The following is a 110,479-nucleotide window of genomic DNA, read 5'->3' as shown; positions in this document are numbered from 1 at the left end:
GTATGCCGTGCCCGCGCGCGAGGCCACCTGTGGCGCCACCGAATCCATCATCGGCCGCTGGTTCGCCAGCCGCCCGGGCACGCGCGGCAAGGTGGTGCTGGCCACCAAGGTGGCGGGCCCGTCGCGCGGCATGCCGTGGATCCGCAAGGGCCAGGGCATGACGGCGGCGGACATCGTCGCCTCGTGTGAGGGCAGCCTGCGCCGGCTGCAGACCGACGTGATCGACCTGTACCAGATCCACTGGCCCGAGCGGCACGTGCCCGCGTTCGGCACGCTGTACTACGACCCGTCCAAGGAAGTCAGCACCACGCCCATCCACGACCAGTTGGAGGCACTGGCCGGCCTGGTGCGTGCGGGCAAGGTGCGCTATGTCGGCCTGTCCAATGAGACGCCCTACGGCGTGCACGAGTTCGTGCGCCTGGCGGAGCAGCACGGGCTGCCGCGCGTGGCGTCGGTCCAGAACCCGTACTGCCTGCTCAACCGCAGCTGGGAAAACGCCATGGACGAGACGTGCCACCGCCTGGGCGTGTCGCTGCTTGCGTATTCGCCGCTGGCGTTCGGCCTGCTCACCGGCAAGTTCGACCAGTACGCGCCCGCCGACGCGGGTGCGCCGCAACAGGCGCGCATCGCGCGCTATGAGTCGGTGCGCAAGCAGCGCTGGGGCCGTCCCGAGGCGCTGGCTGCGGCGCGCCGCTACAACCAACTGGCGCGTGACCACGGCCTGTCGCCCACGCAGATGGCGCTGGCCTTCTGCTACCACCAATGGCGCGTGAGCAGCACCATCATCGGCGTGACATCCCTTGCGCAACTGGACGAAGACCTGGATGCGTGGGACACCCGCCTGTCGCCCGAACTGCTGGCTGCCATCGATGCGGTGCGCTGGGAGATACGCGATCCGGCGCAGTGAGTTTTGGATCGAATCGGCCTGTAACGCTTGATTGGTAAGCGCGGGCAGCTATTGTTTTTGAGTTTATGGCCAAGAAGGACAAGACCGCCCACGTGAGCGAAACCCCTGCCACGCAACTGCTGCGCGCGCACAAGGTCGCCTTCACGGAGCACCCGTACGACTACCTGGAGCATGGCGGCACCGAGGAGTCGGCGCGCCAGCTGGGATTGGACGAACACGTGGTGGTCAAGACGCTGGTGATGCAGGACCAGGACGCCAAGCCGTTGATCGTGCTCATGCACGGCGACTGCAAGGTGTCCACCAAGAACCTTGCGCGCCAGATCGGCGCCAAGAGCGTGGAGCCCTGCAAGCCCGAGGTGGCCAACCGCCACAGCGGCTACCTGGTGGGCGGCACTTCGCCGTTCGGCACGCGCAAGCAGATGCCGGTGTTCATCGAGGAGAGCATCCTGCAGCTGCCGCGCATCGCCATCAACGGCGGGCGCCGCGGCTTTCTGGTGCAGCTGGACCCGCAGGTCTGCGTGCAGCTGCTGGGTGCGCGGCCGGTGCAGTGCGCGCTGGCAGAATAGGGCGGTTTTGCTTTTGTCATTCACCTTCCCTGAGCGTCCCTTGTCGTGAGCACTGTCCTTCTGCCCCTTGCCGCTGCCGTGGCCGCCTACCTGCTGGGCTCCCTGTCGTTTGCCGTCATCGTCAGCCGCGTGATGGGGCTGTCCGACCCGCGCACCTACGGCAGCAAGAACCCCGGCGCCACCAACGTGCTGCGCTCGGGCTCCAAGGCGGCGGCGGCCGTCACGCTGCTATTCGATGCGCTCAAGGGCTGGCTGCCCGTGGTGCTGGTGCGCTGGTTCGGCGCGCCCTACGGTCTGGAGGAGGGCACCATGGCGCTGGTCGGCCTGGCGGCGTTCCTCGGCCACCTGTGGCCGGTGTTCTTCCGCTTTGAAGGCGGCAAGGGCGTGGCTACGGCGCTGGGAGTGCTCATGGGCATCAGCGGCTGGCTGGGGCTGGCGACGCTGCTCACCTGGGTGATCATTGCGTTCTTCTTCCGCTACTCGTCGCTGGCCTCTCTGGTGGCCGCGGTGTTCGCGCCGTTCTTCTACGTGCTGGGCGGTGGCGTGGCGTGGTACACCGATGCGCGCGTGGGCGTGGCCATCGCCGTGATGTCGGGCCTGCTGGCCTGGCGCCACAAGGAAAACATCCAGCGCCTGCTGCAGGGCAAGGAATCGCGCCTGGGCTCCAAGAAGAAAGTCTAAAAGCCGGATACGCGCCTGGCCGCACCCGGCAGGCGGCACGCAGTGCCGTGTGTTTCCTGATGCTGCAGGCCCGGCTTTTCAGCGGGACAGGGTCTGTGTGCGCTGTGCCGCATAAAGCCCCAGGCGCACCATGGTGCGGTTGTGCAGTTCCACCGTCACCGCCGACCGCGCCAGCGCAGACTGGATGCGCGGTTGTCCGCGCACCGTGTGGTAGAGCGCGGGCGAGGCCAGCGGCTCGCCCTTGGCATCCAGCACGCTGGCCACCAGCGGGAAGTTCGCCCTTTCGCTGCGGCGCAGCACGACGGCCGTCTCGCCATTGTCCAGGCGCACGAACGTGCCCGGCGGGCACAGGCCCACGGTGCGCACCAGCATGAGGCTGGCTTCGTCGCGCGCGTCGCTGTCCTGGCCCACGATGGCGCGCACCGAATCGGTGGCGCTGCGGCCGGCGCGGGACTTACGCGGGCTGATCAGGGCCGCGTAGCGGTCAATGGTGCTCAGTATGCGCGTGAGCCGCTCCCGTACGGGCAGGCTCGCCAGGGGGACGGCCGCGTCGGACGAGGGCGCATGGTGCGTCGCCACGATCTCCAGCCACAGGTCGTTGGTGACCTGCAGATCTTCCAGCATGTCCAGTCCAAGCCGAGGGTGGCTGGCCACGACCTGCTGCTGCTCGGCCGTGAGCGGTTCGCGCTGCACGGCCAGCGCATCCTGCAGCGCCGTCATGCCGATGTTCATGGTGAACGCCGCGCGCACCAGGCTGTCGCGCTCCTGCGGCGGCAACTGCAACTCCTGCGCCAGGATGTGGCACAGCGTGCCGCACACCAGGGCATGCGATGCGCTGTAGCCCACGGTGGAGGTGGCGGCGAGCTGGAACATGAGGTACAGCGCGGCGTCGATGTCGTGCGCCACCAGGTCCTGAAGCCAGCGGTCGCACTGGCGCACCTTGGCCACGAAGTCGCGCGCCTGCCGTGGTCGCGCGAGCAGCGCCGACAGGGCGGACTCCAGGTCGGACCACTGGCCCAGCAGGTCTTCGTAGTCGCTGCCCGACGGATCGGTGCCACTGGGTTGGGGCTGTGCGGACATGGGGGCCTGAGGGCGACGCGCGTCAGCGGCGGCGTTGCAGCACCATCTCGTCGCCGCTGCGGTTCATGTGGAATTCGCGCAGGAAGCTGTTGCCCAGCAGCACATAGGGCATGGCCTCCGCGGTGACGATGGCGTCCACGCTGCGCAGTTCCACATCGCCCACCCGCACGGACTCCAGCCGCATGCGCCAGCCCTGCGCCGTGCCGTTGGCGGTGTTCATCATCACGGGCTGGCCCTGTTCGAACTTCAGGCCCATGCGCTGCGCGTCGGGCCGGCCGATGGCCACGGTGGTGGCGCCCGTGTCCACCATGTACTGCATCACGCGACCGTTGATGAAGCCGCTGTTGATGAAATGCCCGCGCGCGTCGGCCTTGAGCACGATACGCTGGCCGGCCGCGCTGCCGCCAATGCTCACGGGCGACTCGCCCAGCTGAATCGCGCGCTGCGCGCCCGCGACCTCCAGCACCACGCCGTCGCGGCCCACCGACACCACGTGCACGCCCATGTGGGAGCCGCCCGGTGCCACGCTGCGCGGCGCGCTGCCGTCCACCACCAGCAGGGCCTTGCCGCCCAGGATGCCGGCCAGCGCCACGCTTTGCGCGTAGGCGGCGGGCAGGCCGGTGACCGCCAGCAGGGCGACGGCCAGGCGCAGGGTCAGGCGGTGCATGGGCGGCGGGCGGTCATCAGTCGCGGAAGTTGTCGAACGTGAGCGGCAGGTCGGCGATGTCCTTGCGGATCAGCGCCATGGCGGCCTGCAGGTCGTCGCGCTTGGCGCCGGTGACGCGCACCTTGTCTTCCTGGATGGCCGCCTGCAGCTTGAGCTTGCTGTCCTTGATCAGGCGCTGGATCTTCTTGGCCTGCTCGCTGTCAATGCCGTTCTTGACCTTCACCACCTGCTTGAGCTTGTCGCCGCCGATCTTCTGGGGCTTTTGCACGTCCAGGAAGCGCACGTCCACGTTGCGCTTGGTGAGCTTGTTGCGCAGGATGTCCTCGACTTGCTGCAGCTGGAAGTCGGCGTCGCCGAACAGCGTGATTTCCTTGTCTTTCAGCTCGACGGCGGCAGAGGTGCCCTTGAAGTCAAAGCGCGTGCCGATCTCCTTGGCGGTGTTCTCCACGGCGTTTTTCACTTCGACGAAGTTGGCTTCACAGACGGTATCAAAAGAAGGCATGGCATCACTCGCGGCTAACTCGGTACAAACCCGCGCCCGCCTGGGGGCGGGTGCGACAATCCGGTCGATGTTAGTCGAGAAAAATGTTCCCCTGCAGACTTACAACACCTTCGGCATCGCCGCACGTGCGCACACCCTGGTGCGCGTGCGCTCGGCCAAGGACGTGCACGACCTGCTGGGCGACCACCGCTTGGAGCGCCAGCCGGTGTTCGTGCTGGGGGGCGGCAGCAACATCGTGCTGACCGGCGACGTCAAGCCCCTCGTGCTGAAGATGGAGATCAAGGGCCTGCGCCTGCTGGAAGAGACGGACAAGGCCTGGATCGTGGAGGCCGGCGCGGGCGAGGTCTGGCACGAGGCCGTGGCCTGGACGCTGGCCCAGGGCTACCCCGGCCTGGAGAACCTGGCGCTGATTCCCGGCACCGTGGGCGCAGCGCCCGTGCAGAACATCGGCGCCTACGGCGTGGAACTGCAGGACCGCTTTCATTCCCTGGTGGCCATCGACCTGGCCACGGGCCGCCCCTTCACGCTGGACGCAGCCCAGTGCGCCTTCGGCTACCGCGACTCGGTGTTCAAGCATGCCGCGCCCCAGGCGCCCCACGAGGGCGGGGGGCTGCACCGTGGCATGGGGCTGGCCGGGCGCGCGGTCATCACGCATGTGCGCTTTCTGCTGCGCAAGGACTGGGCGCCTGAGCTGGGCTACCTGGACCTGGAGCGCAAGCGCCAGGAGGCGGGCGTGGAGCGGCCCACGGCGCAGCAGATCTTTGACTGGGTGTGCGAGATCCGCCGTGCCAAGCTGCCCGACCCGGCCGTGATCGGCAACGCCGGCAGCTTCTTCAAGAACCCCACGGTCACGCCCGAGCAGTGCCAGGACATCATCGCGCGCGACCCGAAGATCGTGCACTACCCCATGCCCGACGGCACCATCAAGCTGGCGGCGGGCTGGCTCATCGACGCCTGCGGCTGGAAGGGCAAGACGGTGGGCAAGGCCGGCGTGTACGACAAGCAGGCGCTGGTGCTGGTCAACCGCGGCACGCCCGACGACAGCGTGACCGGCGGCGAGGTGATGACGCTGGCGCGCGCCATCCAGACCAGCGTGTACGAGCGCTTCGGCATCCGGCTGGAGCCGGAGCCGGTGGTGGTCTAGCAGGTGGTAGCTGCTAACCTTTTGATAGCTGCTACCGCTTATCAGTAAAGGGCTACAGGCCAAAAATGCCTGTAATCGCATGGGCCACAGGCCGGCGATGGGGCCTCAGCGCGCCGGCAGGGTCATGTAGCCCATCCAGGGCCAGTAGGTCAGCGCAAACACCACCAGCAGCGCGATGGCCACGGCGGTGAGCACCAGGCCTGTGCGCACATAGTCCTTGATGTCGAAGGTGTCGGTGCCGTAGGCCAGCATGCCCTGGGGCGAGTTCACCGGCAGGATGAAGCCGATGCTGACCACGAACTGCAGCAGCATGGTCATGCCGATGGGGTTGATGCCCGGCGTCTGCACCGCCTGCAGCACGCTGATGATGATCGGGATCATGGTGGAGGCCAGGCCTGTGGCGCTGGCAAAACCCAGGTGGATCACGATCAGGAACAGCGCCAGCAGCATGAAGATGGCGAATGCCGTGGCGTTGGCCAGGCCGAGGCTGTCCACGATCAGGCGTGCCAGCCAGGGCGCGGCCTCGGTCTTGAGCAGGGCTGCACCCATGGCGATGCCCACGGCGAACAGCAGCACCGTGCCCCAGGGAAAGCCCCTTTGCGACTCCTTCCAGCCCATCACGCCCAGGCGCGGCAGCAGCATCAGTGCGATGGCCACGATGGTGGAGGTGGTGGTGTCCACGTCGTGCAGCACACCCTCGGTAGCCCAGAAGCCCAGCAGCACCAGCGTGATGCCCAGCAGCTTCCACTGGTTGGCGGTCATGGGGCCCAGCTCGGCCAGTTGGCGACGGATGGCCTCGCGCCCGCCGGCGATGTGGTCCATCTCGGGCCTGAGCATGCGCGTCATGACGAAGTACAGCGCGATGGTCAGCACGAGGGAGTACGGCGCCCCGGCCACGAACCACTCGCCCCAGGTGATGGTCTGGCCGAACTGCTTCTCGATGAAGCCGATGGCCACCATGTTCTGCGCGGCGGCGGTCTTGATGCCGATGTTCCACACGCTGGCGGTCTGCGCGGCGGTGATCACCACCAGCGCCGCGAACTTGCTGCGCCGCTCCGCCCCGAAGGCCGACAGGAAGCCCAGCATGATCGGCATCAGGCAGGCCACGCGCGCCGTGGCGCTGGGCACGATGAACGACAGCAGAAAGCCCACCAGGATCGCGCCCATCGCCACGTGGTTGGCGCGCGCGGGCACGTACGAGAGCACCTGCAGCGCGATGCGCTTGTCCAACTGCGTGGCCGTCATGGCCGCGGCGATGAAGCACGCCGCCGCCACCAGCACCACGGCGCTGTTGCTGAAGCCCCCCAGGGCATAGGGCAGCGCGGCGCGCGTGCCCATCATGGCGCCTGCCGCCTCCTTGCCTGGCACGGGGCTGATGGCCAGCAGGACGATCATCAGCGCGCCGATGACGACGGCGCTCACCGCATAGTCCAGCGCCTCGGTCATCCACAGGATCACCGCGAACGCGAGGACGGCCAGCATCATCTGCCCGGCCTGCGGCAGGCCCGGCAGGGCGGGCATGAAGGCGATGAGCAGCAGCACGGCGATGGCCACCCACAGGCCGGCACGTTGGGTGAATGTGGAGCCGCCCGCGGGTGCGGGCGACGAGGGCAGCGCGGAGGCCGGGGATGACGTCATGGCAGCTTCATTTCCTTGCAGCGCCCCAGCCTGGCCAGGGCTTGCGGTCATTGTGCGCCGCCGCCGCCATGCCTGGCGGGCAGGGCGGCCGCCTCCGTCGCGCGTGCATGACCTGGGTCAAGATTGCCGTCTGCGGCGCCAGTTCACGCCGGCGTGTAGCGCCCGGGCGGGGTGCGGAACGCTACATTGAGCCGGTTCCAGCCATTGATCGTGACGATGGCCATCGACAGCTCCACGATCTCCGCTTCGCTGAACTGCGCGCGCACCTCGTCGTACACGGCGTCGGACGCCTGCGACTGCTCCAGGCGCGTGAGGGCCTCGGTCCAGGCCAGTGCGGCACATTCGCGCGCATCGAACACGCCGCTCTCGCGCCAGGCGCTGAGCAGGTGCAGCCGCCGGTCGCTTTCGCCATGCTCGCGCGCCTCGCGGGCGTGCATGTCGATGCAGAACGCGCAGCCATTGATTTGCGAGGCGCGCATCTTCACCAGCTCGTGCAACTGGACGGGCAGTTGCCCCGCATCGACGTGTTTTTGCAGGCCGTACATGGCGGCATAGCTTGCGGCGTGGCGAGGGAGGTTGATGCGGGGGGCTGAGGACATGGAAGGCTCCTTGCAGGGGGGTGAGAAAAAAGGGGTGAACGCGGCGCCGCCGCGCAGACGGTGCCGGGCGAAGCGCGCAGGCCTACAGGCCGCGCAGCTTGTCGGGGTTGAGGACGGAATACACCGCGTGGATGTGTACGCCGTCGGTCTCGAAGGCCATGACGGCGCGCACGCCGCCCGCGTCGCGCAGCAGCAGCCCGGGGCCGCCGTTGACGTCCACCACCTCCATGGTCTGGTGGCTCAGATAGAGGCGCCACACCGACGCGGCCAGGCGTGCGATCGCACGCGGTCCGTGCAGCAGCTTGGCGGCCGCGCGCACCTTGCCGCCGCCGTCGGCGGTCCACTGCGCATCCTTGGCGAACAGCGCCAGCAGCGCCGCATGGTCCTGCGTGCGCATGGCCTGCACGAAGCGTTCCACCAGCGCACGCGACGCCTCGGGTGTGGCCGTGAAGCGCGCCCTGCGCTGGCGCACCTGGGTGCGCGCGCGGTGCACCAGCTGGCGGCAGGCGGCCTCGCTCTTGCCGAGTACGCTCGCCACCTCGGGGTAGTCGCTGTCGAACACGTCGTGCAGCAGGAAGGCGGCGCGCTCGTCGGGCGTGAGGCGCTCCAGCACCACGAGCAGCGCCACGGACAGGTCGCTGGCCAGTTCGGCGCGTGCATCGGCGGCCGGGGCGCTGTCGCCGGCGATCCACGGTTCCGGCAGCCAGGGCCCGTCATAGGCCGTGCGTTCGATGCGCGCGGCGCGCAGCCGGTCCACGCACAGCCGGGTGACGGTGGTGATCAGCCAGGCCTCGGCCGTCTGCACGCGCTCCAGGGCCGTCGCCTGCCAACGCAGCCAGGCATCCTGCAGCACGTCCTCGGCATCGGTGCGGCTGCCCAGCATGCGATAGGCCACGCCCGCCAGGCGTGGGCGGTGCTGCTGAAAGGCGGCGAGGTGCTGGTCCATGGCGAGTGAGGTTGTCGCGTTCATGCCCCTAAGACGTGCGGCGCATGCATTGTGTGACGGGTGCCTTGAAAAAAATACGCGGCGCAACCCTGTGCGCGGGTGGGATGCGCAAATGTGCCTACAATCGCGCCCCGGCTCTGTTGCCACCATGGGTTCCCTCGCCCCCATCCAGGAACCTCCGCAACACCTGTAGCGCCGCACGCATCTGTGGGCTCGGTGGTCTGCGTCGATGCAAATCCTCGGGGTGGCCCTGCCACCGCTGTGGTTTGCGCTTCGCGTCCCATCCCGATTCGCAGCGTGCTGATCCCTACAGGTATTGCAGAGGTTCCATCCAAAAAGGACTGCCATGACCTCGCTGAAGGCACCATCGCGCGTGCCGTTGTACCTCTCCCTCCTGGTGGCGTTCCATATCGCCATCGTCATCGCCAGCAACTACCTGGTGCAACTGCCCATCAATTTGCTGGGCTTTCATAGCACCTGGGGGGCGTTCAGCTTCCCGTTCATCTTTCTGGCCACCGACCTGACGGTGCGGCTCATCGGCAAGGCCGAGGCGCGCCGCGTCATCACCCGCGCCATGCTGCCGGCGCTGGTGGCGTCGTATGTGGTGGGCGTGCTGTTCCACGAAGGCCGCTTCAACGGCTGGGCGGCGCTGGGTGACTTCAACACCTTCGTGTTCCGCATCGCCTTTGCCAGCTTTGCCGCCTACGTGTTGGGGCAACTGCTGGACATCCAGGTGTTCGACCGTATCCGCCAGAGCAGCCGCTCGTGGTGGCTGGCGCCCGCGGCGGCGTCGGTGTTCGGCCAGGCGCTGGATACGGCGGCGTTCTTCTCCATCGCCTTCTGGCGCAGCCCCGACGCATTTATGGCCGCCCACTGGGGCGAAATCGCCGTGGTGGACTATGTCATCAAGCTGGCCGTGAGCCTGCTGTTCTTCGTGCCGGCCTACGGCGTGGCGCTGGCCGCCATCGTGCGCAGCATGCGCGAGGGCGCGGCCCCGCTCGCGACCGCGCCATGAGCCGCCTGCCGCAGCGGCGCGCGCTGGTGCTGCTGTCGGGCGGGCAGGACTCCGCGACCTGCCTGGCCTGGGCGCTGGCGCGCTATGGGCATGTGGAAACCCTGGGCTTTGACTACGGGCAGCGCCACCGCGTCGAGCTGGACTGCCGGCAGCGGCTGATCGACGGTGTGCGCGCCCTGCCGTGGCCGGGACAGTTGGGGCCGGACCACATGCTGACGGTGGACGTGCTCGCGCAGCTGGGCGGCAGCGCCATGACCGATGACGTGGCCATCGCCATGCAGGCGGACGGTTTGCCCAACACCTTCGTGCCGGGGCGCAACCTGCTGTTCTTCACCCTGGCGGCGGCGCTGGCCTATCGGCGCGGGCTGGATGTGCTGGTGGGCGGCATGTCCGAGACCGACTATTCCGGCTACCCCGACTGCCGCGACAGCACGCTGAAGGCGCTGCAGGTGGCGCTGAGTCTGGGCGTGGACCGCCCGCTGACGCTGGAAACTCCGCTGATGTGGCGCAGCAAGGCCGACACCTGGGCCCTGGCGCAGCGGCTGGGCGGCGACGCCCTGGTCGAACTGATCCGGTGTGAGTCACACACCTGCTACCTGGGCCAGCGCGGCGACCTGCACGCCTGGGGCCACGGCTGCGGCGGCTGCCCCGCCTGCGAACTGCGCGCACAGGGGTGGGAGCAGTGGACCGCGCAGCGCTCTTTGAACGGCGCATAAAAAAACACCCGGCATGCCTGCCGGGTGGTTGCTTCTATTTTTATAGCTGCTAGCGCCCGTCCATCAAGCGCTAGAGGCCTGTTTGATACTTATTTTTTCTTCGCGCCGCCGTCTTCCAGCTGCGCCAGCGCGGCATTGCCGCCCAGCGACAGCAGGCCGGCGCGCGCATACACGCCCAGCTTGCCGCGCGTGTCGGAGATGTCCAGGTTGCGCATGGTCAACTGGCCGATGCGGTCCAGCGGGCTGAACGGCGCGTCTTCCACCTTTTCCATCGACAGGCGCTCGGGCGCGTAGGTCAGGTTGGGCGACTCGGTGTTCAGGATGGAGTAGTCGTTGCCGCGACGCAGCTCGAGCGTCACGGTGCCGGTCACGGCGCGCGCCACCCAGCGCTGGGCGGTCTCGCGCAGCATGATGGCCTGCGGGTCGAACCAGCGGCCCTGGTACAGCAGGCGGCCGAGCTTCAGGCCGTTCAGGCGGTACTGCTCGATGGTGTCTTCGTTGTGGATGCCGGTGACCAGGCGCTCGTAGGCGATGTGCAGCAGCGCCATGCCGGGGGCTTCGTAGATGCCGCGGCTCTTGGCTTCGATGATGCGGTTCTCGATCTGGTCGCTCATCCCTAAGCCGTGGCGGCCGCCGATGCGGTTCAATTCCAGGAACAGCTCCACAGGGTCGGCGATCTCCTTGCCGTTCACGGCCACGGGTTGCCCCTCGTCGAAGGTGACCGACACTTCTTCGGCCGGCACGTCGACTTCGGGCTTCCAGAACGCCACGCCCATGATGGGGTTGACGATGCGAATGCCGCTGCTGAGGAACTCCAGGTCCTTCGCCTCGTGCGTGGCGCCCAGCATGTTGCTGTCGGTGCTGTACGCCTTTTCGGCGCTCATCTTGTAGCCGAAGCCTTCCTTGGTCATGAAGGCCGACATCTCGGCGCGCCCGCCCAGCTCGTCGATGAACTTCTGGTCCAGCCAGGGCTTGTAGATCTTCAGCGCGGGGTTGGTGAGCAGGCCGTAGCGGTAGAAGCGCTCGATGTCGTTGCCCTTGAAGGTGGAGCCGTCGCCCCAGATGTGGACGTCGTCCTCCTTCATCGCGGCCACCAGCATGGTGCCCGTCACGGCGCGGCCCAGCGGCGTGGTGTTGAAGTAGGTGATGCCACCGGTGCTGATGTGGAACGCTCCGGCCTGGATGGCGGCAATGCCCTCGTGCGCCAGCTGCGTGCGGCAGTCGATCAGGCGGGCCTTCTCGGCGCCGTATTCCATGGCCTTGCGGGGGATCTCGTCGTAGTCGGCTTCGTCAGGCTGGCCCAGGTTGGCGGTGTAGGCGTAGGGCAGGGCGCCCTTGTTCTTCATCCAGCGCAGCGCGGCGCTGGTGTCGAGGCCGCCCGAGAAGGCGATGCCGACCTTCTGGCCGACGGGGAGGTGTTGCAGGATGGTTGCCATGGGATTCTCTTGAAAATTGATAGCTGCCCGCGCTTGCCTAGTAAGCGCTAGAGGCCTAAAACATGCTCAGCCGTAGTGGCAGATGTAGTGGAAGGCCTCGGTCACGCGGATGTTGAATTTGGAATTGCCCGGCACGCTGAACTTCTCGCCCGCGCCCACCTTGACCCAGGCGTCGGTGCCGTCCAGCTGGTATTCGCAGGATCCGCCCACGCATTCCATGATCTCGGGTGCGCCCGTGCCGAAGGTCAACGTGGCCGGCAGCACCACACCCACCGACTTCTTCGTGCCATCGGGGTACGTGAGGTTGTGGCTCACGCACTTGCCGTCAAAGTACACATTGGCCTGGGTGGTGACGGAAACACCGTCGATTTTTTCGGTGGTCATGGATGGGGGACGCAGAGGATGGGACAAACCATCGATTCTAGAGCCTGCGCGTGCCGGCGCGCCCCGTGCGGGCGCGGGGCGGCGTTGGCCGCGCAGCAACGAAAAAGGGCTCCGAAGAGCCCTCTGGCATGTGCCGTCTGCGTGCTGGCCGCCGGGCCGTGGCGCTCTGCTCAGCGCCAGTAACGGTCGTGGTAGCGGGGCGGGCGGTAGGGATGGCCATAGTTGTCGCGGTATTCGATCACGGTGACGGGCGGCTCCACGATGTAGGCCGGCGGGCCCGGCTGGGTGGACACCACCACGCCCGGCTGCGCATAGCCGCCGGAATAGGTAGGAGAGTAGGTGGGGCCGTAGGTGGGCGGGTATCCGGCGGGAGCGCGCGACACTCCCGGCACCGCCGGCTGCACGGTGAGTGGAATCCACGCGCCTGGGTCCGTCTGCGTGCGCGTGTTGTAGTGCCGGCCGGCGTATTCGTAGACCACGTCGTAGCCGACGATCTGGTTGTCGTAGTAGGTTTCGGTCGTGCAGCGCTGCACATTCTGGTAGCCGGGGCGGCCACCCTCGATCTGGTTGCCCAGCACCGCGCCACCAATCACACCCAGGGCCGTGGCCGCGGCACGGCCGCTGCCGCCGCCGATGGCGTTGCCCGCGGCGCCGCCGGCAATCGCGCCCAGCACCGCGCCCGCGCCGGAGGTGGGGCGGGCGCCGCTGTAGATGGTTTCGTTGCCGCAGACCTGCTGCGGAATCGCGATCTGCTCGGTGATGGGCGTGGCCGACAGCACGCGGCCCTGTTCCTGTGCCTGGGCGGCCAGCGCGGCCGTGGCCAGGGTCGCGAGGACAAAAATCTTGTTCATGGGCAAAAAGCTCCTTTCGGTCGGCCTACAACGCGCCGAACCTGCGGGAAGTTTCAGCCCGGCGCGTCAACACACCCGCGCCGACCCGTAAATCTGCGTAAAGATGTGTTGCCTCATGCCTTGGAGTGGCTGGCCGCGCGTGCGTTCCATGCCTCGGGGCTGAAGCCCACCGTCACGTCACCCGCGGGGCTGCCCTGCCACTCGACCACGGGCCGCTTGATGACCGAGGGCTGCTCGCACATCAGCGTGGCCGCGCTGGGGGCGTCCGTCACGCCGGCCTGCACGGTCGCGTCCAGCTTGCGCCAGGTCGTGCCCTGGCGGTTGAGCAGCTTCTCCCAGCCCACGGCAGCCATCCACGCGGGCAGGCGCTCTGCGGGCACGCCTTGCTTCTTGAAGTCGTGGAACTGGTAGGCCAAGCCTTGCTCCTGCAGCCAGGCGCGGGCCTTCTTGACGGTGTCGCAGTTGGGAATGCCGTAGACGATGATCGTGGGGGTACTCATGGCCCGGGATCATCGCGCAAGCCCGGCTCGGCGACAATTCATGGGCTATGCACATTCCTCCGCAGACACTGGAAGGCTGGCTTCGCCACTGCGAGCAGCTGCACCCCAAGAACATCGACATGGGCCTGGAGCGCGTGGGCGAGGTGGCGCGCCGCCTGGGGCTGCGCTTCAACTGCCCCGTGATCACCGTGGCGGGCACCAACGGCAAGGGCTCGACCTGCGCCATGCTGGAGGCCGTGGCCCTGCAGGCTGGCTACCGTACGGGGGTCTATACATCGCCCCATCTGGTGCATTTTGAGGAGCGTTGCCGCATCCGTGGCGAGATCGTCGATGCCGCGTCGTTGGTGGCCAGCTTCGAGGCGGTGGAGCGGGCGCGCACGCAGAACGGCAACGAGGTCACGCTGACCTACTTCGAATTCACCACGCTCGCCATTCTGCGGCACATGAGCCTGTCGCTGCTGGACGTGGCCATCCTGGAGGTGGGGCTGGGCGGGCGGCTGGATGCCACCAACATCATCGACGCCGACTGCGCGGTGATCACCAGCGTGGACATCGACCATGTGGAGTTCCTCGGGCCTGACCGCGAGACCATCGGCCGCGAGAAGGCCGGCATCATGCGCACCGGCCGCCCCGTGGTGGTGAGCGACCCCATGCCGCCGCAGAGCGTGATCGACCATGCGCGCGAGATCGGCGCCGACCTGTGGCGCTTCGGGCAGGACTTCAACTTCTCGGGCGACAAGCAGCAGTGGGCGTGGGCCGGGCGCGGGCGCCGCTACGCGGGCCTGGCGTATCCGGCGCTGCGGGGCGCCAACCAGCTGGTCAATGCCTCGGGCGCACTCGCTGCGCTGGAGGCAGTGCGCGAACGCCTGCCCATCACCGCGCAGGCGGTGCGCGCCGGCCTGGCGCTGGTGGAACTGCCCGGGCGCTTCCAGATCGTGCCGGGCCAGCCCACGCTGGTGCTGGACGTGGCGCACAACCCGCACTCGGTGGCGGCGCTCACGGCCAATCTGGACGCCATGGGCTACTTCCCGACCACGCACGCGGTGTTTGGCGCCATGGCCGACAAGGATCTGGCGCCCATGCTGGCCAAGGTGGGGCCGGTGATCGACCGCTGGTATTTCACCGACCTGCCCACGCCGCGCGCCGAGACGGCCGCCAGCCTGCAGCAGAAATGGAATGCGCTGCAGATGGTGGCCGGAGGGCGCCCTGAGGTCGCCACCAGCCTGCACGCCAACCCCGAGGAGGCGTTGCGCGCGGCCGTGGAGGCCGCGGACCCCGCTGATAGAATTGTGGTCTTTGGCTCGTTCTACACGGTGGGTGGCGTGCTCCAGCATGGGGTGCCGCGCCTGCAGGCCAAGCATCTGGGCGCATAACGAGTCCGCACTCCATGGCATTTTTCAAGTTTCGTTGGCCTGGCCGGCAGGAGCCGTCGGGCGACACCAACAAACCCGCCAAGCGCTCACGCACTCCGCAGGCCGAGAGCATCGAGGAAATGCGCCGACGCGCGCGCCACCGCCTGCTGGGCGCTGCAGTACTGGTGCTGGTGGGCGTGGTGGGCTTCCCCCTGCTGTTCGACACCCAGCCGCGGCCGGTCCCGGTGAATGTGGCGATGGACATTCCCGATCGCCACAAGGTGGCTCCGCTGGTGGTGCCGCAGCAAGAGGCCAATACACCCCGCGCCGCGGAGCCGGCGACTTCCGGCCTGGATGCGGGCGAGGAAGTGGTGGCGTCCCGCCCACGCAGTGCGCCAGCGGCCTCGCAGCCCGCTGCGCGCGTGGAACCCAAAGTGCCGGCTAAGGCGGAAACCCCGGCGGAATCCAAGCCCGAGCCCAAACCGGAACCCAAGCCCGCGCCCAAGGCAGAGGCCAAACCGGAATCCAAACCAGAACCCCGGCCCGATCCCAAGCCTGCGCGCCAGGACGATGCTGCGCGCGCCCGCGCACTGCTCGAAGGCCGCAACCCGCAACCCAGCGCCGCGCCCGCCGCTGCGCGCGAGGAGCAGGGCCGCTTCATCGTGCAGGTAGGCGCCTTCGCGGACGCCGACAAGGCGCGCGAGGTGCGCGATCGGTTGGAGCGCTCCGGCCTCAAGACCTATACCCAGGTGGTGGACACCAAGGATGGCAAGCGCACGCGCGTGCGAGTGGGTCCGTTCACCAGCCGGGCAGAGGCCGACAAGGCGGCCGGCCGCGTCAAGGGCGCGGGGCTGTCCGCGTCGGTGTTGGCGCTGTAGGCCGGCTGGCGGGCTGGGGCGGCGGTTTCAAAGGTTGCGCATGGCGGCGCTGGACTGGATCTTCCTGGTGGTGCTGTGCGCGTCGCTGCTGATCGGTGCATGGCGCGGGCTGGTGTTCGAGTTGCTGTCGCTGGCCGGCTGGGTGGTGGCGTTTTTTGCCGCGCAATGGTTCGCGGACGATATGGGCGCGCTGCTGCCCATGGGGCAGGCGGATGCCACCTGGCGCCATGTGGCGGGCTTCGCGGTGGTGTTCGTCGGTGCGGTGTTTGCGTGTGGGCTGGTGGCGTGGCTGCTCAAGAAACTGGTGGAGGCGGTGGGCCTGCGGCCCGCGGACCGGGCGCTAGGGGCACTGTTTGGCGTGCTGCGCGGCCTGGTGCTGCTGCTGGCCGTAGTGCTGGTGGCCGGCTGGACGCCGATGCAAGATGCGCCGTGGTGGAAAGAATCGCAGGCCGCCCCCCTGTTGCAGGGGGCGCTCAAGGGGTTGAGGCCCGCGCTACCGGATGAACTGGGCCGCCATCTGCCTTCCTAGCGGGCCTGGCGGCGCGGCCGCGGTGAGTGATGTGTGTGATCGGCGGGAAACCCCGCCGCCAAAACTGGAACGAAACTATGTGTGGAATTGTCGGCGTGGTCAGCACGGCCCCCGTGAATCAGCTGATCTATGACGCCTTGCTGCTGCTGCAGCACCGGGGACAGGACGCCGCGGGCATCGTCACGCAGGAAGGACGCAAGTTCTTCATGCACAAGGCCAAGGGCATGGTGCGCGACGTGTTTCGCACGCGCAACATGCGCGCACTGCCCGGCACCATTGGCCTGGGGCAGGTGCGCTATCCCACGGCGGGCAATGCCTCCAGCGAGGAGGAGGCCCAGCCGTTCTACGTGAACGCGCCGTTCGGCATCGTGATGGTGCACAACGGCAACCTCACCAACGCCAAGCAGCTGCGCGGCGAACTGGCCGACACCGACCACCGCCACACCAACACCGAGAGCGACTCCGAAGTGCTGCTCAACGTGCTGGCGCATGAGCTGGCGCGCGCCACCAGCGGCGCGCCGTTGCAGTCCGAGGACGTATTCAAGGCCGTGCGCGCGGTGCACAAGCGCGTCAAGGGCTCCTATGCCGTGATCGCGCTGATCGCGGGCTATGGCCTGCTGGCATTCCGCGACCCGTTCGGCATCCGCCCGCTGTGCATGGGCCGCGGCGCGGACGGCACCGTGATGCTGGCGAGCGAATCCGTGGCGCTGGAGGGCACGACCCAGGTGCTGGACCGTGACGTCGCGCCCGGCGAGGCCGTGTTCGTGCACACCGACGGCCGCGTGGAAACCCAGCAGTGCGCCGAGAACCCGCACCTCAACCCCTGCGTGTTCGAGTACGTGTATTTGGCGCGTCCCGACTCGGTGATGGACGGCATCTCGGTCTACCAGGCGCGGCTGAACATGGGCGAGACGCTGGCCAAGCGCGTGATCTCCACCGTGCCTCCCAGCGAGATCGACGCCATCATCCCCATCCCCGAATCCAGCCGCCCCAGCGCCATGCAGCTCGCGCAGCTGCTGGGCATTCCGTACCGCGAGGGCTTCGTCAAGAACCGCTACGTGGGCCGCACCTTCATCATGCCGGGGCAGGGCGTGCGCAAGAAGTCGGTGCGCCAGAAGCTCAACGCTATCGGCAGCGAGTTCAAGGGCCGCAAGGTGCTGCTGGTAGACGACTCCATCGTGCGCGGCACCACCTCCAAGGAGATCGTGCAGATGGCGCGCGACGCCGGCGCGGTGAAGGTCTACCTGGCTTCTGCCGCGCCGCCGGTGCGCCACCCCAATGTCTATGGCATCGACATGCCCACGCGCTCCGAGCTGGTCGCGCACGGCCGCACGGTGGAGGAGATCCGCCAGCTGATCGGCGCCGATGCGCTGATCTACCAAGACGTGGAGGCCATGAAGCAGGCCGTGGGCAAGATCAACCGCAAGGTGGAGGGGTTCGAGGCCTCGTGCTTCGACGGCGTGTACATCACCGGCGACATCTCCGACGAGGAAGTGACGGCGCTCAACGAGGGCCGCAACCGGGGTGGTGAAGAGGAGCAGGAAGACACCTCCCGGCTGTCCCTGCCCAACGCCCAGGAGGCGTGAGTACACTCGCGCTCATCAAAAAGATGAGCGCCTTGCGCTTGTTTGTACTGGGTTTCAGTGTAAAAAATGCCTGAAGTCCAGGTGCAGCAAGCGCTATCAGCTCCTATTTTTTAGAACAAGGACCGCCACCGTGACCGATCAACCCCTGCCCGAGGGGCTGCGCCCTGAGACCCTCGCCGTTCGCGAGGCCGTCGCGCGCAGCCAGTGGGGCGAGCACAGCGAGGCGCTGTACATGACCAGCAGCTTCGTGCAGAGCGACTGCGAAAGCGCCGCACGCCGCTTCGCCAACGAAGAGCCGGGCTACACCTACACCCGCACCGCCAACCCCACGGTCAGCAGTTTCGAGCGCCGCCTGGCGGCCATGGAGGGCACGGAATGCGCGGTGGCTACCAGCACCGGCATGTCGGCCATCCTGCTGATGGCGCTCACCGTGCTCAAGAGCGGCGACCACGTGGTGGCCTCGCAGTCCATGTTCGGCTCCACGCTCAAGCTGCTCGGGTCGGAGATGGCGCGCTTCGGCGTGGAGACGACCTTTGTCTCGCAGACCGACCTGCAGTCGTGGGAGGCGGCCATCCGCCCGAACACCCGCTTGCTGTTTGCCGAGACACCGACCAACCCGCTGGGCGATCTGTGCGACATCGCCGCACTGGCGCAGATCGCGCATGCGCGCGGCCTGCTGTTGGCGGTGGACAACAGCTTCTGCTCGCCCGCGCTGCAGCGCCCGGCGCAATTGGGCGCTGACCTGGTGGTCTACTCGGGCACCAAACTGCTGGACGGCCAGGGCCGCGTGATGGCGGGCGCCGTGTGCGGCACCACCGCGCTGGTGGACAAGGTCATGGGCACCTTCATGCGCAGCGCGGGGCTGAACCTGTCGCCGTTCAACGCATGGGTGGTGCTCAAGGGGCTGGAGACGCTGTCGCTGCGCGTGCGCGCGCAAAGCGCTGCGGCTTTGGAACTGGCGACCTGGCTGGCCACACATCCCAAGGTGGCGCGCGTGCACTATTCGGGCCTGGCCAGCCATCCGCAGCATGCATTGGCCATGCGCCAGCAGGGCGGCATGGGCGGCCCGGTGCTGGCGTTCGACGTGGTGGGGCAAGGCGCGGCGCAGCTGCGCGCGAATGCCTTCCACGTCATCGACAGCACGCGCGTGTGCTCCATCACCGCCAACCTGGGCGACGTGAAGACCACCATCACCCATCCGGCCAGCACCTCGCACGGGCGCCTCACGGAAGAGCAGCGCCAGGCGGCCGGCATCGGCCAGGGGCTGATCCGCGTGTCCGTGGGCCTGGAACATCTCGACGACCTGAAGACCGACCTCTGCCGAGGCCTGGACACCCTGCCATGACACAACAACAAGTACGCACCCGTTTCGCCCCGTCGCCCACGGGCTTCATCCACCTGGGCAATATCCGCTCCGCGCTCTATCCCTGGGCCTTCGCGCGTGCCAACGACGGCGTGTTCATCCTGCGCATTGAGGACACTGATCTGGAGCGCTCCACCCAGGCCTCGGTCGACGTCATCCTGGAGGGCATGTCCTGGCTGCAGCTCGACCATGACGAGGGCCCGTACTACCAGATGCAGCGCATGGAGCGCTACAAGGAAGTCCTGGCCCAACTGCAGGCTGCAGGCCATGTCTATCCCTGCTACATGAGCGTGGAAGAGCTCGATGCCTTGCGTGAACGCCAGATGGCCGCGAAGGAAAAGCCCCGCTATGACGGCACTTGGCGCCCCGAACCCGGCAAGGTGCTGCCGCCCGTGCCGGAAGGCGTGAAGCCTGTGCTGCGCTTCAAGACGCCCCAGGACGGCGTAGTCGGCTGGGACGACAAGTGCAAGGGTCGCATCGAGTTTCAGAACAGCGAGCTGGACGACCTGGTCATCGCGCGCCCGGACGGCACGCCCACCTACAACTTCTGCGTTTGTGTGGACGACATGGACATGCGCATCACCCACGTGATTCGCGGCGACGACCATGTGAACAACACACCACGCCAGATCCACATCTTCGAGGCCCTGGGTGCCACGGTGCCCGTGTTCGCTCATCTGCCCACCGTGCTCAACGAGCAGGGTGAGAAGATGAGCAAGCGCAACGGTGCCAAGGCCGTGACACAGTACCGCGACGAGGGCTATCTGCCCGACGCCATGGTCAACTACCTGGCCCGATTGGGCTGGAGCCATGGCGATGACGAGATCTTCAGCCGCGCGCAATTCCTGGAATGGTTCAACTTGGATCACCTGGGCCGCAGCGCCGGCCAGTTCGACGAGGCCAAGTTGCGCTGGGTGAACGCACAGCATCTCAAGGCCATGGAAGATGCGCAGTTGGCAGCACTCGTGCGGCCCTTCGTCGTGCAGGCGGGTGTTCCAGAGGCGCAGTTGGATGCTGATGACCGCTTGCCGCGCATCTGCGCGCTGTTCAAAGACCGCTGCGAAACGCTGGTGGACCTGGCACGCTGGGCGCGCGTGTTCTATGTGGACGCCATCGAGCCCGATGCAGACGACTTCGCGAAGCACGTGACTGAAACCGCCACACCGGCGCTCGACGCGTTTGCCGCCGCCATGGAGACCGTGGCGTGGAACAAGGACGCAATCAACGCTGCGATCAAGGATGTCCTCAAGCAGCTGGGTTTGAAGATGCCGCAACTCGCAATGCCCGTGCGGGTGCTGACCATGGGTACCGCGCATACGCCGTCGGTGGATGCCGTGCTCGAACTGCTGGGTCGCGAAAAAATCCTCGCGCGATTGAAAAGTCGTTAAAAACCTGTCTATAATTCAAGGCTCAGGTGATGACGACAGATAAGAAATTAAATGTCGAAGTCAAAGGGGGTATAGCTCAGCTGGGAGAGCGCTTGCATGGCATGCAAGAGGTCAGCGGTTCGATCCCGCTTACCTCCACCACCTGATGATTTGAACGGAAGTTCTTAGGTTTTGACCCTATCGTCTAGAGGCCTAGGACATCACCCTTTCACGGTGAGTACCGGGGTTCGAATCCCCGTAGGGTCGCCAAGTTTGGCTGCACTTGATTCGCAAGAATGCAAGCAGCTACCGACGCGGAGTGGTAGTTCAGTCGGTTAGAATACCGGCCTGTCACGCCGGGGGTCGCGGGTTCGAGTCCCGTCCACTCCGCCATCTTGGGGGTATAGCTCAGCTGGGAGAGCGCTTGCATGGCATGCAAGAGGTCAGCGGTTCGATCCCGCTTACCTCCACCAAGATTTGTTGGTTTGCAAGTTTCTAGGTTTTGACCCTATCGTCTAGAGGCCTAGGACATCACCCTTTCACGGTGAGTACCGGGGTTCGAATCCCCGTAGGGTCGCCAAGTTTTGTGGCACTTGGCTCGGTTGCATTAGCAGCAGGGCAAAAGTCACACCGACGCGGAGTGGTAGTTCAGTCGGTTAGAATACCGGCCTGTCACGCCGGGGGTCGCGGGTTCGAGTCCCGTCCACTCCGCCATAAACGACCTTCTAAGTCATTGATTCAGAAGGAAAAAGAGCCGCCTTCGGGTGGCTCTTTTGTTTTCGACATCCGCTACCACCCCAGTGTGTAGATGCGACTTCTTGAGACGCAGTGAATTGTTTGCAGTAGGTATAGCAAGGACTTTTCCGCCCAATCGGGCTTGAGAGAACTTCACGATGGACGGTTCTGGCTGGACAAGTCGCAGCCTGCATCAAGGAGAGTACGGCGAGTTGTACCAGTGCGAGCTGACAGCGATGACCCACCGTCTGCCGCAAGCGTCTCGAGCGCCACACGCGCGTTCACGAGTGCGGCGTTGTAGTCGGGCGGCCTCGCGCAAAAAGCCTGCGTCTAATCGGCGATCTTTTCCATGATCTCGGTGGCCCAGAGGCGCGCCGGACCTCTGAAATGACCAACGGGAGTGTCCGAATTTCCGTGTGTGAGGCTCATTGAACCTTCACCGATTTCGTGAAGCTGGTTGACTATCTTACGTGCTCGATTTTGTGAACCGGTCTTCGTAGAGGATCGCGAATTGGTTCATCGCTGATTTCCAGTGGCCCTGCGCCAGGCGCTGACGACAGTCGGGAATTTTTGCCCCCATGGCCTGGCCTCAAACGCGTGCAGTTCGGCCTCGGTCGCTTCGGCGCTGCAGTCGTTTGCGCGCAGCCGCTCGCTGCCTGCAGCCTTGAGCGCACGGGCACGCATCGTCCTGAGCAGCGCCGATGGTGAGCCCAACAGCACGATTTCCGAGCGCTTGGCTCTGACCAAGGCCACCGTGGGCAAGTGGCGCGCGCGTTTCATCGAACGACGCATCGCGGGTCTGTACGACGATGTTCGACCGGGCAAGCCGCGCACGATTGACGACGAACGCGTGGCGCATTTGATCAAGACGACGTTGCACACCAAGCCAGCCAACGGCTCGACGCATTGGAGCGTGCGCACCGTGGCCGCCGAGACCGGCATCTCCAAGAGCAGCGTGGCGCGCTACTTCCAGCTCTTTGGCCTGCAACCGCACCGCAGCGAGAGCTTCAAGCTCTCCACCGACCCGTTCTTCATCGAGAAGCTGCGCGATGTGGTCGGGCTGTACCTGAGTCCGCCGGACAACGCCTTGGTGATCTGCGTGGACGAGAAGAGTCAGTGCCAGGCGTTGGAGCGTACCCAGCCAATGCTGCCCATGGGATTTGGCTATGTCGAGGGCGTGACCCACGACTACAAGCGCCATGGCACGACCACACTGTTTGCAGCCCTGAACGTGCTCAACGGCGCGGTGCTGGCCGCGTGCAAGCCGCGCCATCGGCATCAGGAATTCTTGTCTTTCCTGCGCGAGATCGACAAGGCCGTCCCCGCCGAGCTGGACATTCACTGCATCTGCGACAACTACGCCACCCACAACCATCCGAAGATCAAGGACTGGCTGACAGCGCGGCCCCGTTGGCACATGCACTTCATCCCGACCTACAGCTCCTGGCTCAATCAGGTCGAGCGCTTCTTTGCGCTGATTACCGACAAAGCCATTCGGCGCGGTTCGTTCACCAGCGTCAAACAGCTCGTGCAGCGCATCGACCACTTCGTCGCGGCCTACAACACGAACTGCCAGCCGTTCAAGTGGACCGCCACCGCCGATTCCATCCTCGAAAAGCTGCATCGACTTTGCTCACGTATCAGCGGGACAGGACACTAGGCTGGAGTGAGATAACCCCTTGATCCCCCGGCCCCGTCCTGTCGCTTATCGCTGCGACAGCGCGCGGCGATGGGGTGTCATGCGAGACCATGGGCGCCCGGCGATATCGTCGGACTGATTGTTCTATCAGCCGCCGGAGTACAGCAGACGCCGTGCTTCGCGTTGTGCGGCGGTCTCATTGCGCATCTCATCGATCACCTGTTGGCGGGTCTTGTTCGACGTCACCGGTGCGGCTTCTGCACCTCGCGGGAAGTTGCTTTGGCCGTAAGACAAACGGCCTTGTCGCATCGCGGCTTCGGTTTCCGCCCTGACTTGCTCGCGGGTCTTTTCGCTTTTGAAGTGTTCCGGGTGAACGACCACGCCAGCTTGGTTGTTGGCGGGATGCATGTATTCCGCCGATGCCATTCCCGGCAGGCCGAAGGCCACCACGGCGGCCACGCTGGCGATCACGGCGGAGAGGGACAGGCGACGTTGAGTCATGATCAATATCCTTTTTGGAGTCTCTGAGGTTTGCATCTCCAGCGCTTTGGTACAGAGCTGAGGAGATGTGTTCATGGTAGAATGAATCGCCCCGGATTCCCTAGACACTTTTGAGCCGTTGGGAATGGCGTCTCTCGAACTCTACCGGCGAAGTATCTCCGGCAGTGCCATGGCGGCGCTTAGGGTTGTAGAACATCTCGATGTAGTTGAAGACATCGGCTCTCGCGTCATCGCGGGTCGGATAGATCTGGCGGCGGATGCGTTCGCGCTTGAGCAACTGGAAGAAGCTCTCGGCCACGGCGTTGTCGTGGCAGTTGCCGCGACGGCTCATGCTGCAGATCAGCTTGTGGTCGCGTAGGAAGTCCTGCCAGTCATGCCCAGTGAATTGACTGCCTTGATCCGAATGCACTGTGACTGGCTGCTCGGGTCGACGACGCCACAAGGCCATCACCAGCGCATCGAGCGCCAGCCCGGTATCGATGCGGCTACCCATTGACCAGCCGACCACCTGACGCGAGAACAGATCGACCACCACGGCCAGGTACAGCCAGCCCTCATGGGTGCGGATGTAGGTGATGTCGGTCACCCAGGATTGATTGGGCTGCGCCACGGAGAACTGGCGCTGCAGGTGGTTGGGCGCGACGACCGCGGGCTTGCCACCACGCATGCCAGGGCGACGGCGGTAGCCGGTCTGCGAGCGCAGTCCTTCGAGTTTGAGCAATCGGGCCACGCGGTGCTTGCCGCAGGACTCGCCTAGATCGCGCATGTCCAGGGTGAGCTTGCGGTAGCCGTACACGCCGCCGCTCTCCAACCACGCGTGCTTGAGCAGGCCCAGCACCCGTTGATCGTCCTGGGCGCGTGGGCTCACCGGATCGGCCTTCCAGGCGTAGTAGCCGCTGGGGTGCACCGTCATGATCTTGCACATGCGGCGCACGCTGTGCTCGTGTTCATGCCGCTCGATAAATGCGTACTTCACCCGGACTGCTTGGCAAAGTACGCTGCGGCCTTTTTTAAGATGTCGCGCTCCTCGGTCACACGCTTGAGCTCGGCCTTCAGGCGGCGCATCTCGTCGGCTTGCGAGCACTGCGCTTGGCGCTGGTCAGGCGACATCTGCTTGACTTTGATCCATTGATACAGACTGTGCTGGCTGACGCCAAGCCTGGCCGACACGTCGGCCACCTTGTGGCCTCGTTCGGTGATCTGCTTGACCGCTTCGATCTTGAATTCTTCGGGGTATCTCTGCTTGCTCATGGCACCTCCTATTGGGCCTCAGGTTTGAGGCTCAGAGGTGTCTAGAAAACCCGGGGCGATTCAGACTGACCCGGCGACAATCGCTCATCTCGGTGTTACGCCGATACGCTACTGCCGACAGTGGTTGAATCTGGCACCGTGAAAGTCCTTGAGCGAAAGGCGATTCAGAAAGCAAATCGCCGCGACGGCGCGCGGCGATGGGGTGTCATGCGCGACCATGGGGGCGCCCGACGATATCGTCGGGCGGGTTGTCCGATCAACCGGCCGTGTACAGCAGCCGCCGTGCTTCACGTTGCGCGGCATTCTCATTGCGCAGCTCGTCGACCACCTGTTGGCGGGTTTTGCTCGACGTCGCCGGTGCGGCTTCTGCTCCTACAGGGTAGTTGCTTTCGCCATAAGACAGACGGCCTTGTCGCATCGCGGCTTCGGCTTCCGCCCTGACCTGCTCGCGGGTTTTTTCGCTCTTGAAGTGTTCCGGGTGAACGACCACGCCAGTTTCGTTGTTGGCCGAGTGCATATATTCCGCCGATGCCATTCCCGGCAGGCCGAAGGCTGTGACGGCGGCCACGCTTGCGATCACGGCGGAGAGGGAGAGGCGACGTTGAGTCATGATCAATTTCCTTTTGGAGTCTCTGAGGTTTGCATCTCCAGCGCTTTGGTACAGCGCTGAGGAGATGTGTTCATGGTAGAAACCCCTACCCAACAAAAGCTAGACAGCCGGATGACATCTTCGACAGCTTTCGTTGCGACATACGTCATGCCTGGATCGCGCGATGCGGAAACACCAGGGCAAATCATGTACGCCTATGTGATGGTCAGTCGCCGACGGGTAGCGCGTCGCCTTGCAATTAGTGGCCGTGGCATATAGCCATAATGCACACAATATGGTCATCCATGAACATCAGTGTCCTCCACGCCCTGCTGGCTGCCGCCCTGTTTGGCGCCAGCACCCCGCTGGCCAAGCTGCTGGTGGGTCTGGTTTCTCCGGTGCTACTGGGCGGGCTGCTTTATCTGGGCAGCGGCATCGGCCTGGCAGTCATCCGGCTCCTGCGGGATCGGCGTTGGGCGGCTTCGGGCCTTGAGCGCGGCCAGTGGCCCTGGCTGCTGGGGGCGATCTTCTTCGGCGGCGTCCTGGGTCCGATCGCGCTGATGTTCGGTCTGGTGCACACCAAAGCGTCCGACGCCTCGCTGCTGCTCAACCTTGAATCCGTCCTGACCGCCGTACTGGCCTGGTTGGTGTTTAAGGAGAACGCCGATCGTCGCATCGTCGTCGGCATGGCCGTCATCGTGGTCGGCGGGGTGCTCCTGTCCTGGCCGGATCAACGCGTGGCAGCTAGCGGGAATTGGCTTGGCCCTGGGGCCATCGCGTTGGCATGCCTGTGCTGGGCCATCGACAACAACCTGACACGCAAGGTTTCGACCACGGACGCCTTGTTCGTTGCCGGAGCCAAGGGTCTGATTGCCGGGCTCGTGAATTGCGCAGTGGCACTGTCGATGGGGACGGCGCTTCCTGCCTGGGGCACCGTGGCTTCGGCTATGGTGGTCGGCTGGTTCGGCTACGGCATCAGCCTGGTGCTGTTCGTGCTGGCACTGCGCGGTCTGGGTGCGGCGCGCACAGGGGCCTATTTTTCCACAGCTCCGTTCGTCGGGGCGGCGGCGGCGCTGGTCTTTCTGGGTGAAACACCAACGCTACTGTTCTGGCCAGCGTGCGCACTGATGGCGTTTGGCGTCTGGTTGCACCTGACAGAGCGTCACGAGCACCAGCACACCCACGAGCCGCTGGAGCACAGCCATCGCCACGTACACGACGAGCACCACCTGCACGAGCATGGCCCTGATTGGGATGGGCGCGAACCGCACGAGCACTGGCACCGCCATCTGCCGGTCACCCACAGCCATCCGCATTTTCCAGATATCCACCATCGACATCCGCATGGGTGACGAGATGGTTACGTCGACTGGCGCCTGGGTTCCGTCAGCAGATTGCCCCTAGATTCGCAGTTCTCGGGCCAAGTTCGATGAAATGATGGTCAGGCACTGAAAGCATTTTGCAGGCCGCCCAGCTATTCGACTGATAGGGAGTTGGTCAAACGTGGAATTCGTCGGCTACAGATGGATCATCACACCCACTTATTTACGTTACTGTTTCCTGACTGATTGGACCGTCTCGCCTGCCATTGCTCAACATGCTGAAACCAATCGTCGTCACACCGTCTTTCGAGTCGGCCAGTGGTTCACCGCCATGCATGCGCGCAATAGCCGCGACGATGGCCAGGCCGAGCCCATGGTTGCGGACGGCGTAGCTGCGAGATGGGTCGGCTCGGTAGAAGCGATCAAAAAGGCGTGGAAGGTGTTCTGGAGCAATGGTGCCACCGAGATTGATGACCTGCAGGCGCACCCGACCGTCCAGTTCCTGGATTTCTACACGAACCGTAGTTTGTGGCTGCGCATACCGTGTCGCATTTGACAGCAGGTTGGAGATCGCACGCTGCAACAGCGCATCGTCAAACTCCCCTTGCGCATCGCCAACAATTTCCAGGCGCAGATCCGCATCAGCCAGTTCCCCCTCGTGGTAGTCGGTGATTTTTTGGGTCAGTGCGGCCATGCTGAACACTGGTACACGGCGTGCAAGTGCACCCCGATCGGCCTGGGACAAAAACAACATGCCCTGCACTATGTCGGTAATGCGGTGCAATTCCTCCAAGTTGGAACCCAGAACGTCCTGCAGCTCTTCGGCACTTCGGACCTTGCGCAGAGCCAGCTCTGTGCCACTGACCATGGTGGCCAGCGGCGTACAAAGCTCGTGCGCGACATCCGCATTGAATCCTTCCATCTGGTCGTAGGCGCGTTCAAGGCGCGCCAGCAGCGCATTGAACTGCTCCACCAGGGGCTCCAGCTCCTCGGGTTGCGCCAATCCATCCAGCCTCTTGTGCAAGGTATCTGCAGCCAGCTGCCGTGTCTGCGCGACCAGGTCGCGCACTGGCCGTAGTCCTCGTTTTACGAGGGCATACCCACTGGCCGATATCACCGCCACTCCAATCAGGGCCACTGCCAGCAGCGTCAAACCAATACGAGACAGAAGGAGTCGATCGTCACGCGTATCCAGCCTGAGTTCGGCATGCAGGGGCGCACTATCGACGGTGGGCGCGGCCACGGCAAACTTCAGCACGCGCAGATTCGCATCGGCATGATTCGGCACAGTTGCGATGGCGCCATAAAACCGTGTGCCGTCGGCGCGCCTCAGCGTCAGCTTCATGTCCTGGTGGCCAATCAAAAAGTCGTCGAGCCTATGGCTCAATGCCTCTGCGTCCGACATCTCCACAGTGTCGGACAACAGGTGGCGTATCTGCATCTCCTTGTCTGCAAGCGCGTTGCGCTGACGTGCCTCGAAGGCCAGAAGGGTGGTGACGTATACAACCACGCAAACCATCGCCAAGGCGACCATGCTCTGCAGTGCGAGCCAAAGCGAAAGCCGGCGCCCCAATGAGCGAATGGGATGCCGGGTCATTTTGCTCGCGCCTCCAGCACGTAGCCCATGCCACGCACCGTATGAAGCAACGGCCGATCGAACGGCGTGTCCATTTTGGCGCGCAGGCGTCGTATTGCGACGTCGATCACGTTGGTGCCATGGTCAAAATTGACGTCCCAAACCTGCTCCGCGATTTCAGCACGTGAAAGCACTTCACCTTGCCTACGCAATAGCAGAGACAGTAGTTGAAACTCCTTGGCTGTCAGGTTAAGACGCTTGCCCGCCCGTTCCACACGCCGCCGCACCAGGTCCATGTGCAGATCGTCTATTGCCAGCGTAAGTGCTTCGTGACTTGCAGGGAGCGGATGGGAGCGTTTAAGCAGAACCTCGATCCGCGCCACCAGCTCGGTAAATGCAAAGGGTTTGACCAAATAGTCATCCGCCCCGGCCTTCAGGCCGCGCACCCGGTCTTCGACACGCATGCGCGCCGTCAGCATTAAAACGGGTGTTTGCCTGGATTGCCGCAGTGCGGCCAGCACCCCCATTCCGTCTATGCCCGGCAACATGCCATCCAGGACGATCAGGTCGTATGCGCCTTCCATCGCCAAGTGCAAACCATCCACACCGTTGTGCGCCACCTCCACCACATAGCCCTCCTCGGACAGGCCCTTGCGCAGGTATTCGGCCAGCTTGATCTCGTCTTCAACAATCAACAACTTCATGCGTCGGGTTCCATATTGAAGAGGCGATCCGAAATTCTGTCCCCAATGTGGGGTGGAGCGCGCCGTGAATCACAGCCCATGCGCACTCGCCTGGCGGACAAGGTCTGTCAAGGTGCGGCTGTCATGTGGCTCCCCGACCCTGCGGCATGTTCGCCGTGGTGTCGCGGTAGGCCAGCAGCCGCAGCGCGTTGAAGACGACCAGCAGCGTCGAGCCCTCATGCACCGCCACTGCGGCCCCGATGCCCAGGCCCATGATCGTCGCGGGCACCAATACCGCCACGATGCCCAGGCTGACAAACACGTTCTGGCGGATTACCGTGCGGGTATGCCGACTCAGGCCCACCGCGAATGGCAGATGCCGCAGATCGTCGGCCATCAAGGCCACGTCCGCCGTTTCCAGCGCCACGTCCGATCCGGCGGCGCCCATGGCAATGCCGACCGTCGCGTTGGCCATCGCGGGGGCATCGTTGACGCCATCACCTACCATCGCCACCTTGGTTTCTTGGCGCAGCTTGCGGATCGCCTCGACCTTGTCCTCGGGCATCAGGTCGCCCCAGGCTTCGTCGAGACCGACCTCAGCGGCCACCGCGTCTGCCACCTTTTGGTGGTCGCCCGAAATCATGATCATGCGTTTGATGCCCAGCTCGCGCAGTGCCTGCAGCGCCTCGCGCGCGCCGGCGCGCGGCGTGTCCAGCAGACCGATCGCACCCAGGTCGCGCGCACCCTGGCGTACCACCATGGTGGTGCGGCCGCGCTCGCGCAGGCCCGCGACAGCGGCCTGGGCGGTGGCGCCCAGGGCTGGCACATCCTCGACGCCGAACATCTCGGCCTTGCCTATCCACACCGTCTCACCCGCCAGCCTGGCGGTGACGCCGCGGCCTATCAGGTTCTGCAAGCCATCAGCGACCGGTTCCGTCCGGCCCGCCAGGCGCTCGCGCCCGTCGCGCGCAATCGCGGCTGCCAATGGGTGATCGCTGAGCGACTCAACGGCCACCGCCACGGTCAGCAGTTCCTCCTCGCTTGCGCCGTCCACCGCCACCACATCGGTGATGCGCGGACGCCCCTCGGTCAGCGTTCCGGTCTTGTCGAAGGCCATGGCGTCGAGTGAGCCCAGCTCCTCCAGCGGCGCACCGCCCTTGATCAACACGCCGCCGCGCGCTGCCCGGGCAATGCCCGACAGCACCGCGCTGGGCGTGGCGATGGCCAGAGCGCAAGGGCTGGCCGCCACCAGCACGGCCATCGCGCGGTAGAAGCTGTCGCGAAACGGTTCGTCAATCGCCACCCAGGCGAACAGCAACAGAAATGTCAGACCCAGCACCGCTGGCACAAAGATGCGTTCGAACTTGTCGGTGAAACGCTGGGTTGGCGACTGCCGCGTCTCGGCCTCGCTGACCATCTTGACCACCCGCGCCAGCGCGGAGTCGGTAGAGCGGCGCGTCACCTCGATTTCAAGGGCGCCCGCACCGTTGATGGTGCCGGCGAACACGCGCGCGGCGGATTTCACGCCATCCGGCCGAGCGCGCGCCAACGCAGCATCCTCCACCGGGCGCTTGTCAAACGGAATGCTCTCGCCGGTCACCGGCGCCTGGTTGATCGTCGAGCTTCCCTTCACAATGAAGCCGTCGGCCGACAGGCGCTCGTTTGGCCGCACGAGAACAATATCGCCCACGCGCAGTTCCTCCACGGCAATCTCGCGTGTCTGGCCGTCGCGCCGCACCGTCGCGGTGTCAGGTGCTAGTTCCGCGAGGGCCTCAATGGCGCGCTTGGCACGGCCCATCGCGTAGTGTTCCAGCGCATGGCCGAGGCTGAACAGGAACAGCAGCAGCGCACCCTCGGCCCATGAGCCCAGGGCCGCGGCACCGGCCGCCGCCACCAGCATCAGGGTGTCGATCTCAAAACGCTTGAGCCTGAGGTTGTCCAATGCCTCGCGCAGCGTGAAAAAGCCACCGAAACCATAGGCCAGGGCGAAGCAGGCCCATGGCAGCCAGCCGGTGGCCCCTGCCACCAGCTTCTCTATTAGCACTCCCAGGCCCAATAGCGCGCCGCAGCTCAGCGCGAAGATCATCTCAGTATTGGGGCCGAGCAGACCGCCATGTGCGTGCCCATGGCCGTCCGGTTCGCCCGGTGCATGCCTATGCCCCAGCTCGCCATGGCCTGGCGCTGCTGCTTCAGGCGCTGCCTCCGCCTGCGGCCACACACCCCAATCGGCCAGGGAGGCGAGGATGGATTGCTCCGAAGTCAGCTGGCGGTCGAAGTCCACATGCACCTGTCCCGCCGCACTGGCCTCGGCCTCCAGCACGCCGGGCAGGCCGCGCAGCTGCTCGGCCACCGTGCGGGCCCGGCGCGCATGTCCGATGCCGTCAACCTGCCACAGCGCGTGCCCAAAGCGCTCGGTAATGCGCGCGCCGGCCGCCTCAACGATTTCGCGGATGCGTGCCAGTGGCAGGGCCTGTGGGTCGTAGTGAACGCACAGTTGGGCCGAAGCTCCGGCCTCGGCGGCGCGCACATGCACCGCATCGATGCCCTCGCGACCCTGCAGGTCCTCGACCAGGCGCTTGACACAGGCGTCCTCGGCGGCGTCTATCTGTGGCAACACCAGGGGAATGTCCAGGCGGAATTTAGTGGTCATGGGGGTGATGGCTGCTGTTGAGAGGATGGCTCCCTGGAGCCGCAATGGCGACATTAGCCCGCACCGGCCCCAGGCCGATCGCGACAGATCCATTCGCTGGAGCAGCGTGGCCTAGAGTTCTGGAAGATGTGATGGTCATGATTGGGATCCAAGGGAGGACGCAAGTGCATCCTGAGTAGCGCGATCCTTTTGGCCTGCTTGGCCCAACCGACGGCACGCTCCCGAGATGTCCAGCTCCGCCGCGTAGTCTTTGGTCTCGATTCGCAGCAGGCCCAGCACGGAATGGAACAAGTTGTCATGGCTCCAGGCCTTGGCGGTCTGCGCCGCCAGGCAACTCCGGTCGAGTCCCAGGCTATCCAGGAACCCGCGCGAAAACCACCAGACCATCGGCACTTTGGTCTGCTCATCCGGTGCTATCGCGTAGGGCACGCCGTGCAGATAGAGCCCCTTTTCGCCGAGCGATTCACCGTGGTCAGATACATAGAGCAGGGCCGTGTCGTAGCGCGACTGCTGCGCCCGCAGGAAGTCCACCGTCTTGGCCAGCACCTCGTCGGTGTAGGACAGGGCGTTGTCGTAGGCGTTGATGATCTCCTCTCGGTTGCACTTGCGTAGCTCACCGGTGTCGCAAGTCGGTATGAAACGCCGGAACCCGTCGGGATATCGCTTGTGATAGGCCGGTCCGTGGTTGCCCAACATGTGCAGCGCGACGACCAGGTTGCCTTTGGCGTCGCGCGTCACCGTGTCAAGACCGCGCAGCAGGGTCTCGTCTAGGCAACGCCCATCGGAACACAAATCCGGCGTCAGCGCCGCGTCACTCAATTGCTGCGGCAGGCCATCGCAGACACCCTTGCAGCCAGACTGGTTGTCGCGCCAAAGCACCTGAAAGCCAGCGCGATTCAGCACGTGCAGCAGCGACTCGCTGGTGCGTATGCGCGTCTCGTTGTAGTCACGCCGTCCAATCGCCGAGAACATGCAGGGCAACGAGGTTTCCGTGTTTGTCCCGCAGGCTGTGACGTCAGGGAAATTGAGCACATCCAGTTCCGCCAATCGGGGCGTCGTTTGGCGTGCATAGTCGCTCAGCCCCCAGTTGGCAGAGCGCGCTGTTTCACCCACCGCAACGATGAACAGCACCGGTTTGTCCCTGCTGGCCCAGGATGCGTCGAGGCGAGCATCTGCACCCACCGCCTGCCGCGCGGTTCCCAGCGCGCGACCATCGTCGGCCAACACACGTCCGAGCGAGTAGAGGTAGTTCGCTGGCGTAATCAGGTAGCGCAGCTCTTTCTGGTTGCGCATCAAGGCCGAGAAGTCCTGGAAGATCAGCAGCAGCGCGGCCAGCAGAAGCACGGCCGATCCGGCGAGCAGCAGCAGGCGGGTGGCTAGTGCGCGGCGCAGAGTCACAGGCCTCAGCCGCAGGCGCGAAAGAAGCAATAGCGGCAGGCCGGCGAACAGAAAAAGGTGCGGCAGCACGCCCCAGCCGAACAGTTCAGCGGCCTCGGCCGGATCGGTCTTGACAACATTGCGCAGCATGGTTGGGTCGAGAAAGACGCCAAAACGCTGCATGTAGTAGGTCGCAAACGCGGTCACGACGATTAACAGACCGAGCAGCACGCGTGTGAGCGGGCGCACGAGTAGCACTCCCAGCAGCAGCATGTGCAGCGCGAGCAACAGAGCCAGCATGGCCCCGCTGAACAGCCATGTCTGCGGTTCGCTCCAGTTGCGGCCGGCCAGGACGGCGCGCAGAAAGGGCATGTTGCTCGTGAGTGCGAAGAACAGGCTGGCGCCCACGATCAGCATCGTGCCAGACAGCATGCGTGGGCGCGGCAGTAGCATCGCCAAGCGCTTTATTACTGCGCCTGCGCGTGGGTGACGGGTACATCCTGCGCCCGCCCGCGCCAGGCATGCGCCCAACGGTAGAGCACAGGCAGCACCAGCAGCGTCAGCGCCGTCGACGAAATGATGCCGCCGATGACGACCGTGGCCAGTGGGCGCTGCACCTCGGCGCCGGTGCCGGTCGCCAGGGCCATGGGCACGAAGCCAAGGGAAGCCACCAGGGCCGTCATCAACACCGGCCGCAGGCGCGTCAGTGCGCCTTCCCGCACTGCCTCGTCCAAGCCTAGTCCTTCCTCACGGAGCGAGCGGATGAAGGAAATCATCACCAGGCCATTCAGTACCGCCACGCCGGACAATGCGATGAAGCCCACCCCTGCCGAGATCGACAGCGGTATGTCGCGCAGCCACAGCGCCACGATGCCGCCGGTCAAGGCGAAGGGCACGCCGGTAAACACCAGCAACCCATCCTTGACGTTATTGAACATCGCAAACAGCAGCATGAACACCAGCAACAAGGCAATGGGCACGACGATCTGTAGGCGCTGGCTGGCGGACTGCAGCTGCTCGAAGGTGCCGCCCCAGGCGGTCCAGTAGCCGCTGGGGATCTCGACCTTCTGCTGCAGCTGCTCATGCGCCTCGGCTACAAAGGAGCCGATGTCGCGGCCTCGCACGTTGGCGGTGACGACGACGCGGCGTTTGCCGTTCTCGCGGCTGATCTGGTTGGGGCCGGGAGCGATCTCAAAGCTCGCCACTTCGCCCAGCCTCACATAGGCGGGCGAACCGCCAGCGCTGGGCAGGCGGATCGGCAGGCGCTTGAGCGCCTCGATATCGTTGCGTTGCGATTCCGGCAGACGCACCAGAATGTCGAAACGGCGGTCGCCCTGGAACAGCGCACCCGCTTCCCGGCCGCCAATGGCGGTCGCTGCCGTACTTTGCACGTCATCCAGGCTCAGCCCCAGTCGCGCCAGCTTGGTGCGGTCGATCTGCATCGTCAGCATGGGCAGCCCCGTGGTCTGTTCGACCTTCACGTCCGCAGCCCCGGGAATAGCTTCGAGGACCTGCGAGATCTGTTCGGCCGTGTTCTCCATCACGGCCATGTCGTCACCAAAAACCTTGACGGCCACGTCGCTGCGCACCCCCGATATCAGCTCGTTGAAGCGCATCTGTATGGGCTGCGTGAACTCGTAGTTGTTGCCCGGCACCTTGTTCACGGCCTGTTGCAGGGCCGCCACCAGCGATTCGGCGCTGCGCTTGGGGTCGGGCCACTCGGTGCGCGGCTTGAGCATCAGGAATGTGTCGGCCACGTTCGGCGGCATCGGATCGGTGGCAATCTCGGCGGTGCCCAGCTTGGCGAACACCTTGTCCACCTCCGGGAACTTCTTGATCACCCGTTCCAGCTCGAACTGCATCTCGATTGCCTGGCTCAGGCTGGTGCCGGGGATGCGTAAGGCATGCAGTGCGACATCCCCCTCGCTGAGGCTGGGGATGAACTCACTGCCCATCCGCGAGGCCAGCAGCCCGCTCAACGCGACGGACACCGTTGCAATCGTCACCACTAGTGGGCGATTTACGAGCGCCCAGTCCAGCATCGGCGCATAGCCCTTCTTGGCCGCCAGCATCAGGCGGTTTTCCTTCTCGCCCACATGCTTGCCGATCAGCAGCGCGACGGCGGCGGGGATAAAGGTGACGGAGAGGATCATCGCGCCGACCAGGGCAGCCACCACCGTGAAGGCCATCGGGTGGAACATCTTGCCCTCGACGCCACTGAGGGCAAAGATCGGCAGGTAGACCACCATGATGATCAGTTGCCCGTAGACCAGTGGCCTGCGCGCCTCGCGGGCGGCGGCGAAGACCTCATGAAAACGCTCCTGGCGGGTCAGGGGCCTGCCCGCAGCCGCCTGCGCGTGGGCCAGGCGCCGCACGCAGTTCTCGACGATCACTACCGCGCCGTCGATGATGATGCCGAAGTCCAGCGCTCCCAGGCTCATCAAGTTGGCGCTGACCTTGTTGCTCACCATGCCGGTGAAGGTGAACAGCATGGCCAGCGGGATCACGGCCGCCGTGATCACGGCAGCGCGGATGTTGCCGAGAAACAGGAACAGGATTGCCACGACCAGGAGCGCGCCCTCGGTCAGGTTCTTTTTGACCGTGGCGATGGCCTTGTCGATCAGGATCGTGCGGTCATAGACCGTCTGGGCGATCACGCCCGGGGGAAGGGTCTTGTTGACCTCCTGCAGGCGCTTATCCACGGCCTGCGACACGGTGCGGCTGTTCTCGCCCATCAGCATGAAGACCGTGCCCAGCACAACCTCGCGGCCGTTTTCCGTGGCGGCGCCGGTGCGCAGCTCCTTGCCAATGCCGACCTCGGCAATGTCACGCACGCGAATCGGTGCTCCTTGTGCTTGGCTCACGACGATGTTGGCGATGTCTTCGATGCCAGCCACCTGGCCGGGTGCGCGGATCAGGTACTGCTCGCCACGGCGTTCGATGTAGCCGGCGCCCACATTGGCGTTGTTGCGCTCCAGCGCCTGCACCAGATCGGCCATGCTCAGGTCATAGGCCACCAGTTTGTCGGGGAAGGGTGCGACCTGGTATTCCTTGGCGTAGCCGCCAATCGTGTTGATCTCTGTCACCCCCGGAACGTTGCGCAGCTGCGGCTTGATGATCCAGTCCTGAATCTCGCGCAGGTCGGTCGGGGTGTAGGGCGTGCCATCGGGCTTGAGTGCGCCCTCCTTGGTCTCCACTGTCCACATGTAGATTTCGCCCAGGCCCGTGGCGACCGGACCGAGCGCGGGGGACAGGCCCGCTGGAAGCTTCTCCTTGGCCTCCTGGATGCGCTCATTGACGAGCTGGCGGGCAAAGTAGATGTCGGTGCCGTCCTTGAACACCACGGTCACCTGCGACAGGCCGTAGCGCGACAGCGAGCGTGTCTGCTCCAACCGGGGCAGCCCAGCCATCGCCGTCTCGATCGGGAAGGTCACGCGCTGCTCGGATTCCAGGGGCGAGTACCCCGGCGCGGGGGTGTTGATTTGTACCTGTACGTTGGTGATGTCGGGTACGGCATCGATGGGTAGGCGCTGGTAACTGAATACTCCCAGGGCAGCCATGCCCAGCACGGCGAGCAGCACCAGCCAGCGCTGCTCGATGGCGAAGCGGATAATTTTTTCAAACATGGATTGTCCTGTGCTGTGCTGCCTCAGACGGCTTTGCGGCCATGCTCGCCGCCGCGAATGCGCACGATGTCGATGACCTCGGTCACGGCGATCAAACCGTCTCCCGGTTGCCCGGTATGGGCCGCCTGCTCAATGGTGTGCACGATCTCGTCGACCTGTGCGTCGTCGCAGTAGATAGACAGGATCAGACGCGGATGATGGTTGGGCTCCCATTCATCGGCCACGTAGGCGTGGCTGTGCCCATGACCGCGCGGGTGGCCACGTCCCTGCAAAATCGTGAAGCCCGGGAAATGGGGCAGGCGGTGCAAGGCGTCTTCAACCTTTTCCAGCCGGTGTGGCTGCAGGATGGCGGTAATCTGCTTCATCGCTGACTCCTCAGTGGTCGTGGCTCGCGCCGGCCTTGCCAAGCTCGGCCTTGATCAGAAAACTGTTCTTGGCGGCGTAGCGCTCGCCTGCCGACAGGCCTTTGACGACCTCGGTGAAGCGCCCGTCGCTGCGCCCGAGCTCCAGCGGCCGCGTCTCGAACTGCTGGCCGTAGCGGCCGAACACCACCGGCCCTTTGCCCAGTGTCTGCACCGCATCTGCAGCCACCGCCACCGGCACGGTGACTTCGTCCGACGTCAGGTCCACGGACACCGGCAGCCCCGGGCGCCATTGGCCCTTGGCATTGCCCAGCACCAGTCGGGCGGTGGCATTGCGGCTCTGCTCGCCGATCAAAGCGCCCACATAGGACACCTTTGCACTCGCCTCGCCCTCCAGCGCCGCGGATTGGACCCGGGCCTGGTCGCCCACCTTGATCCGCCCCACATCCTTGGCCGGGACGATCAACTCAACCCACACCGTCGATAGATCGGCCAGCTGGAATATGGTGCCGTCCTCCTTGAGCACCTCACCGACGCTGATCTTCTTGTCGGTGATGACTCCGTCGATCGGCGCGCGCACTTCGTAGCGCGTCAGGCCCTGGGTGGACTCGGTGGCACCGGCCCCCAGGCTGGCTAGCTTTTGGCGCGCTCTTTCGGTGGCGATCTCGGCCTCTTGATAGAGCTGGCGTGCAGTCAAGTAATCTTGCTCTGCGGAGATCTTGTCTTCCCAGAGTTTCTTTTCGCGCTCATAGGTTGTTCGGGCCAGATTTAGGCGCTTCTGTGCGGCCAGCAGCTCACTGCGCTGGTCGGCCAGCGCCTGGCTCGAAATCACCGCCAACACCTGTCCACGGCGCACCGGATCACCGGCGTTGGCGCGTACGGACTCGACGATGCCCGCCAGGCGCGGGGTGACGAAAACGCTGCGGTCCTGGTTCAGCTTCACCTCGCCAAGCAATTGCAGGCTACTGCGGATGCGCGCGGGCCCCGCATCGCCCAGCTCGACACCATTGCGCTGGAGTTGCTCGTCCGTTATCTGAACGCGGCCTTCTACCTGCTCGAACTTGAATTCGTAGGTCTGTGCGCCGGCCTGCGCCTTGATCGCGGCCTTGAACGAGTGCGGCTCCTCAACGGTGGCCGAACCCTTGAGATAGTCCTGCTGTGGGGCAAGGTTGAACAGCTCCGGAGGGCGGCCCAGGCGCTCCAGGGTCACGGCGACCTGAGCCTGGCTTGGGGCTGCGGGTTTGCCATCCTTGAACAGATAAACACGGAATTCGGGTTCGACACCCGTCTCGAATATGGTCAGCTCAAGCCCAAAACCGTCCTGCACGAACAGCTTGCCGCCATGAGGCCCCTTGGCGGGGGCAGCGTTTTGGCCTGCACCCTCGCGGTGTTCCTTGTCATCATGCCCGGCCTCATGCGCATGCCCCTCTTCGGCCTTCTGATCGGGATGTTCTGCATTGGCATGTGCCGCGCTCTCGGCATGGCCATGCTCTTCTCCCCCTGGGTTGACCTTGCCACTGCGCAGAATGGTGATGCCCAATGCCAGGCCCACCACCAGCACGGCGGCAATGGCGATGGCCGATTTCTTGCTTTTCGTTGAATTCGTCATTGTTTACTCCTGGAGTGGATCGACCCCGCCGGTGCCTTGACCGAGCAGGCGATCGATGTCGGCAGCGGCGCGGTAGGCGTCGGCCGTGCTGCGCAGAACCTGCTGGCGCAGCTGGAACAGGGTGCGCTGGGCATCCAGCACGTCGAGGAAGGCAAATTTGCCCAATGCGTAACCCTTGACGGCTGCGTCATAGGCTGCCTGTGCGGTAGTCAGCACTTCGCCGCGCAGCAGCTGCACCTGTTGGCTTGTAAGGCGCAGCTTCTCCAGGGCCGCAGACACCTCGGTTTGCAGCTGCAGACGGACTGTCGTCACTGTCTCCCGAGCCTGGTCTTCCCGCCGCAAGGCTTCGAGCAAGTTGCCCTGGTTGTTGTCCAGGATGGGAAGCGGGACGGATATGCCGACGACGAGCTGTGTACGCCCCAGTTCCGCAGCCCGCTTCGCTCCCAGAGTGACGGTCGGATCGGGAATGCGCTTGGCCTGCTCGATGCCGGTCAGCGCTTGGCGTCGTGCCACATCGAGTTGCGCCACTTTCAGTACCGCCGCCTGGGCCATGCGCTCACCCACCTCGCGGTCCGAGGGGATGGCGGGTAGCGCGTCGGCATTGCCATCGGCCCGCTCAAAGTTGGGGGTTGTTTGCCCCCAGAAGATGGACAGGCGTTGTCTGGTCAACTGCAGCTCGCTCCGTGCCTGGAGTAGTTCGGCGCGCACGCCGGCCTCGGCCACCTGCGCCTTCGCCAGTTCCAGCGGCGGCACCTTGCCGGCCTGCAAGCGCTTGCCGGCAATGGTGCTGGCGTTGTGCGCCAAGTCCAGCGAGGCCTGCATCAGGAGCGCCTGCTCCTGGGCGCCCAGCAATTCGAAAAAGGCACTGGTCACTGCCGCCTGCAGCCCGGCCTGCTTGGCCTGCAGCGCCACCAGTGCCTGTTCGCGGGCACGTGCTGCGGCGGTGAGTCGGGCGGTGCGCTTGCCGCCCAGCTCGATTGGCTGGGCCCATTGGACTGTCGTCGTTCGGGTGGCGTTGCGCGTGTCTTCGACCAGCACTCCGAGCTCAGGGTTTGGCCTGGCACCCGCCTGCATCTCGGCGGCCTCCATCGCCTGCACTTCGAGGCGCGCGCTAGCGAGCTCCGTGTTGTGCGCCAGGGCCAACCGCAGGGCATCGCCAAGCGTCAGGGCGGGGATGGCGGCAATGCTCGGCGCCACCGCCTGGGCTGGTGCGACAGAGTTGCCTTGGGCAAGTGCCCATGAATAGGGGGAACAAATTACCGCCAGCAATAGCGGTACACAGTAGCCTCGAAGACGGCTTTGCATCGAACTCTCCAGGGTTGTGGGAACAACAAGGTGTGGTTCGGCGCGGCATCTTCCCGCTCTGAGGAGCGGGCTACCGGACGGGGTCAGCGAATTGCAGACAGCGCGCCGCTCAGGCGCGGCGCCAATTGGGGCGTTCTAGGCGTGGGGGGATATGCGACTCACCGATACCGGCAAGCACTCCGCACGGAGCACTGGGCGGTGCTGCCTCCAAGACGCAGCGCACCGGCGAAACCGCTGCGGCGTAACCGTGGAAGCAATGGCAATGACTGGCGTCGCAAATATGAGCCGTGTCGTTGCCCTGGGCCTGCGCGACGTCAGACCCATCTGTCGCGGACGATGGTGACGTCGCAAGTGCCACCTCTGCGCCCGCGCTATGCAGTTCGTCAATGCCGGTCGTGGTGGCCTCGACGGCCCAGGAGAACTGGGCCGCAATCACCAGGGCAACAAGGACAATGAGCCAGCGGCGCATGAATTTCAGTCTATCGGCTAATGCCAGATTATTTGCGGCTTGGCCAAGTAGGCAATTCGCGTGTGGCCGGGATCACGAACTGAGTCGAATTCTAGCCGCGCCAAAGGAACGTAGTGGCAACCGAAAGATGACAAAGCTGTCATCTTGAATCGCGAAGACCTCACGATTTAACCTGTAGATGAAGAGAAAAACTATGCACGTAATCGGTTCGACTTGGCTGAATGGGTCGGCGCCTTTGGCGACTTGGGAACGCTGATTCCTTTTGCGGTGGCCTACTTTTCGGTCCTCAAGATGGATGCCGCTGGCATGCGGTTTGCCTTTGGCATCGCGCCGATCACAGTCGGGGCTGTCTACCGTACATGGCTAGAGTTGGCATCTACAAGTTTGAAACACCTAGAGCACGGGATCGGTTGTTGGCAACCGGCGTCTAGGCATGGCCTGCGCGCACTGTCTTGCTCCCGCTCACAACCATGAACCCGCCCAGCGGCAAGCCACCAGGGATCAGCTGCTCCATGAGGCGGGCCGGCCATCTCCCCGACGGGAAATACACCGCGCTTTGCAAACAAAGGTTGGCAACCGACAGCCCGCTGAAAGCCTGGCGAAACTCCGCCGGCGACAGCCAGAGCGCACCGCGATAGGCTCCACTGCCTCCGAGGCGCCCCTTGTCGATCCATAGCAGACTGTGCCGGTTCAGCAAGCCAATCGCAAAGCGTTGACGCGTGACCCGGACCATTTCAGAAACAGCCTGCCGCCAATCGGCGGTAAAGCACAGTGCCGCCATCGACACCACATGATCAAAGCTGGCGTCGACAAAGGGCAAGGCAAGCGCATCGGCCTGCCGGTAAGTTGAAACGGGATCTTGACTGCGCGCGAATGCCAGTGACTCCGCATCGAGATCGATGCCGGTCACCTGCAGTCTGGACTGTGCCGCCAGTCGTCGGGTAAACCAGCCCGTCCCACAGCCGACATCAAGCAACTGCCCTGCAGCCGGACAGCCCAACCCGCTCCACATCAGGCGGTACTCGGCCTGGCCAATCCAGCGCCCTCGCGGGCTGTCGTACCAGGCGTCGTATTCTGTCGGGTTCAAGGCGTCACGGCGCCCGCCGACGCTTTCAAAAGGTGATCACTTTGTCGCACTCGATGACCCATTGGGCCAGGGCGGACATGGTGGATTGCTCCGCCCCGTCGAAATACGGATGATTCTTGTAGATTCCGCAGCGTGACATGCAAGTCCCGCAGACCTTGACAGGCACGCCTTTCGCGATTAGGTCCTTGAGCATTTTCGAGAGATCCTGGTCGTAGCCCTCTGGCGGACGACACACGTCGCGTGCCATATCCACCGCGTCGTTCATCAGGAACAGTCTGACCTCGCTGCCGGCCTCCAGCAGCTTGTCTGCCAAGCGCAGGCCGTTCCAGGTGACATCGGTATTGTCATAGGGTTCGCGGTTGAAAATGATCAGGGTTTTCATGCCAGCTCCTTAGGGTGTTGGCTCAGCGCCTGGCCAGCAGGCCAAAGTGATACGGACAGCAGCCTTGCAGGTCCACCGCTTCAATGGCGGTGAAGCCGGCCTGGGCCATCCAGTCCCGGCACTGCTCGGGCGACGGACGGATCGACAGGGAAGGGCCGCGCGGGGTGGGGATGTCGCTGCGCCAGTGGATCACCGATAGCACGCCTCCCTCCTTCATGGTCCGGCGCGCCTCGCGCAACAGTTCCACCGGCTGCTCCAGGTGCAGCAAGTTGAAAATCATGGCGTGTGCCTGCGAACCGGTCGCCACTTCGGCTCCATCTGCGACAAAGTCCCTCACTTGCGCCTTGATGTTGTCGAGATGGCCGGCCAGTGCCTTCTGCCGCACGCAGTCGACCATTTCGGGCTCGATGTCCAGCGCGGTAACTTGCCCCGTCGTGCGCCGGGCGGCTGGTACGGTAAACGAGCCATATCCGCTGCCGAACTCGATTACATTCCCATCGACCCTTGGCCCCAACAGCCTTTCAACCGCGACCTCGGTGTCGAAAAAGCTCGCCCAGTAGGTTTCCTCGGGCATGCCACTTTCACGTCCCTTCATGTTCCTCACGCTCCCTGCTCCACAGGAAACCCTGCCGCCTGCCATTCACTGACCCCATCGCGAATTTTTCGTATTCGATAGCCCTTGGCCGCCAGCAAGACCACCGCCTCATCGGACATGAGGCAGAACGGTCCGCGACAGTAGGCGACGATGGCACGGTCCATGGGCAGCTCAGCCAGCCGCCTTTCCAGTTCGTCCAACGGCAGCGAGCGGGCATGAGGCAGATGTCCGGCATTGAACTCGCTGACGGGACGCACGTCGATCACGACGATTTCGCCTTGCCGTGCCTTCTCCAGCAGGCTCTCCCGGCTTTCCGAAACCAGTGTGTCAGGCTGCGAGGTCATCTGCTCCAAGGCCAGGCGCAACTCCAGCAGGTGCTCCTCGGCGGTTTCCCGCATCGCCACCCAAAGCTGTGACACATCCGGGCCACTGAGCCGGTAGTAGATGTATTTGCCTTCCCGCCGGGTCACGACCAACCGGGCTTCGCGCAGCGCCTTGAGATGCGCGCTGGCCAGCCGCATGTCCAGGTCGGCCTGGGCCGCCAGTGTCTCGACGCTCTTCTCGCCTTGCGCCAACAGTTCGACCAACTCCAGTCGCTTTGGGCTGGCCAGCGACTTGCCGATGCGGGCGACCTGTTCGTAGAGCATGTCTTTCAATAATCGGCTTTTCATGCAATCATTCTAATGATTATTGGATTGTTAGTCGATCTTGAGCTAAACCCAGCCATCAGAGTCTTTTTCAGTAGGCGAATGACTGCACGAAATGTCAGGATCCATCTGCACTACCTCGTGATGCCGTCACCTGCACTTACAGGGCTCTCGCATTGAGAAAGACATTGGGGCGCACTCAACGGGCGCAGCAGTTGCGACAAGCGTTGCCGCTTGTCACGATCTTCCCGAAGAGGTTCGCCGAAACTATTCTTCGGCAGGCAAGCGCACTCAAGAAAGGAATGGACATCGGACACTGTGTCCGAGGAACGGTCATGACGCGTGAGAAACTTGGGTGCATCACCCGGGCCAGCGGCGCCATCACCGATACGGCAGCATGGCTTGAACGCAAACCTGATTTACGCTCGGCACTGGCGGGAGCGCGACAAGCGAGTTCGGCCCCGGGCAACGCTCCATCGCCGTCTGCCCCGGAATTCATTGCCTTGCCGCTGGTATTGGTGTTTGCGCTCGTCGTCTAGGTCATTCACAGCCGCTTGCGAGTCAACAGCAGGTTAGCAAATCGCCGCGTCTGTGCGCGGCGATGGGGGAGTCATGCTAGGTGAGAGGGCGCCCAACGATACCGTTGGGCTGGCTTTCCGTTTAGCCGGCCGGGTACAGCAGTTGCCGTGCCTCGCGTTGCGCGGGCGTTTCATTGCGCATCTCGTCGATCACCTGTTGGCGGGTCTTGCTCGACATCGACGGCGCTGCTTTTGCGCCTCGCGGGAAGTTGCTTTCGCCATAAGACAAAGGGCCTTGCCGCATCGCAGCTTCGGTTTCCGCCCTGACTTGCTCGCGGGTTTTTTCGCTCTTGAAATGTTCGTTGTGAACGACCACGCCAGCTTGGTTGTTGGCCGGGTGCATGTATTCCGCCGATGCCATTCCCGGCAGGCCGAAGGCCGCCACGGTGGCCACGCTTGCGATCACGGCGGAGAGGGAGAGGCGACGTTGAGTCATGATCAATTTCCTTTTTGGAGTCTCTGAGGTTTACATCTCCGGCGCTTTGGTGCAGCGCTGAGGAGATGAGCTCATGGTAGAAACCCCTATCCAACAAAACCGAGACAGCCGGATGACAACTCCGACAGCTTTCGTTGCGGCCAGCGTCAGGCGTGGGTCGCGTGATGCGGAAACACCAGGGCAAAGCATGTACGCCCATGGGATGAGGTGACGGTGACGCAGCCGCCGTGGGCTTCGGCAATGGCACGGGTGATGGCCAGTCCCAGCCCGCTGCCCTCGGAGTCGGGATGCGCCCTGGCGGGATCGGCCCGGTAGAAGCGGTCGAACAGCCGCGGCAGCATCTTGGGGTCGATCTCGGAGCCCGTGTTCACCACGGACACCACCGTGGAATCCGCGGTGTCCGCAATGTGGACCGTGATAGTCCCGGCTTCAGGCGTGTAGCGCAGTGCGTTGGACAGCAGATTGCTGACGGCGCGGCGAAACATCAGTCGATCGCCCTCCATGTCGCCATCGCCCTCCAGTCGCAACCGGATGCGCTTTTCTTCCGCGACGGCTTCATAGAACTCCAGCAAGGCCAACGCGTCCTGGCGGGCCGAAAACCGTTCCTTGTGGGGGAGATCCACGCCGCGCTCGGTCTTGGCTAGAAAGAGCATGTCGGCCACCATGCGTGCCAGGCGCTGGAACTCCTCGGCATTGGAGGCCAGGATATCCCGGTAGGTCGCCGCGTCGCGCTTGCTGGCCAGGGCCACCTGGGTTTGCGTCAGCAAATTGCTGATAGGGGTGCGCAGCTCATGTGCCAGGTCCGAGGAAAAATCGGTCAGGCGCTGAAAATCCTCTTGCAACCGGTCCAGCATGCGGTTGAGCTCTTGCGCCAAATCGGCCATCTCCACCGGCACGGCCTGCACGGGCATGCGTTCGCTCAGCTTCTGACTGGTGACCGCGGCCGCGCGGGACCGCATCTCGCGCAGCGGGGCCAGTCCCTGGCGCGCAGCGAGCCAGGACAGGAAGCCGCACACGACGATGGCTGCGGCCACATAGAGGGCCAGATCGCGCCGCAGGTCTCGCAAAAACTGCGCGTGGTGATCCGTATCGGTCGCAATCAGCACGCGCAGCGTCGTCTGTGAATAGGCCGGCGCGGCCTCGAAACGCAAGGTGTGAAAAATGCTGCCACCGAGCTTCCAGGTGCCAAACGACTCGCTTCCCCTAGCAGGCCCTGTCGGCGCGCTCTGCGCATCCGGGGGGAATCCTTGTGATTGGAAGACAAGCTCTCCCTGCGCATCCTTGACCAGGGCGTAGAGGCCATGGTGGTAGCCCAAGGCATCGCCCAGGCGCCAACGCGCATCCTGCTTCGAATCGGCATTCCGCAGGACTTCCTCGATCAAATGCTGCTTGTCTCGCAGCGCGATGCGATCGAGCGTCACGAAATGCCGTCCGGTTTCGACCAGAAACAAGACACCCAGGCCGAGCACGACCGTAGCGGCCACCACGGTGAAGAAAAGGGTCAGGCGCTGGGTCAGCGGGAGCCTGCCCCAACGGGAGCGTGACAGCACTCAGGCCTCCTCGGGCAGATCCAGCACATAGCCCATGCCGCGCACGGTCTGGATGAGCTTGACCGGATGGCCTTCATCAATCTTCACGCGCAGGCGGCGCATGGCGACTTCGATGACGTTGGTGTCGCTGTCGAAGTTCATGTCCCATACCTGCGATGCGATGAGCGAGCGCGGCAACACCTCGCCATGGCGGCGCATCAGCAGCTCCAGCAGGCCAAATTCCTTGGCCGTCAGGTCCACGCGCCGGCCATTGCGGGACACCCGGCGGCGCAGCAGATCGAGCTCCAGATCGGCTACGCGCAGTGTCGTGCCTTCGCTGCCGGCATGGCCGCGCCGCAGAATGATGCGCACCCTGGCCAGCAGTTCGGCAAACGAAAACGGCTTGACCAGATAGTCATCGGCCCCCAGCTCCAGGCCCTTGACACGGTCCTCTACCTGGTCGCGGGCGGTCAGGAACAGCACGGGCATTTCCAGGCCCCGGTCACGCAGGGACTGCAGCACCTGCCAGCCGTTCAGGCCCGGCAGCATGACATCCAGAATCACCAAGTCGTACTGGCCATGGATGGCCATGTGCAGTCCATCCCCGCCATTGGGCACCAGGTCGCAGCTGTAGCCCGCCTCGCTCAACCCCTGGCGCAGGTAGGCCCCGGTCTTGGGCTCGTCCTCGACGATCAATATCTTCACGCGTGCTCCTTTGGTGTGCTGGTGCGAGAGTGTGCCGAGTTGGAGGCTTCCTGGCATGGAGATAACAAAAATGTAATTTTCAGAACACCAGGATGAAAGGATGGAAATTCAAAAATCTCCCCATCGTGAAATTTGACATTTATCAAGAGGAGCCCATGGCCATTTCCCACCCATTGCCATCGCCCAGGGCGCTCATGCCATGGGCATTGGCCTTGCTTGCCACGGCAGCCTTCGCGCAACCGCCGGTGGACGCCGAGGCCTCCAAGACCGTACCGCCGACGCAGTTGCAATACTCGTCCGCCATCGGCGGCTACCAGGCCTATACGGATCAGCCGGTCCAGTCCTGGCAACAGGCCAATGACAAGGTGGGCGGGATTGGCGGCTGGCGCGCCTATGCCAAGGAAATCAAGACGGGCGTGCCCGCGTCCGCTCAGGATGCGGCGCCTGCGAACGACCCACACACCGGTCATCACGGCGGAGGCAAGCCATGATGCGTTTGCGAGCCACACATGCCAAGCTGGCGCTGTCCGCAATCGGCCTCGCGGTGCTGACGGGCTGCGCCAGCGTCAGCCTGGACCAGAGCATCACGCGTGTGAATGACGAGGCGGGCAGCTTCACTGGGGGCCAGCTCGCCTTGGCTAGTACCCAGGATGAGCACAACCAGCGTGCACAGGCGGCTCAAACCTTGCTTGCGCAGCCTCTGGGACAGAAGGAAGCCGTCCAATTGGCGTTGGTGAACAGCCCGTCTTTGCAGGTGTTGTTGGCGCAAGGCTGGGCGGATTCCGCCGGTGCCGCGCAAGTGGGCCGGATTGCCAACCCCATCTTCAGTTTTGAGCGCATGACGGCGAGCCCAGAACTGGAGCTGGCTCGGGCGCTTTCCTTTGGCCTCATGGACTTGCTGACGCTGCCGTCGCGGCACGGCATCGCCAATCGGTTGATTGAGCAATCCCACCTGCGTTTGAGCGGCGATGTCGTGGATCAGGTCACGCTGGTGCGCCAGGCTTGGGTGCGTGCGGTTGTTGCACAGCAATCGCTCCAGTATGCCAAGCAGGTCTATGCCAGTGCCGAGGCTGGAGCTGAGCTGGCCAAACGCATGCAAGCCGTGGGGAACTTCAACCGCATCACCCGCGCACGCGAGCAAGCCTTCTACGCCGACGCGGCCACCCGGCTGAGCACGGCCCAGCACCAAGTCACCGCCAGCCGAGAGGAGCTGGTGCGTTTGCTTGGGCTGGATGAAGGACAGGCGCAGACGCTCAAGCTGCCCGAACGCTTGCCTGATCTGCCCAAGCAGCCACTGGATCCGCAGCAAGTTGGCTCACAGGCCACCCGTGCGCGTCTGGATATACGCCTGGCGCAGTCTGCAATGGATGCGGCCGCCAAGGCACAGGGCTTGAACATGGTGACCAGCTTCACCGATATCGAGCTCACCGGGCGGCGCAATACGACCTTCGACAATGCCGAAGGCACCCGCTCCACCGCGCGCGGCTGGGAGATCGCGGTACGCCTGCCCATCTTTGATTGGGGGGGAATGCAGCGCTCGGCGATGAACGCACGTACCCTGGTGGCGGCTAACCAGCTCGAAGCTACGGTGCGCTCCGCGGGTTCCAACCTGCGTGAAAGCTACTCCGCCTACCGCACCGCCTACGACGTGGCGCGCCACTACCGCGATGAAGTCGTGCCGCTGCGCAAGGTGATCTCGGAAGAAAACCAGCTGCGCTACAACGGCATGCTGATCAGCACCTTCGAGCTGCTGGCCGATGCGCGTGACCAGGTCGGCGCCGTCGCCGCCGCCATGGATGCGCAGCAGCAGTTCTGGCTGGCCGATGCCGCCTTGCAGGCATCCGTGATCGGACGCCCCACCAGTACCCGTTTGTCCGCCACATCCAGTGCGCCCACCGGCGGCGATGCCGGCCATTGATACAGAGACGATTGCAATGACATCCAGAAGAGATTTTTTCAAGTTCGCCGGTATTGCCGGTGGGGCCGTGGCTGCCAGTTCGGTCAGCCGCGTGGCCATGGCGGCCTTGCCTGAACCGGTGATCCAGTCCAGCCCGGACACCATGGCGCCGCTCGTGCCCAATTCCGGTCGACCGTACAACCCTGTGGTGACACTCAACGGCTGGACCCTGCCGTGGCGCATGAACCAGGGCGTCAAGGAATTTCACTTGGTGGCCGAGCCCGTGGTACGTGAGATGGCGCCGGGCATGAAAGCCCACCTGTGGGGCTACAACGGCCAGAGCCCGGGCCCCACGATCGAGGTGGTGGAGGGTGATCGGGTGCGCATCTTCGTCACCAACAAGCTCCCCGAGCACACCAGCATCCACTGGCATGGCCAGCGCCTGCCCAATGGTATGGATGGCGTTGCCGGTTTGAATCAACCTGCCATCCAGCCTGGTGAAACCTTTGTCTATGAGTTTGTAGCGCGTCGCCCCGGTACCTTCATGTACCACCCGCATGCGGACGAGATGGTGCAGATGGCCATGGGCATGATGGGTTTCTGGGTCACGCACCCGAAGGCCAGGCATCCCCTGATCGACGAGGTGCACCGGGACTTCTGCTTCCTGCTCAGCGCCTATGACATCGAGCCAGGGGCAGCAACGCCCAAGGTCGCGGAAATGACGAACTTCAATATGTGGACATGGAACAGCCGCATCTTCCCAGGCATCGATTCATTGAATGTCCGCCTCAATGACAAGGTTCGCATCCGCATCGGCAACCTCACCATGACCAACCATCCGATGCATGTGCATGGCCATGAGTTTGTTGTCACGGGCACCGATGGCGGCCCCACGCCCAAGAGCACGCGCTGGCCCGAGGTGACCACCGACGTGGCCGTGGGCCAGATGCGCCAGATCGAGTTCCTGGCCGACGAGGAGGGCGATTGGGCGTTTCACTGCCACAAGAGCCACCACACCATGAACGCCATGGGACACGACGTGCCTACGCTCATCGGCGTGGACCACAGCGGGCTGGCCAAGAAGATCAACAACCTCATCCCGGATTACATGGCCATGGGCGAGCGCGGTATGGCGGACATGGCCGAGATGGAAATGCCCATCCCGGACAACACCATCCCCATGATGACCGGCCAGGGGCCGTTCGGCTCTGTGGAAATGGGCGGTATGTTCAGCGTGCTCAAGGTGCGCCGCGATCAGAAGCACGGCGACTACAAAGACCCAGGATGGTTCAAGCACCCAGAAGGCACCGTGGCGCGAAAGTACACCGGTCCCATCGCGGAGCCAGCGCGCTTCAGTGCCGAAGGCGGGCAGTCCATGCCGCGTGTTCGCAAGCCTGCAGCACCGACCGAAGTGAATGTACGCAAGCCGACATCACAAGGCGGGCATTGAGTTTTCTCTTTAATTTTTGAACTGGAGTTCATCCATGAAATTCACCCGATTCACCGTTTCTCAATGCATCGCCGTGGTCGCGCTTGCCGCATCGGGGGCCGCGTTCGCCAGCGGCAGCCATACGGGCGGCCACGGCCATGATGGGGACGAAACGGCCATCGGCAAGCCCGGCGTGGCCGCCAAGGCCAGCCGCACCATCGCTATCGAAATGAGCGACAACATGCGCTACACGCCGTCGAACATCCAGGTCAAACAGGGCGAGACCGTGCGTTTCATCGTCAAGAACGCCGGGCAGGTCAAACACGAACTCAGCCTGGGCACCGAGAAGGAGTTGCTGGAGCACCTGGAGCAGATGAAGAAATTCCCCGACATGGAACATGACGAGCCAAGCAAGGTCACGTTGCAGCCTGGCAAGCAAGGCGAGATCGTCTGGCAGTTCACCAAGGCAGGTGCCGTGAACTTTGCATGCCTGATGCCGGGGCACTACGAAGCGGGCATGAAGGGCGCCATCAAAGTCGGCCGCAAGTGATGGCCTGAAACCAGCGCGCCAGCCCACAGATAGATCCATCCATTCATAAAGAGGACACCATGAACACCATCAAAAACATTCTTGCCATCTCCACTCTTGCCATGGGCATCGCCATGCCCGTCAGCAGCTTTGCTCAAGCGACGATGGATCACGGCAAGATGACGATGTCCCAAGCATCGGACGCCATGACCGACGGCGAGGTCAAGAAGATCGACGCGGACAACGGCAAAGTCACCCTCAAGCATGGGGAGATCAAGAACCTGGACATGCCCGGCATGACCATGGTCTTCACGGTCCGCGACAAGGGCCAGCTCGCCAAGCTCAAGCCCGGCGACAAGGTGCAGTTCGTGGTCGTCCAGGAAGGCGGGAAGATGATCGTCACCGACATCCAGCCCGTGCGCTGAGCAAAGGCACAACCGCACCATGCCGCCGGACGCGGCAACCCGAGTCCACTCTCACTGCAGGAAGGAAGCATCATGATTCACATTCGCCACTCTCTGATCGGCCTCTGCATCGCCGCCGCCTCCGTGGGCGTGTTGGCACAAGGCACGGACGAGCACAAAGATCACCACCCTGCTGACGCTGCCGCCCCTGCGGCAACCGCCGCGCCAGCGCCCGCCGCGGCACAGCCATCACCGGGCCGGGCCATGGGTTCGGGCGGCATGGACCAGCAAATGCAGGCCATGCAGGCCATGCACGAGAAGATGGCCGCCGCCAAGACGCCCCAAGAGCGCCAGGCATTGATGGCCGAACACATGAAGACCATGCAGGACGGCATGCGCATGATGGAGTCGATGCGCGGGAAGATGGCTTCGGGCATGCCATCCACCGGCATGGCAGGTATGCAACACGACCCGCAGATAATGGAAAAGCGCATGTCCATGATGGAGTCGATGATGCAGATGATGATGGATCGAATGTCCATGCCGCAAACCTCGACTCCCAGCACCAAGTGAGGAGAGCGCCATGACCCATGACCATGCATCCCATCCGCAAAGCGAGCAGCCCGGCGGATTCTGGCGCTCGCGCTATGCCCTAGGCCTGCTCGTTTTCGGTGCCGTCGCCGGCTACTTTCTGTGGACCGAGCACCGCGCCCACCTGGCGCAATGGTGGCCCTATGCCATTTTGCTGGCCTGCCCGCTTATGCATGTCTTCATGCACAGGGGCCATGGTGGCCACGGCGGGCACGGTGGTGGTTCCGGGGTGTCCGAACAGGGCGCGGGACAAGATTCCAAGAGGAGCTCAGGCCATGGAGCACGCTGAACCGTCGTATGGCCTGTGGACCCTGGTGGTGCTCAACGTGGCGATCTTCGTCATGTTCGCCTTCAGCTTCTTCAAGCCGGCGAGCGCGCGCGATTGGCGCAGTTTCGGGGCGTTCACGGCCTTCATCGTTGCGCTGTTCGTGGAGATGTACGGCTTCCCGCTGACCATCTACGTCCTGTCGGGCTGGCTGGGACAGAGGTTCCCCGGTGTGGACCTGCTGAACCACAACGCCGGCCATCTGCTGGAGCTGCTGTTCGGCTGGGGCGGTGACCCGCACCTGGGACCCTTCCACATTCTCAGCTACCTGTTTATTGGCGGCGGCTTCTGGCTGCTGGCAGCGGCCTGGCCTGTGCTCTACGAGGCCCAGCGGCAAGGGCGACTGGCGCACACCGGTGTTTATGCCAGGATTCGGCATCCGCAGTACATCGCCTTCGTCCTGATCATGTTCGGCTTTCTTTTGCAATGGCCGACACTGCTGACGCTGTTGATGTTCCCGGTACTGGTGGTGATGTACGCCCGCCTGGCGCGCAACGAGGAACGGGAAAGCGCACGCCATTTTGGACGGGCTTGGGAGGAGTATGCGCAGCACGTGCCACGTTTCATCCCGCGTTGGGGTGCAAGGGCGCAGCCTTGAGTCATGCATCGGACGACAAGAAAATGGCTGTGAACATGAAATTGGGGAGGCAGCGATGACCTTGAAACCGTTGGCCCTGTGGGCTGCGGGATTGCTGGCCGCCCTGTTGGTCGCAGGGGCGGGTTACTTCTCCCTGCGCGCCACCGACCGGCCAGCGGCGGCGCAGCACAGCCTGCGTCCTGATGATCCCCAGGTGCTGCGCATCGGTGAGCGCATTTACGCGCAGCAGTGTGCGGCTTGCCATGGCGCCAAGGGCGAGGGCCAGGCCGACTGGCGGGAGCCCGGCGCCGATGGCCTTCTGCCGGCGCCGCCGCACGATCCCAGCGGTCACACCTGGCACCATCCCGACGAGCAGCTGTTCGCCATCACCAAGCAGGGCCTCGCGCAGTTGATCAATCAACCCGACTACCGCACGGCCATGCCCATCTATGGCGGCGTGCTGAGCGACGACGAGATCGTGGCCGTACTGTCCTGGATCAAGGCGCAATGGCCGCCCGAGATAAGGCAGCGCCACGATGAGATCAATGTCCAGTACCGCAAGTCCTTGTCCCGATAGCCGACCGGGCGCCGGACGGTGCGGGCCGGATGCGTCCGCCAGGAAAGCTGCTTGACCTTTCCATGATGGCAAGGTCAAGAATTGATCCAACTTCAAGAAAGGCATGGGTATGAACCATCACTCGCATCACCACGGCCACGCCGACGGCGAACAGGTTCCGGTGCGTACCATCTATACCTGCCCCATGCACCCGGAGGTGCGCCAAGACCATCCGGGGCGTTGCCCCAAATGCCAGATGCACCTGGTGCCTGAGGACGAGGTGCACGTGGGCCACCATCACTCGCATGGGCATGGCGGAGGCGAGGGCCAGTCATTGCCAGAGCCCGTTGCCGCGCCGGTAGCGGCGGTGCCCGCTGGCACCATCTACACCTGCCCCATGCATCCCGAAGTGCAGCAGGATCATCCCGGCACCTGTCCCAAATGCGGCATGACGCTGGAGCCCATCATTCCCCTGGACGAGGAAGACAACCATGAGTTGAAGGATTTTGAGCGGCGCTTCTGGTGGACACTGCCCTTCACGTTCATCGTCACCATTCTTGCAATGTTCGGCCACCGCCTGGGATGGTTTGACATGAAAGTGCAAACCTGGCTGGAACTGGCGCTGTCCCTGCCTGTCGTTTTGTGGACTGGCTGGCCATTCTTTGTCCGCGGCTGGCAATCCCTCGTCCTTCGCAGCCCCAACATGTGGACCTTGATTGGTCTGGGTACGGGCGCGGCCTTTCTCTATAGCCTGGTGGCCACGGTGGCACCGGGCGTGTTCCCGGATTCGTTCGTCTCCATGGGGCGTGTGGCTGTGTACTATGAGGCGGCCGTGGTCATCATCTCGCTGACCATGCTGGGCCAGATCATCGAGTTGAAGGCCCGTTCGCAAACCTCTGCGGCGATCAAGGCTCTGCTCGGTTTGGCGCCCAAGACCGCACGCCGCATCAATGCGGACGGCAGCGAAGAAGACGTACCGCTGAAACATGTGCACGTCGGGGACCTGCTGCGCATTCGCCCCGGCGAGAAAGTGCCGGTCGATGGCATCGTGACCGAGGGCAGCAGCGCTGTCGATGAGTCCATGCTGACGGGTGAACCTGTGCCGGTGACCAAACGCCTTGGTGACAATGTCATTGGTGCCACGATGAACACCAGTGGTGCCTTGGTGATGCGCTCCGAGAAAGTCGGTGCGGCCACCATGCTGTCGCAGATTGTTCAGATGGTGGCCAATGCCCAGCGCTCGAAGGCGCCCATGCAGCGCATGGCAGATGTGGTGGCAGGAAAATTTGTTCTCGTGGTGGTGCTCATCGCCATTGCTACCTTTTTTGTCTGGGGTTTGTTCGGTCCGGAACCTAGTTGGGTGTTTGGCTTGATCAACGCAGTGGCCGTGCTGATCATCGCCTGCCCGTGTGCGCTGGGGCTGGCTACGCCCATGTCGGTGATGGTTGCCACGGGTCGAGCCGCGACTCAAGGTGTGCTGTTCCGCGATGCTGGCGCCATCGAGAAAATGCGCGAGGTGGACACGCTGATTGTGGACAAGACCGGCACGCTCACGGAAGGCAAACCCGCCTTCGACACCGCAGTCGGTGCCGCCGGCTATACCGCGGACGAAGTGTTGCGCCTGGCAGCCAGCTTGGACCAAGGCAGCGAACATCCCTTGGCGGAGGCCGTCGTCAGCGCAGCACGCGCCAAGGGCCTGGAACTGATCAAGCCGCTAGATTTCGAATCCGGCAGCGGCATTGGCGTGCGCGGCATCGTCGATGGGAAGCATCTGGTGCTGGGCAACACCGCATTGATGCAGCAGGAGGGCGTGGCCACTGATGCGCTCAAGGTAGATGGCGAGCGTCTGCGCAGTGAAGGCGCCAGCGTGATGCATCTGGCCGTGGACAGACAACTGGCTGGCATCCTGGCCGTGACCGATCCCATCAAGGCCACCACCTTGGAAGCCATTAAGACTTTGCACGCCAGCGGTTTGCGCATCGTGATGGCAACTGGCGATGGTCTGACCACCGCCAAGGCCGTGAGTGCAAAACTGGGCATCGACGAGGTGCATGGCGAAGTCAAGCCCGCAGACAAGCTGGCGCTCGTGGAACGGCTCCAGAAAGAGGGCCACATTGTCGCCATGGCCGGCGATGGCATCAACGATGCGCCTGCGTTGGCAAAGGCCGATGTCGGCGTGGCCATGGGCACCGGGACAGATGTGGCCATGAACAGCGGCCAGGTCACGCTGGTCAAGGGCGACTTGCGCGGAATCACTGCGGCGCGTGACATCTCCACCGACACCGTGCGCAACATGCGCCAGAACCTGCTGTTCGCCTTCGTTTACAACGGCATTGGGGTGCCGATTGCGGCAGGTGTTCTGTATCCGTTCACGGGGTGGTTGTTGTCCCCGCTGATCGCTGCGCTGGCCATGAGCTTGAGCTCGGTGTCGGTGATTGGCAATGCGCTGCGTTTGCGGCGCGGCAAGAAATGAGGCCGTAGTCCGGAGGAATGATGAAAGCCCCCACGCCAACACCAAAACCTCAGTCCTCTCCAAGCGCCAGGCCGCGAAGGGGGAAAGCAGCGATACAAAGGGTGCAACGCCTGGCGGAGGATCTGCAACCGGCCGTCCTGGACCATTCCGAGGAGTTGACGAAGCCTGCGGCACAGGAGACGTCCAGTGGCATGAAAGGAGCAACCGACGCACTGTCGGCGCAGGACTTTTTTGACTACCAGCGGGACTTCTTCGAACGCTCCATTGCTTTCTGGGACACGCTTCGCCAACGCGCGAACAATATGCTGGAGCACGAGCGAGCCGGGTTGCCGCCGCTTCTGGACTTCAAGTATGAAACGCTGCTGGACGCGCGCATCTTCGAGCGGCCAGTCAACTATGCACTGCTGCGCATCACCGAAATCGACGAGCATTGCTGGGACGACTGCGTCGATCCTGACAAACCTCCAGTCATTGTTGTCGATCCACGCGCCGGCCATGGCCCCGGCATTGGCGGCTTCAAGCGTGACTCTGAAGTCGGAATGGCCATGCGTGAGGGCCACCCGGTCTATTTCGTCATCTTCTTTCCCGAGCCGGCCCTGGGGCAGACCCTGGCAGACGTGTTGCATGTGCTGCGGCGTTTCGTCGAAGAAGTGGCCCAACGCCATCCTGGCAAGCCTCCTGTACTCTACGGCAACTGTCAGGCCGGGTGGGCGGTCACACTGCTGTCCGCCGACTGCGCTGGTCTGGTTGGACCGGTGGTACTCAATGGCTCGCCTTTGTCGTATTGGGCTGGCGAGCCCGGTGTCAATCCGATGCGTCTTTCCGGGGGGCTCCTGGGTGGCAGCTGGTTGGCGCATCTGACGGCCGACCTGGGCAATGGCCGTTTCGACGGGGCCTGGCTGGCGCAGAATTTCGAGAACCTCAAACCAGAAAAGGCGATTTGGGAGAAGTACGCCCAACTCTTCACCAACGTTGACACTGAGCAGGGACGCTTTCTGGACTTTGAACGCTGGTGGAACGGCTTTTATTTCCTGAGCCGGGAAGAGGTCCTCGCGATCGTTGAGAACCTGTTCATCGGCAACCAGCTGGAACAGGGCCTTTTCAAGATTTGCCAGGGGTGCACTGCGGACCTGAGGCGGATCAGGAATCCCATCGTCATCTTTGCTTCCTACGGCGACAACATCACGCCACCGCACCAGGCGCTTGGATGGATTCCGGCCGTCTACCAAGACACCGATGATCTCCAGCAGGCCGGGCAGCGCATTGTCTACCTCACGAACCCGCACGTCGGCCATCTCGGCATTTTTGTGTCCGCCGGAGTCGCTCGCCTGGAGCACCGGGCCATCCTGGAGAGCCTGGCCGACATTGAAGCGCTGGCACCGGGCCTCTACGAAATGAAGATCGACAACCCGTCGGCTGACCCGGACTGCCATAAGCCGTCCTACAGCATCCGCTTCGAACCCCGTGAGGTGGGAGACCTGAAAACCGATTACCCGCAAGAAGCTTTTGAGCGCGTGAAACAGGTCTCGACATTCAACGAGACACTTTATCGGGCATTCGTCAGTCCCTGGGCGCAATCGCTTTCTACACCCTGGACAGCCGAATTGCTCAAGTGGCTTCATCCAATGCGCAGCAGTAGGTATATGTTTTCAGAAACATTCAATCCCTGGATGAGAGGGGTCAGCATGCTGGCCGAACCGCTCGCCAGGAGCCGACAACCGCTGGCTCCGCATCACCCATTGATCGAGCGCGAGCGTGAAGCGGCAGAACAAGTAACCCAGGCGCTGGGACGACTTCGCGAAGGCCGCGACGCTGCGATCGAGCAAGCGTTTCGTCTGATGTTTCAAAGTCCTGACGTGCTCTTGAGCGTCCTGGGGACGATGGGCAAAACCGGAGACGGTAGTGCGGGGCGCCACAAAGCGGACTGAGCCCTGATCGAGGGGCATTTTTCACCAAGGATTGACATGATGACAAGAAGAAACAATGGGCTTGTGACAGCGGTGCAGATCGGCCTGCTGGCCTGGTCCGGAACCACCTTGGCCGCCGATCAGGTCTATGTGGCCAACGAGGGTGCTGACACGGTCAGCGTGCTCGATGCGGCATCCTTGAAAACGCTGGCGAGCGTGCGCGTCGGCAAGATGCCTCACAACGTGCAAGTCTCCCCCGACGGAAAGCTTGTGTGGGTGACCAACAACGGCGAGCCTGGTCAGGCGGTTGACGCTTCTGTGCACAAGGGCATGGCCCAGGGCGATCACGCTGTGATGGAAACAGGTGGCGCGGTCTGGGCCATCGACAGCGCGACCAACGAAGTCGTCGCCAAGGTGCCGGTGGGCATGCACCCAGCCCATGTGGTGGTGTCACCCGACGGCCGCCTGGCCTACGTAACCAATGGCGGCGACAACACGGTCAGTGTGATAGACACAACGGCGCGGAGCCTCGTGGCGACAATTTCGGTCGGCCAGTTTCCGCATGGTCTGCGTTTCAGCCCGGATGGCAAGGAGGTCTACGTTGCCAATCTTAAAGGTGGCACAGTATCGGTCATCGACACCGCCAGCCAGAAGGAGGTGGCGCAGGTGCCGGCCGGAAAGGGGCCGGCCCAGACTGGCTTCACGCCCGACGGCCGTTTGGCCTTTGCCTCGCTGTCTGGCGAAAACGCCATTGCCGTGATCGACCCAGCAACGCGCAAGGTGATTCGCAAGGTTGCTGTAGGAACGGTGCCGATCCAGCTGTACGCCACACCTGATTCGCGCACGCTCCTGGTGGCCAACCAGGGAACGCGCAAAAAGCCAGGCCGCACTGTCAGCATGATCGACCTGGGGAGTTTCAAGGTCGCCAAGACAGTCGTGACTGGCGCCGGAGCCCATGGCGTGGCGGTCGACCGCGAAGGCCGATACGCCTACGTTACCAACATGTACGCCAATTCGGTTTCCTTGCTCGATGTGAAAAACCATCAGGTCGTGAAAACCGTTCCGGTGAACAAGACTCCCAACGGTATCAGTGTGACGCCTTAACGGTTTTTCCGTCGTGTGCAGCCGCGAGGAGTGAGCACTAAACCCTGGAGTAACGCCGCGAATTCACCAAAACATGGCGTTTTTGATCTTCTTTTTCGCATCGACGTCGAGTTCGTCCTTGACGCGGCCACGATGGACCCAGGGGGAAAAGTGGTGAGACAGGCGACCTGCAGGCACCGGTTTTACTGCTTTGGCCAGTCTTTTGTAACACCATGGACCAGACCCATAGGGCCATAAAACGTCAACGTTCATTGGTGGCCGATATGCCACGTTCAAAGAAGCACATGACAAAGATGTAATTTTTGAAACATCTTGACGTCAGCTTTAAGCTCGCAGAATGCATAGCGTGCATTCACACAAAGTAGGCGGATGCCCATGCGAAATGCAATAACCTGAAATTCCGTGACCGAGGGTTCGATGCTGCGTGAGGAACTTGTGCTGAACGTGGATTGGGCCGAAGCGGTGGCGCTGTTCAATGCCGACGCGCGTCATCCCTATGGTGCGGTCGTGTTGCCTGGCATGCGCAAGGTCGTGCATGCGGCGACGAAGGCCGTCAACGGAGAATCCCGATGAACAGTTACGAACTACCACCGGGCGCCCCGGGCTTGGTTGCCGCGCTTGCTGTCGGTCTGGTGATTGGCCTGGAACGCGGCTGGCACGAGCGCGAATTGCCAGAGGGAGGGCGTGTTGCAGGTTTACGCACCTTTGCACTGACCGGACTGCTCGGCGGTGTGCTGGGGCATCTGCAGCCTGTTTTCGGCGCTTGGCCTTTGCTGGGTGCGCTGCTCGGACTCTCCTTGCTGCTGACGGTGTCCTACGCCCGAAATGCCAAACTGACGGGCAACCTGAGCGCGACTACCCCGGTGGCGATGCTCCTTACTTTGGCCCTGGGCGCCTTTGCGGCACACGGCAACATCACCTTGGCATTGTCGGCAGCGGTGGTGAGTGCTGTGTTGCTGGACCTCAAGCCGACCCTGCACGGTTGGTTGCGCTGGATCGATCACCGCGAGTTGACTGCATCGTTGCAGTTGCTGGTGTTGTCCACGGTCATCCTGCCCTACCTGCCGAACACGGGTCTGGGACCCTATGCCGCGCTCAATCCGTACCAGCTTTGGTGGGCCGTCATCCTGATTGCAGGCCTGTCGCTGACGGGGCACTTCGCCATGCGGATCACCGGTGCGCAAAGGGGTGTGCTGTGGACCGGGATTCTGGGAGGGCTGGCCTCTTCCACGGCTGCCACGATGGCTTTGGCCCGCTATGCCCGTGCGCAGCCTTCGCTGGCCGGCGCGGCGGCGGCCGGCACGTTGGCCTCGTGTGGCGTCATGTTTTTTCGCATGGTCATTCTGCTGGGCGTCATCCAGCCGAAGCTGGTGTCCAGCTTCGGCAGCGCCCTGGTAGTCACTGGCGTGGTTTTGCTGTGTATTGCGCTATGGCGGTGGCGCAAAGTGGATCGCACTGCAGTGGAGGAGGGCGCTGTCGGCGCGATGGCGCCATTCGACCTTGGCACCGCGCTCGGTTTTGGTGTGCTGCTCGCTGTCATGAGTGTCCTGGTGCCTGCGGCAAAGCAGTGGCTGGATACCAGCGGCCTCTATGTTTTGTCGGCGGTGTCGGGCCTGGCGGACGTGGATGCGATCTTGATCTCGCTTGCTCGGCTGTATGGCTCTGGAGGATTGTCAACGGTGGCCACTGTCACGGCGCTCGGTCTTGCGACGTTGGCAAACATGTTGACCAAGGCCGGCATCGCCTGGACGACTGGTGGGACGCAGGTCGGTAAGTCCGTGGTGTCCGGATACCTGGTCGCGATGGCTTGCGGAGCGATCGTCTTGGCGCTGAGCCTGACGCTTTCGTGAGCTCCACCGGCCATGTCTTCGGAATTTTTGTGTTTGAAAAATAGGTACCACCGCTATGGAAAAATCATTTCATCGATTCTCTGAACTGTTTGCCCAGCTTGGGCTGCGCAGGGACGCGGCAGGCATTGGGGAGTTCTTGGAGGCCCACGCTCCGCTGCCGGCCGATGTGCTGCTGGCCGATGCGCCATTCTGGACGCCAGCTCAGGCGACACTGTTGCGTGAAGAGCTTCTGGAAGACGCGGACTGGGCAGAAGTCATTGACCAGTTGAATGCCGCCTTGCGTGCACCAAGGGGCAGGTCATGATGTCGATGAAGAATCGCCTGTCATTGGGGGTGGTACTGGTGTCTCTTGCGCTGAGTTCGATGGTTTACGCGCAGGAGCTCAAGCTAGGGTCGAGTGTCGAAGGCTTGCTGCAAGCGGCCAGGGAGCGAAACCCCGAGATCGCCAGCATGCGTTTTGATGCGGATGCAGCAGCAGAGCGCGTCGTGCCTGCGGGCGCCTTGCCGGACCCCAAATTCAGAACCGAGCTGCGCGACATCACGCGCATGGGCGAACAAAACCCCACCTTGCTGCCGGGGCGCGTCGGAAGCACCCGCTACCTGCTGATGCAGGATTTTCCCTGGGTGGGTAAACGCGGTCTGAAGCGCGAGGTGGCTGAGTCGCAAGCAGAAGCTGCGAGACACCGTGCAACAGGCACCTGGGTTGACTTGGCTGGCAAGATCAAGACAACCTATGCCGAGCTCTATTACCTGGACCAGAACGAGCGTTTGTCGCGGGAAATTCTCGACCTGATGGCGCAGCTGGAAAAAGTGGCCCAGGTCCGCTACGCGGGTGGGCTTGCTGCGCAACAGGACGTGATCCGTGCGCAGGTGGAACAGTCCACCATGCGCAACGAACTGATCGCACTGGATGCTGAGCGCCGCCAACTCCAGTCCAGGTTGAATGCTCTCGTGGGGCGTCCGACCTCGGAGCCTTTGGCTGCACCCGGGCAGATCCGTGCATTGCCATCGCTGGAACAAGTCAGCTTCGCGGCGCTGGAAGGGCGTGCCCGACTCAACAATCCATTGTTGCGTACGGAGGAATCCCAGATCAGGGCTGCCGAGAAGAGCCGCGAGTTGACCTACAAGAACCGCTATCCCGACTTCAACGTCGGTATCTCTCCGATTCAGTACAGAGGGTCGGTCAAAGAGTGGGAATTGATGGTGGAGATGAACATCCCCCTGCAGCAAGACTCGCGGCGCGCCCAGGAGCGGGAGGCCGAGGCGATGTTGGCCGCAGCGCGCTCACGCCAGGAAGTCGTCTCGAATCAAATCCTGGCAGACCTTTACGCCAACGTGGCGGCTTTCGAGTCTGCCCGGCGTTCTCTGGCGCTCACCACGGACAGCCTTTTGCCGCAATCCGAGTTGACCTTGCGTTCGGCGCTGGCCGGATACCAGACAGGCAAGGTGGATTTTGCAACCTTGCTGGACGCGCAGCGCCAGATTCGCCAAACCAAATTGAACCAGATCAAAGCCGCGGTGGAAGCGCAGAAGCGCCTTGCCACCATTGAAAGCATCGTGGGAGAAGAACAATGACAACAGGTTTCAAGACCGGTGTACTCCTGGCTATCGTCGCCGCAGGGTTGGCGGCGGGCGGTGGCTATTGGATGGGGCAGCGCCAATCCGAAGCCCAAAGCGGTGACCAGACTGCGTCGCCAGGCGCTTCTACCGTTGCCGCCAAGAAGGAGCGCAAGGTACTTTTCTACCGTAACCCGATGGGGCTGCCCGACACATCTCCCACACCGAAAAAAGATTCGATGGGGATGGATTACATCCCGGTCTATGAGGGGGAGCAGGAAGAAGCAGAAACCAATTCCAACCAAATTCGCATCAGTACCGAAAAGATTCAGAAACTCGGCGTGCGCACCGAGGCGGTAAGTCTGCGTTCTCTGGACAAGGTGGTACGTGCCGCCGGCCGCATCGAACCAGACGAGCGCCAGACCTTCACCATCGCTGCCAAATTTGAGGGCTACGTCGAGCGTTTGCATGTCAACGTCACGGGACAGGCGGTGAGCAAAGGGCAACCACTGTTCGAGGTCTACAGTCCCGAACTGGTGTCCGCTCAGCGCGAGTACGCCATCGCGGCACAGGGTGTCGATGCGTTGAAGGGGGCCTCCGGAGAGGCACAGCGTGGCATGCGTGAGCTGGCCGACTCCAGCCTGGCGCGGCTTCGCAATTGGGACATCTCGGACGAGCAAGTCAAGGCCCTGGCCAAATCCGGCGAATCACGCCGCACGCTGACATTCCGCTCACCGGTGGCGGGGATCATCACCGACAAGAAGGCCGTCCAAGGCATGCGCTTCATGCCGGGTGAGATGCTCTATCAGGTTGCGAACCTGTCCTCGGTCTGGGTCATCGCGGATGTCTTCGAGCAAGACATCGGATTGGTCAAGTTGGGGGGAAAAGCCAAGGTGCAAATCAATGCCTACCCAGACAAGATGTTTCAGGGGGCGGTCAGCTATGTGTACCCCACCCTGAAGCCTGAAACCCGAACGGTGCAGGTGCGCGTCGATTTGTCGAACACGGGGGGCTTGCTCAAGCCGGGCATGTTTGCCCAGGTGGAGCTTCCGACCGCCAGCAAGGGCACTGTTTTGACAGTGCCGACTTCGGCTGTGATTGACAGCGGCACGCGCCAGATTGTCCTGGTGCAACTCAAGGAAGGCCGATTCGAACCTCGCGATGTCAAAGTGGGCGCACGCAGCGACGACCGCGTTGAAGTGATCGAAGGCGTACGCGAGGGAGAACAGGTGGTCATCGCTGCCAATTTCCTGATCGATGCAGAAAGCAACCTCAAGGCGGCCGTGGGGGGCTTTGGGCACTCCTCACATGGAACTAAGCCGGGCGCACAAGGCACCCCGGATCTGATTAAGCCTGCTGCCTCCGTCGGACATCAGGGTGAAGGCAAGGTGGAGGAGTTTGATGCCAAGGCCGGCACGGTCACTATTGCCCATGGCTCCATACCTACCCTCAAATGGCCCGCGATGTCTATGGAGTTCAGGGTCTCCAACAACGGGCTGCTGGAGGGCATCAAGCCTGGCGCATTGGTCGCCTTCGAGTTTGTTGAGCGTGGACAGGGCGAATGGGTGATCACCTCCGTGAAACCCGTGGGCAGCGCGGCTGCCAATGCGCACACCGGCCATAACTGACCGTCAGGGAACACCATGCTCGCGAAGATCATTGACTGGTCGGGGAACAACCGTTTTCTGGTTCTGCTTGCTACGCTTTTTGTCATTGCCGGGGGGGTGTTCGCGGTACTGCGAACACCGCTGGACGCGCTGCCGGACTTGTCCGACGTGCAGGTCATCGTCTACACCGAATACCCTGGACAAGCGCCCCAGGTGGTCGAGGACCAGGTCACCTATCCGTTGACCACATCCATGCTGTCGGTGCCCAAGTCCAAAGTGGTGCGAGGTTTTTCGTACTTTGGAGCGTCCTTCGTTTACATCATCTTTGAGGATGGCACAGACATCTATTGGGCACGTTCGCGCGTGCTGGAATACCTCAACTTCGCTTCCAGCCGAATGCCCAAGGGTGTCACGCCGCAAATCGGCCCTGACGCCACCGGCGTGGGTTGGGTCTACCAGTACGCGTTGCTTGCCAAGGACAAGACGCTGGCCGAGTTGCGCACATTGCAGGATTGGTATCTGCGCTATCAGTTGACCAAGGCACATGGCGTGGCCGAGGTGGCATCCATTGGTGGCTTTGTCCAAACCTACCAGGTCACCGTCGATCCGGTAAAACTGCGGGCCTACGGCATTCCGTTGGCCAAGGTGTCGCAGGTTATTCGCGATTCCAATCGTGACGTCGGAGGCCGCGTCGTGGAGATGGCCGAGACGGAATACATGGTGCGCGGCAAAGGCTATTTGCGCGGTGTTGCGGACATTGAAAATCTGGTCGTCAAGGCCGAGAAGGGCACGCCCGTATTGATTCGAGATATTGCCCGCGTCGAAATCGCTCCCGACGAAAGGCGTGGTCTTACCGAGCTCAATGGGGAGGGCGAGGTGGTCTCGGGCATCGCCATGGCCCGCTATGGCCAGAACGCCCTGGAGGTCATCCATAACCTGAAGGAGAAGATCGCCGAGGTTTCGACCGGCCTGCCCGAGGGCGTGACCATCGAGGCGGTGTACGACCGCTCCGACCTGATTCATCGAGCCATCGATACGCTCAAGCGCACGCTGCTGGAGGAAAGCGTGATCGTTGCCTTGGTCTGCATGGTCTTTCTGATGCACATGCGATCAGCCCTCGTGGCTATCTTGATGTTGCCCGTGGGGGTGCTGATCTCCTTCATCGCGATGCGCATGCTGGGCATGAATTCCAACCTGATGAGTCTGGGTGGTATCGCCATTGCGATCGGGGCCATGGTAGATGCGGCCATCGTCATGATCGAGAACGCCCATAAGCACTTGGAGAGACTCCCGCCCGAGCACGACGGCAAGCAGCGAGCGCAAGCCATGCTCACGGCCTGCAAGGAGGTCGGCCCGGCACTGTTCTTCTCGCTGCTCATCATCACCGTGTCGTTTCTGCCCGTGTTCACGCTGGAATCACAGGAAGGACGCATGTTCTCGCCGCTGGCCTTCACCAAGACCTTCTCGATGGCGGGCGCGGCACTGCTGTCGGTGACGCTGGTGCCGGTGCTCATGATGATTTTCATTCGCGGGCGCATCATGCCGGAGTCACGTAACCCGGTGAACCGGTTCCTGATCTGGGCCTACCGGCCCATCATTGCCGCTGTGATGCGCTGGAAGAAAGTGACCATTGCTATTGCCCTGATCGTGCTTGGGGTGTCGTTCTATCCGGCCAGCAAGCTAGGGTCGGAGTTCATGCCGACACTCAATGAAGGCACCTTGCTCTACATGCCCGCTTCGCTGCCCGGCATGTCGATCACCAAAGCCGCCGAGTTGCTGCAGACGCAAAACAAGATCATCAAGAGCTTTCCGGAGGTGGAATCGGTCTACGGCAAGGCAGGGCGAGCCAACACGGCCACCGACCCCGCACCGACGGAAATGTTCGAGACGGTCATCAATCTCAAGCCTGAGTCAGCGTGGCGATCTGGCATGACCACCGACAAATTGATTGCCGAGATGGACAAGGCACTGCAATTTCCGGGAGTCTCCAATGCCTGGACCATGCCCATCAAGGCGCGCATCGACATGCTGTCCACCGGCATCCGCACGCCCATTGGAATCAAGGTTTTTGGCAAGGACCTGGACGAGATGGAACGCCTGGCGCGGGAGATCGAGACCGTGGTGAAAGCGGTTCCAGGCACGACCTCGGCATTCGCGGAGCGGATCACAGGCGGTTTCTACCTCAACATCGAGCCTGACCGCACTCAGTTGGCACGCTACGGTCTGGCGGTGGGCGATCTGCAGGACGTCATCGGTACGGCGCTTGGCGGGGACATGGTGACCACCACGGTCGAGGGGCGAGAGCGTTTTGGCGTGACGGTTCGCTACCCACGCGAGCTGCGGTCTGATCCCCAGCAGATCGCTCGCGAGGTCCTGGTGCCGACCATGGATGGAGCCATGGTGCCGCTGGGCCAGGTCGCGCGCGTGGAGGTGGCCAAGGGCGCACCGGGCATCCGTACCGAAAATGGATTGCTGTCAGCCTACATCTTTGTGGACATCCGAGATCGTGACATCGGAGGCTACGTCGCCGAGGCGCGCAAAGCAGTGAACGAGCAGGTCAAATTCCCGCCAGGCTACTACGCCACATGGAGTGGTCAGTTTGAATCCATGGAACGAGCTATCGAGAAGATGAAACTCGTTGTGCCGGTAACGTTGTTGCTCATCTTCTTGCTGCTGTACCTGAATTTCCGGCGCCTGACGGAGACACTGATCGTCATGCTGTCGGTGCCGTTCGCGCTGGTCGGCGGAGTCTGGCTGATGTGGTGGCTTGGCTACAACCTCTCCGTCGCGGTTGCGGTGGGCTTCATCGCCCTGGCCGGGGTGGCCGCTGAAACCGGGGTCGTCATGCTGATCTACCTGGACCACGCCTGGGAAGAGATCAAGGAGAAACGCCGCACTGAGGGGAAAGAGCCAGGAGTTGCTGACCTTTATGAGGCAGTCATGGAGGGCGCCGTCGAACGGGTTCGTCCCAAGATGATGACGGTCGTTGCCATCATGGCGGGCCTGCTGCCCATCATGTGGGGGACCGGCACCGGCTCGGAAGTGATGAGTCGCATTGCCGCACCGATGGTCGGTGGCATGATTTCCTCGACCGTACTGACACTGGCCGTGATCCCTGCGCTTTACGCTCTCGTCAAGCAAGTTGAACTTCGAAGAAGGCGAGCTTGATGCGATTGGCCTCGCATGCACAAGAAACTGCTCGCCCGTGGCATCCGGGTGGGCAGGGAACGTGTGCGCCGCCTGATGCAGCAGCACGGCATCCGGGCCAAGACCCGGCGCAAATTCGTGGTGACCACGGACAGCCGCCACAGCCTGCCGGTGGCCCCGGACCTGGTGCAACGACGTTTCAATCCTGATGCACCCGACCAGCTCTGGTATGGCGACATCACCTACATCGCCACCGACGAAGGTTGGGTGTACTTGGCGGCGGTCATCGACCTGTTCAGCCGCCAAGTGGTGGGCTGGAGCATGCAGGGCGCACAACGAGGCCGCCGTCAAGGCACTTTGTTCCCCCCACGCAGCTCAAGCCCCCTGTTTCGCATACCAAAGGAATCATCATGAACAAGCTGATCTACCCCCTCGTCGGCGCGCTGATGCTGGGCGCCACCTTACCGGTCCTGGCCGGCCCTGACTTTCAGGCCATCGAGCAAGGGCGCAAGGCCGGGCAGGAGGCCGAGGCCACGCGCACGCGAGAGGCCGCCGAGGCCGCCAAAGCCGGCCGTGGCGACTGCCCGCCCCAGCCCTTGATCCTGCCGCTTGACCATGGTCCGCGGGCCCTGACTACGCCCTACCTGAACCAGCTGCGCAACCCCAGGCCAATGTGCTTCGCTACGACCAATTGAGGGAGGTGCGCTATGCGTCATGACCCTGCCATCGCTTCCATCGTGATCATGCTGCGCGAGCTCAAGATGCACGGCATGGCCCAGGCGGTTGCGGAACTGGCCGAGCAAGGTGCGCCGGCCTTCGACGCAGCACAGCCCATCCTGTCCCAACTGCTCGCGGTCCTTGTTGACCCGGCTCTGTGCCTCGCGCTCGGTCTCGTACTGGGCAAGCTTGCGTCCCGCCGTGCCGACCCACTGATCCACCGGATTGACCTGGCCGCCTGGCGGCATCACGCCGATGTTGGTGACGTCGCCGGGCTGGGGCTGGGCCGCGCGGCCGCTGTGCGGCTTGGCGTCGCTTCCCGCGAAGCTGAAGATCATCCACAGCAGGCCGATGCCGCCGCCCAGGATGGCGGCCAGCAGCGCGTACTGGCGCTGGCGCGGCGATAGCCGTTCCAGCCAGCCGCGCACGGCGTGGCTGGATGGCCGTCCGGTTCCGGACGGCCCCGAAGGCATGGAAGGAGTGCTCATCGTGAGCCTCCTCGCCGGATCACATAGACGCTGCGCACCGTGCCGAGCAGGTTGAGGATGATGGCGAGCGCGAGGAAGAGGCCCGCAGCCAGGGCACCGACGGCCAGGCCCAGGCCCCGGTTGCGCCGGCGCATGTCCTTGAGGTCGCCGCTGAGCCGATCGAAGTCCATGGTGCTTCTCCGGTTCAGCCGACCATGCGGCGGATGTGCGATGGCGGCGTGGCGCGCATGGCGGTGGCGGGATTGACCGGCAGGTGCCAGTACAGCCAGTGCAGCGCGAAGGCCGGGTGCTTGTCCGCCTTCAGGCGGGCGATCCAGCGTGAGACAGCGATACCGGCCGCCATGCAGACCGCGAACGCGGCCTTGCTGGCCGACAGGTATCCGCTGGAGAGGGCGGGGCGCAGACGCCGATGACCAAGGATGTTCTATGAGTGACTACTTCAGCGACCGCGAACTGGGTCCCAAAGCCAGGGCCGAGCAGGAGATGGGCCCTGTGACCTGGGCTGGTATCGCGGCGCTCGCGGCTTCATTGGCCAATAGCGGGGCCTTTGGGGCGAGCTATCCGGAGCGGTGCCCCGATGGGCAGGTCATCTGCGGCAACGAGATATCCGATCTGAAAAGTGCGATCGAAGCTGAACTCCACGGCTTGACATGGCCACTGCAGACCGACCGAATCGATGAGGAAAGCTTCATTCGCACCAGCGAGCCCTGGGCGCCTTCGACCTTGGTGGCGCTGGACTTCGTGGAGTTTGTGTGGCGCAAGGTGGCGCTGCCTGTCGTTGGCTGGCATCACGACTATCACCGACACCACCACCTCACGTTCGACATCGAGGCGGGGCGTGCGGCATTCCGTTCGGACGTGAACCGGATCCTGGCTCGCAATGGCATGGCCTATGAACTGGGAGAGGACGGTGCGATGCGGCGCTTGTTGCCGGCCGTGCTCGGGGAAGCCCTGGTGCGGACCTACTTCAGAACCGGGGATCGGACGCTGGACGTGATGCTGGAGGAGAGCCGGACGAAGTTCTCGGACCCGGACCCCTTGATTCGGCGTGAAGCGCTTGAGCGGCTGTTTGATGCCTGGGAGCGCATCAAGTCCCTGGCCGATGCCCACAAGGCCAAGTCGGCTCAGCTCATCCTGGACAGGAGCGCTTCCGAGCCCGCGTTTCGCGAGGTTCTTGAGAAGGAGGCGCGCGAGCTGACGCAGATCGGCAACGGCCATCTGTTGCGCCACCATGAGCGCAACCAGACACCGGTGATCGATGTCGACCATGTGGACTACCTGTACCACCGGTTGTTCGCGCTGGTCGAGTTGGTCATCCGCCGGAACTCGCCTCGCTAGGAGGCCGGTCGACGATGGCGCAACCACACCGACCACCGCCGCTCGAAACACTGCGCGACGCGATCGCCGAAGCCTTGTGGGGCGCCGTGAGCGCGCCCGCGCTACCCGCCGCCTGCGTTGCCCTGGGGCTGCGGGACGGCGATTCGGCCGAGGCGATGAACAGCAAGCGCAAATACGTGCGCAGCCGCATCACAACATTCAAAGGGCCAGAGCTGCTCGCGCTGGCGCAGCGCGTGGTGGAGGAGTTCGGAGCTGCGGACCTGGCGGACTACGTGAGTGAGCTGACGACGCATGCCGATCACCGCATCACGGATCTCACCCGTCGCGCCGTACTCGCGGAGCTGGTCTCAGCGGGAGAATTGTTCGGCAACCTGCCAGTCTGGGACGGCATCGCGGTGCTGAGTCCGGATCTCGAGAAGCCCGCGCAATACTCAACCAAGTTCGCGGCCACGCTGCGCGATGACATCCAGCGGCACTATGTAGAAGACAACGATCTGAACAATGCCGAACTGCTGGAGCTGTGCGGCGCATTGACATGCTCGCAGCAGCGCTTCTTCGACATGCTGGAAAAGGTTGTCGATCCGGTCTGCCGCCGCGGGCTGGAGGAGGAACGCCTCGTTCAAGCGTTGAACAAGCTGCTGGTCGCCGACGGCTTCGTGCTTGTCGTCGTCGGCGAGGTCTCGCGCCATCCCCAGTACGGTGTGCGCCGCGTGGCCAGTGGGGTGGCCGGCGCGCCGAAGAACCTGATCTTTGCTGCGATCAACTGCAAGCCTGACCTGTATTTTGCTGACGCGATCAACAACGACGTTGCCATCGCCAACGATTCCGACGCCTTGATCTACGACCGTGTGCTGTCCGATGGCGGCCTTCGCTGGGACGTTCTGGTCGACTGGTGGCGCGACCGAGAACGGCGCGAGGAGGTGGCGGACGCCAGGAAGAGCCTTTTCGTGAGGCTGCGCACCGCGGTTCACGCCGCCCAGTCGCCGGGCGAAGTGGCCATCTTTGAGGCCTACTACGCTCACTTCGCGCGAAGCATGGGCGACAAGCTGCCGGCCCTGATTCCTCAGGTCTACCTGCACTACGACCCCAGGGCGGCGTCGGAGCGTGGCGCCGGCCGCGTCCTCGCGAGGCAGCGCATGGACTTTCTGCTCCTTCTGGGGCATGGCGTCCGTGTTGTGGTCGAAGTGGATGGCAAGCACCATTTCGCCAATGGAGAGGTGGCGTCGCCGGCGCGGTATGCGGAGATGGCAGCGGAAGACCGCCGCCTGCGCCTGCAGGGCTACGAGGTCTATCGTTTCGGCGCCGCCGAGTTTGCGGATGTTGAGCGCGTTGATGGGCGTTACGCGGTGGGGCCACGCTCGAAGCAGCTCATCGTGGACTTCTTCGAAAAGCTGTTCGCCCGGCACCTGGATCGCGCGAGCGCATAGTCGCCGCTGGCGCGCACAGCGAAGCCCGAGATGGGAATCTCGGGGTCCGCCGTGCGACCTGCGGTTCAGGCTTCACTGGAAAACACGGGGCTCGACGATCTCGCCGCACATGAAGGCGAGGTAGCCGCCCGCCTTGCCGATATCCGCGAAGCAGGCCACGACGGTTCCGTCATGCAATACCTGCCAGGGCCTGTCGGTTTTGTCACGATCCTTGCGGATCGTCAGGTCGGGCGTGCGATAGACCGGGTGTCGGTAGAGGTCGCGGCCCGATTCCCAGTCGATCAGGCGCAGTAGGCAATTCGTCAAGATGGCCGTGCCACCGCCATCGGCGCCGGCCTCGATCAGCAACGGCACTTTCATCATGCCGCCAGAACGGCCGATCCGGCCGACCACATCGTGCTCGTCCAGCCAGCAGCGGCCGGTAGCGGTGTCGCCCTGCACCAGCCGCACCTTGCAGCCATCGCGGCGACAGATCTCCAGCGCCCGGGCCGCCTTGGGATCGGTGCCCGGGTCGAAGTAGGTCTGCAGTGTCAGCTGTGAACGGCCCCATGCGGCGATGGCGGCCTGGTACTTGGCGTAGCCGTCCAGCGAGCCGTGGTCGCTGGTCGCGAAGGCCAGGTCAGGCCGTTGCAGCCGGGCGGCGATTTGGTCGGCATGGCTGCGCGCGTTGTCGAAGCCCAGGCAGGTGTAGCCATCGCCGCAGGGGATGACGTACAGCCGTTGCTCGGCATTCAGGGTCACGTTCATGGCGGGTTCCTTGAGGGTTGGGGCAGAACCCGCCCCCCAGCGGAGCGAGCCCCGCCGGGTTGGATTGGAAAAGCAGATGCCGTGGCATCCACCCGATGCTTCGGGCGACCAGCCGTTGCGGCTGGGGCCGCACCGTGGTGACGAACAGGCGTCGCAGCGCCGTCACTGCGCCAATGGTCAGGGATGCGCAGGCGCCGACCTCGGCCATGCCCGGTCGCACGCCAGGATGCTGACGAAAATCAGGCAACCGCTGGTGAGGAAGGACAGTTGGCGGCCTGTCGGCGGTCTCGGGGCGCGCGTTGGGTATTCAGCCTGCGTGCAGGACGACCGAAGGCCGGTCGAAGTGGTGTTCGACAACCCGGTTGCCGACGTTGAAGCACTGATCCAGGAAGATGCCTTCGATCAGGCTGGCGGGTGGCTCGATGCCCAGGGTCGCCAGTTTGTCGGCCACGGTGTTGATGTCGCTCCAATCCAGGCCAGGGTCGCCCAGACTGTCGTAGACGAACGCTTCCTCCTGATGGGGATCCGCATCGTTGTCGTGGATCACGTGCAAGTACAGCTCACGCAGAGGCCGGTCGTAGCCGGCCACCACGGTGAGCTTGCGGCCCTGGCGGAGCAGGTGCAGGAGATGGCGGCTCATGCCGGCCGCTCCAGTGACGTCGTCACTGCGACGGGGGCGGGGCGTCTCGGACGGCGGGTGCGGCTGAAGTCCATGCCGCACTGGCGGCAGCGGAACCAGGTACGCAATCCCAGCGTGCCGAGCAGCGAACCTTCACCTGAGCAGAGGGGACATGCGGGGGCATGGCGATGAGACATAAGGGTGATCTCCAGAAAAAGCGGGAACACCCTCCCCACGGGAGCAGTGTTCCCAGGGGGATATGAAGCGAAAGGGCGGCTGTCCTTTCTCAGGCAGGTGACGACTGCGACGCCCGGCTGGGCCGGGAGGGCTTGCGCAATGCAAGCAGGGGAATTTCCAGTATGGCTGCGGTGCCCAAGATCGGCGGCGCTGGCGATGCGAAGCCAGCCGGTAAGCGTCCGGATCGATGGGCGAATCACGGTGGCATCGGTGTCCGAGCCGCGCTTGGGCTGCCCCCCGTTGGCTGCGGAGTGCGGAAAAGCGGTAAAATGCATGAAATTTCAATGAAAAACTAGCCATGCCTGCCGTTGCCCAATCTCCTGTTGTCTCCTTGCGAGGCGGGGCTGCCCACCTCGCTGGCGAGTTGCAAGCCGGGCGCGTTTACCGGAGGGAGGATCTTGCAGGCTTGTCCACGGCAGTGGATCGGCATCTGCGTGAACTGGTGGCCACTGGAAAGCTGAGGAAGCTTGCCCAAGGCCTGTACCACGCACCCAAGCAGTCCAGTTTCGGTCCACTGCCGCCGGCCGATGAGCAAGTGGTGGGCGGGTTCCTGCGCGACAAAGATTTCCTGGTGTTCTCTCCCTCGGCTTACAACGCCGTGGGTCTGGGTACGACCCAGCTCTACAACCGCACGCTGGTCTACAACCACAAACGCCACGGCCTCTTCAAGCTCGGCAATCGGCAGTTCGACTTCAGGATGAAGCCGCGCTTTCCCAGGAAGCTGACGCCGGAGTTCCTGTATGTGGATCTGCTGAACAACCTGGACGAACTGGCGGAGGACCGTGATGCGGTCTTGCGGCAGGCGCGTGGCAAGCTGCCTTCATTCGATCCCACCCGTCTGCAGCGCGCAGCCGACAGCTTTGGCAGCGTGGCCACGCGAAAGCGTCTGCGGGAGTGGGTGGGTGGCTGAATTCCTGCACGAACGAGCGGACTTCGATCAGTTGCTGTCGGTGGTCGCAGACTCGCACGGCCTCGATCCCGTGCTGGTCGAGAAGGACTACTGGATCATGCATTGCCTGTGGGGCCTTCAGGCGCAGGGCTTTCAGTTCGAGTTGAAGGGAGGTACGTCCTTGTCGAAGGGGTTCGGTGTCATCCACCGCTTCTCCGAAGACATCGACATCCGCATTGAACCTCCCGCTGGCATGGACGTGAAGACGGGGCGCAACCAGGACAAGCCGGCGCATGTCGAATCGCGGCGCGCGTATTACGACGCCCTGGCCGAACAGATCCAAATTCCGGGTATCGACAGTGTGGAGCGCGACATGCAGTTCGACGACGACAAGATGCGCAGCGCAGGCATCCGCTTGATCTACGTACCGCGTGTCCCGGCGCTTACTGGCGTCAAGGACGGCATCCTGCTGGAACTCGGATTCGATGACACCGCCCCGAACCGGCCCGTCACGATCTCGTCGTGGGCGCTGGATGTAGCCATGGAGCGCGGGGTCGCGGCGGGGGACAACCGCGCGGTGGCCGTGCCGTGCTATGCGCCCACGCACACCTTCGTCGAGAAGTTGCAGACGATCTCTACCAAGTACCGCCGACTCGATGAAGCCCAGGCGTTCCCCGCCAACTTCCTGAGGCATTACTACGACGTGTACTGCCTACTGGAGTTGGATGAGGTCCAGGCCTTCATGAGGACGCCGGCCTACCAGGAGCGCAAGGCGCAGCGGTTCCGAACCGGCGATGACCAGGCCATTGCCCGCAATCCTGCTTTTTTGCTGGCCGACGCCGATCAGCGTCAGCGCTTTGCGCAGGAATATCGCAAGACAGCCGCGCTGTACTACCAGGGGCAGCCTGACTTCGAGGTGCTGCTGGACAGGATCCATCAACACATTGACGTCATGTGAGAGGGCGAGGGCTTGATGCGGCAATTTCCGAATTCGGTGCCTTCCCATGTCTGCATGTCGATACTGTACAAAAAATCAGTGCATTGTTACAATGCACCAAGAGAGTGAACAATGGGAAAAGACACCCGCATCGAGTGGACGCACCACACCTTCAATCCATGGTGGGGTTGCGTGCGCGTGTCCGATGCGTGTGACCATTGCTATGCCGAAACCTGGGCGAAGCGCCTCGGGGAAGACGTTTGGGGCGCGAAGTCGGAGCGGCGTTTTTTTGGCGATGCGCATTGGAAGGAGCCCCTGAAGTGGGACCGGGAGGCCCGGGAGAGCAAGACCAGGCGGCGCGTGTTTTGTGCGTCCATGGCGGACGTGTTCGAGAACCGCAAGGATTTGGTGCCGCATCGGCTTCGCCTTCTGGACCTCATCGCGGCAACGCCCCATCTTGATTGGCTGCTTCTGACCAAGCGAATCCATCTGGTGCGCAAGCAACTGCCAAAGGGCTATGAACTGCCATCCAACGTTTGGCTGGGTGCGACCGTCGAAAACCAGGATGCCGCAGGCAAACGGCTGAAGTACCTTCTGGAGTTCGAGACGCCGGCAGTCCGGTTCCTGTCCTGTGAGCCTCTGCTCGGGCCCCTGGATTTGCGCCAGTGGTTGAAGGCACGGGAGGGCGGCACGCGTGTGGATTGGGTTATCGCTGGCGGCGAGTCAGGGCCAGGGTCGCGTCCCATGGATCCGCAATGGCCTGAAGATCTTCGCAAACAATGCAATGCAGCCGGCGTCGCGTTCCATTTCAAGCAATGGGGTCACTGGGCGCCTATAGAGCAAGCTGCTGACGCCGTGACGGGCCGGACTCCGATCCACATCGTCAGGCGTGATGGTTCAGAGATCAAACTCGCCGCTGTCGGAAAAGGCAAGGCTGGCCGGTCTCTGGGCGGCCGGCATTGGGATCAGTTTCCGAGCACGGGAAACACGGTGTAGCGTCGAATCGACTTCAGTACCGCAGAAAGGCTTCGCTTGGCAAAGAGTCACTACGATTGGAGGAACGGACCGGCAGAGATCGATCCGCATAGTGTGACGAAGCATGAGGTGCTGGTTGGCTACCTGATTCGGTACTTCGAGCAGCGAACGCTCAATGCCCGCGGGCGGGAGCGGCTGCGCATCACGCTGGTGGACGGATTTTGCGGGGGCGGTCTTTATACGCTCAAAGGGCTGGGTACGGAAATCCTCGGTTCTCCGCTGCGCATGCTGGATGCGGTCCGGGAGGCCAGTCTCCGCGTCAACGCCCAGAGAACGAAACCCATCGATCTGGATGTGCGGTACATCTTCATCGACAAGGATGCTCAGGCGTTGTCGCACCTGAAGCAGGTCTTGCATGACAGGGGATACGGTGCGCAAGTCGGCCAATCCATTCACGTCATTCTGGGCTGCTGCCGGTTTTTCGGACACCTTGTTAAGGTGGAAGATGGAACCGGAGGTGGTTTATGGGAACGAGACGGCAATTCAGCCGAGAGTTCAAGGTCGAGGCGGTCAAGCTGGTCAAGGAGCGCGGGGTCTCGGTGGCGCAGGCCGCACGCGACTTGGAGTTGCACCAGACGGTGCTGAGGTCATGGATCAGGGAACTGGCGGCAGACCCGCAACAAGCCTTTCCTGGCAAGGGCGTGATGAAGCACGAGCAAGCCGAGGTCGAGCGGCTGCGGCGTGAAGTGGCCAAGCTCAAGATGGAGCGCGACATCTTGAAAAAAGCCGCGGCCTACTTCGCCAAGGACTCACTGTGAGGTTCGAGTTCATGGCGAAACACCGAGGAATCTGGCCGGTGGTGGTGATGTGCGACGCGCTCGGTGTCTCGCGAAGTGGCTTCTATGACTGGCTGGATCGACCGCCAAGCCAGCGCAGCCTGACCAACGAGGCGCTGGCCAAGCAGGTCAAGCAAAGCTTCGTGAACAGCGACAGGACCTATGGCGCACGCCGGGTCTGGCGCGACGTGCTCGCCAGCGGCTTGAACTGTGGCCTGCACCTGGTCGAGAAGCTCATGCAGCAGCAGGCGCTGCGTGCCAGACCGAGACGGCGTGGTCTGCCCAAGGACGAAGGCCAGCGCAGCGAGATCGCCGACAACCTGCTGGAGCGTCAATTCAAGGCAGACGCTCCGAACCAGAAGTGGGTGGCCGACTTCACCTACATCTGGACCGCCGAGGGGTGGTTGTACGTGGCGGTGGTGTTGGACCTGTACTCGCGCAGGGCGGTGGGTTGGTCCATGCAGGCCAGCATGACCTCGCAGTTGGTGGCCGATGCCTTGATGATGGCGGTCTGGCGGCGCGGCAAACCCGCAGCGCGAATGCACCACTCGGACCAGGGCAGCCAATACACCAGCGGGCACTTCCAGCAGTTGCTCAAGGAACAAGGGATCACGTGCAGCATGAGCCGTGCTGGCGAGGTCTGGGACAACTCGGCGATGGAAAGCTTCTTCAGCTCAATGAAGACCGAACGCATCGCGCGCAAGGTCTACAGAACCCGAGAGGAGGCGCGGGCTGATGTGTTCGACTACATCGAGCGGTTCTACAACCCGACTCGGCGGCACTCGACGATCGGCTACGTCAGCCCAGTACAGTTCGAACAAGCTCAAGGAGCTTAGGTCGGTGTCCAGAATTCCGGCAGCAGCCCATTCATGACGACTTTGCCTCGGCATCTCCAGCCGTGTTTCGGTTGATTGAGGCGCACACCCCCCGAGCACACACGGCGCTTTTCTTTCTGGATCAGTATGGGTACAGCGATGTGCCGGCGCCGCTGATTCAAAAGATATTTGCTGAATCACCGAAGAGCGAGGTGGTTCTGACGTTCCATGTCGCGGCCTTTGCCACCTACACCAACGATGAGTTCACGGACAAGGTCTCCAGCAAGCTGGCCGTCGACATTCGCTCGGCGCTGGGGGGAAGGACGATTGAGCAGATCAAGGAAGAGGACTCGGCGGATTGGCGGCGCTTCATCCAAGCAGCCCTGTACCAAGCCTTGGTGAAAGATTGTGGAGCTGAGTACTTCACGCCATTCTTCATTCGTGGCGAAGGGAGTGGTCAAGGCGAGTACTGGCTTGTCCATCTTTCGCGGCATCCGCGTGCGCAGGATGTGATGAAACAGGTGCACTGGGAGCACCAGAACCATTCCATCCACTACGGTGGTGCGGGCCTTGACATGCTTGCGACCCACATGATGGGGTTCCGCCAGGAGTTCGAAGGGGGATTCGTGTTCGACGATGTGGCGCAGAGCCTGTCTGCCGATGTGTTGCCCCAGCACCTTGCGGAGAATATTTTTGGGCGAGGACAGCCGGTGCAGATCGGCGAGCTTTATGCCTCGACCTGCAATACGTCCCCGGGCACCTCGCTCATGTACAAGGACGCGCTTGAGCGATTGTCCGGTGAGAAAGACATCGTCATTCGATCGGAGGATGGAGCGGTTCGGCGGCTTGCGCGATACATGCGGGATACAGATTGGATCGAACGAAACCGGCAGGGCGCGCTATTCCGCACTCCGCAAAGGGGTGGGCAGTGAGTTTTTCCCTCGCGCACAACGATGATCCTTTGCCCCATCTGCCGGTGGAATTCGGGCGGGCCGGCGAGGGTGTTGGCAGGTGGGTTCCAGAGATGAAGCACACCTTCTTGGCGAAGTATGTGGAAGGCACGCGGAGAGCGCGCGAGAAGTTCAAGCAGCGCGTCTATGTCGATCTGTTCTGTGGGCCTGGACGCATTCAGGTCAAGGGCGAAACGATGACCCGTCCTGGTGGCGCACAGGTCGCATGGCAGCACTCGCTGCGCGACAAGGTGGCCTTCACATCATGTTTCGTTGGTGACCTGGACGCGTCACGAGCATCGGCCTGCGCGGAGCGGTTGCAGGCAATGGGTGCGCCGGCCACAGCTTTGCCGGGGGCAGCCGAGTCCACGGTGGATCAAGTGTTTCGAATGATTCCGAAGGGCGCCCTGTGCCTTGCGTACCTCGATCCCTACAACCTCCAGTACCTGTCGTTCAGCGTGATCGAGAAACTGGCACGGCTGAAGTTTGTTGATTTTGCGGTTCATTTCAGCACCATGGATCTGCGGCGAAACGTGCTGATGGAATACAACCCGGATCGGGCGCGCTTCGATGCGGCAGCACCTGGATGGCGGGATCATATCGACCCGATTGCATTTGTACGTGGTGATGCCGACGAGGCGTTCTTTGACTATTGGTGCGGTCTGGTGCGCGGCCTTGGATTTTCGATCAGCCGACGCATGCCGCTGGTGCGCGATGAGGGAAATCGGCCGCTGTACCACTTGGTGTTCTTCAGTCGTCATGAGCTACCCAACAGGATCTGGGGCGATGTGGCCCAAGGTCCGAACCGTGAATTCGACTTCTAGGGAAGCTCTGAATGGATCACTTTGACCTTGTCCCTGAAAACCGCATCCCATGCTGAGGTGTTTCAATCGAAGCGAGGAGGCAAAGATGCCGTCGTGATGGCTGTTCTTGGAAAAATATAGGGAGAAGGAATGCTGTCATTCAGGGTCGTCGATTCGGCCTCTGCCCCAAGCAACGGCAATGAGGTTCTCCTCGGCCGCGACAAATGGAACGACTGGTTCACCTGGGTGACGCAGTTTCATGTGATCGTAGTCACAGAAGACCGTCGGCGGATCGATATTGGCAACGTAAAGATCGCCAGGGCGGGGATGACCCCTGAGTCTGCCATCAGCTCGGCATTGCTCGATCCCGTGTTTTCCAGGCTCGAAGCCCCGTGGTTCTCGATGGGTCAGACCGAGAACTACTACGAACAGCTCAACGAACTTGGCGAGCAGTTGCGGGACGAGTACCTCCTTGCAATGCGTGACATGGCACGGAACCCGTCACTGCTCGAGGAATATGCCGCCGAGGAAGTTTTGCGGCGATCACTGCTGCGCGATATCGATATCGACCGAGTGCGCAATCGCTTCCACCGGCTCGCGCTCGGCAATGTCGTGCTAACCGCGTTCGCGTTTCGCTACACGTTTCCCCAGGATCCGTACATCTCTGACGCTCCGCCGCGACTCGATTTCCAGGTCACGCCCGATCCAGTCCACCGACCAACGTCCACGTCGTCATCGGACGGAACGGCGTTGGCAAGACGCGCTGCTTCGACTATTTGTCGCGGGCCTTTCTTGGCCTGCAGTCGCGCGACGGAGGTGCGGTAGGCGAGTTGGGGCCGCTGAATCCTCTCGGGTTCAACGGTCCGTTTGGGTACGTCAATCCGTCCCCGAAGAAGGGCCATGACTTTGCCGGACTGGTGACGGTCTCGTTCAGCCCATTCGACGAGTACGGCCCGCTGGTATCCACCGCTGCTGTCCGCCTTCGTGCGTGCACTGAGCGAGCTACTGGTCAACCGCAACGGCGTGGCGATCATCGCGACGCACTCGCCGGTCGTCTTGCAGGAAGTGCCCCGTTCTTGCGCATGGGTGCTCAACCGCTCGGGCCACTCTGCGCGCGCCGATCGGCCCGAGCTTGAGACTTTTGGCGAAAACGTCGGAATCCTCACCCGCGAGGTGTTCGGACTGGAGGTTGTCCAGACGGGCTTTCACCGCTTGATCAGCGACGCAGTGCAACAAGGCGGATATGAACAGACCATAGCGCGATTCGGCGGCCGACTCGGAGGCGAGGCCCGATCGTTGGCTCGCGCACTCAGCATGGTGCCTCCGTCTCCACCCGACGCGGCAGGCGAGGGGGCCTGACATGCGAAGTTTGCCTCTTCCAACCGACACGCAGGCGAGTGTGTTCGCGCTGTGCCTGGGCGCCACGACAGATCCTGGCTTTCAGGCCCGCCTGACGGCAATTGCTGCCAGCCTCGCTGCTTCTGGGGTGACCTACCATGCGAACGCTACAGCGGCTTCGCTCCACCACGTCGAGCGCCGGCCCTCGGTTGGCGGTGTCACCAAGGCGGAGCTGACCGGACTTTACGAGGAGCACCTGAGCAAGACGAGCGGCGCGGCCCGCGCGGTCTATGACCGCATACGCAGCGCGGCACCGAACAACCGTTGTCCGCTGTGCGGTGTAGGCAGTGTCGCCCATTGCGACCACCATCTGCCCAAGTCACGCTATCCCGACTTGTCCATTCTGCCGTCCAACCTGGTGCCCGCATGTCATTTCTGGGGCCGCCCTTGATCTTGCCTCGGTTCACGCAATACTCCTTCTTGGCGTCCTCGATAGGCCTGGCCGTCGCCGACCGGGCCATGTGCTCTTACCAGCCAGCCCGGCGCTTGGCCTGCTCGACGGCTTCCATCGACCAATGACCCTTGGCCTGGCCCTCCAGGGAACACCCGGCGAAGTACGCCTTGCCGCGCAGTTCCTCGGCCTTGCGCGCCAGCTCGGCGGCTTCGGCCATCATGGCCGCGATCTCGTCACGGCGGGCCGGGAAGTCGGTCGCTGCCGCGCCTTCCAGCTCGTCAATCCAAGGCATGATCTTGTTGTCGCTCATCGGACTTTCTCCGGTAGTTGACCTGGGCGATATGCCCGGCCTTCAAGTGCTATATTAGGGCAAAATGTCCTAACTTGGCAAGCACTTTAGCTAAACTTTTTTCGCTTTACCGGAATCCGAAGGCTAAACTTTAGCCGCTAAAACCTTTCCCTTGGCGTCAATCCTCTTTCCAGATCACGCCCAGCCCGGCCAGGTCGCACAAGATCGCCCATGTCGCATAGGGAATCGGGGTGTCCTCGCCGATCCAGCGGCGGATCGTGCGGTCGCCCTTCGCGCCCAGCCCCAGCGCCTTCGCGGCCTTGCTGCCGCTGAACCCGGCCAGGCGCAGCACCTCGCGGACTTCCTCCCCGGTCGGCTGCGTCCATCGTTCGGCCGGTTTCAAGCACTCCAGCCGGATATTGGCGTCGTTCGTCATTCGTTCGTTCTCCTAGTCAAGTGATAAGCCGCAACTGGTCGAAGCCGTAGCACGACTGGATGCAGCTCGGGTCTGAATCGACCACGCGCCGGCCTGCGCGATTGGTCTTGTACGTTACCGGCCTGTCATCGTGCGCCCACACCTGGCGGGTGTCGGGATGCACCTTCACGATGATGATGCGCTTGCCGATGTAGTGGGCGAACACCGGATGATGGACGCTCACGATTTCGCACCGCTGGCCGGGCTTGAACTCCACCAGGTCGGCCGGGCCTCCATCGTCATTCCTGGCGATGCTGCAGGTCGCCGTGCTGCCGCCGGGTATCGTTGCTTCTGGCGATGCAGGCCCGCCCTGGGCCGGCTCGGCATCGTCGGCTTTGACGGTGCTGCAGGTCATCGTCGGTTCCGACGATGCGGGATCTCGCTCCGGGCCTGCGCCCTTGATCTTTCCCTTGGCGTTCGACCTGGCGGCCCTGGCCGCCTTGACCTTGGCCGCCGCCTCGGCCGCCCAGCGCCTGGCAATGAAGGCTCGATGCGAAGGCAACACCACATCGACCAGGACGAACCCCGGCGGCACCGTGACGGTCGCCGGCTCGCGCCGCGCCGGCGGCTCCAGGCCGGCCAGCCAGGCGGGCAGGGGATCATCGGCCAGACGGTCGCGGTAACTGGCCTCGACCATCACCGGGCGCTTCTTCTCGGCCCGCAGCGCGGCCAGGATGCCGCGCGCAACCTCGTCCACCGTCATGAGCCCCCGCGCCGTGTCGAAGTGCGAGCGGTAGCCCGTTTCGGAGATAAACGGCCTGTCCAGGTCGATGACGTGGAACTGGAAGTGGGCACCCAGCGGCCCGCCATAGCCGGCCTCGTACTCCACCAGGGCGCGCATGTCGCCAACTGTGACCAGGAACTGGCCGCGCTGGCTCCACAAGGGCACGTCGCCCGGCACCGCCGCGCAATGGCGCTCGATGACCTGGCCGGGCGATTCGTGGTCGGCCATGCTGCCCACGTGCGTTCCGCCGTTCATCTTCCAGATGATGGCCTCGTACTTGTCGCTGGCCGCCTCGGCGGCAGCGCCGTCGCCGCGCATGATGGCCGCGTCGATCTCGACCACGGCGGCCGCCAGCAGCTCGTCGCGGTCGCCCGGCAGCTCGGCCGCCGGCGCGCTCCAGTCTTGGCCCGGCTGGGCCGGTGGCTTGCGTTTCTTCGCCATCTGCCGCCCCTCAAGTGTCAACGTGATGCCACGCGACCACATCGCGGGCTTCGTAGCCGTGCCGCTTGCAGTCGTCGCAGAATCCCGAGCTGAACCCTCGGTGGTTCGTTCCGATCCACGCGGCCGGCTTGCCGCATTCGTGGCCGTAGGTGCCCGCCTCGGCGTTGTGGCACTTGCCGTCCGTCGCGTAGCTGTTGGTCGGGGCCTGGGGAGTGGTGTACCTGGTCATTGATCGTCTCCTGGAAGCCCCGGCCGAAGCCGGGGCCGCCCCTCATCAGTCAATAGCCCGGTAGATCGCGGCCGCCTCGGGGTGGCTGCCCGCGAAAGCGGCCAGTGAGTGATAACGGTCGATCAGGGCGTCGGCCGCATCCGTTCCAGCGGTCTCGGCCGCGAGCTGGCCCAGCGTGAACAGGGTTGCGACAATGCCGGCGGCGTCGGCCGACAACTCGCCCCGAAAGCCGTTGCCGTCCACCTCGATTTCCAGGCGGTGCGCCAGGTTGGGGGCCATGTAGACCCCATGTAGAAACCGCCATCCGACAGGGTGTAGTAGTGCCAATACGCGCCGTTGTAGCCTTCGCAGAGCCGGCGCAGCCAGCCATAGGCCAGGGCCTCGCCGCGCATCATCAGGCGCGGGCCGAAGTAAGTAGGCAGGAAGTCGAGGCGCTGGGCTTCGGCGACCAGGGAAGCGGTAACGGGCTGTTCTTGGGTGTTCATCGGACTTTCTCCGGTAGTTGACCTGGGCGAAATGCCCGGCCTTCAAGAGCTATATTAGGGCAAAATGTCCTAATCGTCAAGCTCTTTAGCTAAACTTTTTAGCCGCTAAACCTTGTCCTTTTCCTTGGCGTGCATTACAATGTAATTCACGAACCCAACCGGAGAACCGATCATGGCTGCAAACCAGCTCGTACAAACGCGCATCGACGGCGCGATCAAGGAAGAAGCGGCGGCCGTCTTGGCCGCGATGGGCCTTACCGTGTCCGACGCGGTGCGGCTGCTGCTCACGAAGGTTGCCCAGGACAAGGCGCTGCCCTTCGAGCCGCTGATTCCGAACGCCACCACCATCGAGGCGATGAAGGAAGCCCGCAAGGGCAAGCTGCCGCGCTTCGCCACCGTGGACGCTCTGATGGCCGATCTGCATGCGGCAGATTGAGCGCACCGGCCAGTTCAAGCGCGACTACAAGCGCGAGGCGAAGGGGCAGCACCGGGCCACGCTCGATGCCGACCTGGTGCCTGTCCTGGTCGCGCTGGCCTCCGATCAACCGCTGGAACCTCGGCACCGCGACCACGCGCTGACCGGGGACTGGAAAGATCACCGGGATTGCCACGTCAAGCCCGACCTGGTGCTGATCTACCAGAAGCCCGACGCCGACACGCTGCGCCTGGTGCGCATCGGCTCTCACTCCGAACTCGGCTTGTGATCGGCGGGGGCCTGGCCCCGCGTCTCACGTTTCTTTGACACTTGAGGGGCGCTTTCCACGCCATCGCCCGAGCTGGCCGCCCCCTTCCTTGGCGTAAAACCTGCGGCGGTGGAGTTGTCGCGATGTTTGAGGATCGCGCAGACGGTCGAACCGCGGCGACCTGGTTGGGGAGTGTGAGGGGGCTTTGCCCCCTCGCAAGCTCTCGAACTTATTGCCTTTTTGCCAGGCGCTTGCGCCTGGCTTTTCTAAGTCGCAGCGCCGAAGGCGCTCCATTCGTGGGGTGAGGCCGCTTGCGGCCGAGGGGCGAAGCCCCTGGGGGGATGGGAGGCCGCTTGCGGCCGGGTGGGATCGAGAAGGGGGGTTTCCCCCCTTCGGCGGCCGGTCATGCTGCGCGACAGCTTGGGCCGTATTGCCGTTTTTTTCGCCAGCTTCTAGGTTAAATACCAAGGTTTATAAGAAATGGTTATAAAAACGGTTAAAAACCTGGTTAGCATGGCCGAAAAACGCGCGTAAGTCGTTGTCACGCCAAGGAAAAATGCGAAGGGGCCGCCCCTCAAGTGTCAATGGATAAGCCCCCCATGTGTCAATACGCTGCCCCTCAAGTGTCAAGAACCGCGCCCCTCAAGTGTCAGTAGGGCCGCCCCTCAAGTGTCAATAGCGGGGCAGGGTTCCTAACAGGGTTATCCACAACTTCGGTGGATAAGTCCATGCCGATCAGGAACTTAGGCCACCTTTGCGGCCGCCTGGACGGCTCGACCAGGCCGAAATCGGCCGCTGCCCCCCAAATGTCAGCATCGCGCCGGCCTCGCTGCCCCTCAAGTGTCAACGCCAGGGCTGCGCCGGCCGGAATCGGCCGACTTGTCCCTCCCGGGGCTTACTGGGTCATTTCTGCGTGGAAATCAACAGTCAGGAGATCAAATGCGAAAACAGCAGTGCAGGATGGCATGCGGTGGAGAGGCCGCGATGCGCTTGAATTTCGAGTCGGCCGAAGGCCAACCATGCCCGAGAGGCTCGGGTTGCACAGGGAGGGTGTAGAGGGTCGTCAACAACGCTGCCGGAACAGTCGGGGCCGACGCATGGTCGGCACTTTGCTGGCCGAAACGGCAGTGCTCGGCGCACAGATTGGTGGCGCTGTCGTCGACCTGGTTGCAGTTCGTCATGGCCGCCATGTCTGACATCGCGGACATATCGGGCGACACGGCCATCGAAGCACTTGTCTGATCACCAGGCATCGTCGCGCCCGACGCGTTCATCGCCATCGTCGGGAGGGACTGCGGCGCGCCCGACAGTGCGGGGCAGGCATAGGCAGCGATGGCCATCTGGCCGAAGACCAGCACGCCGAGCATCAGCCGGCAAACGAATCGCCTGAACGCACGCGTCATCGTCATGCGACCACCTCGCCAGCGCGGCGACGTGCTTGACCACGGACGCGCGTGGAAGCGCGTCGACCGGCGAGGCCCGCATCGGCCGGGGCCGGGTCGGAGCCCTGATCCCCAGCCAGGGCGGCAATGATCGAGCATGCGGAGCCGTCTGATGCCCGGGCGCAACAATCGACCAAACTCTCCAGCGCCGAAGCCATCGACTGCAGATCGGCCACGCGCTCCCGGATCTCCGCGACGCGTTCGCGCGTGATCTCCCGAACGCGCAATTGGTCACGCGTGCTGCTCAGGGACATTAGTTCGGCGACATTCTCCAGCGAGTATCCCAGTGCCTGGGCCCGCTTGATGAAGCGCAAACGACGAACGTTGTCGTCTGAGTACTGCCGGAAGCCGCCGTCCACGCGATCGGGTGCGGCCAGCAATCCACCGCGCTGGTAATAGCGCACCGCCTCCACACCAACGCCTGCCGCGTCGGCGAGTTTGCGTATGGTGAATGCGTGGGTCGGCATGGGGAAGTAAAAGGTTCAGGCGATCAAATGGACGAAAAAATCTATGTCTGTTGTTTGGTACGTAGTTTAGGTGGCCTTGCTGGCGCGTGTCAACACGGAGCGGCAGGCAATGAATTCTGGTGGATCGAGCTCCTGCCGAGACGCTGGCGTCACGCGCAGTGTCCGTGTCGAGTCCACGCACAGGTATGCCGATTCGAGTGCCGTTTCACAGTCCGGGTTGGCTTGGGCCAACTGTTCCAGCGCGCACATCAGCGGCTCAGCGATCTCCCATCGCCGTTCGGCCACGGCTCGTTTGTAGAGCTGCAGCACCTCCTCTTCCAGAGACCCGCAAATTCCGAGTCCACGCACCATTGCAATGCCTCCATCAGGTCCTGTTGCCATGACACATACCGTAAACCTTGCCACGGTGCCAAGGTCAAGGGTGGAGTGATTGCTTGACCTTCACACGATGGAAGGATTGAAACTGCTCCAAGAAGAAGGAGCCTGTCATGAAGCCACATCCCCACGCAGCGGTTGCCGGCACAACGAAGTCGAACGTCGGCGCGGATGCCGGATACACATGTCCCATGCACCCGCAGGTGCGGCAGACAGGGCCCGGGATCTGCCCGATCTGCGGCATGGCCCTGGAGCCCGTCGTCATGACCGCTGCGACTGGAGAGAGTGCCGAGTTGCGGGACATGAGCCACAGGTTCTGGGTGGGCCTGGCGCTCAGTTTGCCCGTGGTAATGCTCGAGATGGGCGCTCACCTCGTCGATCTTCATCGCCTGGTAGGCCCGCAAACATCCAATTGGCTGCAATTGCTTTTCGGCACTCCGGTCGTTGTCTGGGCCGGCTGGCCGTTCTTCGTGCGAGGCTGGGCTTCGGTGGAGAACCGCAACCTCAACATGTTCAGTCTCATCGCCCTGGGCACGGGGGTCGCATGGGTCTACAGCGTTGTTGGCACGGCGGCGCCAGGGGTGTTTCCGGCAGAGTTGCGCATGGCAGGCGGAGCGGTCGCGGTCTACTTCGAAGCCGCTGCAGTTATCACGGTCCTGGTTCTCCTGGGGCAAGTCCTCGAACTGCGCGCACGCGAGAAAACTTCCGGGGCAATACGCGCGCTGCTCGACCTGGCACCGAAAACGGCTCTGCGCGTGAACGCCGATGGCTCTGATGAGACAGTCGAGCTCGACACCGTTGGAGTGGGGGAGCGGCTGCGGGTGCGTCCCGGCGAAAAGGTTCCCGTGGACGGCGAAGTGGTGGAAGGCAGGGCGACGCTCGACGAGTCGATGGTCACCGGTGAGCCCATTCCCGTCGTCAAGGCACCAGGCTCCAAGGTCACAGCGGGAACAATGAATCAAAACGGCGGTTTCGTCATGCGTGCCGAGAAAGTGGGAGCGGACACCTTGCTCGCGCAGATCGTCCGCATGGTCGCGTCCGCGCAGCGCAGTCGTGCGCCAATCCAGCGAATGGCCGACCAGTTCGCAGGCTGGTTTGTTCCGATCGTCATTGCCGTTGCGCTCATTGCCTTTGTTGTCTGGCTCGTCTGGGGCCCCAGCCCAGCCCTGTCGTACGCGCTCATCTCGGCGGTGTCGGTGCTCATCATCGCCTGCCCTTGCGCCTTGGGATTGGCCACGCCCATGTCCATCATGGTCGGAGTTGGAAAAGGCGCCCAGCATGGCGTACTGATCCGCGATGCCGAGGCACTGGAGCGCATGGAGAAAGTGGACACGCTGGTGGTTGACAAGACGGGCACCTTGACAGAGGGGCGGCCGAAGGTGGTGCATATTGAGCCAGCGCCGGGCTTCGATGCCGCCACCCTGCTCCGGAAGCTCGCCAGCGTGGAACGCGCCAGCGAGCACCCGCTGGCCGCCGCCATCATGGCCGACGCCCAGGCGCGCCGATTGCAGCTGTCGCCTGTCAACGATTTCGACTCCCCCGTCGGTCAGGGCGTGGTGGGGAGCGTCGACGGTACGCGGGTGGTTTCAGGAAGCGCAAAGTTCCTGAAGGAAAGCGGCATAAATGTTGACGCCGTGAATGCGGTGGCGGAGGGCTTTCGCGCCCAGGCTGTGACGGTCATCTTCGTGGGCTTCGACGATCAAGTGGCGGGTTTTGTCGGCGTTGCTGACCCGATCAAGATGAACACGCAGGAGGCGATTTCGGTGCTGCGCAGCGAAGGTATTCGTGTCGTCATGCTCACTGGCGATGGCAAGACCACCGCACAGGCCGTGGGCCGACAACTCGGCATAGACGATGTGATCGCAGACGTTCTGCCGCAGGACAAGGCGGCCGTGGTTCAGCGGCTGAAGGCAGAAGGCCGCGTCGTGGCCATGGCAGGCGACGGCGTCAATGACGCGCCTGCATTGGCTGCGGCGGACGTCGGTATCGCGATGGGGACAGGCACGGATGTGGCCATGGAAAGCGCGGGCGTGACGCTCTTGCACGGCGACCTCATGGGCATCGTGCGCGCTCGCCGGCTCTCGCAGGCGACGATGAGGAACATCAGGGCGAACCTGTTCTTTGCCTTCGTCTACAACGCGGCGGGGATCCCGTTGGCTGCCGGTTTGCTCTACCCGTTTCTCGGCATTCTCTTGTCGCCGATGATCGCCGCGGCTGCAATGGCGCTGTCGTCGGTCAGCGTCATTGCCAATTCGCTTCGTCTGCGAACGAGCGATGTGGCCGATTGAATCGCTGCAGCCGTCGCGATCCAGAGACGGCAACAATCGCCAGCAGACTGTCGTCATGGTGAAGAGGCCGTTGTTGACAGAACGATGGTCGCCAATCGGGTTCCAGTCCATCGCGTCGCTGAACAGGCGATCGACGTGGCGGCAACGCGTGCCCTTCTCGGGTCGGTAAAAGCGCAGATCTCTCCAATTTCGGTGGACGACTGCAAATCCTTGAGCGTCGACGTTCGAGGAGGGTCAGATCGCGCAAAGCCCGCAGGTCGGCCTCGACCTGAACACGCAGCCTAGCCGATCGAAGACCTGCTCGCCGAACGGAAAGTGGGCACTCCCAGCACGCGGCCCGAATCATGGCCCGATGAGCGAAAATGGTTATCGTTCTTATTTGTGGCGGACTGAAGAATGAAGCGCTTGCTATTGATTCTGTGGATTGGACTGTGTTTTTTGGGCTCTGCCACCGCGCAGACCCCCCCTGCTGGAACCGAGGAAGGACCGCGCCAGCTATGGCAGCTCCTGGACTATGTCGCCGTGGACTACGGTGGCGCGGTCGACAAGGGCGCCGTCATCAGTGAGTCGGAATATGCGGAAATGCGAGATTTCACCGCGAATGCGGTGACCCAGGCGCGCAGCCTTCCTGCGCATGCCTCCAAGGACACGGTAGTCGCAGCTGCCACCAAACTGCAGGCGGCCGTCTCCAGCAAGGCAGATGGCACAGAGGTCGCGCGGCTGGCCCATGAAGCGGAAGCGCTGCTGGTGGCCGCCTACCCCATTCCCGTGGCACCGAAGTCCTTGCCAGACCTCAAGCGAGGCGCGGCGCTCTTCCAAGCCCAGTGCGCATCCTGTCACGGCACGGCCGGCGCAGGCGACGGACCGCTCGCAGCCAAAATGGAGCCACCGCCCATCGCCTTCACGGACCGGGAACGTGCCCGCTCGCGAAGCCTCATGGCGCTCTATCAAGTCGTCTCCCAGGGTGTTGCCGGCACGGCGATGCCAAGTTTTGCTGGGCTGCCCGATGAAGACCGCTGGGCGCTCGCGTTCTTTGCCGGCACGCTTTCACATGACGTCGGCATGCGCGAACGAGGCGAGCAGCTGTGGAAACGTGATGCCTCGGCTCGCAAGGAATTTGCCGACCTGGCCGCGGTGACCACGGTCACCGAGGCTGCAGCGGCTGGCCGAATCGGCCCCGATGCGGCCCGTGATCTGACGGCCTTCCTGCGAAGCCAACCTGGGGCGGCGTCCGCGGCGGGAAACGCCGGTGGGTTGACCCTTTCCCGCACGCGCCTTGACGAGAGCCTGGCCGCAATTCGCAAAGGCGACAAGCCGGCGGCCACACGGCTGGCGCTCTCCGCCTATCTTGATGGCTTTGAGCCGCTGGAGCCCTCGCTTGGCGCGCGCAACAAGGCGCTCCTGACAGAGGTGGAGAACGGCATGCTGGCCTATCGCTCGGCGATCTCCAACGGCACGCTGGCCCAAGCCGAAACCGCAGCTCAGAAGCTGGACTATCTCTTTGCCGAGGTGGAAAAGGAACTCGGTGGCGAATCGGCGGCACCGCTCACCACCTTCCTGGGCTCGCTGACGATCCTGCTGAGGGAAGGGCTTGAGGCGCTGCTGATCGTCGTCGGCATGGTGGCCTTCCTGAAAAAGGCCGATCGGCCGGACGTCTTGCGCTACGTGCACGGCGGCTGGATCGTGGCCCTGGCCGCCGGCGGGCTGACCTGGACCGTGGCCACCTATTTCGTGAACATCAGTGGGGCGAGCCGTGAGGTGACCGAAGGGCTCTCGTCGCTCTTCGCTGCACTCGTGTTGCTGAGCGTGGGCTTGTGGATGCACCAGAAGAGCACCGCCGGCCGTTGGCAGGCCTACCTCAAGGACAAGCTGTCCTCGGCCATGTCGAAGCGCTCGGCGTGGGCCCTTTTCGGCCTTTCGTTCATTGCGGTCTACCGCGAGGTCTTCGAGACGGTGCTCTTCTACTCGGCGCTGTCGGCCGATGGAAATGGCGATGCGCTGTTGGGCGGTCTCGGCCTGGGCGTCGCGCTCCTGGCGGTCCTCGCCTGGGTGATGCTGAGAACAAGCGCCCGGATGCCGATCGGGAAGTTCTTCAGCATCAGCTCGATCCTGGTCGCTGTGCTCGCCGTGGTCCTGGCCGGTAAGGGCGTCGCGGGGCTGCAGGAAGCTGGCTGGCTGGGCGCCAGTCCGATCATGGCGCCCCGGATCGAATTGCTGGGCATGTACCCGTCGACCGAGACCGTGGTGGCGCAGCTCGTCGTTCTGCTGATCGCAGTGTCGGGTTTCGCGTTGAACGCATACAGAGGCCGGCGGTTGCAGCCGGCGTGACCTTCGGGTGGCGCAGGGCGACGGCTGACCTCATGCGCTGGCACTGCGCCGAGCCGTTTGCGATGCCTCGCGCAAGATTTCCCGGCCGCCGTTCGCAGCGATCCCGGCAACGATGACGCCCAGCACCAGGTCCGGGATGTTCGATCCGAGCCACATGACCAGCACTCCGGACAGCACAATCGCGCCATTGACGATGGAGTCGTTGTTGGTGAAGATTGCCGACGCTTGGAAGTTCACATCCTCGCCGCGATGGCGGCGCAGCAGTCTGAGGCACACCAGGTTCAAGGCCGCGTTCAGCGCGGCCATCGCCATCATGGCTGGGCCGACAGGCTCTTCCCCTCCAGCGAAGCGGCGCAGGACGTCCAACAGCAGCAGTGCGGCCAGGCCGATGAGCAAAAAGCCCGACAGCCGCGCCGCCCTCACCTTGACCATTGCCGCGCGGCCGACCGCGTACAGGCTGACCGCATAGACCGAAGCGTCGGCAAGGTTGTCCAGCCCGGCCCCCATCAGCGCGGTCGAGGCGGCCCACATGCCGAAGCCGATGCCCGCGGCGGACTGACCCAGGTTGATCAGCAACACGGCCCGCAAGATCTTGCGATCCGCTTCATTGCTTGCATCCAGGCGGTCGAGGTCGTCGTTCTCGTTTTCAGCCATGAGTTGTTTCCGTTACCCGCTGATCTTTGGCACCACCGCCGCAGTGCTCTTCGGCGGGCTTGCTGCCGGCTGGCCCTATTTTCCGACGGTGCCACTCACGGTGGCTGCCGCGCTGGCTTGGAGGATGAGCAACGTTGCGGCGCAGGTCGTGCGGCTCGCTCTGGCTCCACTGGGCCACTCCCTCGGCAGTACCCCGCCTCAAAACGTCGGAACCGGGCGCTATGGCGTGATGGAGCGCGGCACGTGGCCTCCGGAGCTCGACCCGATCACTTTCCAGCGCCGATGACCCGCTCGAGCTTCAGGCGGGCTCGGCCAAGCTGTTGAGAATGCCGCACTCGCGGGAGGTTCGGGCGCTGTCGCAGGAGCGCCGCAGATCCATCAGCTCGCGCTCGAGCTCGCGCAATTCCTTCATCTTGGCCCGGACCTGGGCGATGTGGGAATCGACCAACGCATTCACCTCGCCGCAGTCCAGCTCCGGCCGGTCCCGGAAGTTCAGCAGCTGTCGAATCTCATCCAGCGTCATGTCCTTGGCCCGGCAGCGGCGGATGAACAGCAGGCGCTGCAAATGAACTTCATCGTAGAGCCTGAAGTTGCCCACGCTGCGTGCAGGCTCGGGCAACAGGCCTTCCGACTCGTAGAAGCGCACGGTCTGCACCGGGCAATCCGCCTTTTCGCCCAATTCACCGATCCGCATCATGGTTGCTCCTCCGGAAAAGCTTGACTCTATACCTACTAGAGGTTGTCCAATGATGGCATCCGGGGGAAAGCCCTGTCAATGAAGCGCGATCTATGAACAAAGAACCTTCCAACGCATGCGGCTGCTCTGGCGGCAATGGCCAAAAGACGGGCTGCGCCACAGAGCAGGCCAACACCGAGACCACTGTTTTCCACGTGAGTAACATGGATTGCCGCAATGAGGAAGCGCTGGTGCGGCGAACGCTCGAGGGCACGCCCGGTATCGAGCGTCTGCAATTCGATCTTCCAAAGCGTCTGCTGACCGTCTCGCACCGCGAGGTCTCGGCCGATGCCTTGGAGCAAGCGTTGAACTCGGTCGGCATGAAGGCTCAAGCTCTGCGTGATGCCGCCGTGCTGACGACCTATCGCATCGAGAACATGGACTGCCCGAGCGAGGAGAAACTCATTCGTTCGCACCTCGGGACAGTCGAGGGAATCCAGGACCTCGACTTCGACCTCGCCGAGCGCACCCTGTCAGTAAAGCACCTCGCTCAAGCGCGAGAGCAGATGGAGCAGGTGCTGGCTTCGATCGGCATGCGCGCCAAGGAGCAGACGGCAAGCCAAACAGGGCCCGCTACCGCTGCCCCTGCGGCTGCGGTTGAACCGGCGGTCTTGCAAGACCAGCCGGCGCCCCCGGTCTCCACTCCGCCGGCCGGCGAGCGCGTGACGTACCGGATCGAGAACATGGATTGCCCGACGGAAGAAGCGCTGATCCGCAACCGACTGGGCAAGGAGCCGGGCGTGACCGCACTGGACTTCAATCTGATGCAACGCGTGCTGGGTGTCCAGCACACGCTGGCCTCCACGGCGCCGATCGAGAAGGCGCTGGCTTCCATCGGGATGCGCGCCTCGCGGCAAGACCTCCAGGCGGTCACCACCGTGCTGCACATTGCCAAGATGGACTGCCCGACTGAAGAGGGCCTGATCCGCGGCAAGCTGCAAAGCATGCCGGGCGTGCAGGGCATGGATTTCAATCTGATGCAGCGCACGCTCACCGTCCGGCACACGCCTGACGCAATCAAGCCCGCGGTCGAGGCTATCGAATCGCTGGGCATGGAAACGAAGGTGCAGACAACCGACGAACCGCACGACCCCCAGGCGCCCGCGCAGAAGACCAACTGGTGGCCAATGGCGGTTTCGGGCGTTGCGGCGGTGGCGGCTGAAGGCGTGTACTGGGTCAACGACGGCAACCACTGGGCCGTGATCGCCTTGGCACTGGTGTCGATCTTCACGGGCGGCCTCAGCACCTACAAGAAGGGCTGGATCGCGCTGAAGAACCGCAACCTGAACATGAACGCCCTGATGTCCATCGCGGTCACGGGCGGCATGGCGATCGGCCACTGGCCGGAGGCCGCCATGGTCATGTTCCTGTTCGCATTGGCGGAGGTGATCGAGGCGAAGTCGCTGGACCGCGCCCGCAATGCCATTCGCGGGTTGATGGACCTGGCCCCCGAGACCGCGACCGTGCGGCAGGCTGACGGCTCGTGGATCGAAACGCCGGCCAAGGAGGTCATGCAGGGTGCGGTGGTCCGCGTGCGACCTGGTGAACGCATCGCACTGGACGGCCAGATCACCGCGGGTCGATCCGCCATCAACCAGGCGCCCATCACTGGCGAGAGCCTGCCCGTCGAGAAAACCGAGGGTGACCAGGTGTTCGCGGGAACCATCAACGAGACCGGCTCTTTCGAGTACAAGGTTACCGCAGGCGCCGGCGATTCAACGCTCGCGCGCATCATCCATGCGGTGGAATCCGCGCAGGGCAGCCGCGCGCCCACGCAGCGCTTCGTCGACCAGTTCGCCCGCGTCTACACGCCGGCCGTGTTCGCGGTGGCCGTACTGGTCGCCGTCGTTCCACCGCTCGCCTTCGGCGGCGCCTGGTTCGACTGGGTCTACAAGGCGCTCGTGCTGCTGGTGATCGCTTGCCCCTGCGCTCTGGTCATCTCCACGCCTGTCACCATCGTCAGCGGCCTGGCCGCCGCCGCCCGGCGCGGCATCCTGATCAAGGGGGGCGTCTACCTGGAGGGCGGGCGCAAGCTCAAGGCACTCGCATTGGACAAGACCGGCACGCTCACGCACGGCAAGCCCGAGCAGACCGACTTCGTGCCCCTGATCGGTGAGGCGCAGGAAGTTGCTGCCTGGGCGGCAAGTCTTGCCGCGCGCTCGGACCATCCGGTGTCCAAGGCCATCGCCCGCAAGGCAAGCCGGGACGGCATTGCGCTGCACGAGGTCGGCGACTTCGCGGCGGTGCCAGGCCGAGGCGTGCGCGGCCGCATCGCCGGGCGCATGCTGCACATGGGCAACCACAGACTCGCCCAGGAGCTGGGCCTGAGCGAAGCGGCGCTCCAGGCTCGGCTGGAGACCCTGGAGCGCCAAGGCAAGACAGCGATCCTGCTCATGGACGATGCGACCGTGCTCGGCATTTTCGCAGTGGCCGACACTGTGAAGGAAAGCAGCCGTGCGGCGGTGGCCGACCTGCAGGCACTGGGCGTCCGCACGCTGATGCTGACAGGGGACAACCAGCACACGGCCGCAGCCATCGCCGCCCAGATCGGAATCTCTGAAGCCCGTGGCGACCAGTTGCCCGAGGACAAGCTCAAGACCATCGAGGGACTGGTCGGCGGTGAAGGTCAAGTCGGCATGGTGGGAGACGGCATCAACGATTCGCCGGCACTCGCCCGAGCCGACATTGGCTTTGCCATGGGCGCGGCCGGCACCGACACCGCCATCGAAACGGCCGACGTCGCGCTGATGGACGATGACCTGCGCAAGATTCCGACGTTCATCCGCCTGTCGCGCAGCACCGCGGCAATCCTCACGCAGAACATCGTCTTGGCCCTGGGTATCAAGGCGGTGTTCCTCGCGTTGACGTTCACGGGGCATGCCACCATGTGGATGGCTGTGTTCGCGGACATGGGGGCGAGCTTGCTGGTGGTTTTCAATGGCCTGAGGCTGCTCAAGACCCAGAAGGCCTGATCCGAGTGCACGCGACATTGATCTCTGCTGCGTGGCTCAAGCAGTGGCTCTACGACTGGGGTGGAGCGAACCTGAACCTGTTCATGTTTTTGAATCAGGCCGTCCCCGATCAGCTGCTATGGCTGCCTGAAGGTTTGAGCTGGGTGGGCAGCTATTGGGGTGCTCCGGCGATCGCCGCCGTCCTTCTTGTCTGGCGCCGAAGCCAAGCGCCAGATGCAACCCGTTCCGCGGACTTGGCCTTGCGAAGGTTTGTTTTCGGCCTGGTGCTCGCGATGTCTTCGGCCGCTCTCCTGAAAGCGGCATTCGCATTTCCGCGTCCTGCGGTGGTCCTGGGTGAAGGCGTTTTTCGAATCATCGGGATGCCGGACAGTCGCTATTCCTTTCCAAGCGGTCATTCCACCTATGTGGCCGTTCTGGCCGCGGCGATCTGGCCGGTCGCTGCCTGGCCCGGCCGAATCGGGCTTCTGGCTTTCGCGATCGCTGTCGGTTGGTCGCGCATCGCGCTTGGCGCGCACTTCCCCGCGGATGTCGTTGCCAGCTTCGTCTTGGGCTGGGCATGCGTTGAGGTCTCGGCCGCCCTGATCTGGCTCCTTGTACCTCGCGCGAGAGCGACTCGGTGACCGCGGGAGGAGGTCGCTCGGCAACCCTTGAACGAGCGGCCCAGCGTGATTGGCCTGCACGAATGAAGAAGAACTGATGCACTACACGCATTCAACCCACTGGTACTACCTGGCATTTGTCGTGTTTGCGAGTGACCAAGCCATCAAGAGCTACATCGACATGACCACACCTCTGGGTTGGTCCCATGAGGTGACCTCCTTTTTCAATTTGGTCCACGTCCTGAACCCCGGGGCGGCATTCAGCTTTCTGGCGCGCGCCGGTGGTTGGCAACGATGGCTTCTGCTCGCGGTCGCTGTTGGTGCCGCGATATGGCTCGTCTGGCTGCTGGCAAGGCCGGCGCGACGGCTAGAGGCGTTGGCTTACAGCCTCATTCTCGGCGGCGCGGTGGGCAATGCCTTCGATCGGGCTATTCGCGGACAGGTCATTGACTATCTCGATTTCCACCTGCGTCAATGGCACTGGCCGGCGTTCAACGTTGCTGACATGGCGATCGTGGGAGGTGCGATAAGCCTGATCGTCGCGTCATTCTCCAGGCCTGCTGGCCAGCAGTGAACACATGACCGCCGAAGCAAGGCGAAACAACCTGCATCCGCGAATCCTGCTTGCACCCTGCGGCTTCAAGGAGAACCTGAGCGTAGCTGAATTGATCGAGAGTATGGCGCGTGGAGTCAAAGCGGCCGCCCCCGACGCCGAGATCCTACGGGCGCCCATGGCAGATGGCGGCGAAGGTTTTGCTCAGACGCTCGCGCAGCTGACTGGTGGTTGTCTGCATCCGGTGCAAGTAACTGGTCCTGTGGGCCAGCCGCTGCAGGCGCATCTCGGTCTGCTCGGCGGAGCCCATGTTGGAACTGTGGCGATTGAGATCGCGGCGGCTGCAGGTCTGCGGCACGTGCCTGTGGGCCAGCGAGATCCTCTTCGGACCACCAGTTACGGGGTCGGCGAGCTGGTGCGCGAAGCCTTGGATCTGGGTGCCCAGCGATTGCTCATCGGTTGCGGCGACAGCGGCGTAAACGACGGTGGTGCCGGTCTTGCCCAAGCGCTAGGCATCAGGCTTTCTGATCGCAGAGGGCGAGCCATCGGACGAGGCTGCGGAGCATTGGACGGCCTCGCTCATATTGACCTCTCCGGGCGCGACCCACGCCTCGGCGATGTCAGCATCGACGTCGCAGTGAACTGGGACAACGTGCTGCTGGGACGACGCGGAGTTTCGCGCGTTTTCGGCCCGCAGAAGGGCGCGTCGCCCAAAGATCTTGCCGCATTGGAGACTGGTCTCAGGACCCTTGCAGCAGTCATTCGACGCGATCTCGCGATCGACGTTCGCACGATGCAAGGGGGAGGTGCATCAGGGGGTCTGGGTGCAGGGCTGCACGCATTTCTGGGGGCACGCCTCTGTCCCCGATTCGCGATTCTTTCGCGCTTCTTGGACTTTGACGCACTCCTCGAGCGCGCCGATCTCGTATTGACCGCCGAAGGACGCATCGATGGACTCACATCCTTCGGCAAGCTGCCGGCGGAGGTGGCGCGCCGTGCGAAACAGGCCGGCATTCCCGTCGTTGCGATCGTTGGGTCCGTTGGACATGGAGCAAACACAATGCACGAAATCGGCATCGACGCCTACTTCAGTATTGTCGACGGGCCCGGTACGATGGCCGACGCAATGTCGAGGGCACCTGAATTGGTAGCGAGTGCTACAGAGCAAGTCGTTCGCTTAGCGTTGCTTGACTGCCAATCCACGCGCAAGCGTAAACGAGAATAGTGCGATGAGACTGCGCGTCAGAACCCGCGGGTCCGCTTCAAATAGATGGAGGGCCTACCGCTCCGCGAGTCCGATGCGCGGTCTGATGGAGGTCCATGGGATGGGTGTGTTCTACACAGTTCGCCGGACAGCGACTCAAATGTGTGAGGAATGCCCGGAAGTCACGAGGGCTTGCGTTCATGGCGAACGCCAACCGACCCGATGCCCGGCCGCCGTCGCATCATGACGAGCATCGTCCTCGGTGTGCAGATAGATGCTGGTCGTGCTGATGTTGGCATGGCCCAGGTTGTCGCGAACCACTTTCAGGTCGACTTTCTCGCTCAGATGGCTTCCGGCAGTGTGGCGAATCCAGTGCGTGGAGGCCTGCGCGAGGTGGGATGCGGCCGCGTCGAAGTCAGAGCCACGTTGCCGCAGTGCGGCCGCGGCAGCATGCATCACCCCTTTGACGAGCTCGTGAATGGCGCTTCGTGCCATCGGGGGTCGTCTCAGAAAACGGAAAATAAAGCACGCTAAGCCGGTTGCAGAGGCCGTAGCGGCCTGAACTTCCCCGCGCCGATCTTGGCGCTGCTGCGCCATAGGTAATCACCGGTCAGGTTGATGTGCTCCCAGCCGAGTGGCGACAGGTACTGCAATAGCGAGTCATCGACGGCATGACCATTGCCGCGCAACGCATGCGCCGCACGCTCCAGGTAGACCGTGTTCCACAGCACGATGGCCGCCGTCACCAGGTTGAGGCCGCTGGCCCGGTAGCGCTGCTGCTCGAAACTGCGGTCACGGATTTCACCAAGGCGGTTGAAGAACACGGCACGGGCCAGCGCATTGCGCGCCTCGCCCTTGTTCAGCCCGGCATGCACGCGGCGGCGTAGCTCGACGCTTTGCAGCCAGTCGAGGATGAACAGCGTGCGCTCGATGCGGCCCAACTCGCGCAGCGCGACGGCCAAGCCGTTCTGGCGCGGGTAAACACGTCGATGGCGATGGTCAGATACGGACGGCCAATCGGTTGCCGGTCGCGCTCGTCCACCACGATCAGGTCGATGACCGTGTGATCAATCTGCACTTGTTCCAGTGGCGCGGTCACGGCGGGAGGCTCACCACCGACACCTTGCAGGCTGCGGGACGCATCCTGACCTTCCCGGCGGCGAGTGGCCTTGAGCGGATCGAGGCCGGCGATCCGCAGAGCCACGGTGTTGCGCGCCGGCGCCCGCAGCTTTTGCGCTTTGCAAGCCTGCGCGACCTCGCGGTGGAACGCTGCCAGGCTACGCTTCTGCTTGGTCAGGAAGCGCTTTTGCAGCAACTCGCGGATGATGCGCTCAACTGATTCCGGCAAGCGTCCCTTGCCTTTTCCGCCGCCGGATCGGCTGCGAGCCAGGTCCGTCACAAGCCCAGCACCTTGCCGGGCACGGCGGATTAGGACATACACCTGCCGCCTGGACAGGCCAAGCGCGTGAGCAGCGGCATCGGCGGCTTCATGCCCGACCACATCAAGCGCTGCCAGCGGCCCGATGATTTCCGCCCGTTGCCGGGCCTGCGCCCAAGCCGCATCGGGCAGGGTGGCCACGCCTTGCTCGGCAATCAATGATGTGTCTGACGCCATGCTCACACCTCGCTTTGGTGCACACGAGTATTGAGCATAGTCGAGATTGGTGCAGATGACTTCTGATATTGCGTTGTCAGGAGTCGCCTGCACATCTGGCGTTACGCCCCGTCAATTGGTGCAGTCGTCTTCTGAAAATGACAATCAGGTTAGGGTATAGCCTAATCGGACACGACGACATGATTGCATCGTTTTGATAGTTGTAGTATTATTTGAACGTGAAAAAACAAGCCGCAACATCGATCTTCGAATCCCTCTCCTCGGGCCTGCGCTTGGATGTGTTCAGGCTGTTGGTCAAGAAGGGGCCGGACGGCATGGTGGCAGGCGAGATTGCTAACGCGCTGGACATACCGCCGGCCAACCTCTCCTTTCACCTCAAGGCGCTGTCACAAGCTCGCTTGGTGACGGTTGAGCAGGAGGGTCGCTTCCAACGTTACCGAGCGGACATCCCGTTAATGTTGGATTTGATCGCGTACCTCACCGAAGAATGCTGTTCGGGTAGCCCCGATCAATGCCTTGAACTGCGTACCGCCTCGAAGTATTCCGAGGAACTCTTGCCGCCCCTGTCACCCACTCCAACGAAAGCGACAACATGAATATTCTGTTTCTTTGTACCGGTAACTCCTGCCGTTCCATCCTGGCGGAAGCGACCTTCAACCACTTGGCTCCGACAGGCTGGAAAGCGATGAGTGCGGGAAGTCAGCCGACCGGGACGGTCCATCCGCGTTCCCTGGCGCTCCTGACACATGAAGGTATCGACACGGGCGGACTGCACAGCAAATCATGGGACAACCTGCCGCTGGCCCCGGATGTGGTCATCACTGTGTGCGCAAATGCCGCCGGGGAAACCTGCCCGGCTTATCTTGGTCCGGTACTGCGTGCGCATTGGGGTGTTGACGATCCCGCTCATGCCACAGGGACCGAAGCGGAAATCGAAGCCGCGTTCACGACGGCCTACCGTATCTTGCGGCGTCGCATCGAAGCCTTCCTCGCGCTGCCGTTGGCGCAACTTGCGCACGACCGGACACGCTTGAAGGCGGAACTGGATCGGATTGGGGCGCTTTCGGCGTAGTTTTTTGACTGATATTTGAATACTTGATGGAAATTTTAAATGAAGAAGATCGAAGTGTTTGACCCATCGCTGTGTTGCAGCACCGGCGTCTGCGGCGTGGATGTTGACCAAGCCTTGGTGACTTTTGCCGCTGATGTCGATTGGGCGAAGCAGAACGGCGCGCACATCGAGCGCTACAACCTGGCGCAGCAGCCACAGATGTTTGCCGACAATGCGACCGTAAAAGGATTTTTGCAGCGCTCCGGTCAGGATGCGCTGCCACTGATCCTGGTCGATGGTGAAGTGGCCCTCGCGGGGCGTTATCCAAAGCGGGCTGAATTGGCCCTCTGGATCGGCATTGATCAACCGGCAGACGCCGCCAAACCGACGACGGGCGGTTGCTGCTCCGGCCCGCGTGGCTGCTGCTGAACAACATGGAGAAAATGATGATGAAATTCCTGCAACTTCCTTCCCGCTTTCTGTTTTTCACGGGCAAGGGCGGCGTCGGCAAAACCTCGATTGCCTGTGCCACGGCTATTCAATTGGCCGAAGCCGGAAAGCGCGTCCTCCTGGTCAGTACCGACCCGGCATCCAACGTTGGGCAGGTATTTGGTGTTGATATCGGTAATCGCGTCACACCGATTCCGGCGGTTCCACGTCTTTCTGCTCTGGAGATTGATCCCGAGGCAGCGGCCAGCGCCTATCGGGAGCGCCTGGTCGGCCCGGTACGCGGCGTGCTTCCTGATGACGTGGTGAAGGGCATCGAAGAATCGTTGTCCGGCGCGTGCACCACCGAAATCGCCGCATTTGACGAGTTCACCGCACTGCTGACCAACACGGCACTTACGGCTGATTACGAGCACATCATCTTTGATACTGCGCCCACCGGCCACACCATCCGCTTGCTGCAACTGCCGGGCGCGTGGAGTGGTTTCCTGGAAGCTGGCAAGGGTGATGCCTCGTGCCTCGGCCCGCTGGCCGGTCTGGAAAAGCAGCGGAACCAGTACAAGGCGGCTGTTGAAGCCTTGGCCGATCCGCTGCACACCCGTCTGGTGCTGGTCGCTCGCGCCCAGCAGGCGACCTTGCGCGAGGTAGCCCGAACCCACGAAGAACTGGCAGCCATAGGCCTCAAACAGCAACATCTCGTCATCAACGGCATCCTGCCGCACGTCGAAGCCGCTACCGACCCGCTGGCCGCAGCAATCCACGAACGGGAACAAACGGCGCTGAAGAACATCCCGACTACGTTGACTGCGCTTCCGCGTGATCATGTAGAACTCAAGCCCTTCAATCTCGTCGGCCTTGAAGCACTGCGGCAGTTGCTGACCGACCTTCCTCCACAAGCACCCGCAGCGGTTGATTCCCCGATCGAACTCGACGAGCCCGGCATGGCCGACCTGATCGACGGCATCGCGGCGGATGGACACGGGCTGGTCATGTTGATGGGCAAAGGTGGTGTAGGCAAGACGACCCTGGCGGCCGCCATCGCGGTCGAACTGGCACATCGTGGCTTGCCGGTGCATCTGACGACCTCCGATCCTGCGGCCCATTTGACCGATACCCTGGAAGCCTCGCTCGATAATCTGACCGTGAGCCGGATCGATCCGCACGCCGAGACCGAGCGCTATCGCCAGCACGTGCTGGAAACCCAGGGCGCTCAACTCGATGCCGAAGGCCGCGCGCTGTTGGAAGAGGATTTGCGTTCGCCCTGCACGGAAGAGATTGCGGTCTTCCAGGCGTTCTCCCGCATCATTCGCGAGGCCGGGAAAAAGTTCGTCGTCATGGACACGGCCCCGACCGGGCACACCTTGCTCCTGCTCGACGCGACGGGTGCGTATCACCGCGAAGTGTCACGACAAATGGGCAAGACCGGCATGCACTTCACGACGCCGATGATGCAATTGCAGGATCCGAAACAAACGAAGGTACTCGTCGTCACGCTGGCGGAGACGACGCCGGTACTGGAGGCCGCCAACCTGCAAGCTGATTTGCGCCGTGCCGGGATCGAGCCCTGGGCCTGGATCATCAACACCAGCGTGGCGGCAGCTTCGGCCAAGTCGCCGTTACTGCGTCAGCGTGCGGCCAACGAGCTACGCGAAATCAGCGCTGTGGCGAATCAGCACGCGGACCGTTACGCGGTTGTCCCGCTGCTGAAGGAAGAACCGATCGGTACAGAACGACTGCGTGCGCTCATCCATCCTCAAGCATAAGAGATCGACCATGTTGATCTGAAATTTCATGACGCCCGATCCGGTAACCGTTCAACCTGAGACACCGGTTGACGACATTGCGAGGCTGCTGCTTGCCCATCGTATCAATGGTGTTCCAGTGATCGAAGGCGCTGGTCGGCTGATCGGCGTTGTGACTGCGGAGGACTTGATTCACCGGGGCGCGGACGAACGGCTCGAACCCCGTGAATCGGTCTGGATGGAGAATTTCTGGGTTTCCTTCCTTGGCCCAAAGGGGACGCACCGCGACAAGGCCGAGGGGCGTACTGCCGCAGAGGTAATGACCACGGATGTGCACAGCGTCGCGCCTGCCATGCATCCCTCCGTTGCAGCCCGGCTGATGGTGGTCCATCACTTAACGTCCCTTCCTGTCGTGGAGGATGGGAAAGTGATCGGCGCCATCTCCCGGATTGACCTCTTAAGCCTTCTTAAAGAACTCGAAAACCCGCTAAAAAGAGAGAATTGACATGATTGCTGCCCTATTGATTTTTCTTGCCACTATCGCCTTGGTGATCTGGCAGCCGCGCGGGCTGGGCATTGGCTGGAGTGCGACGCTTGGCGCTGTCGTGGCGTTACTGTCCGGTGTCGTTCACTTCGGTGACATTCCTGTCGTCTGGCAGATCGTCTGGAACGCCACAGCCGCATTCATTGCCATCATCATCATTAGCCTGTTACTCGATGAGGCCGGGTTTTTCGAATGGGCAGCCTTGCACGTCGCACGCTGGGGCGGAGGGAAAGGACGTCTGCTGTTTGCACTGATCATCCTGCTTGGTGCAGCCGTCGCCGCGCTTTTTGCCAACGATGGCGCAGCACTGATTCTCACGCCAATCGTCATGGCCATGTTGTTGGCACTGGGGTTCAGTCCGGCGGCAACGCTCGCCTTCGTCATGGCAGCCGGTTTCATCGCAGATGCCGCCAGCCTGCCGCTTGTCGTATCCAACCTGGTCAACATCGTCTCCGCCGACTTTTTCAATATCGGGTTCAATGATTACGCTGCGGTGATGATTCCGGTGAATATTGTCGCCATCATTGCCTCTCTGGCCGTGCTGTCGATCTATTTCCGCCGCAGCATCCCCGCACGCTACGACGTGAATCAGTTGAAACAGCCGAATGAGGCCATTCGCGATGCGGCTACGTTTCGTTTCGGCTGGGTGGTTCTGGCCCTGCTGCTGGTCGGATTCTTCGGCCTTGAGCCGCTAGGCGTGCCGGTTAGCGCCGTGGCTGCCGCAGGCGCCCTGCTGTTGCTCGTAGTCGCTGCGCGCGGGCATGTCATCAGCACCCGCAAAGTGATCCGTGAAGCGCCTTGGCAAATTGTCGTTTTCTCGCTGGGAATGTATCTCGTGGTCTATGGGTTGCGTAACCAAGGCCTGACCGAGCATATCGCAAGGCTGCTGGATTACTTCGCACAAGGCGGTGTATGGGGGGCCGCCTTTGGAACAGGCTTCCTCACAGCGCTGCTGTCCTCGGCCATGAACAACATGCCTACGGTACTGGTGGGCGCACTATCCATTGATGCCACAAGCGCAACGGGCGTGGTGAAAGACACAATGATCTACGCCAATGTGATTGGTAGTGACCTGGGGCCGAAGATCACCCCCATCGGCTCGCTGGCGACGCTGCTTTGGTTGCATGTGCTGGCGCGTAAGGGAATGACAATCACATGGGGGTATTACTTCAAGGTGGGCGTTGTGCTGACCGTCCCCGTACTCGCGGCGACCCTGGCAGCGCTGGCACTGCGCCTGAGTCTCACTTGATGCGAGCGGAGCGCTGTTTGTGGACATGCAGTATTGGAGGGCGGCCTCAAATCTGAAATGCAACACCCCACCTGGATTGCACTGTCAGTGGATTGTGGCCTGAGCCTGTTCGGCGACACCTTGCACAAGGTCTCGGAAGGCCTGAATGGGGCTGCGCCAGTTGAGGGTTTGGCGGGGTCGGTTGTTCAGCAGGTCAGCAATGGAGTCCAGTGCCTGTTGGTCATGGACCGACAGATCCGTGCCCTTGGGCAGCATCTGGCGCAACAGCCCGTTGGTGTTTTCGCAGGTGCCACGTTGCCAGGGGCTGTGGGGGTCGCAGAAGTACACCCGGATGTTGGTGGCTCGGGCCAGTTCGCGATGCCGGGACATCTCCTTGCCCTGGTCGTTGGCGAGTCCGGCGATGAACGATTGGTCGATCTTGAGCGTGCTGATAGGGCAGCACTTCAAATGTTGCAGACAGGAATAACCCGTCCCGAAGTCATCGACAGCGAAGCGCACGCCGATGGCGCGCAAGGCTTCCAGGGCGGGGAAGATCGCCGGATCACCGAATGCGACCGATTCGGTCAGTTCGATCTCCAGAAGCTCGGCGGGCAGGGCCATATCGGCCAGCACCCGCTTTACCTCGTCGTCGAACGTTGGCCCAACCTGGCTGGCGGACACATTGACGGCAAGACGGAACGGTTGCCATGCCGGTCCTTGCCACTTGTGCATCTGGCGACAGGCCTCGCCCAGCACCCACGCGCCTATTTCCGGCATCAGGCCGAACGACTCGGCCAGCGGCAGGAACTGGCCGGGCGGCAACAGGCCAAGCCTCGGATGCCGCCAGCGCATCAACGCTTCCGCGCCAGCGATCCGGTGATCGCGCAGATCGACCAGCGGCTGGTAATGCAGGTCAAGCTGTCCGCGCGCCGCCGCCTGCGCCAACTCGGCCGCCGTCCATCCGGCGGGCTGCGAACTCGTCATGATCCGCCCCGGAAGGCGCGCAGCAGCCGCGTTACGGCCAGAACGAACAAGCCGGTCAGCGCGAGCGCGGCAACACCCCAATGCTCGCCAAGGAAGGCACCGGCGGTCGTCCCGGCCAGCACGGCGGCGAGAATCGGCAGATGGCAGGGGCAGGTCAACACGGCCAGCGCACCCCACAGGTAGCCGGAAACGGGTTGGCGCGTCTCGGGCGGCAGTTTGTCAGGGGCGTTCACGGCAATGCCTCCTCGTGCGCCCGCTCGGCTGGCATGGAGGCCAGTTGCGCGTCCAGATGGGCCAACGCCGCGCGCCGCCGCTCGACCAACTGGCGCAGCACGGCAAGCTGCGCTGCGGCTTGTGCGCCGTCCGCTGCGTCGAGCGCACGGCACAGCCGCGCCAGGGCATCCAGGCCGATACCCGCCTCGAAGGCCGCGCGCACGAAGCACAGCCGTTGCAAGGCCGCATCGTCGAACACGCCGTAGCCGCCCGTGGTGCAGGCCACCGGCCGTAACAAGCCGCGCACCAGGTAGTCGCGCACGATATGTACGCTCACCCCAGCGTTATGGGCCAGTTGCGATACCGTGTAGGCGCTCATCGCACACCTCCTTGTCCTCACCCGGCGCAGCAGGAAAGCTGCTTCACATCCTTGTTGAAGGTCTGCGCCGCGAGCTTCAACCCTTCGACCATCGTCAGGTAGGGGAACAACTGGTCGGCCAGTTCCTGCACCGTCATCCGGTTGCGAATCGCCAGTGCGGCCGTCTGGATCAGTTCGCCCGCTTCCGGGGCCACTGCCTGCACGCCGATCAGTCGTCCGCTGCCTTCTTCAACCACCAGTTTGATGAAGCCGCGCGTGTCGAAGTTGGCGAGCGCGCGCGGCACGTTGTCCAGCGTTAGCGTGCGACTATCAGTTTTGATGCCGTCATGGTGCGCTTCCGCCTCGCTGTAGCCTACGGTCGCCACTTGCGGGTCGGTGAACACCACGGTCGGCATCGCGGTCAGGTTCAGGGCCGCGTCACCGCCGGTCATGTTGATCGCGGCGCGAGTGCCGGCCGCTGCCGCCACATAGACGAACTGCGGCTGGTCGGTGCAGTCGCCTGCGGCGTAGATGTGTTCCACGCTTGTACGCATGCCGGGGTCGATGACGATAGCGCCTTGCGGGGTGAGCGTGACGCCCGTCGCATCCAGTGCCAGCTTGCGTGTGTTGGGCGCGCGGCCGGTGGCGACCAGCAGCTTGTCGGCGCGCAGTTCGCCGTGCGCCGTGGTGAGCACGAATTCGCCGTCCCCTTCACCATTGATATACGCGACCTGGCTGGCCTGGGTGTGTTCCCTCACCTCGATGCCCTCCATGCGGAATGCGGCCGTGACGGCTTCGCCTATAGCTGGGTCTTCGCGGAAGAACAGCGTGCTGCGAGCCAGGATCGTCACCTTCGCTCCGAGTCGGGCGAACGCCTGCGCCAGCTCCAGCGCCACCACTGATGAGCCAATCACGGCCAGGCGCTTAGGAATCGTCTCGCTGACCAGCGCTTCAGTGGAAGTCCAGTACGGAGTGTCTTTCAGGCCGGGAATCGGCGGCACGGCCGGGCTCGCGCCGGTGGCGATCAGGCAGCGGTCGAATGCCACCACGCGCTCGCCGCCGTCGTTGAGTTGCACGATCAGGTTGCGATTGTCCTTAAAGCGGGCGGAGCCGTGCAGCACAGTGATCGCCGGATTGCCCTCCAAGATGCCTTCGTACTTGGCGTGGCGCAGTTCATCGACGCGGGCCTGCTGCTGGGCCAGCAGCGCCGTGCGCTGGATGGTCGGCGTGGTAGCGGCGATGCCGCCATCGAACGGGCTTTCCCGGCGCAGATGGGCGATATGGGCGGCGCGGATCATGATCTTGGACGGCACACAACCGACATTGACGCAGGTGCCGCCGATGGTGCCGCGCTCGATCAGCGTGACACGTGCGCCTTGCTCGACGGCCTTCAGCGCCGCTGCCATCGCGGCCCCGCCGCTGCCGATGACGGCGATATGCAATGCGCCGCTGCTACCCGTCTTGTCGTTTCTGCCCAGCAGATCGCGCATCTTGTCGAGCAATCCGCCCGGCGTCGAAACTGAGGGGGCATCGGCCAGCGTGGCCCGATAACCGAGTCCAGCTACAGCGGCCGTCAGCGCGTCGGGTGACGTGCCGACCTCAATGGCGAGCTTGGCGCTGCCCTTGGCGTAGGAGACATCCGCTGATTGCACGCCGGGCACTTTCTCCAGGGCGTCCTTGACATGCACTGCGCACGAGTCGCAAGTCATGCCGGTGATTTTGAGAGTGCTCATACCATCGTTCCTTATTCGTGTGGGCCGCCGTGTCGCACGGTCAGCCGTCTTTCACAAGCGCTTGGCGGGGAGTTCGCAGCCGTCCGGTCCGCAACGGCGATGCGCCGGCGACACGAAGTCCCAGATCGACACCCCAATCATCAAGGCCAGGCCGACGTACATCAGGTTCGCCGTCCACCAGTTGCCGAGCAGCCAGACCGTGGCCGCAAACACGATGGCCGGGCCGATCATGCCGAGCAGACTGCGCAGCCATTGCCGATGACTGAACCAACCCAGCGCGTTCGCCAGGAAGGCCAGCGCGGCAAACAGCGGCAGCAGGCGGCTGATGAACAGTCCCTCGTACTGGCTCAAGAAGCCCAGCCCGATGGCCGCGCCGAAGCTGGCGAGGGCTGGAAAGCAGGCGGCGCAGCCCATCGCGGAAACGACGCTGCCGAGCGCGCCGGTTTTATCGGCAATGCGTGTCATCAGTCCCATGAAGCGGCTCTCGCTGTTGTCGTTGGCTTGCTGGCTCACTGCTTGACGCTGGACGGATAGCCGGCGTCTGCGGTGGCCTTGGTCAGCTTCTGTACGCTGGCCTTGGTGTCGTCAAAAGTGACGACGGCCTCGCGCTTCTCGAAGCCCACATCGACCTTGCTCACGCCTTCGACCTTGGAGAGCGCTTTCTTGACTGTGATCGGGCAGGCGGCGCAAGTCATGCCGGGAACCGCTAGCGTGACGGTCTGGGTAGCGGCCCACACCGGGGCAACAGCGGCGGCGAGGGCAAGGGAGGCAAACAGTTTCTTCATGATGAACTCCTGGTTAATAGAAAAATGGAACGACATAGGGAAATCCAAGCGCGACCAGGACCAGCACGGCCACGATCCAGAAAATCAGCTTGTAGGTGGCGCGCACCTGCGGAATCGCGCAGACCTCACCTGGCTTGCATGCCTGCACGGGCCGGTAAATCCGCTTCCAGGCGAAGAACAGCGCCACTAGCGCCGCGCCGATGAACAACGGTCGATAGGGTTCCAGCACCGTCAGGTTGCCGATCCAAGCACCGGAGAAGCCCAGGGCGACCAGTACTAGCGGCCCCAGGCAGCAGGTCGATGCAAGAATGGCGGCCAGCCCGCCGGCGAAGAGCGCACCGCGCCCGTTTTGTGGTTCAGACATACGTTGGCCCTTTTGAATTTGGATTGGATAGCGTAACCTTACTTCCGTACTCATGTACGGAGTCAAGCGATATGGAAAATAATTTGGAAAACCTGACCATTGGCGTTTTTGCCAAGGCGGCCGGGGTCAACGTGGAGACAATCCGCTTCTATCAGCGCAAGGGCCTGTTGCCGGAACCGGACAAGCCTTACGGCAGCATCCGCCGCTATGGGGAGGCGGACGTGGTTCGGGTGAAATTCGTGAAATCGGCACAGCGGCTGGGGTTCAGTCTGGACGAGATTGCCGAGCTGTTGCGGCTCGACGATGGCACCCACTGCGAGGAGGCCAGCAGCCTGGCCGAACACAAGCTCAAGGACGTGCGCGAGAAGATGGCCGACTTGGCGCGCATGGAAACCGTGCTGTCTGAACTCGTGTGCGCCTGCCATGCACGAAAGGGGAATGTTTCCTGCCCGTTGATCGCGTCACTACAGGGCGAAGCAGGCCTGGCAAGGTCAGCTATGCCTTAGCGTGCTTTATTTTCCGTTTTCTGAGGTGCCCCCTTTCTGCAATGACAAGAAGCGTGCGAAGTATCCTGCCACGGCCGGACAACAGACCTTCCATCCTTATTTCGACCAGCATCTGCTGAACGCACCCTGGGTGCGCGCAACGCTCAACCCCGGGCCGCCGCCGGTGCTGGTGTTCGATGCATGCCCTCCAACTGCGTGGACCACTGTGGACCAAGATCGCGTTCGGCGGCATTTCGACGTGTGTGGGCTGGCGATTACGTTCACGACCAATGCCAATGACGAATTGCCGATCCTTCGCGACAGGCTGGTTCTGCAGGCAAGCCGTGGTGGCGCGCCTGCGGTCCAGCAGTTCCTCAATGACGAGCGTGACTTGCGTTCGGTACGGCCCAACAGCTGGCAATATGCGACCTATCGCGCGTTGGCTGCTGATGCTTGGTTTGTGAGAGGGGGCTATCTCACGATCCCTGGAGCGGACTAGGCTCCTCCTTGCCGCGCGATGATGCGGATGACTTTCAGTTCAGATGCTGATGCACCAGCCGCTGGAACTCGGGGCGCAGCGCACGCCCGGGATCGAGCGACAGGGCCTCGCGCCGGCCGCTGGGCCAGGCCAGTTCGCCGTGGAGGCCATCGAGCATCAGTACCGCGTGGTCGAAGATCCGTTTGGAAGGGTTGCCACCACTGCACACGATCTGCAGGGACATCACCGTGGTGCTCTCGATCCACAGCCAGCGGGTGGCGCTTCCCTCAGACAGATCGGGGTGCACCAACTCAATCTCGGCCAGACTGCCGTGAGCGGCATTGAGCAACTGCAGCACGGTGTAGTGGATAGGCATGGCATGGCCGTTTGCAGCGGGCATCGTCCGGGCTACCGGCCTGCATCCGTTGCGGTGTCGGGGCAGGAGGGTTACAGCGCAGCGTCCTTGAGCCTCTTCAGCGCGCGAGCCTTGATGCGCACGGTGGCCGGCTTGGCCGCGAACACCTGCTCCTCTTTGGTGAACGGGTTGATGCCCTTGCGCTTGGGCTTGGCCGGCACCTTCTGCACGTCGATCTTGAGCAGGCCGGGCAGGACGAACGCGCCAGCACCCTTCTTGTGAACCGAGCCGAGGACAGCGGACTCAAGCGCGGCCAGCACGGCTTTCACCGCCTTGGGTTCGACGCTCGACTGTTCGGCAAGGTGGGCGACCAGGGCCGACTTCGTGAGCGTTTCCTTGACAGGCTTGATGGTGGCAGCGGGGGCCTTGGCGGCGGGCGCGGGCTTGGTGGATTTCGCTGCAGGTGCCGGCTTGGTGGTTTTCTTCGCAGTTGCCATGGTTCTCGATCTCGTTCGTTGTGGTTGAAGGAAGGATGCGCCACGGCATCTGGGCGCGTTGCGCAGAGCCTATTTTATCGGTCGGGCCTTGCGCGCCGCCTGATTGCCGGGCATTGGTTGATCGTCTGGCCACGAGGGGTGTTGAGGCTGGCTGGCTTCACAGGACGATGACTCCATCGCTCTGCGGCCCAACCGCGAGCCTTTCAGAAGGAGCCTACGGATGACGATCAAACTCCATGCCATGGTGGTGGCGCTGGCCGTGCGTGATGCCTGCAAGCGCGATGTTGAAAAGGACCGCCCCATCGACAACCTCTACATCGATGCCATCGTCGAGCGGGCGCTGCGCGAAGCGGCCGGCAAGCACGTTGTCGGCGATGGCACTGCGCTCGCCATGGTCCTTAGCAGGCCGTTGAAAAATCCCCCTCCGACGCCCGCGTTCGCCGCTACGATCTGAAGCCATAGGTGAACGACCCAGACGAGGACGATGAGAGGCAACCAAGACTTCCAGGGGGCGATGTTCAGCTACATCAGCCTTGAAGAGCGCGTGCCGCAGGCACACCCGCTGCGCAAGTTGCGCGCGGTGGTTGATGCGCTGCTGGCAACCATGAACCGCGAATTCGAAGCGGTGTACGCCCGCCGTGGCCGCCCATCGGTGCCACCGGAGATGCTGCTCAAGGCCTTGCTGCTGCAGATCCTGTTCTCCATCCGCAGCGAGCGCCAGTTGGTCGAAGCGATCAACTACAACCTGCTGTACCGCTGGTTCGTAGGCCTGA

At 63.3% G+C, this 110,479-nt stretch carries 115 protein-coding genes, 6 tRNA genes and 6 pseudogenes (2 of these 127 cut by a window edge); 73 read left to right on the top strand and 54 right to left on the bottom strand.

Annotated elements, in window-relative coordinates; translation table 11 throughout:
* From DTPSY_RS11255 to plsY, 3 genes are all read left to right on the top strand, one after another.
* A protein-coding gene (locus tag DTPSY_RS11255) for an aldo/keto reductase (protein WP_015913673.1) crosses the window boundary here: on the top strand, positions 1-907 show its 3' portion. The gene continues 155 nt to the left of window position 1, outside the view; 907 of the gene's 1,062 nt are visible here — the last part of the coding sequence; its start codon lies off the left edge, out of view; its stop codon occupies positions 905-907.
* A 65-nt stretch (positions 908-972) separates the two neighbouring features.
* Positions 973-1,473: a Cys-tRNA(Pro) deacylase gene (gene ybaK, locus DTPSY_RS11250; protein ID WP_015913672.1), complete on the top strand. Its 501-nt coding sequence runs from the start codon at positions 973-975 to the stop codon at positions 1,471-1,473.
* Positions 1,474-1,518: 45 nt separating this feature from the next.
* On the top strand, positions 1,519-2,154 hold the full coding sequence (gene plsY / locus DTPSY_RS11245; protein ID WP_015913671.1) for a glycerol-3-phosphate 1-O-acyltransferase PlsY: 636 nt from the start codon (positions 1,519-1,521) through the stop codon (positions 2,152-2,154).
* A 78-nt stretch (positions 2,155-2,232) separates the two neighbouring features.
* Here the strand turns inward: plsY and DTPSY_RS11240 are convergent, their stop codons facing one another.
* From DTPSY_RS11240 to DTPSY_RS11230, 3 genes are read right to left on the bottom strand one after another with little or no spacing between them, the layout of a single operon-like run.
* A complete protein-coding gene (locus tag DTPSY_RS11240; RefSeq protein WP_011805908.1) occupies positions 2,233-3,234 on the bottom strand; it encodes an HD-GYP domain-containing protein in 1,002 nt (333 codons plus the stop codon).
* A 22-nt stretch (positions 3,235-3,256) separates the two neighbouring features.
* Positions 3,257-3,901 (bottom strand): retropepsin-like aspartic protease family protein, encoded by a 645-nt coding sequence (locus DTPSY_RS11235; protein ID WP_015913670.1) that lies wholly within the window; start codon positions 3,899-3,901, stop codon positions 3,257-3,259.
* Positions 3,902-3,917: 16 nt separating this feature from the next.
* Positions 3,918-4,403, bottom strand: a complete 486-nt coding sequence (locus DTPSY_RS11230) for a YajQ family cyclic di-GMP-binding protein (protein ID WP_015913669.1) — start codon at positions 4,401-4,403, stop codon at positions 3,918-3,920.
* Positions 4,404-4,470: 67 nt separating this feature from the next.
* Between DTPSY_RS11230 and murB the strand changes: the two genes are divergently transcribed.
* Positions 4,471-5,547 carry a UDP-N-acetylmuramate dehydrogenase gene (gene murB / locus DTPSY_RS11225; protein WP_015913668.1) on the top strand — a complete coding sequence of 359 codons (1,077 nt, stop codon included), beginning with the start codon at positions 4,471-4,473 and terminating at the stop codon, positions 5,545-5,547.
* 105 nt (positions 5,548-5,652) lie between these two features.
* Here murB and DTPSY_RS11220 read toward each other — a convergent pair whose 3' ends face one another.
* The 3 genes from DTPSY_RS11220 to DTPSY_RS11210 form a co-directional block, all read right to left on the bottom strand.
* Positions 5,653-7,185, bottom strand: a complete 1,533-nt coding sequence (locus DTPSY_RS11220) for a DASS family sodium-coupled anion symporter (protein ID WP_015913667.1) — start codon at positions 7,183-7,185, stop codon at positions 5,653-5,655.
* A gap of 143 nt (positions 7,186-7,328) precedes the next feature.
* Positions 7,329-7,784: a carboxymuconolactone decarboxylase family protein gene (locus DTPSY_RS11215; protein ID WP_015913666.1), complete on the bottom strand. Its 456-nt coding sequence runs from the start codon at positions 7,782-7,784 to the stop codon at positions 7,329-7,331.
* A gap of 82 nt (positions 7,785-7,866) precedes the next feature.
* Positions 7,867-8,730, bottom strand: coding sequence for an RNA polymerase sigma-70 factor (locus DTPSY_RS11210; RefSeq protein ID WP_015913665.1), 864 nt, complete (start codon positions 8,728-8,730; stop codon positions 7,867-7,869).
* A 346-nt stretch (positions 8,731-9,076) separates the two neighbouring features.
* Here DTPSY_RS11210 and DTPSY_RS11205 point away from each other — a divergent pair, with 346 nt between their 5' ends.
* Entirely contained in the window at positions 9,077-9,745 is a 669-nt protein-coding gene (locus tag DTPSY_RS11205; protein ID WP_015913664.1) for a 7-cyano-7-deazaguanine/7-aminomethyl-7-deazaguanine transporter, read from the top strand.
* Entirely contained in the window at positions 9,742-10,461 is a 720-nt protein-coding gene (gene queC / locus DTPSY_RS11200) for a 7-cyano-7-deazaguanine synthase QueC (protein ID WP_011805900.1), read from the top strand. Before DTPSY_RS11205 ends, queC begins: the two co-directional genes overlap by 4 nt.
* 89 nt (positions 10,462-10,550) lie before the next feature.
* Here the strand turns inward: queC and argG are convergent, their stop codons facing one another.
* The 4 genes from argG to DTPSY_RS11180 all read right to left on the bottom strand — a co-directional run bounded on the left by argG (position 10,551) and on the right by DTPSY_RS11180 (position 13,632).
* Entirely contained in the window at positions 10,551-11,897 is a 1,347-nt protein-coding gene (gene argG / locus DTPSY_RS11195; protein ID WP_011805899.1) for an argininosuccinate synthase, read from the bottom strand.
* Between the two features lie 66 nt (positions 11,898-11,963).
* Positions 11,964-12,281, bottom strand: coding sequence for a pyrimidine/purine nucleoside phosphorylase (ppnP, locus tag DTPSY_RS11190; protein WP_011805898.1), 318 nt, complete (start codon positions 12,279-12,281; stop codon positions 11,964-11,966).
* Between the two features lie 170 nt (positions 12,282-12,451).
* Positions 12,452-13,132, bottom strand: a complete 681-nt coding sequence (locus tag DTPSY_RS11185; protein WP_011805897.1) for a glycine zipper 2TM domain-containing protein — start codon at positions 13,130-13,132, stop codon at positions 12,452-12,454.
* Between the two features lie 113 nt (positions 13,133-13,245).
* A complete protein-coding gene (locus tag DTPSY_RS11180) occupies positions 13,246-13,632 on the bottom strand; it encodes an ArsC family reductase (protein ID WP_015913663.1) in 387 nt (128 codons plus the stop codon).
* A 47-nt stretch (positions 13,633-13,679) separates the two neighbouring features.
* On the opposite strand from DTPSY_RS11180, the gene folC reads away from it, so the two are divergent.
* The 13 genes from folC to DTPSY_RS11115 all read left to right on the top strand — a co-directional run bounded on the left by folC (position 13,680) and on the right by DTPSY_RS11115 (position 23,102).
* Positions 13,680-15,005: a bifunctional tetrahydrofolate synthase/dihydrofolate synthase gene (gene folC, locus DTPSY_RS11175; protein WP_015913662.1), complete on the top strand. Its 1,326-nt coding sequence runs from the start codon at positions 13,680-13,682 to the stop codon at positions 15,003-15,005.
* Between the two features lie 14 nt (positions 15,006-15,019).
* Positions 15,020-15,862 (top strand): SPOR domain-containing protein, encoded by an 843-nt coding sequence (locus tag DTPSY_RS11170; RefSeq protein ID WP_015913661.1) that lies wholly within the window; start codon positions 15,020-15,022, stop codon positions 15,860-15,862.
* A 40-nt stretch (positions 15,863-15,902) separates the two neighbouring features.
* The gene (locus DTPSY_RS11165) at positions 15,903-16,391 is read left to right on the top strand and encodes a CvpA family protein (RefSeq protein ID WP_011805893.1); all 489 of its coding nucleotides are present in this window, start codon (positions 15,903-15,905) and stop codon (positions 16,389-16,391) included.
* Between the two features lie 77 nt (positions 16,392-16,468).
* Positions 16,469-17,977, top strand: coding sequence for an amidophosphoribosyltransferase (gene purF / locus DTPSY_RS11160; protein ID WP_015913660.1), 1,509 nt, complete (start codon positions 16,469-16,471; stop codon positions 17,975-17,977).
* A gap of 130 nt (positions 17,978-18,107) precedes the next feature.
* On the top strand, positions 18,108-19,322 hold the full coding sequence (locus tag DTPSY_RS11155) for an O-succinylhomoserine sulfhydrylase (protein ID WP_015913659.1): 1,215 nt from the start codon (positions 18,108-18,110) through the stop codon (positions 19,320-19,322).
* Positions 19,319-20,728, top strand: a complete 1,410-nt coding sequence (gltX, locus tag DTPSY_RS11150) for a glutamate--tRNA ligase (RefSeq protein ID WP_015913658.1) — start codon at positions 19,319-19,321, stop codon at positions 20,726-20,728. The genes DTPSY_RS11155 and gltX overlap by 4 nt, the downstream gene beginning before the upstream one ends.
* A gap of 65 nt (positions 20,729-20,793) precedes the next feature.
* Positions 20,794-20,869, top strand: a tRNA-Ala gene (locus DTPSY_RS11145).
* Between the two features lie 32 nt (positions 20,870-20,901).
* Positions 20,902-20,977: transfer RNA gene (locus DTPSY_RS11140), tRNA-Glu, on the top strand.
* A 46-nt stretch (positions 20,978-21,023) separates the two neighbouring features.
* A tRNA-Asp gene (locus DTPSY_RS11135) sits at positions 21,024-21,100 on the top strand.
* A 4-nt stretch (positions 21,101-21,104) separates the two neighbouring features.
* A tRNA-Ala gene (locus DTPSY_RS11130) sits at positions 21,105-21,180 on the top strand.
* A 31-nt stretch (positions 21,181-21,211) separates the two neighbouring features.
* A tRNA-Glu gene (locus DTPSY_RS11125) sits at positions 21,212-21,287 on the top strand.
* 57 nt (positions 21,288-21,344) lie between these two features.
* Positions 21,345-21,421 (top strand) — tRNA-Asp (locus DTPSY_RS11120).
* Between the two features lie 604 nt (positions 21,422-22,025).
* Positions 22,026-23,102, top strand: coding sequence for an IS630 family transposase (locus DTPSY_RS11115; protein WP_081471095.1), 1,077 nt, complete (start codon positions 22,026-22,028; stop codon positions 23,100-23,102).
* A 126-nt stretch (positions 23,103-23,228) separates the two neighbouring features.
* Here DTPSY_RS11115 and DTPSY_RS11110 read toward each other — a convergent pair whose 3' ends face one another.
* The 3 genes from DTPSY_RS11110 to DTPSY_RS11095 all read right to left on the bottom strand — a co-directional run bounded on the left by DTPSY_RS11110 (position 23,229) and on the right by DTPSY_RS11095 (position 25,443).
* On the bottom strand, positions 23,229-23,582 hold the full coding sequence (locus tag DTPSY_RS11110; protein ID WP_013722716.1) for a DUF4148 domain-containing protein: 354 nt from the start codon (positions 23,580-23,582) through the stop codon (positions 23,229-23,231).
* 100 nt (positions 23,583-23,682) lie between these two features.
* Positions 23,683-24,833 (bottom strand): IS3 family transposase gene (locus tag DTPSY_RS11105; RefSeq protein ID WP_085945350.1). Its coding sequence is split into 2 segments (ribosomal slippage): positions 23,683-24,587 and positions 24,587-24,833, totalling 1,152 coding nucleotides; the frame shifts between segments, so codons are not numbered across the junction.
* A 256-nt stretch (positions 24,834-25,089) separates the two neighbouring features.
* Positions 25,090-25,443, bottom strand: coding sequence for a DUF4148 domain-containing protein (locus DTPSY_RS11095; protein WP_013722715.1), 354 nt, complete (start codon positions 25,441-25,443; stop codon positions 25,090-25,092).
* A 284-nt stretch (positions 25,444-25,727) separates the two neighbouring features.
* Here DTPSY_RS11095 and DTPSY_RS11090 point away from each other — a divergent pair, with 284 nt between their 5' ends.
* Positions 25,728-26,774, top strand: coding sequence for a DMT family transporter (locus tag DTPSY_RS11090; protein ID WP_013722714.1), 1,047 nt, complete (start codon positions 25,728-25,730; stop codon positions 26,772-26,774).
* 193 nt (positions 26,775-26,967) lie between these two features.
* Here DTPSY_RS11090 and DTPSY_RS11085 read toward each other — a convergent pair whose 3' ends face one another.
* The 12 genes from DTPSY_RS11085 to DTPSY_RS11030 form a co-directional block, all read right to left on the bottom strand.
* Positions 26,968-28,341, bottom strand: a complete 1,374-nt coding sequence (locus DTPSY_RS11085) for a heavy metal sensor histidine kinase (protein WP_015913657.1) — start codon at positions 28,339-28,341, stop codon at positions 26,968-26,970.
* Positions 28,338-29,024 carry a heavy metal response regulator transcription factor gene (locus DTPSY_RS11080; protein ID WP_013722712.1) on the bottom strand — a complete coding sequence of 229 codons (687 nt, stop codon included), beginning with the start codon at positions 29,022-29,024 and terminating at the stop codon, positions 28,338-28,340. The genes DTPSY_RS11085 and DTPSY_RS11080 overlap by 4 nt, the downstream gene beginning before the upstream one ends.
* Before the next feature lie 121 nt (positions 29,025-29,145).
* Positions 29,146-31,653: a heavy metal translocating P-type ATPase gene (locus DTPSY_RS11075; protein WP_015913656.1), complete on the bottom strand. Its 2,508-nt coding sequence runs from the start codon at positions 31,651-31,653 to the stop codon at positions 29,146-29,148.
* Between the two features lie 135 nt (positions 31,654-31,788).
* Entirely contained in the window at positions 31,789-33,447 is a 1,659-nt protein-coding gene (locus DTPSY_RS11070) for a phosphoethanolamine transferase (protein ID WP_238526531.1), read from the bottom strand.
* A gap of 50 nt (positions 33,448-33,497) precedes the next feature.
* Positions 33,498-36,656 (bottom strand): efflux RND transporter permease subunit, encoded by a 3,159-nt coding sequence (locus DTPSY_RS11065; RefSeq protein ID WP_015913654.1) that lies wholly within the window; start codon positions 36,654-36,656, stop codon positions 33,498-33,500.
* Between the two features lie 23 nt (positions 36,657-36,679).
* Complete coding sequence (locus DTPSY_RS11060) at positions 36,680-37,021, bottom strand: P-II family nitrogen regulator (protein ID WP_015913653.1); 342 nt, start codon at positions 37,019-37,021, stop codon at positions 36,680-36,682.
* A gap of 10 nt (positions 37,022-37,031) precedes the next feature.
* Complete coding sequence (locus DTPSY_RS11055) at positions 37,032-38,627, bottom strand: efflux RND transporter periplasmic adaptor subunit (protein WP_015913652.1); 1,596 nt, start codon at positions 38,625-38,627, stop codon at positions 37,032-37,034.
* Between the two features lie 3 nt (positions 38,628-38,630).
* Positions 38,631-39,932, bottom strand: coding sequence for a TolC family protein (locus DTPSY_RS11050; protein ID WP_015913651.1), 1,302 nt, complete (start codon positions 39,930-39,932; stop codon positions 38,631-38,633).
* Positions 39,933-40,828: 896 nt separating this feature from the next.
* Positions 40,829-41,488, bottom strand: coding sequence for a class I SAM-dependent methyltransferase (locus tag DTPSY_RS11045; protein WP_013722706.1), 660 nt, complete (start codon positions 41,486-41,488; stop codon positions 40,829-40,831).
* Between the two features lie 25 nt (positions 41,489-41,513).
* Entirely contained in the window at positions 41,514-41,870 is a 357-nt protein-coding gene (locus DTPSY_RS11040; protein WP_013722705.1) for a DsrE/DsrF/TusD sulfur relay family protein, read from the bottom strand.
* Between the two features lie 22 nt (positions 41,871-41,892).
* A complete protein-coding gene (locus tag DTPSY_RS11035) occupies positions 41,893-42,444 on the bottom strand; it encodes a class I SAM-dependent methyltransferase (RefSeq protein ID WP_238526530.1) in 552 nt (183 codons plus the stop codon).
* 26 nt (positions 42,445-42,470) lie between these two features.
* A complete protein-coding gene (locus tag DTPSY_RS11030; protein ID WP_013722703.1) occupies positions 42,471-43,136 on the bottom strand; it encodes an ArsR/SmtB family transcription factor in 666 nt (221 codons plus the stop codon).
* Positions 43,137-43,288: 152 nt separating this feature from the next.
* On the opposite strand from DTPSY_RS11030, the gene DTPSY_RS18565 reads away from it, so the two are divergent.
* Complete coding sequence (locus DTPSY_RS18565; RefSeq protein WP_187148578.1) at positions 43,289-43,651, top strand: hypothetical protein; 363 nt, start codon at positions 43,289-43,291, stop codon at positions 43,649-43,651.
* Between the two features lie 121 nt (positions 43,652-43,772).
* On the opposite strand, the gene DTPSY_RS11025 is transcribed toward DTPSY_RS18565, so the two are convergent.
* The 3 genes from DTPSY_RS11025 to DTPSY_RS11015 all read right to left on the bottom strand — a co-directional run bounded on the left by DTPSY_RS11025 (position 43,773) and on the right by DTPSY_RS11015 (position 46,360).
* Positions 43,773-44,126 carry a DUF4148 domain-containing protein gene (locus DTPSY_RS11025; protein WP_013722702.1) on the bottom strand — a complete coding sequence of 118 codons (354 nt, stop codon included), beginning with the start codon at positions 44,124-44,126 and terminating at the stop codon, positions 43,773-43,775.
* A gap of 146 nt (positions 44,127-44,272) precedes the next feature.
* Positions 44,273-45,676, bottom strand: a complete 1,404-nt coding sequence (locus DTPSY_RS11020; protein ID WP_015913650.1) for a heavy metal sensor histidine kinase — start codon at positions 45,674-45,676, stop codon at positions 44,273-44,275.
* Positions 45,677-46,360, bottom strand: a complete 684-nt coding sequence (locus tag DTPSY_RS11015) for a heavy metal response regulator transcription factor (protein ID WP_015913649.1) — start codon at positions 46,358-46,360, stop codon at positions 45,677-45,679.
* 155 nt (positions 46,361-46,515) lie between these two features.
* Between DTPSY_RS11015 and DTPSY_RS11010 the strand changes: the two genes are divergently transcribed.
* From DTPSY_RS11010 to DTPSY_RS18165, 21 genes and pseudogenes are all read left to right on the top strand, one after another.
* Positions 46,516-46,851 (top strand): hypothetical protein, encoded by a 336-nt coding sequence (locus tag DTPSY_RS11010; protein WP_041839040.1) that lies wholly within the window; start codon positions 46,516-46,518, stop codon positions 46,849-46,851.
* Positions 46,848-48,278 (top strand): TolC family protein, encoded by a 1,431-nt coding sequence (locus DTPSY_RS11005; protein ID WP_015913647.1) that lies wholly within the window; start codon positions 46,848-46,850, stop codon positions 48,276-48,278. Before DTPSY_RS11010 ends, DTPSY_RS11005 begins: the two co-directional genes overlap by 4 nt.
* A 16-nt stretch (positions 48,279-48,294) precedes the next feature.
* A complete protein-coding gene (locus DTPSY_RS11000; RefSeq protein ID WP_015913646.1) occupies positions 48,295-49,707 on the top strand; it encodes a multicopper oxidase family protein in 1,413 nt (470 codons plus the stop codon).
* Positions 49,708-49,741: 34 nt separating this feature from the next.
* Positions 49,742-50,236: a cupredoxin domain-containing protein gene (locus tag DTPSY_RS10995; protein ID WP_015913645.1), complete on the top strand. Its 495-nt coding sequence runs from the start codon at positions 49,742-49,744 to the stop codon at positions 50,234-50,236.
* A gap of 59 nt (positions 50,237-50,295) precedes the next feature.
* Complete coding sequence (locus DTPSY_RS10990) at positions 50,296-50,640, top strand: copper-binding protein (protein ID WP_015913644.1); 345 nt, start codon at positions 50,296-50,298, stop codon at positions 50,638-50,640.
* 72 nt (positions 50,641-50,712) lie between these two features.
* On the top strand, positions 50,713-51,192 hold the full coding sequence (locus DTPSY_RS10985) for a hypothetical protein (RefSeq protein ID WP_015913643.1): 480 nt from the start codon (positions 50,713-50,715) through the stop codon (positions 51,190-51,192).
* Between the two features lie 10 nt (positions 51,193-51,202).
* On the top strand, positions 51,203-51,499 hold the full coding sequence (locus DTPSY_RS18170; protein WP_015913642.1) for a DUF2933 domain-containing protein: 297 nt from the start codon (positions 51,203-51,205) through the stop codon (positions 51,497-51,499).
* Positions 51,486-52,133: a methyltransferase family protein gene (locus DTPSY_RS10975; protein ID WP_015913641.1), complete on the top strand. Its 648-nt coding sequence runs from the start codon at positions 51,486-51,488 to the stop codon at positions 52,131-52,133. The genes DTPSY_RS18170 and DTPSY_RS10975 overlap by 14 nt, the downstream gene beginning before the upstream one ends.
* Before the next feature lie 55 nt (positions 52,134-52,188).
* Positions 52,189-52,689, top strand: a complete 501-nt coding sequence (locus tag DTPSY_RS10970) for a c-type cytochrome (protein WP_015913640.1) — start codon at positions 52,189-52,191, stop codon at positions 52,687-52,689.
* Positions 52,690-52,798: 109 nt separating this feature from the next.
* Positions 52,799-55,141 (top strand): copper-transporting P-type ATPase, encoded by a 2,343-nt coding sequence (locus DTPSY_RS10965; protein WP_015913639.1) that lies wholly within the window; start codon positions 52,799-52,801, stop codon positions 55,139-55,141.
* Between the two features lie 20 nt (positions 55,142-55,161).
* The gene (locus DTPSY_RS10960; RefSeq protein ID WP_015913638.1) at positions 55,162-57,069 is read left to right on the top strand and encodes a DUF3141 domain-containing protein; all 1,908 of its coding nucleotides are present in this window, start codon (positions 55,162-55,164) and stop codon (positions 57,067-57,069) included.
* A gap of 36 nt (positions 57,070-57,105) precedes the next feature.
* Positions 57,106-58,152 (top strand): YVTN family beta-propeller repeat protein, encoded by a 1,047-nt coding sequence (locus DTPSY_RS10955; RefSeq protein ID WP_015913637.1) that lies wholly within the window; start codon positions 57,106-57,108, stop codon positions 58,150-58,152.
* A gap of 402 nt (positions 58,153-58,554) precedes the next feature.
* A complete protein-coding gene (locus DTPSY_RS18560) occupies positions 58,555-58,725 on the top strand; it encodes a hypothetical protein (protein WP_187148631.1) in 171 nt (56 codons plus the stop codon).
* Positions 58,722-60,002, top strand: a complete 1,281-nt coding sequence (locus DTPSY_RS10950; RefSeq protein WP_015913635.1) for an MgtC/SapB family protein — start codon at positions 58,722-58,724, stop codon at positions 60,000-60,002. Before DTPSY_RS18560 ends, DTPSY_RS10950 begins: the two co-directional genes overlap by 4 nt.
* 55 nt (positions 60,003-60,057) lie before the next feature.
* Positions 60,058-60,306, top strand: coding sequence for a DUF2789 domain-containing protein (locus tag DTPSY_RS10945; protein ID WP_015913634.1), 249 nt, complete (start codon positions 60,058-60,060; stop codon positions 60,304-60,306).
* Positions 60,303-61,577, top strand: a complete 1,275-nt coding sequence (locus DTPSY_RS10940; protein ID WP_015913633.1) for a TolC family protein — start codon at positions 60,303-60,305, stop codon at positions 61,575-61,577. The genes DTPSY_RS10945 and DTPSY_RS10940 overlap by 4 nt, the downstream gene beginning before the upstream one ends.
* Positions 61,574-63,187: an efflux RND transporter periplasmic adaptor subunit gene (locus DTPSY_RS10935; protein ID WP_015913632.1), complete on the top strand. Its 1,614-nt coding sequence runs from the start codon at positions 61,574-61,576 to the stop codon at positions 63,185-63,187. Before DTPSY_RS10940 ends, DTPSY_RS10935 begins: the two co-directional genes overlap by 4 nt.
* Positions 63,188-63,202: 15 nt before the next feature.
* A complete protein-coding gene (locus DTPSY_RS10930) occupies positions 63,203-66,334 on the top strand; it encodes an efflux RND transporter permease subunit (RefSeq protein WP_013722699.1) in 3,132 nt (1,043 codons plus the stop codon).
* A gap of 6 nt (positions 66,335-66,340) precedes the next feature.
* Positions 66,341-66,640, top strand: a pseudogene (locus DTPSY_RS18825) (DDE-type integrase/transposase/recombinase); the annotation flags it as partial.
* A gap of 83 nt (positions 66,641-66,723) precedes the next feature.
* Positions 66,724-67,008 (top strand): hypothetical protein, encoded by a 285-nt coding sequence (locus tag DTPSY_RS10920; RefSeq protein ID WP_015913631.1) that lies wholly within the window; start codon positions 66,724-66,726, stop codon positions 67,006-67,008.
* A 12-nt stretch (positions 67,009-67,020) separates the two neighbouring features.
* Positions 67,021-67,164: pseudogene (locus tag DTPSY_RS18165) on the top strand (ATP-binding protein); the annotation flags it as partial.
* A 350-nt stretch (positions 67,165-67,514) separates the two neighbouring features.
* Here DTPSY_RS18165 and DTPSY_RS18155 read toward each other — a convergent pair.
* Both DTPSY_RS18155 and traL read right to left on the bottom strand, forming a co-directional pair.
* A complete protein-coding gene (locus DTPSY_RS18155; protein ID WP_238526529.1) occupies positions 67,515-67,688 on the bottom strand; it encodes a hypothetical protein in 174 nt (57 codons plus the stop codon).
* A gap of 14 nt (positions 67,689-67,702) precedes the next feature.
* A complete protein-coding gene (traL, locus tag DTPSY_RS10910) occupies positions 67,703-67,894 on the bottom strand; it encodes a type IV conjugative transfer system protein TraL (protein WP_286119630.1) in 192 nt (63 codons plus the stop codon).
* A 50-nt stretch (positions 67,895-67,944) separates the two neighbouring features.
* On the opposite strand from traL, the gene DTPSY_RS10905 reads away from it, so the two are divergent.
* Together DTPSY_RS10905 and DTPSY_RS10900 are read left to right on the top strand one after the other, a co-directional pair.
* Complete coding sequence (locus tag DTPSY_RS10905; RefSeq protein ID WP_013722627.1) at positions 67,945-68,856, top strand: AbiJ-NTD4 domain-containing protein; 912 nt, start codon at positions 67,945-67,947, stop codon at positions 68,854-68,856.
* 14 nt (positions 68,857-68,870) lie between these two features.
* On the top strand, positions 68,871-70,283 hold the full coding sequence (locus tag DTPSY_RS10900) for an AbiJ-related protein (protein ID WP_013722626.1): 1,413 nt from the start codon (positions 68,871-68,873) through the stop codon (positions 70,281-70,283).
* A 72-nt stretch (positions 70,284-70,355) separates the two neighbouring features.
* Here DTPSY_RS10900 and DTPSY_RS10895 read toward each other — a convergent pair whose 3' ends face one another.
* Positions 70,356-71,030: a hypothetical protein gene (locus DTPSY_RS10895; RefSeq protein WP_013722625.1), complete on the bottom strand. Its 675-nt coding sequence runs from the start codon at positions 71,028-71,030 to the stop codon at positions 70,356-70,358.
* Between the two features lie 307 nt (positions 71,031-71,337).
* A complete protein-coding gene (locus DTPSY_RS10890; RefSeq protein ID WP_013722624.1) occupies positions 71,338-71,670 on the bottom strand; it encodes a hypothetical protein in 333 nt (110 codons plus the stop codon).
* Between the two features lie 514 nt (positions 71,671-72,184).
* Between DTPSY_RS10890 and DTPSY_RS10885 the strand changes: the two genes are divergently transcribed.
* The 10 genes from DTPSY_RS10885 to DTPSY_RS18145 all read left to right on the top strand — a co-directional run bounded on the left by DTPSY_RS10885 (position 72,185) and on the right by DTPSY_RS18145 (position 79,880).
* Complete coding sequence (locus tag DTPSY_RS10885) at positions 72,185-72,796, top strand: hypothetical protein (RefSeq protein WP_013722623.1); 612 nt, start codon at positions 72,185-72,187, stop codon at positions 72,794-72,796.
* Positions 72,789-73,733, top strand: coding sequence for a nucleotidyl transferase AbiEii/AbiGii toxin family protein (locus DTPSY_RS10880; RefSeq protein ID WP_013722622.1), 945 nt, complete (start codon positions 72,789-72,791; stop codon positions 73,731-73,733). The genes DTPSY_RS10885 and DTPSY_RS10880 overlap by 8 nt, the downstream gene beginning before the upstream one ends.
* A 111-nt stretch (positions 73,734-73,844) precedes the next feature.
* Complete coding sequence (locus tag DTPSY_RS10875) at positions 73,845-74,708, top strand: DUF5131 family protein (protein WP_013722621.1); 864 nt, start codon at positions 73,845-73,847, stop codon at positions 74,706-74,708.
* Between the two features lie 93 nt (positions 74,709-74,801).
* On the top strand, positions 74,802-75,332 hold the full coding sequence (tcmP, locus tag DTPSY_RS18150; protein ID WP_350303897.1) for a three-Cys-motif partner protein TcmP: 531 nt from the start codon (positions 74,802-74,804) through the stop codon (positions 75,330-75,332).
* Positions 75,263-76,359 (top strand): IS3 family transposase gene (locus DTPSY_RS10865; protein ID WP_350303896.1). Its coding sequence is split into 2 segments (ribosomal slippage): positions 75,263-75,473 and positions 75,473-76,359, totalling 1,098 coding nucleotides; the frame shifts between segments, so codons are not numbered across the junction. The genes tcmP (DTPSY_RS18150) and DTPSY_RS10865 overlap by 70 nt, the downstream gene beginning before the upstream one ends.
* Positions 76,360-76,388: 29 nt before the next feature.
* Positions 76,389-77,270 carry a three-Cys-motif partner protein TcmP gene (gene tcmP / locus DTPSY_RS10860; RefSeq protein ID WP_094766847.1) on the top strand — a complete coding sequence of 294 codons (882 nt, stop codon included), beginning with the start codon at positions 76,389-76,391 and terminating at the stop codon, positions 77,268-77,270.
* Positions 77,267-78,112, top strand: a complete 846-nt coding sequence (locus DTPSY_RS10855) for a three-Cys-motif partner protein TcmP (protein ID WP_013722619.1) — start codon at positions 77,267-77,269, stop codon at positions 78,110-78,112. The genes tcmP (DTPSY_RS10860) and DTPSY_RS10855 overlap by 4 nt, the downstream gene beginning before the upstream one ends.
* Positions 78,113-78,241: 129 nt before the next feature.
* The gene (locus DTPSY_RS18685; protein ID WP_238526526.1) at positions 78,242-78,916 is read left to right on the top strand and encodes a hypothetical protein; all 675 of its coding nucleotides are present in this window, start codon (positions 78,242-78,244) and stop codon (positions 78,914-78,916) included.
* Positions 78,917-79,075: 159 nt separating this feature from the next.
* Complete coding sequence (locus DTPSY_RS18680) at positions 79,076-79,450, top strand: hypothetical protein (RefSeq protein ID WP_238526525.1); 375 nt, start codon at positions 79,076-79,078, stop codon at positions 79,448-79,450.
* A 1-nt stretch (position 79,451) separates the two neighbouring features.
* Positions 79,452-79,880 (top strand): hypothetical protein, encoded by a 429-nt coding sequence (locus DTPSY_RS18145; protein ID WP_238526524.1) that lies wholly within the window; start codon positions 79,452-79,454, stop codon positions 79,878-79,880.
* Positions 79,881-79,956: 76 nt separating this feature from the next.
* On the opposite strand, the gene kleA is transcribed toward DTPSY_RS18145, so the two are convergent.
* The 5 genes and pseudogenes from kleA to DTPSY_RS18840 form a co-directional block, all read right to left on the bottom strand.
* Positions 79,957-80,193: a stable inheritance protein KleA gene (gene kleA / locus DTPSY_RS10845; protein WP_015913627.1), complete on the bottom strand. Its 237-nt coding sequence runs from the start codon at positions 80,191-80,193 to the stop codon at positions 79,957-79,959.
* 157 nt (positions 80,194-80,350) lie between these two features.
* Positions 80,351-80,608 carry a transcriptional repressor KorC gene (gene korC, locus DTPSY_RS10840; protein ID WP_015913626.1) on the bottom strand — a complete coding sequence of 86 codons (258 nt, stop codon included), beginning with the start codon at positions 80,606-80,608 and terminating at the stop codon, positions 80,351-80,353.
* A gap of 16 nt (positions 80,609-80,624) precedes the next feature.
* Positions 80,625-81,812: a hypothetical protein gene (locus DTPSY_RS10835; protein ID WP_015913625.1), complete on the bottom strand. Its 1,188-nt coding sequence runs from the start codon at positions 81,810-81,812 to the stop codon at positions 80,625-80,627.
* 10 nt (positions 81,813-81,822) lie between these two features.
* Positions 81,823-82,041 (bottom strand): hypothetical protein, encoded by a 219-nt coding sequence (locus DTPSY_RS10830; RefSeq protein WP_015913624.1) that lies wholly within the window; start codon positions 82,039-82,041, stop codon positions 81,823-81,825.
* 45 nt (positions 82,042-82,086) lie between these two features.
* A pseudogene (locus tag DTPSY_RS18840) lies at positions 82,087-82,526 on the bottom strand (antirestriction protein).
* A 172-nt stretch (positions 82,527-82,698) separates the two neighbouring features.
* Here DTPSY_RS18840 and DTPSY_RS10820 point away from each other — a divergent pair.
* Together DTPSY_RS10820 and DTPSY_RS10815 are read left to right on the top strand one after the other, a co-directional pair.
* Positions 82,699-82,962, top strand: coding sequence for a type II toxin-antitoxin system RelB/DinJ family antitoxin (locus DTPSY_RS10820; protein WP_015913623.1), 264 nt, complete (start codon positions 82,699-82,701; stop codon positions 82,960-82,962).
* Positions 82,949-83,230: a type II toxin-antitoxin system YafQ family toxin gene (locus tag DTPSY_RS10815; RefSeq protein WP_015913622.1), complete on the top strand. Its 282-nt coding sequence runs from the start codon at positions 82,949-82,951 to the stop codon at positions 83,228-83,230. Before DTPSY_RS10820 ends, DTPSY_RS10815 begins: the two co-directional genes overlap by 14 nt.
* 914 nt (positions 83,231-84,144) lie before the next feature.
* On the opposite strand, the gene DTPSY_RS10810 is transcribed toward DTPSY_RS10815, so the two are convergent.
* The 3 genes from DTPSY_RS10810 to DTPSY_RS10800 all read right to left on the bottom strand — a co-directional run bounded on the left by DTPSY_RS10810 (position 84,145) and on the right by DTPSY_RS10800 (position 85,469).
* A complete protein-coding gene (locus tag DTPSY_RS10810) occupies positions 84,145-84,618 on the bottom strand; it encodes a hypothetical protein (protein ID WP_015913621.1) in 474 nt (157 codons plus the stop codon).
* Complete coding sequence (locus DTPSY_RS10805) at positions 84,615-85,118, bottom strand: MerR family transcriptional regulator (RefSeq protein WP_015913620.1); 504 nt, start codon at positions 85,116-85,118, stop codon at positions 84,615-84,617. Before DTPSY_RS10805 ends, DTPSY_RS10810 begins: the two co-directional genes overlap by 4 nt.
* 66 nt (positions 85,119-85,184) lie before the next feature.
* Positions 85,185-85,469 carry a hypothetical protein gene (locus DTPSY_RS10800; protein WP_015913619.1) on the bottom strand — a complete coding sequence of 95 codons (285 nt, stop codon included), beginning with the start codon at positions 85,467-85,469 and terminating at the stop codon, positions 85,185-85,187.
* Between the two features lie 137 nt (positions 85,470-85,606).
* On the opposite strand from DTPSY_RS10800, the gene DTPSY_RS10795 reads away from it, so the two are divergent.
* Both DTPSY_RS10795 and DTPSY_RS10790 read left to right on the top strand, forming a co-directional pair.
* Positions 85,607-87,781 (top strand): copper-transporting P-type ATPase, encoded by a 2,175-nt coding sequence (locus DTPSY_RS10795; RefSeq protein ID WP_015913618.1) that lies wholly within the window; start codon positions 85,607-85,609, stop codon positions 87,779-87,781.
* A gap of 396 nt (positions 87,782-88,177) precedes the next feature.
* Positions 88,178-90,109: a cytochrome c/FTR1 family iron permease gene (locus tag DTPSY_RS10790; protein ID WP_015913617.1), complete on the top strand. Its 1,932-nt coding sequence runs from the start codon at positions 88,178-88,180 to the stop codon at positions 90,107-90,109.
* Positions 90,110-90,139: 30 nt separating this feature from the next.
* Here the strand turns inward: DTPSY_RS10790 and DTPSY_RS10785 are convergent, their stop codons facing one another.
* Positions 90,140-90,763, bottom strand: a complete 624-nt coding sequence (locus DTPSY_RS10785; RefSeq protein WP_015913616.1) for a cation efflux transmembrane domain-containing protein — start codon at positions 90,761-90,763, stop codon at positions 90,140-90,142.
* Here DTPSY_RS10785 and DTPSY_RS18675 point away from each other — a divergent pair.
* Complete coding sequence (locus DTPSY_RS18675) at positions 90,762-91,049, top strand: DUF3703 domain-containing protein (protein WP_041838866.1); 288 nt, start codon at positions 90,762-90,764, stop codon at positions 91,047-91,049. The genes DTPSY_RS10785 and DTPSY_RS18675 overlap by 2 nt on opposite strands.
* Before the next feature lie 12 nt (positions 91,050-91,061).
* Here the strand turns inward: DTPSY_RS18675 and cadR are convergent, their stop codons facing one another.
* Positions 91,062-91,460 (bottom strand): Cd(II)/Pb(II)-responsive transcriptional regulator, encoded by a 399-nt coding sequence (gene cadR, locus DTPSY_RS10775; RefSeq protein ID WP_015913615.1) that lies wholly within the window; start codon positions 91,458-91,460, stop codon positions 91,062-91,064.
* Between the two features lie 92 nt (positions 91,461-91,552).
* Between cadR and DTPSY_RS10770 the strand changes: the two genes are divergently transcribed.
* From DTPSY_RS10770 to DTPSY_RS10755, 4 genes are all read left to right on the top strand, one after another.
* Entirely contained in the window at positions 91,553-94,471 is a 2,919-nt protein-coding gene (locus tag DTPSY_RS10770) for a heavy metal translocating P-type ATPase (protein WP_015913614.1), read from the top strand.
* 5 nt (positions 94,472-94,476) lie between these two features.
* Positions 94,477-95,091 carry a phosphatase PAP2 family protein gene (locus DTPSY_RS10765; protein WP_049760605.1) on the top strand — a complete coding sequence of 205 codons (615 nt, stop codon included), beginning with the start codon at positions 94,477-94,479 and terminating at the stop codon, positions 95,089-95,091.
* A gap of 76 nt (positions 95,092-95,167) precedes the next feature.
* Positions 95,168-95,644, top strand: a complete 477-nt coding sequence (gene lspA / locus DTPSY_RS10760) for a signal peptidase II (protein WP_041838865.1) — start codon at positions 95,168-95,170, stop codon at positions 95,642-95,644.
* A gap of 4 nt (positions 95,645-95,648) precedes the next feature.
* Positions 95,649-96,848, top strand: coding sequence for a glycerate kinase (locus tag DTPSY_RS10755; RefSeq protein ID WP_015913611.1), 1,200 nt, complete (start codon positions 95,649-95,651; stop codon positions 96,846-96,848).
* A 177-nt stretch (positions 96,849-97,025) separates the two neighbouring features.
* Here the strand turns inward: DTPSY_RS10755 and DTPSY_RS10750 are convergent, their stop codons facing one another.
* The 3 genes and pseudogenes from DTPSY_RS10750 to DTPSY_RS18835 form a co-directional block, all read right to left on the bottom strand.
* On the bottom strand, positions 97,026-97,322 hold the full coding sequence (locus tag DTPSY_RS10750; protein WP_041838864.1) for a tyrosine-type recombinase/integrase: 297 nt from the start codon (positions 97,320-97,322) through the stop codon (positions 97,026-97,028).
* Positions 97,323-97,357: 35 nt separating this feature from the next.
* A pseudogene (locus tag DTPSY_RS10745) lies at positions 97,358-97,807 on the bottom strand (Tn3 family transposase); the annotation flags it as partial.
* A 35-nt stretch (positions 97,808-97,842) separates the two neighbouring features.
* A pseudogene (locus DTPSY_RS18835) lies at positions 97,843-98,442 on the bottom strand (Mu transposase C-terminal domain-containing protein); the annotation flags it as partial.
* Between the two features lie 218 nt (positions 98,443-98,660).
* On the opposite strand from DTPSY_RS18835, the gene DTPSY_RS10735 reads away from it, so the two are divergent.
* Genes DTPSY_RS10735 through DTPSY_RS10715 form a run of 6 tightly spaced genes read left to right on the top strand, consistent with a single transcriptional unit; the run spans position 98,661 to position 103,475 of the window.
* Positions 98,661-99,038 carry an ArsR/SmtB family transcription factor gene (locus DTPSY_RS10735; protein WP_041839034.1) on the top strand — a complete coding sequence of 126 codons (378 nt, stop codon included), beginning with the start codon at positions 98,661-98,663 and terminating at the stop codon, positions 99,036-99,038.
* Positions 99,035-99,514, top strand: a complete 480-nt coding sequence (locus DTPSY_RS18115) for an arsenate reductase ArsC (protein ID WP_015913610.1) — start codon at positions 99,035-99,037, stop codon at positions 99,512-99,514. Before DTPSY_RS10735 ends, DTPSY_RS18115 begins: the two co-directional genes overlap by 4 nt.
* Positions 99,515-99,553: 39 nt before the next feature.
* Positions 99,554-99,922 carry an arsenite efflux transporter metallochaperone ArsD gene (gene arsD / locus DTPSY_RS10730; protein WP_015913609.1) on the top strand — a complete coding sequence of 123 codons (369 nt, stop codon included), beginning with the start codon at positions 99,554-99,556 and terminating at the stop codon, positions 99,920-99,922.
* 20 nt (positions 99,923-99,942) lie between these two features.
* A complete protein-coding gene (gene arsA / locus DTPSY_RS10725; protein WP_187148619.1) occupies positions 99,943-101,703 on the top strand; it encodes an arsenical pump-driving ATPase in 1,761 nt (586 codons plus the stop codon).
* 28 nt (positions 101,704-101,731) lie between these two features.
* Positions 101,732-102,187, top strand: a complete 456-nt coding sequence (locus DTPSY_RS10720; RefSeq protein WP_015913607.1) for a CBS domain-containing protein — start codon at positions 101,732-101,734, stop codon at positions 102,185-102,187.
* Between the two features lies 1 nt (position 102,188).
* Positions 102,189-103,475 carry an arsenic transporter gene (locus DTPSY_RS10715; RefSeq protein ID WP_015913606.1) on the top strand — a complete coding sequence of 429 codons (1,287 nt, stop codon included), beginning with the start codon at positions 102,189-102,191 and terminating at the stop codon, positions 103,473-103,475.
* An 84-nt stretch (positions 103,476-103,559) separates the two neighbouring features.
* Here DTPSY_RS10715 and DTPSY_RS10710 read toward each other — a convergent pair.
* The 7 genes and pseudogenes from DTPSY_RS10710 to DTPSY_RS10680 all read right to left on the bottom strand — a co-directional run.
* A pseudogene (locus DTPSY_RS10710) lies at positions 103,560-104,393 on the bottom strand (IS30 family transposase); the annotation flags it as partial.
* 41 nt (positions 104,394-104,434) lie between these two features.
* Complete coding sequence (gene merE / locus DTPSY_RS10705; RefSeq protein ID WP_000993386.1) at positions 104,435-104,671, bottom strand: broad-spectrum mercury transporter MerE; 237 nt, start codon at positions 104,669-104,671, stop codon at positions 104,435-104,437.
* Positions 104,668-105,030 (bottom strand): mercury resistance co-regulator MerD, encoded by a 363-nt coding sequence (gene merD, locus DTPSY_RS10700; protein ID WP_001277456.1) that lies wholly within the window; start codon positions 105,028-105,030, stop codon positions 104,668-104,670. Before merD ends, merE begins: the two co-directional genes overlap by 4 nt.
* Positions 105,031-105,047: 17 nt before the next feature.
* Positions 105,048-106,742 (bottom strand): mercury(II) reductase, encoded by a 1,695-nt coding sequence (gene merA, locus DTPSY_RS10695; RefSeq protein ID WP_015913604.1) that lies wholly within the window; start codon positions 106,740-106,742, stop codon positions 105,048-105,050.
* A 51-nt stretch (positions 106,743-106,793) separates the two neighbouring features.
* Positions 106,794-107,255: an organomercurial transporter MerC gene (gene merC, locus DTPSY_RS10690; protein WP_000082530.1), complete on the bottom strand. Its 462-nt coding sequence runs from the start codon at positions 107,253-107,255 to the stop codon at positions 106,794-106,796.
* Positions 107,252-107,527 (bottom strand): mercury resistance system periplasmic binding protein MerP, encoded by a 276-nt coding sequence (gene merP, locus DTPSY_RS10685; RefSeq protein ID WP_000732292.1) that lies wholly within the window; start codon positions 107,525-107,527, stop codon positions 107,252-107,254. The genes merC and merP overlap by 4 nt, the downstream gene beginning before the upstream one ends.
* 13 nt (positions 107,528-107,540) lie before the next feature.
* Positions 107,541-107,891: a mercuric transport protein MerT gene (locus tag DTPSY_RS10680; RefSeq protein WP_001294663.1), complete on the bottom strand. Its 351-nt coding sequence runs from the start codon at positions 107,889-107,891 to the stop codon at positions 107,541-107,543.
* A gap of 71 nt (positions 107,892-107,962) precedes the next feature.
* Here DTPSY_RS10680 and merR point away from each other — a divergent pair, with 71 nt between their 5' ends.
* Positions 107,963-108,397 (top strand): mercury resistance transcriptional regulator MerR, encoded by a 435-nt coding sequence (gene merR, locus DTPSY_RS10675; protein ID WP_005303925.1) that lies wholly within the window; start codon positions 107,963-107,965, stop codon positions 108,395-108,397.
* A gap of 1 nt (position 108,398) precedes the next feature.
* On the top strand, positions 108,399-108,875 hold the full coding sequence (locus tag DTPSY_RS18110; RefSeq protein WP_238526523.1) for a hypothetical protein: 477 nt from the start codon (positions 108,399-108,401) through the stop codon (positions 108,873-108,875).
* Between the two features lie 34 nt (positions 108,876-108,909).
* Here the strand turns inward: DTPSY_RS18110 and DTPSY_RS10670 are convergent, their stop codons facing one another.
* Entirely contained in the window at positions 108,910-109,230 is a 321-nt protein-coding gene (locus tag DTPSY_RS10670; RefSeq protein WP_041838861.1) for a hypothetical protein, read from the bottom strand.
* 71 nt (positions 109,231-109,301) lie between these two features.
* A complete protein-coding gene (locus DTPSY_RS10665) occupies positions 109,302-109,706 on the bottom strand; it encodes an HU family DNA-binding protein (RefSeq protein ID WP_015913602.1) in 405 nt (134 codons plus the stop codon).
* A gap of 220 nt (positions 109,707-109,926) precedes the next feature.
* Here DTPSY_RS10665 and DTPSY_RS10660 point away from each other — a divergent pair, with 220 nt between their 5' ends.
* Positions 109,927-110,160, top strand: coding sequence for a hypothetical protein (locus DTPSY_RS10660; protein ID WP_015913601.1), 234 nt, complete (start codon positions 109,927-109,929; stop codon positions 110,158-110,160).
* Between the two features lie 30 nt (positions 110,161-110,190).
* Positions 110,191-110,479, top strand: the 5' end (the start) of a protein-coding gene (locus DTPSY_RS10655; protein ID WP_015913600.1) for an IS5 family transposase. It continues 809 nt past the right edge of the window; the window shows 289 of its 1,098 coding nt (coding positions 1-289); its start codon is at positions 110,191-110,193; the stop codon falls past the right edge of the window.

Source organism: [Acidovorax] ebreus TPSY (assembly GCF_000022305.1).
Classification (GTDB): Bacteria; Pseudomonadota; Gammaproteobacteria; order Burkholderiales; family Burkholderiaceae_C; genus Diaphorobacter; species Diaphorobacter nitroreducens.
Note: the sequence above shows the minus strand (reverse complement) of the source record. Positions and strands in the feature narration are given on the sequence as shown.

Coding starts and splice junctions, on each gene's coding strand:
- DTPSY_RS10940 (WP_015913633.1), top strand. CDS start 60,303: ATGATGTCGATGAAGAATCGCCTGTCATTGGGGGTGGTACTGGTGTCT.
- DTPSY_RS11075 (WP_015913656.1), bottom strand. CDS start 31,653: ATGACCACTAAATTCCGCCTGGACATTCCCCTGGTGTTGCCACAGATA.
- DTPSY_RS10890 (WP_013722624.1), bottom strand. CDS start 71,670: ATGAGCCGCCATCTCCTGCACCTGCTCCGCCAGGGCCGCAAGCTCACC.
- DTPSY_RS11010 (WP_041839040.1), top strand. CDS start 46,516: ATGGCCATTTCCCACCCATTGCCATCGCCCAGGGCGCTCATGCCATGG.
- DTPSY_RS10785 (WP_015913616.1), bottom strand. CDS start 90,763: ATGGCTGAAAACGAGAACGACGACCTCGACCGCCTGGATGCAAGCAAT.
- arsD (WP_015913609.1), top strand. CDS start 99,554: ATGAAGAAGATCGAAGTGTTTGACCCATCGCTGTGTTGCAGCACCGGC.
- DTPSY_RS10795 (WP_015913618.1), top strand. CDS start 85,607: ATGAAGCCACATCCCCACGCAGCGGTTGCCGGCACAACGAAGTCGAAC.
- DTPSY_RS18155 (WP_238526529.1), bottom strand. CDS start 67,688: ATGGACTTCGATCGGCTCAGCGGCGACCTCAAGGACATGCGCCGGCGC.
- DTPSY_RS11030 (WP_013722703.1), bottom strand. CDS start 43,136: ATGAAAAGCCGATTATTGAAAGACATGCTCTACGAACAGGTCGCCCGC.
- DTPSY_RS10995 (WP_015913645.1), top strand. CDS start 49,742: ATGAAATTCACCCGATTCACCGTTTCTCAATGCATCGCCGTGGTCGCG.
- DTPSY_RS11210 (WP_015913665.1), bottom strand. CDS start 8,730: ATGGACCAGCACCTCGCCGCCTTTCAGCAGCACCGCCCACGCCTGGCG.
- cadR (WP_015913615.1), bottom strand. CDS start 91,460: ATGATGCGGATCGGTGAATTGGGCGAAAAGGCGGATTGCCCGGTGCAG.
- DTPSY_RS11065 (WP_015913654.1), bottom strand. CDS start 36,656: ATGTTTGAAAAAATTATCCGCTTCGCCATCGAGCAGCGCTGGCTGGTG.
- DTPSY_RS10660 (WP_015913601.1), top strand. CDS start 109,927: ATGACGATCAAACTCCATGCCATGGTGGTGGCGCTGGCCGTGCGTGAT.
- ppnP (WP_011805898.1), bottom strand. CDS start 12,281: ATGACCACCGAAAAAATCGACGGTGTTTCCGTCACCACCCAGGCCAAT.
- DTPSY_RS11040 (WP_013722705.1), bottom strand. CDS start 41,870: ATGAAAACCCTGATCATTTTCAACCGCGAACCCTATGACAATACCGAT.
- DTPSY_RS11090 (WP_013722714.1), top strand. CDS start 25,728: ATGAACATCAGTGTCCTCCACGCCCTGCTGGCTGCCGCCCTGTTTGGC.
- DTPSY_RS10790 (WP_015913617.1), top strand. CDS start 88,178: ATGAAGCGCTTGCTATTGATTCTGTGGATTGGACTGTGTTTTTTGGGC.
- DTPSY_RS10905 (WP_013722627.1), top strand. CDS start 67,945: ATGAGTGACTACTTCAGCGACCGCGAACTGGGTCCCAAAGCCAGGGCC.
- DTPSY_RS10810 (WP_015913621.1), bottom strand. CDS start 84,618: ATGACGATGACGCGTGCGTTCAGGCGATTCGTTTGCCGGCTGATGCTC.
- DTPSY_RS10750 (WP_041838864.1), bottom strand. CDS start 97,322: ATGGCACGAAGCGCCATTCACGAGCTCGTCAAAGGGGTGATGCATGCT.
- DTPSY_RS10895 (WP_013722625.1), bottom strand. CDS start 71,030: ATGAACGTGACCCTGAATGCCGAGCAACGGCTGTACGTCATCCCCTGC.
- merD (WP_001277456.1), bottom strand. CDS start 105,030: ATGAGCGCCTACACGGTATCGCAACTGGCCCATAACGCTGGGGTGAGC.
- DTPSY_RS11095 (WP_013722715.1), bottom strand. CDS start 25,443: ATGACTCAACGTCGCCTCTCCCTCTCCGCCGTGATCGCAAGCGTGGCC.
- DTPSY_RS11000 (WP_015913646.1), top strand. CDS start 48,295: ATGACATCCAGAAGAGATTTTTTCAAGTTCGCCGGTATTGCCGGTGGG.
- DTPSY_RS10975 (WP_015913641.1), top strand. CDS start 51,486: ATGGAGCACGCTGAACCGTCGTATGGCCTGTGGACCCTGGTGGTGCTC.
- DTPSY_RS10820 (WP_015913623.1), top strand. CDS start 82,699: ATGGCTGCAAACCAGCTCGTACAAACGCGCATCGACGGCGCGATCAAG.
- DTPSY_RS18115 (WP_015913610.1), top strand. CDS start 99,035: ATGAATATTCTGTTTCTTTGTACCGGTAACTCCTGCCGTTCCATCCTG.
- DTPSY_RS10955 (WP_015913637.1), top strand. CDS start 57,106: ATGATGACAAGAAGAAACAATGGGCTTGTGACAGCGGTGCAGATCGGC.
- DTPSY_RS11055 (WP_015913652.1), bottom strand. CDS start 38,627: ATGACGAATTCAACGAAAAGCAAGAAATCGGCCATCGCCATTGCCGCC.
- argG (WP_011805899.1), bottom strand. CDS start 11,897: ATGGCAACCATCCTGCAACACCTCCCCGTCGGCCAGAAGGTCGGCATC.
- DTPSY_RS10875 (WP_013722621.1), top strand. CDS start 73,845: ATGGGAAAAGACACCCGCATCGAGTGGACGCACCACACCTTCAATCCA.
- DTPSY_RS11060 (WP_015913653.1), bottom strand. CDS start 37,021: ATGAAGCAGATTACCGCCATCCTGCAGCCACACCGGCTGGAAAAGGTT.
- DTPSY_RS10715 (WP_015913606.1), top strand. CDS start 102,189: ATGATTGCTGCCCTATTGATTTTTCTTGCCACTATCGCCTTGGTGATC.
- DTPSY_RS18675 (WP_041838866.1), top strand. CDS start 90,762: ATGAGTTGTTTCCGTTACCCGCTGATCTTTGGCACCACCGCCGCAGTG.
- DTPSY_RS10930 (WP_013722699.1), top strand. CDS start 63,203: ATGCTCGCGAAGATCATTGACTGGTCGGGGAACAACCGTTTTCTGGTT.
- DTPSY_RS11185 (WP_011805897.1), bottom strand. CDS start 13,132: ATGAACAAGATTTTTGTCCTCGCGACCCTGGCCACGGCCGCGCTGGCC.
- DTPSY_RS11070 (WP_238526531.1), bottom strand. CDS start 33,447: ATGCTGATCGTGGGCGCCAGCCTGTTCTTCGCACTCACGAGCAACATG.
- DTPSY_RS11050 (WP_015913651.1), bottom strand. CDS start 39,932: ATGCAAAGCCGTCTTCGAGGCTACTGTGTACCGCTATTGCTGGCGGTA.
- DTPSY_RS10945 (WP_015913634.1), top strand. CDS start 60,058: ATGGAAAAATCATTTCATCGATTCTCTGAACTGTTTGCCCAGCTTGGG.
- kleA (WP_015913627.1), bottom strand. CDS start 80,193: ATGAGCGACAACAAGATCATGCCTTGGATTGACGAGCTGGAAGGCGCG.
- DTPSY_RS11220 (WP_015913667.1), bottom strand. CDS start 7,185: ATGACGTCATCCCCGGCCTCCGCGCTGCCCTCGTCGCCCGCACCCGCG.
- DTPSY_RS10670 (WP_041838861.1), bottom strand. CDS start 109,230: ATGCCTATCCACTACACCGTGCTGCAGTTGCTCAATGCCGCTCACGGC.
- DTPSY_RS10800 (WP_015913619.1), bottom strand. CDS start 85,469: ATGGTGCGTGGACTCGGAATTTGCGGGTCTCTGGAAGAGGAGGTGCTG.
- folC (WP_015913662.1), top strand. CDS start 13,680: ATGCACATTCCTCCGCAGACACTGGAAGGCTGGCTTCGCCACTGCGAG.
- arsA (WP_187148619.1), top strand. CDS start 99,943: ATGAAATTCCTGCAACTTCCTTCCCGCTTTCTGTTTTTCACGGGCAAG.
- DTPSY_RS11005 (WP_015913647.1), top strand. CDS start 46,848: ATGATGCGTTTGCGAGCCACACATGCCAAGCTGGCGCTGTCCGCAATC.
- DTPSY_RS10830 (WP_015913624.1), bottom strand. CDS start 82,041: ATGACCAGGTACACCACTCCCCAGGCCCCGACCAACAGCTACGCGACG.
- DTPSY_RS10815 (WP_015913622.1), top strand. CDS start 82,949: ATGCGGCAGATTGAGCGCACCGGCCAGTTCAAGCGCGACTACAAGCGC.
- lspA (WP_041838865.1), top strand. CDS start 95,168: ATGCACTACACGCATTCAACCCACTGGTACTACCTGGCATTTGTCGTG.
- DTPSY_RS11230 (WP_015913669.1), bottom strand. CDS start 4,403: ATGCCTTCTTTTGATACCGTCTGTGAAGCCAACTTCGTCGAAGTGAAA.
- DTPSY_RS10805 (WP_015913620.1), bottom strand. CDS start 85,118: ATGCCGACCCACGCATTCACCATACGCAAACTCGCCGACGCGGCAGGC.
- gltX (WP_015913658.1), top strand. CDS start 19,319: ATGACACAACAACAAGTACGCACCCGTTTCGCCCCGTCGCCCACGGGC.
- DTPSY_RS10970 (WP_015913640.1), top strand. CDS start 52,189: ATGACCTTGAAACCGTTGGCCCTGTGGGCTGCGGGATTGCTGGCCGCC.
- DTPSY_RS10985 (WP_015913643.1), top strand. CDS start 50,713: ATGATTCACATTCGCCACTCTCTGATCGGCCTCTGCATCGCCGCCGCC.
- DTPSY_RS10720 (WP_015913607.1), top strand. CDS start 101,732: ATGACGCCCGATCCGGTAACCGTTCAACCTGAGACACCGGTTGACGAC.
- DTPSY_RS10885 (WP_013722623.1), top strand. CDS start 72,185: ATGCCTGCCGTTGCCCAATCTCCTGTTGTCTCCTTGCGAGGCGGGGCT.
- DTPSY_RS10935 (WP_015913632.1), top strand. CDS start 61,574: ATGACAACAGGTTTCAAGACCGGTGTACTCCTGGCTATCGTCGCCGCA.
- DTPSY_RS18685 (WP_238526526.1), top strand. CDS start 78,242: ATGCTGTCATTCAGGGTCGTCGATTCGGCCTCTGCCCCAAGCAACGGC.
- DTPSY_RS11110 (WP_013722716.1), bottom strand. CDS start 23,582: ATGACTCAACGTCGCCTGTCCCTCTCCGCCGTGATCGCCAGCGTGGCC.
- queC (WP_011805900.1), top strand. CDS start 9,742: ATGAGCCGCCTGCCGCAGCGGCGCGCGCTGGTGCTGCTGTCGGGCGGG.
- murB (WP_015913668.1), top strand. CDS start 4,471: ATGTTAGTCGAGAAAAATGTTCCCCTGCAGACTTACAACACCTTCGGC.
- merA (WP_015913604.1), bottom strand. CDS start 106,742: ATGAGCACTCTCAAAATCACCGGCATGACTTGCGACTCGTGCGCAGTG.
- merP (WP_000732292.1), bottom strand. CDS start 107,527: ATGAAGAAACTGTTTGCCTCCCTTGCCCTCGCCGCCGCTGTTGCCCCG.
- DTPSY_RS10920 (WP_015913631.1), top strand. CDS start 66,724: ATGAACAAGCTGATCTACCCCCTCGTCGGCGCGCTGATGCTGGGCGCC.
- DTPSY_RS11215 (WP_015913666.1), bottom strand. CDS start 7,784: ATGTCCTCAGCCCCCCGCATCAACCTCCCTCGCCACGCCGCAAGCTAT.
- DTPSY_RS10835 (WP_015913625.1), bottom strand. CDS start 81,812: ATGGCGAAGAAACGCAAGCCACCGGCCCAGCCGGGCCAAGACTGGAGC.
- DTPSY_RS11180 (WP_015913663.1), bottom strand. CDS start 13,632: ATGAGTACCCCCACGATCATCGTCTACGGCATTCCCAACTGCGACACC.
- DTPSY_RS11085 (WP_015913657.1), bottom strand. CDS start 28,341: ATGACCCGGCATCCCATTCGCTCATTGGGGCGCCGGCTTTCGCTTTGG.
- DTPSY_RS10755 (WP_015913611.1), top strand. CDS start 95,649: ATGACCGCCGAAGCAAGGCGAAACAACCTGCATCCGCGAATCCTGCTT.
- DTPSY_RS10960 (WP_015913638.1), top strand. CDS start 55,162: ATGAAAGCCCCCACGCCAACACCAAAACCTCAGTCCTCTCCAAGCGCC.
- DTPSY_RS10965 (WP_015913639.1), top strand. CDS start 52,799: ATGAACCATCACTCGCATCACCACGGCCACGCCGACGGCGAACAGGTT.
- DTPSY_RS11025 (WP_013722702.1), bottom strand. CDS start 44,126: ATGACTCAACGTCGCCTCTCCCTCTCCGCCGTGATCGCAAGCGTGGCC.
- DTPSY_RS10665 (WP_015913602.1), bottom strand. CDS start 109,706: ATGGCAACTGCGAAGAAAACCACCAAGCCGGCACCTGCAGCGAAATCC.
- DTPSY_RS18145 (WP_238526524.1), top strand. CDS start 79,452: ATGCGAAGTTTGCCTCTTCCAACCGACACGCAGGCGAGTGTGTTCGCG.
- DTPSY_RS11235 (WP_015913670.1), bottom strand. CDS start 3,901: ATGCACCGCCTGACCCTGCGCCTGGCCGTCGCCCTGCTGGCGGTCACC.
- ybaK (WP_015913672.1), top strand. CDS start 973: ATGGCCAAGAAGGACAAGACCGCCCACGTGAGCGAAACCCCTGCCACG.
- DTPSY_RS11035 (WP_238526530.1), bottom strand. CDS start 42,444: ATGCCCGAGGAAACCTACTGGGCGAGCTTTTTCGACACCGAGGTCGCG.
- DTPSY_RS11080 (WP_013722712.1), bottom strand. CDS start 29,024: ATGAAGTTGTTGATTGTTGAAGACGAGATCAAGCTGGCCGAATACCTG.
- DTPSY_RS10900 (WP_013722626.1), top strand. CDS start 68,871: ATGGCGCAACCACACCGACCACCGCCGCTCGAAACACTGCGCGACGCG.
- DTPSY_RS11165 (WP_011805893.1), top strand. CDS start 15,903: ATGGCGGCGCTGGACTGGATCTTCCTGGTGGTGCTGTGCGCGTCGCTG.
- DTPSY_RS11205 (WP_015913664.1), top strand. CDS start 9,077: ATGACCTCGCTGAAGGCACCATCGCGCGTGCCGTTGTACCTCTCCCTC.
- DTPSY_RS18170 (WP_015913642.1), top strand. CDS start 51,203: ATGACCCATGACCATGCATCCCATCCGCAAAGCGAGCAGCCCGGCGGA.
- purF (WP_015913660.1), top strand. CDS start 16,469: ATGTGTGGAATTGTCGGCGTGGTCAGCACGGCCCCCGTGAATCAGCTG.
- DTPSY_RS10770 (WP_015913614.1), top strand. CDS start 91,553: ATGAACAAAGAACCTTCCAACGCATGCGGCTGCTCTGGCGGCAATGGC.
- DTPSY_RS10990 (WP_015913644.1), top strand. CDS start 50,296: ATGAACACCATCAAAAACATTCTTGCCATCTCCACTCTTGCCATGGGC.
- DTPSY_RS10680 (WP_001294663.1), bottom strand. CDS start 107,891: ATGTCTGAACCACAAAACGGGCGCGGTGCGCTCTTCGCCGGCGGGCTG.
- DTPSY_RS11170 (WP_015913661.1), top strand. CDS start 15,020: ATGGCATTTTTCAAGTTTCGTTGGCCTGGCCGGCAGGAGCCGTCGGGC.
- DTPSY_RS10950 (WP_015913635.1), top strand. CDS start 58,722: ATGAACAGTTACGAACTACCACCGGGCGCCCCGGGCTTGGTTGCCGCG.
- merR (WP_005303925.1), top strand. CDS start 107,963: ATGGAAAATAATTTGGAAAACCTGACCATTGGCGTTTTTGCCAAGGCG.
- korC (WP_015913626.1), bottom strand. CDS start 80,608: ATGACGAACGACGCCAATATCCGGCTGGAGTGCTTGAAACCGGCCGAA.
- DTPSY_RS11240 (WP_011805908.1), bottom strand. CDS start 3,234: ATGTCCGCACAGCCCCAACCCAGTGGCACCGATCCGTCGGGCAGCGAC.